Raw genomic sequence first — 115,343 nt, forward strand, 5'->3', positions numbered from 1 at the left:
AATGTTAAGCTGAAGCGGATGGCGGACAAGGGCGAAATTGAACGGCTGCAAAAAGGCATCTATTGTCATGTGAAGCAAACCTTTTTCGGAAAGGTCACGCCCACCGCTGACCAGGTGCTGTTAAAAACACTGATGGTTCAAAACGGAGCAAAAATAGGGTATGAATCGGGTGCTTCCCTGCTCAATAAGCTGGGCTTGACAACCCTGATCCCCCGTGATATTGAAATCACTACGAACCGTTACGGCGCCAAGCTGCCGGAAGGCTGCCACATCAAATTGCGTAAGCCGCCCATGCCCGTGACGGATGAGAATTGGAAGTACCTTCAGTTTATCGATGTGCTTATGTATCTGCCGGATGCACATACGGATGCGGAAAAACCGGAAGTATTACTGCGGCAACATGCTAAAAAACAGCAATTAGATTACCTTACTCTGATTTTCACGGCACGCAAATATTACCCGCAGAAGATTGTGCTGCCGCTTATTGACCTGCTTATGGAGGTGGAAAATGAAACTGCATCAAGATAAAGAAGCGTTCAAAGATATGCTCGCTGACGTCAGTAAGAGAAGCGACATCCGAATCGACATCCTGGAAAAGGATTATTACCTCACCCTGCTTTTATGGGAATTATCACAAAAGCAGGGTGCGCTTCCTGCTTACTTCAAGGGCGGTACCGCCTTGTATAAAGCTATCGGTCGCATGAAACGCTTTTCCGAAGATATTGACCTGACGGTTGAAATACATGACTGTTCGAAAAGCCAAGGCAAAAAGCGTTTAGAGACAGCGACCAATAGCTATACGTCTCTGCTGCGGACAGCAGACAAATCAAAAGAAAGTAATCAACGTGGCACCATAACCAGTGTCTATGAATACGATCCCTTGGTCACTTTTGACGCTGATGACTCACTCCAGCGCTTTGGGTATGTGAAAATAGAAGCGACATCCTTCACCATCAGCGAACCGCTTGAATCCCTTGAAATTTCACCCCTGCTCTTTTCGGAGGCAACCCGGCAGCAGCGAGAGGCTATCGAAACCAAGTATGAGGTGAGACCGTTCGCCATCAAAACAATCAAGCTGGAACGGATTTTCGCAGATAAAATATTGGCGGCTGAGTTTTATTATCAGCGTCGCATGCTGTTTGATGTGGCAAAACATCTTTACGATCTGACCACCATGATGGAGCAGGACAGAATACAGACCTTGCTGGCCACGCCGGAAAAATTGATTGAAATGCTTGCTTATAAGCGCAGAGAAGAAAGAGAAAGAATCGGAAGCGACCTTGCGGAAAAATCGTTTTCTGAATTCCGGCTGTTCGAGGCAATTGGTGCAGATGAAGAACTCTCCACTGCATTTTCAAAGATGCAAGATATTTATGTGTTTCTTAAAGAGGACATTGTTTCACCAATACAGATGTCCATGCGCATGAAAGAACTGTATCAGACATTGCTTAAGTTGGATGAAAACCTTGAAATGACACAAACTGCCGATGGAAATATGGGGCTAAAAATGAGTTGATATCACAGCGGCAAAGAAAAGAAGATAATTGGCATCTTTTTTTACCTAACTTCTCAATCAAACCCACCAGTTTTAGAACATAATAAGAACGAAAGCCTTGAGGCACAAGACGTCTGTGCACTCAAGGCTTTTTTGTTAGGCTCTGTCTTCTATGGCGGCCACGATGCAAATGCAAAGCTTATCTAATTTTAAATTTCGCGACTTGGGTGAGAAGTTCTTGAGCCGCATTTTCTAATTGGCCGGAGGATTGAGCAATCGTTTCGATTGAAGCTAATTGCTCTTCTGAAGAGGCTGAGATTTCCTGCATACCAGCCGAGGCTTGTTCAACCACTGCGGAAATATTTGTGGCTTGATGAGCAACTTCTTGTGTCTGATCATTGATTTCCCCTAAGGCTGCGGAAACTTCATAGGAGTTTTGCGCAAGCTCAGTAATCGAAGCAAAGATCTTTGCAAAGCTTTCTTTAGTATCTTCTGCCGAAGATTCCATAACAACAACGCTTTCTTTAGCCTGATTCATATTATTAACCGCTTCATTAACCTTGCTATTAATGCTATTGACAATATCTTCAATTCTCTTAGTGGAATTACTGGATTGCTCAGCAAGTTTGCGGATTTCTTCGGCTACGACGGCAAATCCTCGCCCTGCATCACCAGCGCGGGCCGCTTCGATCGAAGCATTTAAGGCCAGTAGATTGGTTTGTTCAGCGATACTGTTAATAGCCCCGATCATGTTGCGAATCTCATCGGCCATTGTCGCCAGTTGAAGTATCGATTGACCAACAGTATTCGAATACTTGTTGTTTTCTTCTATTTTTTGACTTTGACGTTCAAGAGCCTTTTGACCTTCTTTAGCAAGCTCTAATGATTCTTTGGCCTTGTCTGCACCAACCTCTGTTTTTTGCGTAGCTTCGCCGACGATATGATTAACCGTAGCAATCGCATCTGTTGAACCTTGAATCATTAAAGCCTGATTGCTGTTGCCCTGAGCCATTTCGTTTATCGTTGTAACGACTTGGGTTAAACTCTCCGTGGTTTCCTCAGTTGTCGACGATAATTGCACAGAATGAGATACTAAAGCCGAGGCAACCTCTTGAATGTTGACGACAAGTCCCCTTAAGTTGTGAGTCATTGTTTTAAGACTATGATAAAGTCGGCCGATTTCATCTTTTGACTTGATTTCAACTTCAAAGTCTGTCAAATCTCCCCTCGCAATTGTTTCGACAACAGAGGATAACTCGACGAGGGGCTTCGTAAATCGTTTGGCAAAGATAAAGCCGAATAAGCCGACAATAACGCTCACAGTAAAAAGCAAGCCGATTGAGATATACAGGAGTTTATTAGCGGAAGCCATCGCCACCGAAACGGGGGTTTCCACAACGATTAACCAGCCCGCCTGCTCGTGCAAAGCATGGCTGACAATAACCTCTTCACCTTGAATATTTGCCGCTTGCATGGTCATGTCCTGCCCAGTAAAACCTGTTTCCACAAATTCTAAAGAGCTGAAATCTTCCTGGTTTTGAACATATTCCATATGGGGATGGGCCAATACCGTCCCTTGTCTGGAAAGCACATAGACGTTTGAACCGTCCTCTGAAAGATCTGTGACAAAATCACTGAGCTGGGCGAGTTGTATGTTCGCTTGAAGAACTCCGACAATGTTATTATTCATATCACGAACAGGTGTAGAGATAACGACGATCAATGCACCGGTAGCCTTCGCAACGATAATATCGGATACATACTCTTCAGTCCCGTTCATGGCTTGGTTAAAAAAATCCCGCTCAATGATGTTGGTTAAAGCATCATCATTACTTTTAACGACTTGTTGTCCTTCAGTATTGTCAAGAGCAATAATAAGTTCGGGATTGACTTTAACGGCATCCAGCAGAATATTTTTCGCATTAGGTAAATCGAAATTGCGGATGGCCGGCTGATTAGCGACCATATGTAGGGTATTGAAATTTTTATCTAGCATCCCGTTTATTTCAGCTTCAGCAATTGCTATTTTATCCTCGCTTAGCTGATAGGTACTCTGTTGGGAGTCTGAGATAAAAGAGGGTATGGATACGGCAGAAAAGATTAACAGTGGAATTAAACTAGTAGCTAAGAACATCAAAAATAATCGTGTCTTGAGTTTCAAACGAATTCCTCCCTATAATATCTTATTATTTTATTTGAATAGCTTACTTTTCCATAGAGTTTCTGACTATACTAAACCTGCTCACCAAGAATAAAAGTTGGCTGAAAAAAACAATAAAAAAAGCCGCATTCATTTAGCGACAGCAAAAAGAAGACTTCGGTAGCTTGGCGGCCATCAGCTTGATCAGGAAGGCCCATAGCTTTGCGTCCTTAGCTTTCACTAAGTTTGCCTTTGTCGCAATATAATTAAAGATATCCAGCCATATTGGTATGTTGTATGAGGTATTACCTCAATCATTCTACTACAAATTACTACAATTTGAAAGGTAATTTATAAATAAATCTATATCCGCAAATAGTAATAACATTTTTAGGGTTTATCATCCTCATGAGCGTCGAACAGGCTCCGCTGCCAGGTGCATATAGGATTTTTGTATGAAACGAGAAGGTCTTTTGATGAATAATAAAAGCCTTGAGATACGATCGTCTGACGTAACTCAAGGCTTATTACTTATCTGCTCCTGAACATAGCTGTGTGCTACTCCGCCTTAGCGGCAGGATCAAGCTCAATCTTAATTCGGCGTGAAAGTATGAAATTGAGGAAGGCGATAACGGCTGCGCCCATAAAGACGGCCTGATATCCAAAAGCCGCCCACAAAAGCCCGCCGAAAATGGGAATAACCATAGAGGCGATATGCTGGAGACTGACCCCCGTCGATAGGGTTGGAGTCACATCATCAAGATCGACGGCAATCTTCCGTAAATATGTCGACCGCGCCATTTCCACCGCTGCCATGGAATTATCGATGACATAGCAGGCGGCGATAATCACCGCAGCGATGCCGACAGGGAAAATGTCGGCTGAGAACGCATAGCCAAGACAGATGGCGAACAACAAAGCGGCCTCCACCGTCAGAACGAATCGCTCCCCCCGGACGTCGATCAGGCGGCCAATCATTTTACGTGTGCCGATACTCACAAAGGCGACAATCATACCCAGGATAGCAAACATCTGAGGTTGCACATTAAACACCTTGATCAGGACCCATGGGGCAAACGTCAGAAAAATCTGCGCCCGCGCTCCGCTGACACCGGCCAGGACATAATAGAGGGTGTAGCGTTTGCGAAAAACAAATTTGACTTTCCTGGCTTTCGGTTCGCCCTTCTTCATCAGCCCCACCGCCAAAGCAGCGAACACATAGAAAACAGCACCGATAATAAAGGCGATCTGATAGGTCATATTCAGGAAATGAAAGCTCAGGAAGACAAAAACGTAGGCGATAATACTGCCGAACAGACCAAAGGCACTGATCGTTCCAAGCCTGGCGCCGAAAGACCCCAGCTTGGACAGGGACATGCCGATGGAGGGCGTGACAGGCATGACCATATGTGTGCCGAGGCTGTACATCATCATCCAAATGATCATAACCGCGAAGGTGGGGGACAAGAGGCCCAGCCCCAGCATCCCCAATCCTGCCGCGGCCATGCCGAGCATGGCAATCCGCACATCCCCGGCAAAACTTAAAACCGCCAGAACCAGCATGATAAAGAAACCCGGCGCTTCCCGGGGCACCTCGAGGAAACCTCTGACACTCTCGGAAAGCATGAATATATCGTTTAAATAGTTGTTAAATATGGATGTATTAATACCTGCACCGATCCCGGCGAACAATCCTGCCAGCAAAAACAGCTTAAAGTCCCGGTCACCATCACTATGTTTTTCTTCCATATAAGCCGAACCTTTCAAATCCTCTGACCCATTTTTCAAGCGCTTTAGCAAATAAACCGCAAAAGCATTATAGCATGGGAAAATAATGCTTTCAATGTGCTGGTAATATGGGAATGGTTTAAAAGAGAAAAATATAATCTCCCAAAACTGCGAGATTTTCCCGGACCAGTTATGCTACAATCAACCTTTAGAACAGGTGATAAAACAGATAAAGAAGGAGGGTCAAAATGTATTATTCAACAACCTATCTATCACCCATATGCACAATTACCCTTGCCTGTGACGGCGACAATCTTATCGGCTTATGGATGGAGGGTCAGAGATTTCATGGCGGTACCCTACCCGAAAGCATGATCGAAAAGGACGATATACCGATCTTTGACGCTGCCAAAGCATGGCTGGACAGATATTTTGCAGGTGAGAGGCCTGCCACATCCGAATTGCCTCTGGCCCCCATGGGCGGCGAATTTCGTCAAGGGGTATGGGATATTTTATGCCAAATACCCTATGGCCAGGTAATCACCTATGGCGACATTGCCAAACAGATGGCTGAGAAAATGAACAAAAAGTGTATGTCCAGCCAAGCAATAGGCGGAGCCGTAGGTCATAACCCCATATCTATTATCATCCCCTGCCATCGGGTAGTAGGTGCCAAGGGTAACTTGACAGGTTTTGGCGGAGGAATCAGCAGGAAAATTCAGCTGCTTGAACACGAAGGGGTGGATATGTCCCGGATGTTTGTGCCTAAAAAAGGCAACGCACTCTAAATAGTAAGGAGCAAGCCCGCAATGATCTTGATTTTATTTGAAGTTACAATAAAAAAGCAATATAGGGATGATTATCTTGCCTTAGCCGCCAATCTTAAAAACGAACTTGTAAAAAGTGAAGGATTTATACGCGCAGAGCGTTTTTCCAGTCTTGTCAAGGAAGGAAAGCTGCTCAGCTTATCTGTTTGGGAAAACGAAGAATCAGTGAATAAATGGCGTAATCAAACAGAGCACCGCATGAGTCAACGCCAAGGATATAATGCCATGTTTGCAGGCTATACCATTACGGTTGCGTCCCAGCTGCGCAGTTACAGCAATATAGAGCGGTCGGCAGCACCGGAAGATTCCAACAGTTTCTTTGGTCATCCAAATTGAAACTTGAGTAAAAATATGATGAATGGAAAGTGAGGCAAGGGCATAAAACGCCCTTGTTATATTTGGAATATTCAGATAGTTAATTGACACTAACGCTATTCAGCATTATGATGATAATGTCATGGCTTTACTAATGCTAATCTGAATATCGCCAACTAAAATTCAAGCAATACTGGGAAAGGAGGAAAAGCTGACTTGAACCGAAAGGGTGGAATCACATGGATTCATCAGCCGGAGGGGGAGTAAGCGGTTGAAAATACCCCACTTAAAATTAGGCACTAAAATCGCCATGCTCTCCTTTCTGCTGGTTCTTTTATCCGTTTTTCTGGCAGGCGTGATCATCGTCAACCGAATTTCCGATAAGATGGAGCAGGAAATCGGCTATAGAGCCATGGCCATTGCCCGAACGGTTGCCCAGTTAAGTGAGGTGCAGGAGAATCTCAGCGGGTTTGAGGGCTCGAAAATGATTCAACCCCTTGCCGAACGGATTCGCCTGGCCACAGGAGTTGAATATATCGTCATTTTTGATATGGAAAAAATAAGATATTCCCATCCTTACTTAGATCGCATTGGCACCGTCTTTAACGATGGCGATGAGGAACTCTCTTTACAAAGAAAGGAATATCTCTCCCAGGCCGTGGGGGTTGTCGGGCCGTCAATTCGTGCTTTTGTCCCTGTCCTGGCTGATGAGGGAACCCGTCAGGTAGGAGTCGTTGCCGTCGGCATTCTTGTCCCTACCATCCGGGAGATTGTCGGTGCCATCAGGGTTGAACTCTATTCCTCGATTTTAATCGGCTTAGCCCTGGGAGGGCTGGGGTCCTTTTATTTAGCCAGCAACATCAAGAAGAATATGTTCTCCCTTGAGCCCAGCCAGATTGCACGGATGCTGGAAGAAAGAGTGGCAATTTTCCAGGCTATGGACGATGGAGTCGTCGCCCTTGATATGGAGAACCGCATTACAGTCATCAATGAAAAAGCCTGCCGGATTGCCGGAACTTCTGAAAAGGCGGTGGGGTGCCCTTTACAAGAGTTTCCCGCGTTCACTGCCTTAAGCGATTTTTTAGAGACCCATGATCCTGCAGAGAGCACAGAGCTTATCCTCAATAATACCTGGGTTCTCGTGGACTTTTTACCGATCAGGGTCAAGGAGCAGGTGGTTGGGCGGGTCGTCACCCTCAAAGAGAAGACAGAAGTGCGGAAAATGGCGGAGGAGTTGACCGGTGTAAAAACCTTTATTGAAGCCTTGAGAGTGCAGAATCATGAATCCTTGAATACCTTGCATACCATCGCCGGGTTGATCCAGTTAGACAAAGCCGATCAAGCCATGGAGTATATCTATAGAGTGACTGAGGAGCAGCAGGAGGTTACAAAATTCCTAAGCAGTAAGATCATGTACCCTAATGTAGCCGGGTTGCTATTAGGAAAATATAATCGGGGCAAAGAGCTGAAAGTCGATGTTCTATTTGATCCGGATTCCCGCTTAAGTGAGCTGCCGGAGGGCTTTGACAGCAATACCCTGACGATTATTCTGGGAAATCTGCTGGAGAATGCCATGGAAGCGGTGGTGGGCAGTAAAATAAGTGAGGTCCACTGTCGGATTAAGCATGAACACCATCAACTCATCTTGAGTGTGGAGGATACCGGGCCGGGGATTTCCTTGGCCAATCAAGCCCAAATGTATCAGTGGGGATTTTCAACCAAAGGGAATGGCAATAGGGGAATTGGCTTATCACTGGTTAAGCAGACTGTGGATCTGCTGGGTGGAACTATAGAGATGGAGACGGGGAAATGGGGTACGCGTTTCGGGGTTCGGATTCCCTTGTCCGGGATTCGCTCCTGAGTGCGCCGAAGTCTTTAGGGGAGGCTCAATAGGAGGCGATCATTAATGAAGCTGATTGACTTGATCCTAGTTGAAGACGATCCGATGGTCATGGAAGTAAATGAAGGGTTTATTAAGAGAATTGGCGGATTCCGGATTTGCGGTAAAGCCAGAACCGGCAAAAAAGCCATCGAAATCATTCAGGATGTGCGGCCGTGCTTAGTGATTCTCGATATCTATCTGCCGGACCTTAACGGCATCCAGATTCTCAAAGAGATTCGCCAGCTGGGCATTCCTACCGATATCATCCTGATTACGGCGGCTCAGGACGTAGCAACGGTCCAGGCCGGGCTGCGCTTTGGCGTAGTGGATTACATCATCAAACCTTTCAAGTATGAGCGAATCCATACTGCGCTCAGCAATTACTACTCCTACGCAGAGCAGCTGCAAAACCGCTGGGAAATCAATCAGGAGGATTTGGATCGCTTGATCAAAATTCATCCTCATCAAGATACCCTTGTCGCCAGAAGCAGGGAAGAACTGCCCAAAGGATTGCGTGAAATCACCCTGCAACAAGTTTATAACTTCCTGAAAGAAACCCCCGTCGGCTTATCGGCAGAGGAAGTGGCGGAAGGGGTTGGGCTGGCGCGGGTTACAGCCCGCAGGTATCTGGAATATCTTGAAAAAATAAACTGTGTCTTATTGGAAACTCAATATGGGACAGTGGGCAGGCCCATCAACAAATATCGAATTGTACTTTAGGGTGCAATTTTTTTAATTCTTCAGACCAAAAGACCATATCGAAAGGACCATATATCGAAAAGACCAACAGGTTGAGAGTCGTAAAAAATCATAAATTTACACTTGAAAATACAATAAATCAACTGAGGTATAAGGCATGAGTAGAAATAACCGGCTCTTTATGCTAATCATGATCCTTCTCTTATTATCCGGATGCGGGACCCGGGTCATTGACGGTCAGCAGGTGGACAAAAAAGATAAAATTATCATCAAATTCTCTCACGTCGTTGAAGAAAATACTCCCAAAGGGTTAGCCGCCATACGTTTTGCCAACCTGGTCAGGGAACGGTCCAAAGGCATCATCGAAGTTCAGGCCTTTCCCAATTCTCAATTATTCAAAGATGGTGAAGAATTTGAGGCCTTAAGCAGGGGAGATGTGCAGATGATCGCTCCTACCACCTCAAAAGTTGCCCAATTATTTCCCCAATGGCAAATCTGGGATCTTCCCTACCTGTTTGATGATCTGGACAGCGTCCATCAAATCATGGATGGACCCTTGGGCAAAACCCTGCTGGATCAACTGCATCAGAAGAACATGAAAGGTCTGGCCATGTGGGATAACGGCTTCAAACACTTGACCAATAACGATCACCCTATTACTAAACCCGGTGATTTAAAAGGATTAACCTTCCGGATCATGTCCCAGGGCATCCTGGAAGAACAATTTCACTCCTTTGGCGCCGCTACCCTCTACCTGCCCTTCAATGATGTCTATCAGTCTTTGGAGGAAGGACGGGCTCAAGGACAGGAAAACACCATCTCCAATATTTACACCAAGAACTTTGACCAGGTACAGAGTTATTTAACCCTCAGCCAGCACGGATTTATGGGATATGCGGTCATGGTCAATGAAGATTTCTGGAATCAACTGCCGGCCCAGGCCCGTGAACTCCTGGAGGAGACCATGGCGGAAGTGACGCAGTGGGAACGGGATATCGCCCAAAAGCTGAATGAGGAACAATTAAGGGAACTGCAAAAGCGCAATCAGATCAAGATCTACACCCTGAACAATGAAGAGAGAAACATCTGGCAAGAGGACTTTGCTTTGGTTTATACAAAATTTGCCCAAAAATGCGGCACAGACTTTCTCAATGACGTCAAAGAGTCCCTAGAATTGGCTGGGGAATGAGGCAGCTCACTCGGATTTAAATATTAATCAATACCTACAATGATCCTGGAAGGTCTCCCACATGGCGATAAAGTTCTCAATGGGCACATCATCCTGTACATTATGAACGGTTGCGAACACAAAGCCGCCGTCCCGGGCAAAGGCGTCGATATTCCGTTTGGTTTCTTCCCTGACTTGTTCCGGTGTTCCGTTAGGAAGGGTTGACTGGGTGTTGATGCCTCCGCCCCAGAAAGTAATGTCCTTGCCGTAACTTTTCTTGAGGTGCTCCGGGCTCATATTGGCGGCGGATATCTGCACCGGGTTCAGACAATCAAAGCCTGCTTCGATAATATCCGGAATGGATGCTTCCACCGAGCCGCAGCTGTGCAAGGTCATATAACCGGCACCCTTGGCCTTGAGGTAGTCATTGAGCTTCTTGTGATAAGGAAGGATCATCTCTCTGATCAGTTTTGGGGATACAAAGGTCCCCCGCTGGGTGCCGAAATCATCGGCCTCACTGCAAACGTCAACCAGTCCGCCATAGACCTCGAAGATATGATCATAATACTCCTTTTTTTTCTCCAGCAGCTTATCCATAAACAGTGTGCAGCGTTCCGGCTCGGTAAGCAGCATGGCAAACCAATTTTCAAAGCCCCACATCAGCGGCCCCTGCTGGAGGAAACCGTTGCCGAACTGTTCGGAAATAGTGGTGGCCAAGCCTGCCCTGCGATAGTCTTCCAGCTGTTGGCGGTCGGCGGCCGGAAATTTCTCCGGGACCGGCCAGATGAACTTCTGATCCCCTTCCTCATCTTCGGAGTCCTGCAGCATACCCCCGATCAGATCATAATACAAGCCCTGATGTTTGGGCATTCGGTAGCGGGTACCCCAGTTATTGGTGTAGTAGTAGCTGTCGGTGTCTTCCCATTTCTTGGCGTAGGGATTCTCTGCCTGGGGGATAGGATGCAGTGAGGCGGAACGCACATCGCATTTCAAAAGATCCAGAACTTTGTCCGATGCCGTGACCAGCTGGTAGGGGATATGATTCATAACCAGCTCCTCTTGAATACCGAAATAATCCAAAAGTTTAACATAAAAATACTTCGTAAATTTGCATGAACATCCAGCCCCGAGATCCAGAGGGATACGATCCGGTTCCTTATGACTTAAAGCAGTTAATAATCTTTCACGACTGTTCATTTTTCTCCGCCTCCTCCAGTAATCATTTTTCTTCAAGCCCCGGCTGCCAATTCTTTGGCGATGGATGCAGCAGTAGCCGCATCGGCAGCAAAGGCGTCGGCCCCAACCTCATCAGCAATTTCCTGGGAGATAGGGGCACCGCCGACCATGATCTTGACCTGATCTCTTAAGCCGGCTTCCCTGATCGCGTCGATGGTTCTGTGCAAAGAGGGCATTGTTGTTGTCAGGAGAGCTGAAAGGCCAACCAGGCGGCAATCCGGATTCGCCATAATGGCCTCGACGAACTTTTCCGGTGCGACATCAACACCCAAATCAATGACCTCAAACCCGGCGCTTTCAATCATCATGGCCACGAGGTTTTTACCGATATCATGCAAATCACCTTCCACCGTACCGATGATGAAGATACCTGATGCTGAAGCCTGACCCCTTGACAGAAGAGGCCGCAAAACCTCAACCCCCTCTTTCATGGTGCGGGCAGCGATCAGCATTTCGGGAACAAAGACTTCACCGGACTTGAATTTATCCCCGACAATGCCCATCGCAGCAATCATCCCTTTGTTTAAAATGTCTATAGCCGGATGGCCTTCAGCTAAAGCTTCCTCGATAAGACCCCGGATAAGCTTTTTCTTCCCTGTTTCCACAGCGTTTTGAATTTCGACAATTTTAGACATTGACTTAACCTCCTCATTAATAATTTTTGAACATTAAGGTTTTAAGGGACCAATGCGGCCTTCTTTGAAGGCTGAGATGTAGTCCAGGCAGTATTCATCCTTTTCCAACAGGGCATTGGCGGCATAAATCAGCCCTAACAGATCTCTGTTGGTAGGGTCGACGATGGCGCTGTCCATACCCGCGCCCATGGCCAGGACCAGAAAGGCCTGGTTGACCAGCTTCCGTGCAGGCAAGCCGAAAGAAATATTGCTCAGACCGCTTGTGACATGAATCATCGGATAGAGCTTCTTTATTTCCCGGGCACATTCCGCAAACACAGTCAGTGTTGCTTCCTGGGTGGATAGAGTCTCTACTAAAGGATCGATATAGAGGCGGGAGGGATCGATCTTAAATTCCTGGGCCTTTTTCATGATCTGCTCGAAGACTGCCAAGCGCTTTGCCACAGAGTGGGGAATGCCCCTATCGTCACAGAGCAGGGCGATGCATTGCCACTGGGTGTCGGCAATGAGGGGAAACAGCACATCGATTTTTTCCCCTTCCATAGATACGGAGTTGACAATGCCGGGGCGCTTGCAGAACGGCAGGGCGGCAGCAATGGAAAAAGGACTCGGACTATCCACACAGATGGGGACATCCGTAACCTCCTGCACCAGCTCAATCAACCATCTCAATGTTTGGACTTCGCTTTTCTCCGGAACTGATGCGCATATATCCAGATAATTTGCACCGGCCTCGGTTTGTCGCACTGCATAGTCGGCAATATAGGCCGCGTTTTTTTCTTGAATGGCCTTACCCATGGACGGAATGGACCCATTAATTTTTTCGCCAATAATGATCATAAATTTCCTATACCCCCTATCAGCTCAGCAATTGCTTTTTCTTCCTCAAAGTTGTCTAAATTTACTTGCAATTAGCGTGCCAATAAAAAATAGCGGGGCTTTCAACAACTTTCCGGATACATGATGACAAAAGTAATCACATCTTAAGAGGTAAATTCGGCAGGTGCTAACAGCAAACACTTTTAAAAAAAGCACAGAACTGATTCTAGCTGTGGTCACACGATTCCGTATTTAATCATCTGCGGCCGTAATTTTTGTTAAACAATGCTTGCGATCATAGTGTTCAGTACTTATAGACATATAGACAATCATTAGGCTATAATCTTAATATTAAAGCAATTGAGAAAATAAAAACCATAATTCGCCCGCACAGAAACATAGGGTTTGAGGCTGTCTTCAAACAGGAGGGATAACTATGGATGTCAATGATCTCACGACCGGATTTGGCTTCGAAATTTTTGATTCGATCTATAACGGTGTCGTGGCCATTGATCAGCAGGGGATCATCAAGCTGTTCAATGAAGCGGCGGCCAAGATCATGGGAGTTGCGAAGGAAGAGACCATCGGGCGGAGAGTGGAAGAGGTCATTCCTAATACCAGCCTCCTGGAAATATTAAAAACAGGCAAAGCCGAAAATAATCAAAAGATGCACTTAGGAAACTGCGAGATCATTTCCAACCGCGGCCCGATCTGCAAAGATGGCAAGATCGTGGGAGCTATTGGGGTTTTTCAGGATATATCCGATTTTGAAGCTTTGTCCCTGGAATTGGATAACGTTAAGGAAATTAACAATGACCTGGATGCCATTATTGAATCCGTAGCCGACGGAATCGTCGTCGGAAGCGCTGATGGCATGATCTTAAGAGCCAATAGCGCTTACCTGCAGATCACCGGTATCCAGGAAAAGGAGTTTGTAGGCAAAAACGTGCGGGAACTCATCAACCAAGGATATATGAATAAATCGGTTACCGAAATGGTTTTCAGAACGAAATCCCGGGTCAATGTCGTGGACATCCGCAGCGGTAAAGAGCTGCTGATGACCGGTGCGCCGGTATTCAACGAGGAAAAAGAAGTCACCCGCGTCGTGACCATTGTCAGGGATATTTCTGAACTTACGGAACTTAAAGGCAAGCTGGAACAGGCTGAAGACGCTAAAAACCGTTATTTGAAAGAGCTGGAGCATTTCCGGTCCCAGAATGCTTTTAAGAAAATAATCACCAAAAATAATGATATGCAAAAAAGCTGGATACGGCTTATCATGTAGCCCGGGTGGATTCAACCGTGCTTATTTTGGGGGAATCCGGCGTCGGAAAAGAACTGATTGCCCAGCTGATTCACAGGGCGAGTCATCGCTCTGAGAAACCGTTTATTAAGATAAACTGCGGAGCCATACCGGCCAACCTCCTGGAATCGGAGTTTTTTGGTTACGAGGCCGGTTCCTTCACAGGTGCCCTTAAAGAAGGGAAAAAAGGACTGTTCGAGCTTGCGGACGGGGGAACCTTATTCCTCGATGAGGTGGGAGAGCTGCCTCTGGAGCACCAGGTCAAAGTCCTGCGCGCCATTCAGGAAAAAGAAATCCTCCGGGTCGGCGGGAAAAAAACAATAAAACTGGATATCCGAATTATCGCGGCAACCAACCGGGACCTGGAAGCAATGATCCGGGAAAAAGCATTCAGGGAAGATCTGTATTACAGACTGAATGTTGTTCCCATGACCATACCTCCTTTGCGCCAGCGCAAGGAGGATGTGATCCCCATCGCCTTGGAGTTGTTGGCAAGATATAATACGGCCTACGGTTATCAGAAATGGATTCACCCGGAAGTGATGGACTGCTTACTGAATTATGATTGGCCGGGAAATATCAGAGAGCTTGAAAATACCATCGAGAGACTGGTGGTGACCAGCATGGACGACTGTATTACCAAGGACGCCATGGCGGAGATCAAGTCCATCGATGTTCACCCTGCCCCAAATGGATTAACATCCCTCAAAGCCTTTCTGGAGAAAGAAGAAAACCGCCTGCTGGAAGAGGCCTACCGTCTGATGGGCAGTACAAGGAAAGCTGCTGCAGTGCTGGGGATCAGCCAATCAAGCATGGTCAAAAAGATGAAAAAATATGGCATTGAAATACAAAACTGATCCTATGGCTAAACCTAAAGATACCTCCGAGCTGAGCTTGGGGGTATTGTTTGTTATGCAGTGGCGCAGTTTTTTTTGAATCATGTGATTAGAATTGGAATCACAAATGAAAGGGTGATGAGGGCTCTTTTTTAGCCAAACAGGCAGCAGTTGAACGGAAAAAAGAGATTCAATGGAGAATCAGCCTGCTGACCAAGACCCCGAATATTCAGATATTTCATAATTGGCATGAAAATTGCTACAGCTTATCATCGTACTGTTTTTCGACTGGATAATAGGCCCCGGGCCGTCTGGAAAATTTAGAGAAAGGTGGGGTTGAAAGGTAATCGGCACTCATAAATTAAACTTAAGCCATGGTAAACCATAATCTCAGACTCGAAAAACATCAGATTTTCATAGGAGTAGAAGGGAGCGGCAATATATGTCCATATCAACCCAATTCAGCGTCCCGCAAAGGATGGAAAGGTTACCGCTGACGTCATATCAGAAGAAAATATTTTACATTATTGCAACCGCTTGGTTTTTTGACTCTATGGATCTTGGCATGCTGACCTTTGTTCTGGGATCCATTAAGACCGACTTAGGTCTGACAACGGTTCAAGCCGGACTCCTTTCCAGTTTCAGCTTCCTCGGTATGTTCTTCGGAGCAGCCAGTGCCGGGATGGCTGCTGACAAGTTTGGCAGAAAGATTGTTTTTCAGACCAGTATGATTCTTTGGGGTGCAGCAAGTATCGCCTGTGCTTTTACCCAAAATGTCGAACAGCTGGCCCTTGCCCGCTTCTTCCTCGGTTTGGGTATGGGAATGGAATTCCCCATCGGTCAGTCTCTGATATCGGAATTTATTCCCGCCAAAAACCGCGGACGCTATATTGCACTTTTGGAAGGCTTCTGGCCCATAGGTTTCATTGCTGCCGGCATCTTATCCTATTTCCTTCTCCCCATAGGAGGCTGGCGCCTGGTGTTCCTCTGTGAAGGTATCCCCGCAATCTTTGTTTTGATCATCCGCAGAATGGTCCCGGAATCCCCCCGCTGGCTGGCCGATACCAATCAGGATGAGAAAGCGGACATGGTAATGACGGCATTTGAGAAAAATGTGGAGAAAGCTTATGGTAAAGAGCTGCCGCCGCCTATTAAAGATGATAATCTGGTTATCGGCAAGCATGAAAAGAAATTCTCCTTTCTCCAACTCTGGGCTCCCGGGTATAAAAAAAGAACCATCATGGTCTGGCTCTTGTGGTTCTTTGCCCTCCTCGGCTACTATGGCCTGACAACCTGGCTGAGCGCATTTTTACAGGAAGCAGGCTATTCAGTGACCAAATCCGTGTACTACACGATTATGATCTCCCTCGCCGGTATACCCGGGTTCTTCAGTGCGGCTTACTTCATTGAGAAAAACGGCCGTAAGCCCACTTTAATTGTCGTACTCATCGGCTGCGCCGTCTTTGCCTATCTCTATGGTACCGCCTCAAGTCTGCAGACTTTGATTGGCTTCGGACTCGGTATGCAGTTTTTCCTCTTCGCCATGTGGTCCTCCCTCTATGCCTATACCCCTGAGCTCTATCCTACCCGGGCCAGAGCGACCGGTACCGGCTTTGCTTCCTCCGTGGGGCGCTTCGGTTCCTTGCTGGGACCCTACATCGTAGCAGTTGTCTTGCCGACCTTAGGTAATTCCGGGGTCTTCGCCCTTGGAGCGGCATGCTTTATTGCCGCCGCGCTGTCGGTAGCTATACTTGGTGAAGAAACAAAGGGCAGAGTGCTTGAAGAAATTTCGGCCTGAAATTGCAGTAAACTTTATTTGCATAATAGACCCTCCGGTTTTGCCGGTGGGTTTATTATTTATCCGGCAAGAAAAGAGATAGGACTGGAGAAGGGAAAAAGGCGGATGGCCTCCTAAAAACGGGTATTGACGTTGTTGGGATTGGTTTCCTTGTCTTTATATGGTAAAATTCCAGGTATGTAGAGCAGTGATTAAGGGAGGAGATAAAAATTGGCTAATCGTCAGGTTCAGGCCTCATCGCGATGGGTGGTATTGGCACTTTCTTTTTTTATGATGATCGGGTTCGCCTTGTCTTTACAGGCCCTGCCGCCCCTTTTTGAGCAAATCATGCAAGAGGTATCCTTCTCTAACTCCCAGGCGGGGATTTTAATGGGCGCTTATGCCATTCCCGGAATTTTTCTTCCTTTTGTCGTGGCTTATTTAGCCAGCCGTTTTGACATGAAAAAGTTGATCATAGCCGCTTTAGGGATTATGATGGCAGGATTAATAGCCTTTTCTACAGCAGGCTCCTTTTCCCTCTTGGTCGTGTATAGATTGGTGGCGGGAATAGGGGCGACGGTGCTGGTCGTACTGGCTCCTCTCCTAATCACCATGTTTTTTGACCAAAAGAATATTGGTATTGCCATGGGTATTTTTAATATCGCTGTTCCCTTAGGCACGGTCATAGCGGCCAATCTTTTTGGTTCTTTGGGGCAGCTCCTTAGCTGGAGAATGGTCTTGTTTGGTGTTGCCGCCTTTTTGGGAGCCATTCTCCTTTTGGTGATCTTTGCCCTCTCCTTACCCCAAAAAGACGGCGGTGCAGATGCCAGGGGCTTAAGCAAAGAACCGGCGCCCAAATTCAGAGGCAGCCGGAGCCTTTGGCTGCTTGCCGGGATTTGGGTTTTAGCTAATTTTCAGCTTTTGGCTTATGTTACCTTTGGCCCCCAATTCTACCAATCCTTCGGTTTAGCGAACCAAAAGGCCGGATTTTTGACAAGCTTGATCATGCTGGCCTCCATTTTTCTGGCCCCGGTTATCGGAGTGGCTTTCGATAAAACCGGCCGGAAAAAGCCTTATTTGCTCACCGGAAGCGTCGTGATCCTCCTTGCTTTTGTTTTACTGGCCCTTCATTTCCCTGGTCTGCCCTTATGGGCAGTTGCTTTGGGCATAGGCTTTGCCCCCATCCCTGTTTTCGTATTTGCTCATCTCCCGGAGACCGTTAAACCCCATGAAGTAGGCATGGGGATGGGGATGCTGACCATTGCTTCCAACTTAGGCACCACCATGGGACCCTCCGCCCTGGGCTCAATCCTCGATCGGACAGGCGGCAATTTCACTGTTTCCTTGCTGGTTTTGGCTGCGGTGTCTATCGTAATTATCGCTTTTTCCCTGGGATTAAAATCCGGAAACTTGCAAAGCGAAAGCTAGCATCCATTAGAATCAGTTAGGAGCGCAGAAAAACGTAGAAATTCGAAGGATTTTCCATGATAAAAGAGAATACTAAATAGTCAGATTCTTTGTCCGGTCATCTATCAGTTTACGGGGTGTGATCTTAAAACATTGAAGAAAGATTATTGGGAGGTATTCACTTCATGGAATCCATTTTTTTCGTAGCTCTAACCCCCGGCATGGCCCAGATTGCTGAGGAAGCAAGGCAAGCATTAAATTTATCCTTTCCCATAGAAGTCGTCAGCTTTGATCAGGGCAAAGAGGTTATCAAAGCCAACCCTCAGATTGATGTGATGATCAGCCGGGGGCTGATGGTTGATTTGCTGCGCGAAAATACCGACAAACCAATCGTTGGGCTGACCATGACCATCGACGAGATGCTGGAAGCGGTTCAGCGGCTTATCGCCGCAGGAGCGACGAAAGTGGGTGTAGTCGCCCACAGGGGATTTTTGGCTATGGGAAGTTCAGACTTCATGTTGGGTGATTTAACGATTCATATCAGACCATGGAACACTCTGGGGGATATACCGATGATCCTGGAGAAGCTGCAGCAAACCGGTGTTCAAGCCATAGCCGGAGACAAAGGAGGATACACCGCCGCCGAGGAGCGGGGGTTTGCAGGGGGGTTGTTGGAGTCGGGGCCCCTTGCGGTGAGAAGAGCTATAGACGAGGCTTTAAAAATAGCGAGGGCTCAGGAACGGGAGCGGGAGAAGGAACAGGAAAAAGCCCGCCGTTTTGAGCAGGTGTTATCCGAGCTCTATTCCGGTTTAGAACAGTCCGCCTCCTTCGTTGAGGAGCTGGCCGCATCTTCAGAGGAACTTGCCGCCTCAAGTCAGGAATCATCCGCCATTGCCCAAACAACCACCCAGGAGATGGAGGGCATTACAGGAATATTGGATGTCCTGCGCAGGGTTGCCCAGCAGACCAACCTATTGGGGCTGAATGCCGCCATTGAAGCCGCCCGTGCCGGTGAACACGGCCGGGGATTCTCAGTGGTTGCCGAAGAAGTGCGCAAGCTGGCTGATGAAAGCAACCGTTCGGCAAAGAATATTGAACAGATGCTGACCAGATTCCATGAGTCGGTGGTTCAGGTCCAGAATAATGTGGAAGCCAGCAGTGAGATTACCCAGGAACAAGCCAGGGCGACCCAAGTCTTATCTCAGAATTTAGAAACGCTCAGAGGCATAGGAGATAAACTCAGAGTGATGGCCTGAAAACTTCAGTTATCCGGCCCAGCTTCCAACCCACGGCCGCTGACCGCATGCCGATAAAGTCGGCATAGAGCCCGCCCTCGGCCATAAGCTGTTCATGGCCGCCCCGCTGGACGATCCTGCCCTGATCCAGCACCAGAATCTGCTGAGCATTGCGCACGGTTTTCAGCCGGTGAGCGATCATAATGATGGTCTTGTTTTTGGTCATTTCGGCGATAGCCTCCTGCAACCGGCTTTCATTTTCAGGATCCACATTGGCGGTGGCTTCATCGAGAATGACGATGGGGGCATCCTTTAAAATGGCCCGGGCGATGGAAATCCGTTGACGCTCCCCTCCCGAAAGCGTGGCGCCCCCTTCACCGACCATCGTGTCGTATCCCTCCGGCAGTATCATAATAAAGTCGTCGCAGCGGGCTCTTTTGGCCGCTTCCCGCACCTCCTCCAGAGTCGCGTCAGGCTTTCCGAAACGGATATTGTTAAGAATGGTGTCGTTGAACAAGTAGACCTTTTGAAAGACCATGCTGAAATTGGCCAGCAGACTATCCAGGCTATAATCCCGCACATCCCTGCCCCCCAAAGTGATGGAACCGCTGTTCACATCCCAGAAGCGGGTGATCAGATGGCATAAGGTGGTTTTTCCTCCTCCTGAAGGACCGATGATCGCCGTGGTGGTTCCGGCAGGAATGCGGAAAGAAACATCATCCAGGATTTTTTTCTTGTCATAGGAGAAGCTGACATTGCGGCCCTCAATAGCATAACTCTGAGGGCGGATAGCCTTGCCCAGCTCATCCATCACCGGAGTATGATGAATTTCCTCCACCCGGTCGATGGATATGTCGATAGCGCGCAGCAAAGCGGACATGCTGCCGGCTGTTTCCAGCTGACTGTAGATAATAAAGGCGGAGATCAGCATCAGCAGGCAGGTGGTGAGGTTCATGCTGCCGGTCAGGTAAAAAGCGATGGCCGCGATCACCACCAGAATACTGAATAATTTAAGGATCAGGCTCTGCAGGAACATATAAGGAATGAAAGCGATCTCCAAGCCCACATTATTTTTTTCGCATTCGTCGATGGCCTGATCAAGGGTATGGCCGGCTGCCTGGGCCAGATTGAAAGCCCGCACCACACTGATACCCTGCACATATTCCAGCACGGCACCCACCAGGGCAGACTGGGCCGCTACCCGGGCCGGGGAAATGGCCCGGGATTTTTTCTGCATCAGTCCATTGGCCCCCATGAACACCAGGATGCCGGCCAGGATGATCAGACCGATGCGCCAATCGAAAAAGAGCAGCATCAGAGTGATGATGGCGGCATGGACATAGCCGTGAATGATCTTATCCATGACCCGGGGGGCGATATCCTGTACGTCCTCCATGGTGTTGGTAACGGCGGCGGTAATGGCTCCCAGACTATGGTCATTAAAATAGCCCATAGGCATGTATTTCAGGCGATCGCCGATTTCCGTCCGTTTGTCGGCGCACATCATGAAGCTGCCCTCGGCTTGGGCCATGGTGGCCCGCTGCCGGGTAAGAATAGCCCCCAGCATACTGAGGAACATGATCGCGAAGGAGGTCCAGGCTGTTCCGGCGGTCATCGTTCCCTCCACGATCCCTTGCAAGACCACCGCCAGGGCCAGAATCTGCAGGGCCTGGAAGATGGAATTGATCAGGGCCAGGGCAATGCCTTTTTGCATCAGTTTCCCGCGCTGGCCGGCAAAGGCAAAAAATTTACGGATGGTACCAATCATCTTATTTCCTCCTTACGCAACGTCTTTGGCACTGATGTGGGCCTGCCAGAGATCCTGATATAATGGGCTGCTTTCCAGCAGTTGCTCATGGGTGCCCAGGGCAGCTACCCGGCCCTTCTCAATCAGGGCAATCTGATCGGAATCCGTGATGGTGGAGAGCCGGTGAGCGATGACGATGAGGGTTTTGCCCGCCACCAGCTTGGCCACGGCCTCCTGGATGACAGATTCGTTTTCCGGGTCGGTATAGGCTGTGGCCTCATCCAGAATAACGATGGGGGCATTTTTGAGCATGGCCCGGGCGATGGTGATCCGCTGGCGTTCACCCCCGGAGAGATGTCCGCCGGCCCCTCCGGCCACAGTGTCGTATCCGTCGGCCAAACCCATAATAAAGTCATGACAGCCGGCAGCCTTAGCCGCCTCCCGCACCTCCTCATCACTGGCGGCTGGGCGGCCAAGGCGGATGTTTTCCAGGATGCTCTGATCAAAGAGGAAATTATCCTGGGCTACATAAGCGATCTTATCCATAAGCTGAGGGGCGGGAATGTTCCTGACATCCACGCCGCCGATAGAGAGGGTTCCGTCCTTGACATCCCAGAAAGAGGCGATGAGCTTGGCGATGGTGGATTTGCCGCTGCCGGAAGGTCCCACCAGAGCGGTTACGGACCCGGCGGGAATGGCCAGATCAACTCCATGCAGGATCTCCGTTTCCCCATAACCGAAAGTAACGCCCCTGAGTGCGATGTCCGTACCGTCCAGCCGGGCAAGAACCGTTGGCCGCACTTGCTCCCCTTCATCGAGGATTTCGCCGATTTCGCCGATAATAACCTTGATTTTGGCAAGATCGTCGGTGTAATACATCGCGGAAAGCAGCGGTGCCATGATGCCCAGGGCCAGAATCATGATCGTGATGAAATCGGCCCCGGACAGAGAGCCGTTCATGTAAAAAACACAGCCCAAAGGCAGGACCCCGATGAGCACGGCGGGCCAAATGCCAATGCCCATGGAAAAGTACAGCTGCACATCCCGCATCCAATCCAGCCCATAGGTAGCATTCTTATGGACCGCATCGGCGAATTTCTTATAGGAAGTGGCCGATTGCCCGAAAGCTTTGATCACTTCAATGCCGTTGATATACTCCACAGCCGTGGCGTTCATATGCCGGCCCACACCAACATACTCCCCAAAGCGCTTTTCATAGTCTTTCATCATGCCCATATAGCAGACTGCGCCAATGGGCAGAGTGATCAGAGAGATCAGGGCCATGCGCCAGTCCAGGACGAACAGGTAACCCACAATAGCCAGGGGGACCAGCAGATTGGAGGTCATTTCCGGCAGCACATGGGCCAGAGTCGGTTCAATACTGTCCACTTTTTCCACCATACTGTTTTTGAACTTTCCTGAGGGAGTATCCAGGACATAGCCCATGGGAACCCGGGTCAGCTTTTGAGCGATCCGCCGCCGCACTTCAGAAATCACCGCAAAAGTAGCCTTGTGGGATAAGCTCGTGGAGAGGTTATGAAACACAGCCTTGCCCAGAAAACCTACGGCCGCCCCGGCGCACCAGCCTAAATACCAATTAAAATCACTCCCTCCCTCAATCAGCCCCCAAATCATTTGGGATACCGCAAAATAGGGGATCATGCTGCAAGCGACCCCCAGTATGGCCAGCAGCACCGACAGGACGTACTCTTTCCTGTGGGGACCCGCGTACTCCTTGAGGCGGGCCACTGCTCCCGGTGTGTTGGTTTGATCCATGGTAATCTCCTCCTCTTTAAATTACAGTTAGCTTGTTTAAATTATAGTTAGCTTGCGCTAACTTATAGGGAAAATTTTTTGGGGCTAGACAAGCCCCAAAAGGTTTTTCCAGCCGGCGCTGAAAAAATCAGTAAGCCTTCCGATATATTCCCGGGCCTCTTCCTTAGGCATATCGTGGGCGACAACTTCAAAGAAACCGGTCAGATAAGCGCTGGCCAGCATATGATTGAGGTCATCCGGAATAGGGGAAACGGTTCGCCCTATGCTCGCCATACGGGAAAGGAAGATAGCGGAGCTCTGCACCTCCACTTCAGCCATACGATGGACATAATTTTCATAAGATGTCCCTTCCGCATGGCAAATAAGCAGTTTAAAAGCATCATAATGCTCATAAACATAATCAAAGCACTTCCATATCCTCGGTTCAATCTCCTCCGTCATCTCCGTAAGCTGCCGCTCCAGAGGCAGCGCCTCGAACTCTTCATGACCACGCCGGTAGATCTCATAAAGGGTTTCCGCCGCTTCCCGAACCAGCGCGTCAAACAAAGCCTCTTTATCGGCGTAATATCCATATAAAGCACCGGTGGTTACGCCGCAGGCTTTGGCGATGGAGCGCAGGGAAGAGTTCTGAAAGCCCAGGCGCAGAAATTCCTCTTGGGCAGCCTGCAGAATCCGCTGTTGTGTGGTCTGTTCCATGTCAACCATGCCTAACCTCCCAATTAATATAACATCGTTATATAACGATGTTATATTAACATTTCCGCTCCAGGAAGTCAACGGATTTCGCTGACAAGTTTTGCGCTTGCTTTTTAAAATGTGTGCTTACTTTTTAAGATGATAGGGCACCGTTGTCACAACCACATTTCTTCTATGGAGCAAAGCCGTGCGGATCAATAAGCTGGATTGATTGTGAAGAATATGATGCCAGCCCTTTTTAGGGATGAATTCCGGGATGAGAACAGTAATCTGATAATTGGCTTCCGCCGTCCGCTGTTCAACGGAATCGATAAACTTGGTCAGTGGCTGAATAATGCTCCTGCGCAGGGAATAGAGAGTGACCAGGCGAACGCCGGTCTGCCAGTTTTCCCATTTCTCTTCCAGTTTGGTTTGGTCCTCTTTATTAAACGAGACATGGACGGCGATAATCTGCTGTGGGGATAAAGATTGAGCATAGTTGAGGGAGTTCTCCACAACCCGGGTGATCCCGGCAATGGGGATGATGATAATATTTCCCTGAACCGGCAGCGCCTTTTCCCAGGCCGAAACGCGCAGCTCTTCCGCTATTGCATCATAATGCCTGCGGATTTTTCTGAACATAGAAATCATCAGGGGAATGAAGATGATAATGGGCCAAATCTGCGAAAATTTTGTTAAAAAGAAAATCAAAGTCACACTGAAACAGATGAGAGCGCCTGTGGCATTAATCAGCAGCTTGGGCAGCCAACCTTTCGGCCTTTCTCTAAACCATTTCACGATCATGCCGGTCTGGGACAAAGTAAAGGGAATGAAGACACCGACTGCGTAAAGCGGGATGAGCTGCTCGGTGCGTCCTTTAAAGGCAATGATCAGAAGAATGGATAAGAAACCGAGGCTTATGATGCCGTTGGAATAACCCAGGCGGTCGCCGCGCATGGTGAATATTCTGGGGATAAACTTATCTTTGGCAAGATTAACCGCCAAAAGAGGAAAGGCCGAGTAACCGGTGTTGGCGGCCAGAATCAGGATGAGAGCGGTTGTTCCTTGAATAAAATAATAGAGGTAATTGCGCCCGAAGACATCTTCAGCGATCTGAGAGACCACAGTGACCTCTTCACTGGGAGCAATTCCATAGAAATACCCTAAGAGCACAATGCCGGAAAAGAGGATTCCCAGCAACCCCCCCATGGCCATCAGGGTTTTGGCGGCATTGCTCGGGGCGGGTTCCTTAAAATTCGGTATGGCATTGGAGATGGCCTCCACTCCGGTTAAGGCCGAACTTCCTGAGGCGAAGGCTTTCATCAACAAAAAAAGGCTTAATCCTGCGACAGGTGTACCGATAGGTGCAGATAATTCAGGTGAGACCTGGCCCGTCAAAATCTTGTATCCCCCTGCTCCGATCAAGATCAATAAGGCCACGACAAATAAATAGACCGGATAAGCCAATAGAGAAGCAGATTCTGTTACCCCTCTTAAATTAAGAATGGTAAGGAGAACAACAAAGAGAATGGCGATAGTCACATGATGGGCGTGCAGGGCAGGAAAGGCGGAAGTCAGGGCGTCCGTGCCTGCGGAGACACTGACAGCCACTGTTAAAATATAGTCGACCAATAAAGAGCCGCCGGCTATTAATCCCGGAGTGACCCCCAAATTATTTTTAGAAACCATATAAGCTCCGCCGCCGTGAGGATAGGCGAAAATAATTTGCCGGTAAGATAGGATCAAAGCCACTAAAAGGATTAAAACCCCCACGGCAAGAGGAAGAGAATACCAAAAGGCAGCTGCGCCCACTGCAGCCAGAACAATCAGGATTTGCTCCGGACCATAAGCCACTGAAGATAAAGCATCTGAGGACAGAATGGCCAAAGCTTTCTTTTTGTTAAGCTTTTGCTCTCCCAGCTCTGTTGATTTTAAAGGACGTCCGATTAAGAAACGCTTGAGGGAAGAGATCATTGTTTATGCCAGCTCCTTTTATAGTTAAAGCAACAACTTCGCCTCTATTTATAGCACCGATCAGATAAAGAGAGGATTAAGGTTTTTAGCCGGCCCATAAAGATTCCATAAAGATTTCAGAAAGATTTTGCGGAAGATCTTATAAGAAAACGGCTGAAATCCCAATTATTCCTTTAACTAAAGAATAATTATAGATTTCAGCCGTTCAAGGCGGGTTATAAATGTTGCAGAGCACTAGTCTTCCATCATGCGATAGCCGACGCCGACTTCGGTGACAATATAGCGGGGCTCTCCCGGGTTCTGCTCGATCTTTCTGCGGATATTGGCCATATTGACCCGCAGTGCCTGGATTTCATTGGTATAAGGGCCCCATACTTCTTTCATGATAAAATCATGGGTGAGGACCTTGCCCATATTTCTGGCCAGCAGAACCATGATCTTATATTCAATGGGGGTAAAATGGATCTCCTGGCCATCAAGTAGAATACGCCTTTTCTGATAATCGATCTCAAGATGTCCCACTGTTACTTTTTCCTGCTCCCCGGGGTTCATCATTAAATTCTTCTGACTATGCCGGATGGCAGTTCTGATTCTGGCCAGCAGCTCCAAAGTTCCAAAAGGTTTGGTGATATAGTCGTCCGCCCCCAGATCAAGAGCTTCCACCTTTTCCTGTTCATTGCCCCGTGCTGAGACCACCACAATGGGTATCCCCGTCCATTGCCGCAGTGATTTCAAAACCTCGGTGCCATCCAGATCAGGCAAACCCAGATCGAGCAAAATCAAATCCGGACCATAGGAGGAAGTCAGGGAAAGGGCATCCTTGCCTTTCGCCGCCCTGATGACCTTATAATCATTGGCGGTTAAGGTGGCCGCAATAAAGTTGCTGATTTTCTCATCATCCTCAACAATTAATAGTAAAGGTTTATTGTTCAAGGTCAGTCCCCTCCAAAGGCAGTGTAAACTGGAATGTAGCGCCGCCCGCTTTTTTATTGGCAGCTTCCATTTTACCATGATGGGCTTTGACTATGGACATGCAGATGGATAAGCCGATGCCCATTCCTCTTGCTGAGTCGGCGCTGCGCTTACCGTTGGGAACATAGCTCTCAAAAAGATAAGGGAAACTCTGCTCCGGGATGCCGGTTCCATAGTCGATAACTTCAAACAGGGCCTCTTCCCCGAGCTTTTTTACATTGACCTCAATGGCGGCGTTTTCCGGGGAATGCTTAATGGCGTTTTCGATCAGATTGATCAGAACCTGCTCAATTAAGGTGCCATCCATGGGGACCAGCAGCAGCTCCGCCGGTACGTCAACCTTGATCCTTTGCTGAGGAAACCGCTTTCTGATGCGGCTGACAGCTGCCGCGACAATCTCCTCAGCAGCCTCGGCTGTCTTGGCCACATTCATCGTTCCCTCTCTGATGCGCGTCACGGACAGCAGGTTCTCCACCATTCTGATCAGCCACTGTGAATCCTCTTTAATATTGGCCAGCAATTGCTGCTGAGTTGGTTCATCCAGAGTTTGACGATTTTCCAGAAGGGCGGAGCTTGCTCCCAGAATAGCGGTCAGAGGGGTGCGGAGGTCGTGAGAAATAGCCCGCAGCAGGTTGCTTCTCATTTTTTCTTTTTCCGATTCCACAAACAGCCTTCTTTGTTCATCCGATAAATGCTGCCTTTCCAGAGCCAGCGCTACCTGGGAGGTGATCACCTGGAGCAGGGAACGGCCGGCTGTATTAAGCTCCCCTTGAGCGCAGGATAAGCCGATTACCCCAAGCACCTTACCCTGGGCAATAACCGGTACATAAAACCCCTGGGAATCCATGGGGGTGTCTGAGCCTAATCCTGCCTGGGCCTTATGTAAGAAGGCCCATTGGGCCACGGCCCGCTCATCCTCGGCCAGCATAAAGGAAGCATCGGCTTCAGCCGGGGATTGTCTCAGAACACCTTGGGAAGTTCCCGGATCCTGGGCGTAAAAAATTGCGGATCGCTCAAAAAGCTTGATCATATAGTGATTGATTAAATGGATGATCTTATCCAGTCCCCTGGTGACAAGAAGCTGCTTGCTTATTTCATATAAAAGCTCTGTGCGGTGCTCTCTTTCCAGGGCAAGCTGGGCCTGAGACCCGGCGCGGATGGTCAAGGCGCTGGTGAGGGATGCCACAAGCAGCATAATCAGCAGGGTAACCGGATAATCGGCCTGTATAACATGAAAAGTATAGTAAGGAGTGGTGAAAAAGAAATTGAATAGAAGAACGCTTAAAGCAGACCCCACACTGCCGTAAATATAGCCATTGGTTGTTCTTGAAATAATGAAGACAGACAAGATATAGACCATAATGACATTCTGCTCACCGATGGCCAAAGCGCGCAGCCCCATGGAAAACAAGGTTGCCGCGGTGAGCAAGCCTATGGTTTTAAACGTATCCGTCCAGCTGCTTTTCATAAATTCACCACCTTAAATTGACTATACTATACTCTTATTTTCCCATCTAAGCAAGGTGACGCAATATGGGTGAAGCGGCAGGAGCTCAGCCGGCTTTTTCTGGGCTCTGCAACGAATTTTGCCCAAGAGAAGGAGTTATAAGTCATTTGTTGAATTGTTGAGTTGAAAGGTAAATTATAGCTAAAAAGGTAAGATGAAGGTGAATTGCGCTGTAAATCGGCCTATAAAATGCTGATTCAGGCATGAACCCCATGGAAAAGGATGTGAACCGATGAAAATAACCCCAAAAGATGTGGAAAGGTTGGCCTTCGTGAGCCGCCTGGAACTGACCGACGAGGAAAAGACCGCCTATACCAGGTCCCTTCAGGAAAGCTTAAGCTATCTGGACCTGTTAAAACAAGCTGACACAACTGCCGTAGAAGCGGCGGAGCGGGTGCTGCCCATGATCAACCTGTTTCGGGAAGACAAAGCCCAGCCCGGTCTGGCTAGGGAACTGGTTTTCGCCAATGCACCTGAGGAAGAGGATGGGGCTTTTAAAGTACCCCGTATACTATAGACAGGAGGTTTTTCATGCAACTTCATACATTAACCGTTCATCAGCTCAGCCAACTCCTGGCGGACAAGGAGGTCAGCAGCCTTGAATTGACTCAGGCTTATTTGGAACGGATCCGGCAAAAAGACCATGAGCTTCAAGCCTTTGTGACGGTTACCGGGGAGGAAGCTTTAGCCCAGGCCAGGCTTGTTGATGAGCAGCGGCTGGGGGGAGAAGAGCTCTCTGCTCTGGCCGGTATTCCCATGGCCGTTCAAGACAATATTTGTACGGCGGGGGTGAAGACAACCTGCGCATCCCGGATGCTTAGCCATTATATCCCTCCTGCCGATGCCACTGTCATGGGCAGATTAAAAAAAGCAGGCTCTGTATTGATCGGAAAAGCCAATCTGGATGAGTTTGGCATGGGCTCTTCCACCGGGCATTCCGCATGTCATGACACCAGGAATCCCTTTGATCTCAGGGCAGTACCCGGAGGTTCCGGCGGGGGAGCGGCTGCCGCCGTGGCTGCGGGGGAAGCGGCTTTTGCCCTGGGTTCGGACACCGGAGGGGATATCCGCCAGCCGGCGGCTTTTTGCGGAGTTATAGGGCTTAAGCCTACTTACGGCTATGTTCCGAGAACCGGTCTGATCTCCTACGCCTCTTCTTTAGACCAGATCGGACCCTTTGCCCGGGATCTTAAGGATTTGGCCCTGATCTTAAAGACGATTTGCGGTCATGATGCCGGGGATTCCACATCGGCTTTGCTGGAGGTGCCCGATTTCAGAGAGAGCCTCAGCAACGATAGCAACGATATTAAGGGCCTGAAAATAGGGTTGCCGAAAGAATATTTTGCAGCAGGAGTATCCCCCGGAGTGGCCGCCAGGCTCCAGGAAGCGATCACGAAACTGGAGGAATTGGGTGCCCGCTGTGTTGAGGTAACGCTACCCCATACGGAAGTCGCCGCCGCAGCCCATTATGCCCTTGCCTGCGCCGAAGCCAGCTCCAACTTAGCCCGTTATGATGGAGTGCGCTATGGTTTGCGGGTGGAAGGGGAAGATGTGCAGAACATGTTTATGAAGACCCGCGGCCAGGGGTTTGGCTCCGCAGTGAAACGAAGCATCATGCTGGGTACCCATGTGCTCAGTTCGGCTCACTATGATGACTATTATACCCAGGCCCTTAAGGTCCGGACCCTCAACAGCCAGGACTTTGCTCAGGCCTTTGAACAAGTGGATTGCCTCTTGACTCCGGCCACCCTGACCACGGCTCCACAAAAGAGCGACCTGGCAGGGGAGCCCTTGACCCTGGTCCATTCCCATCGTTGCACCCTGCCGGCGAATCTGGCCGGTCTGCCGGCCCTGTCCCTGCCCTATGGACTAAGCGAGGGGATGCCCGTAGGCCTGCAGCTGATAGGCCGCCATTTTGATGAGCAAACATTGCTGAGGGTTGCCTATACCTTGGAGCAGAATAGGGATCAAACCCGTCCGCAACCTAATCCAGCCGATCGAAAATGATTAATAGGGGGTCAAAATGAGTACATATGAAGCAGTGATTGGGTTAGAGGTTCATGTCGAGTTAAAAACCCAGTCCAAATTGTTTTGCGGTTGTGCTACTGAATTCGGGCAGGAGCCCAATACCCAAGTGTGTACGGTTTGCCTGGGACTGCCCGGCAGCACAGGGGTTTTAAATAAGAAAGTCGTTGAGCTGGCTGTGAAGGCCGGACTCGCTTTAAATTGCCAAATCGGCCTCACGACCTGGTTTGACAGGAAAAACTACTATTATCCCGACCTGCCTAAAGGCTATCAGATTTCCCAGGTATTCCGGCCCATCGCCGCTGAGGGGTATCTGGATATCGAAGTGGATGGCCGGCCTAAACGCATTCACATTACCAGGGCTCATCTGGAAGAAGATCCGGGCAAGCTGGTGCACTCAGGCGGCTCCATAACCACCTCTCATTCCTCCTGTGTGGACTATAACCGCTCCGGCATCCCCCTTATTGAGATCGTATCCGAACCGGAAATTCGTTCCGGGGCAGAGGCTAAAGCCTATCTTGAGAAGCTTAAGGCCATCCTGGAATACACCGGTGTTTCCGATGTGAAGATGGAGCAGGGTTCTCTGCGCTGTGATGCCAATGTATCCATACGTCCGGCCGGGACCACCGCCCTGGGCACCAAAACAGAGATTAAAAATATGAATTCCTTCCGGGCTGTGCAGCGGGCTATCGAGTATGAAGTGGCAAGGCAGATGGCTGTTCTGGAAGACGGGGATGCCGTGATTCAGGAAACACGGGGATGGGATGAGAACAAGGGAATCACCTTAGCCATGCGCAATAAGGAGAACCCGGACTACAGATGTTTCATCGATCCTGAACTCCCCCATATCGGGCTGACCCCGGAGTGGATCGAGGAGGTCAGAGCCACCCTTCCCGAATTGCCCGATGCCCGCCGGAAGCGGCTTATGGAAGAGTATGGGCTGCCGGCCTATGACGCGGGAATCATCACCAGTTCCCTGGCATTGGCCGAGTTCTTTGCTGCGACCCTGGAGAAATTTCCCGACGCTAAATTAATCAGCAACTGGATGATGGGGGAGCTCCTGCGGCTCTTGAATGCTCAGGCTATGGAACTGAGTGAGGCTAAGGTTACTCCTGACGGGTTGGCCAAGCTGCTTGAGCTGATCAAGAAGGGGACCATCAGCAATAAAATCGGCAAAGAGGTTTTCGAGCTGATGTTTAACGAGGGTAAAGAACCAGAGGAAATCGTCAAAGAGAAGGGTTTGGTTCAGATTTCCGACGCCGGACAGTTAACCCAGATCCTTACGGAAGTCATCGCCAGGAATCCCAAATCGGTGGAGGATTTCCAGGCCGGCAAGGAACAGGCCATCGGCTTTTTAGTCGGCCAGGTCATGAAAGCCACCAAAGGGCAGGCTAATCCAGGTGTGGTCAATACCATGCTCAGGGAAATTCTCACGAAGGGTTGAACGAGACTTCTTTCGTATCATTGCAGGTCAATTGAAAAAGCAATTTCCACTTTGTAGACGTTATTTCCACCGTTATAAGCGTCAGGAGCAAAACTCTGGTAAAAAGCAGTTTTCTTCTGCCGTTTTTACGGTGGATTTTTTATAATCAGACCGTTACCCTACTTGCGGTCTTAAAATATCTAGCTCCGTTCAATTGAGACTATCTAAGAAAATTGCAAAAGTGGAAGAATTTCCGGTACAGGTAGGAGGATATTGTGATATAATAAAGTAATTTTAGGTAGAGCGCTCGCTCACAAAGGAGGGAAAAGATTAAGGCTGTTGCCAGGCAGAATTGAGACCTGTCTTATTACGAGGTTTTATTCGTCGATCATGTGCAATAAGTCACTTGAGAGGAGTGATTATTAGGCATCGTTAACCAGTGACCATAAAAAAATATAAGGGGCGATAAATAGATGACTAAGACTACGATTTCTGCCATTATCGATCGATTAGGAGTCACGAAATACACGTGGACAATCTGGATATTGGTGGGTCTCGCATTGGTGTTTGATGGTTATGACTATATCATTGTTGCTTATACAATGCCGCAGATGGCTCAGGAATGGGGTTTAACCAAGGTTCAGACAGGAAGCCTTGCTTCCTGGAGTATGCTTGGTGTGGTGATAGGGGGAGTAATCGCCGGGATGTGTTCTGATCGTTTTGGGAGAAAGAAGACCCTTGCTTTCTTTGTAGCTTTTTACTCCTTGCTGACCTTCCCCATTTATTTTGCGCCAAGTTTTGCAGTCTTTGCCATGCTCAGAATAATAAGCGGGATTGGCATTGGTGCCTGTATACCGGTCGCAATAACACTGGCATCCGAGAATTTCCCAACGAAAAACAGGGGCTTTTTTACAGCCGCCACCTTGTGTTTTTATGGCTGGGGATGGGTGCTTGGTGGGATTGTGGCCCTTAACGTGGTTCCTGTATATGGGTGGAGAGTGTGTTTTCTGATCGGAGGGTTGCCTGCTCTTTACGCCATATTTATTTTATATAAACTGCCTGAATCTATGGCATGGCTTATAGGCAAAGGGCGTGAAGCAGAAGCCATAGAAATAATTAAACGCATGGAGAAAGTAGCTACAGGTAAGTCTGGTGAGTGGCTTCCTGGCAGTATAGTCTTACCGGCTCCCGCTAAAAAAGTGGGCGTAAGTGCTCTTTTTTCATCAGGTTATGTCAAAGCAACGATAGGTGTTTGGCTTCTTTACTTCATGAGCATGTTTATTATTTATGGGGTCACAAGTTGGATGCCAACCCTTCTTGTTGAAAGAGGATATGGTTTGGTTCTAGGGTATTCTTTCTCTATTTTGCAAAACCTCGTCGGTTCGATTGGTGGGTTCGCAACTGGCTTTGTGGCAGATATTATTGGACGCAGAAAAAATGTTATTATTAGTTTTCTGTTTACGGCTGCAGCGATTCTTCTGTTAGGGTCTGTTACAGGCAAATGGCCGGTACTTATCATTGCCGTGTTAGTTGGTGTTTGCATGCAATATGCCAATGGGGGAGCGCTGCCTCTCATGACTGAAATATATCCAACCGAATTCAGAAATACTGGTGTCTCCTGGGCTCAGTCATTTGGACGGATCGCAGGATTTCTCAGCCCGTTAGTCGTAGGTTATGTTCAACAGGTCGGCCTTGATTTTAGCAATACCATGAAGATGTTTGCCTTTCCGGCGATCATTTGTGTATTGGTTTCAGTGTTTTTAATTGTTGAAACAAAGGGAAGAACCGTCGATAGCGTTGTTGGTATTAAGGCCTAATTTATGGGGAGCAATTCCGGTGGCTAAGTGCAGGCAGTAAGGTAACCGGCCTGTAATGTGATATTGGGCAGCCAGTGCGGCAGACCAAATTCCCAAACGTTTGGGAATTTGGTCTGTGCCCATATATAAACTCTTCTTCGACATTATATGTAGAAAGTCAAGCCAATGGACCACGTATGTTCAGCCAAAATCTTTAGTAAATATATATTTAAATGATCTTGACGCTAAAAAAAAGATATGATAGGCTTAAAACATGAACGTAAGTTCTTTTTTTCTCATTCTCATATAGAGCGAGCGTTCAATCAATTAATAGTATGGGAGGCTTTTAAAATGGGAGTTGGCACTTACGAAGCTTATCGGGAAAGACTACTTAAAATGAAACCCAATGTCTACTTAAATGGTCAGAAGGTTGATCGGTCGGGTAGCTGGATTGATGGCGGTTGCTATGTTATGAAGCAGAACTACGATCTTGCCAATGATCCGGAGTATGCAGATGTCTGTACAGCTACTTCTCATCTTACCGGAGAAAAGATCAATCGGTTCACCCATATTCATCAGTCCAGAGAAGACTTGCTCAATAAACAAATGATGACCAGACTCCTTTGCCATCATGTGGGCGGCTGCACCCAACGTTGTATGGGTTCAGACGCATTGAACGCTCTCGCTGTTGTTACTTATGATTGTGATGAGGCTTGCGGAACTAAGTACCAGGAGCGTTTTAACAAGTATCTTTTGTACTGCCAGGAAAATGATCTTATCTGTAATTGTGCTCAGACTGACGTCAAAGGTTCACGCAATCCTAAGTATAAGAGAGCGCATATGCAGCCTGACCCAGATCAGTTTGTCCATGTCATCAAGACTGATGTGGACGGCATTGGAGTCGACGGCAAACCCTGTAAAGGGATCATCGTTCGTGGTGCCAAAATATGCAACTCTAATGCTCCTTACGTTGATGAGATCATTGTTAACCCAACTAAGTTTATGGGCAAGGGCGATGAGGGCTATGCTCTGGCCTTTGCCTTACCAGCTGACTGGGACGGCATTAAGCTTATGGCGCTTCCCGGCCAGCATCATAAGAGAAAACATCTTGAGGCGCCCTTTAATAAGGTCGGTGATGTCGAATCGCTGACAATTTTTGATGATGTGTTTGTTCCTGAAGATCGGGTATTCATGAATGGCTTTGATCATCCCGATGTCGTTCAGTATGCGGGGTATTTGGCACTCATGTTCGCTCATTTCCACAGGCATTCTTATACCGGATGTAAGACAGCGGTATCGGAAGTTATCGGAGCTCAAGCAGCCCTGGTTGCAGATGTGAATGATATCGCCAAAGAACATCACGTACGGGAGAAAGTCTGTGAAATCATCAGTACGGCTGAACTGGTCTTTGCAGCCGGTCAAGCATCTGCTTTGCGTGCCGTGAAGTTTCCTAACGGCTCTTGGGTACCGGATGAAATTCTCACCAATGCAGGGCGGAAGTTGGCTGGGCAGAAAATATACCACGAGTATGAAACCTTAGCGGACTTGACGGGAGGAATCTGTGCTTCTCTTCCCACTGAGGAATCCTTCTTCGCTCCGGAGACAGCCGAGCTTTGCAACAAGTACATCATGCGTAATCCTGACTACACCGCAGAAGAAACCCATCGTGTCATGCGGATGATGGAGGATAAGCTTTGTGATGCCTTTGAATCCGCCCAAGCTGTTGCCGGGGTCCATGGTGGTGGCTCTCCGCTTATGGAGACCATTACGATGATGAGCCGTTATGATCTGGAGCCGTTAAAAGATATTGCCAAATACCTTGCTGGTTTTGAAGGTGTGAAGTGCCCTCGTTACGAGCGTCCAACGGTAACTCCGCGGGCTATGCTGGATAAATTTAAGAAGACCCAGGTCAATACCTCGAAATAAAGACTGTGACACAGTTGGAAATATTATCGTAAGGAGGAAGCGAAGCCTCCGCTGTAAAGTTGTATTTTGAGATTTATCTGTGCCAGTGACTTAACAAGCGGGGGCTTCGTGATGTTTAAAACGAAAATGCTTTATCAACAAGGGGGAAGTAGAATGAATATCGTAGTGTGTCTCAAGCAGACCTTTGATACCGAAGCTTTAATTGTTCTTAAAGATGGTAAAATCGACCCCACAGGAGTGACACTCGTTATCAACCCTGATGATGAGTATGCAGTGGAAGAAGGAATCCGCCTCAAAGAGAAACATGGTGGGGAAGTTGTTATTGTCGCTATAGGGAATAACCGTACCTCTGAAGCCATTCGTACTGCATTAGCCATGGGTGCCGACCGGGCGGCGTTGATCGATGATCCTGCTCTTGCGGAAGCAGATGATCAAAGTAATATTGAAGCTTTGGCCCAATATATTTCCACCCTCAACTACGATATTATCCTGACAGGTATAGCCAATGTGGATACCGGCTCCGTACAACTGGCCCAACGTCTCGCCGAAAGGCTGAACCTCCCTTGCGCCAATATGGTCACTAAGTTGGATATTGAGGGAACGAAAGCAACAACCCTCCGGGAAATTGATGGAGGTAAAGAGATACTTGAATTGCCACTCCCGGCAGTCATTGCGGCCCAACAAGGTCTCAATGAACCTCGATACCCCTCTGTACCCGGAATTATGAAAGCGAAAAAGAAAGAACTTAAGACATTTAAACTGCCTGACTTAGGGATAGATGCTTCAAGTGTGGGAACCCAAATTCAAATCGAAAAAATAACCCTGCCTGCTGCACGCCGAGCCGGATACATGATTCAGGGGGAACCTGCAGAAGCAGTCGGTGAATTAGCGAGAATACTCTCCGCAGAGAAGAAAGTACTGTAAGAGGAGGAGTTAAGAAATGGCAAAAGGGATTTGGGTTTATATAGAACAAAGCAATATGAAGATACGTAAAGCTTCCCTGGAAATTATGAGCAAAGCCAGAGAAGTTGCGGATCAAGCCGGAGAAGAAGTAGTTGCCGTACTGATCGGACAGGGAGTAGAAGCCCTGGCGAATACAGTTATACCCTATGGGGCCAATAAGGTAATCGTTGTCGATGATGCCCAATTGGTCAATTACACGACAGGTTCCTATACTTCCGTCTTGAATAAGCTGATTCGGGATCATGAGCCCAAAGCACTTTTATTAGGACATTCAGCCTTAGGACGAGATTTAGCACCCCGCCTCGCTCAACGTCTCGGAGTAGGAATGGTAGAAGATTGTACTGCAATGGAATATGATCCGACAGCATTACTTACATTTAATCACTCCATCTATACGGGTAGAGCTTTTGCCCAGGTTAAAGTCATCACAACCCCAATTATTGCGACGATTCGTCCCAATTCCTTCGCAGTCAGTGAGCCGGATGCCACCCGCCAGGCAGAGGTGATCAAGGAAAGTGCTCAAATCGATGCTGATGATTTACGAGCTATCGTTAAGGATATTGTTATTGCCTCATCCAAGCGTCCCGATTTAGTCGAAGCCAATGTGATCGTAGCCGGGGGCCGTGGAGCGAAAAATGTTGAAGGATTTACTCTTTTGGAAGAGCTGGCTGACGTTGTGGGTGGAGCGGTAGGAGCATCCCGGGCTGCCGTTGACGCGGGTTGGATCGACATTAAGTATCAAATCGGGCAAACTGGGAATACCGTAGCCCCCACACTCTATATTGCCTGTGGAATTTCCGGAGCGATTCAACACCTGGCTGGCATGAATTCTTCCCAAGTGATCGTAGCTATCAACAAAGATCCGGAGGCGAATATATTCAAGGCAGCAGACTACGGAATTGTCGGAGATATGTTCCAGGTTGTGCCTTTGTTGAATGAGGAATTTAAAAAAATTGTCAATCGCTAACACCATGTTAATCAATTAAACAGCGAAGGATGAACAGCTTCGCTGTTTAAGTTAACGATAAAAATAACGAAATACCTGTAATGGCTTATAAAGAATAGGAGGTTTTCCCCATGCGATTAACATGGCTGATTGTGTTTCTGGTGTTAGCGTGTGCAGCTGGTTACGGCTTTACTATAGCCTTCCGTAAAAAATTGAACATATTATTGTTAGGCGCGAAAGACGAACCCTTTGCTCAACCCGGTGTACGCTGGAAGAATTTCGTGAGCAAAATCTTGTTGCAGAGCAAAATGATCAAAGAACCTTATGGCGTCGTACACTTCTTCATTTTCTGGGGATTCATCTTTATTTGTTTAGGAGAAATTCCCTTCATCTTGGAAGGATTATTCCCCCAATATCCCATACCCTTTTTAGGTACTAATCCATATTTTTTCCTTGTGAAAGATGTTTTGGCCGCATTAGTGTTTGTCGGTTTAATGGTTGGACTGATCCGAAGATGGATTGTTCGTCCCCAGCGGTTATACCGTACTATGGAAGCCTTTTTAGTGGTATTGTTCATTATGCTGGTCATTCTTACAGAATGGATATCTACAGGTGCTAAATATGCTTTGGAACCGCATAGTGTCGCTTATGCACTTGATCCGGTGTATAGGTCAGTGGCAGCCTTGCTCAGTGGAGTGAGTGAATCCGCCCTGGTAGGGATAAGGGATGGGGTTTGGTGGTTTCATACGGCGATTTTACTGATCTTCTTAGTCTATATACCGAATTCCAAGCACTTACATCTCATTGCCGCCCCCTTTAATGCCTACTTTGGTTCCCTAAAACCCCTTGGCGGGCAGATAAAAAAACTGGATCTCGAAGATGAAACGGTCGAAGAATTTGGAGTTTCGCGCATTGAAGGCTATACCTGGAATCAGTTATTGGATTGTTTTGCTTGTGGTGAGTGCGGACGCTGCATGGATAATTGTCCGGCAAACCTTTCCGGCAAGCCCTTGAATCCCAAAGAATTACTGAGCCGCACCTTAAAGCACCACCTCTTGGCGAAAGGGGAAGTCATGCAGAAATATGGCTTAAAGTCCACCGGAGAGGAGTCGGCAGAAGCCATCGCCGAAATCGCGGCAACCAATCCCGAGGATGCAGCCATCCTTCGACAGAGTTTAATCAATGATGTCGTCACCGAGGATGTTTTATGGTCTTGTACCACCTGCATGTCCTGCCAGGTGCAATGTCCTGTTTCCAATGAGCATGTGAATAAAATCATCGACTTACGCCGCTATCTTGTTACCATGGAAGGTAATTTTTCACCGGAGCTGCAAGCCACTTTCCGAAACATTGAAAACAACTCCAATCCCTGGGGTGTCGGCTGGAATAAACGGGATGAATGGGCAGCGGAACTCAATATAAAGCGGATGGGCGAAGCAGAGAATGCCGAGTATCTCTTCTTCGTAGGGTGTGCAGGCTCCTTTGATAACCGGGCCCGCCAAGTCTCGGCCGCCGTAGCCAGGATATTCCAAGCAGCCAGGGTTAATTTTGTCATCTTGGGATCGGAAGAAAAGTGTTGCGGTGAGTTTGCCCGTCGTGCCGGGAATGAATATCTCTATCAATCTTTAGTGGCTGAGAATGTCGAGTTATTGAACGGCTACAATGTCAAGAAAATCATTACAACCTGCCCGCACTGTCTTAACACCTTGAGAAACGAATATCCGGAATTCGGTGGACATTACGAAGTAATTCATCATACCCAGTTCATTAACGAGCTGATCAGCAGCGGTAAGTTAAAACTCAAGCAGGATCCGGTAAGCGAACCTCAAAAAATCGTCTATCACGATTCCTGTTATCTGGGGCGTTACCAGCAAGAGTACACGGCACCACGGGAATTATTCAGTAAAGTGCCCGGAGTGCAATTGATGGAAATGGACCGTCACCATGACAAGAGTTTTTGTTGCGGTGCCGGTGGTGGTCGGATGTGGATGGAAGAGCATCTTGGCGAGAGGATAAATGATATGCGGGTCGAGCAAGCACTTGCAAAAAAGCCCCAAGCGATTGGAGCCAACTGTCCTTACTGCATTACGATGCTGGAGGATGGAATAAAAGAAACACAGGATTCTGAACAACTTGTTCAGGTTGTGGATCCCGCCGAGCTTATTGTTAAGTTGATTTAACACCAATACCTTGACAAAGATTAGGATATCTTGTATTTTGAACGTTAAAGGTATATTATGGAGGCACTTGTACTAAAGTATCAATTTTAATCCTTAGAAAGGAGGGAATAGTTACGGATAATAAAGTATTCAATCCCCTTGTGAAGAATCATGCAATTTCTTCGGCAAAGGATGAAGGGCTAATTGAGAGTAAGCATATGCAAATTGTCGAAAGCGCATGCAAGCTCTTTTTTACCCAAGGATTTCATCCAACCTCAATCCGTGAGATTGCCGAGGCTTGCAATATGTCTATGGGGCAACTTTATCATTATATCTCTTCCAAAGATGATGTGTTATATCTTGTTCATAAGCACTTTCATAAGATTTCCGATGAATTTATTCGGAAGCAAAATCTTGATAAGTGTGTTTCCCCAACCGAAAAGCTCATTGTTTTTGTTAAGGCAAATTTACGCTTTGTTTATCAAAACCGTAAACTCATCCAATTTATTTCCACTGAGACAAAATATCTCCAAAAAGAGTATCTAAAAGAAGTTCTAAAGATGGAGAAGGATTCCACGATTCGCAAATATCATGAACTCTTAATTGAAGTGAATAAAGAACGGCCGCTTAAGGCCGATCTGGAAGTTTTGGCCAGTATGCTAGCTTATACAGTAGCTTTCGAGGCATTAAAAGGTTGGACCGTGAGTGAAAAATCCATTGAGGAGATCAATAACGTCGTCCTGGATTTTGTTCTTAGAGGGGTAGGCCTATCAGACCTGGTTGCAAAATCATAATGGGAGCTTCTATCTCCTCTCCCCAAAAGGTGGCTTAAGGAAGGGGGAACAGACATGCCGCTCAATTTATTCTCACCGGGGAGAATCGGCCAGGTAGAATTGAAAAATCGTATAGTGATGGCTCCTATGGCCTTGGGTTACTGCGATAAAGGTTTCGTCACCGACAGAATGGTTGAGTTTTTTCGGTTGCGGGCACGGGGTGGAGTAGGGTTGATTTGCTTAGGAGCCGTTCAGATTGATCCAACTCGTAAAACGGATTATGACATGGTCAATATGTATGATGATACCTGTCTTCCCGGTTTACGGAGTTTAACCGATGCAGTTCATGAGGAAGGAAGTAAGATTTTTGCTCAGTTATTGCATCAAGGCCGTTACGCGCGGTCCCGGGAATATAACGGAATGGAGGCTGTGGCGCCATCAGCAGTGGCTTCAAGATACACAGGGGAGACCCCTCGGGAACTTACCCTGTCAGAGATCAAAGCTTTGACAACTTACTATGCTGCAGGGGCTAAACGGGCACTTCAAGCCGGATTCGACGGTGTGGAGCTCTGCACCAATTCGGGCTACCTGATTGGTCAATTTCTGTCTCCACTTACCAACCAACGAACAGATTGCTACAATGGAGACCTCTATGCCAGAATGACCTTCCTCCTGGAAATCATCACTGCAGTTCGGGAGGCCGTAGGAAAGAATTTTCCTATTACAGTTCGGCTTGGCGGCAATGATTTTATGGAAGGAGGAAATACGAATTCTGAAGCTCGTGGGATTGCTATGGAACTGGAAAAGGTTGGCGTGGATGCACTAAGCATTACAGGTGGCTGGCACGAGGCACAGGTTCCTCAGATTACCATGGAAGTGCCTCACGGCGGATACGGCTATTTGGGACGGGGAATTAAGGAGTCTGTATCTATTCCTGTCATTATGAGTAACCGGATGAACATTGCAGTGGGTGAGAAGATTCTCGTTGAGGGCGGTGCAGATTTTATTGCCATGGCCCGTCCCCTGATTGCCGACCCGGAGCTGCCCAGGAAAGCACAACAAGGAAGAAGCGACGAGATTCGCCCTTGTGTGGCCTGCAATCAGGGGTGCTTAGATCGTATAATGGTACATACAGATGTTGAATGTTTAGGTAACGCAGAAGCGGGGAAGGAATCCAAGCTTTCACAGGGCAAATGTCTGCCGACGCAGGTGAAAACAGCTCATCCCGAAAAAATACTGGTTATTGGTGCAGGAGCAGCTGGTTTGGAATATGCCCGGGTTGCCTCGGCCCGCGGCCATAGTGTTACGATTTGGGAGCAAAACAGGCAACCGGGTGGTCAAATCCTTATGGCTTCGGCAATTCCTGGGAGGCACGATTTTGTTGAATTAGCAAACTATCTGATCTGTGCCTGTGAAAAACAGGGCGTCCTTATTAATTACCAGGTAACAGCTGCCAAAGAGGATATTATAAAGAAGGTTGAAGAAGGGGATTTTACACGGGTTGTTGTCGCTACAGGAGCCGGCCCCATTGCTCCTAAGATTCCGGCTGAGAAGGAAGCAAAGGTGGTTCAGGCTTGGGAGGTATTAAAAAGCCAGGCAGAAGTGGGCTCAAATGTCATAATCGTGGGTGCAGGCGCGGTAGGTGTGGAGACAGCCCTGACCTTGGCGGAGATCGGAACCCTGGATTCTGCGACTCTGCGGCATCTTATCCTTTATAGAGCGGAGACTCCGGATGAATTATATCGTCTGCTCACCCATGGGTGCAAAAAAATTACATTAGTGGAAATGAGCAACTCCATCGGCAAGGATATTGGACCGAGCACACGCTGGTCAGTTTTGGCGCGCCTTAAACAGCATAATGTTAAAATAATGAAAGGGGCGAAAGCAATCTCCATTGCTAAAGAAGGAGTCAACTTAGAAATAGACGGGGGAGAGGTCTTTGTTCCGGCGGATACTGTTGTGCTTGCTGTAGGAGCGTATCCAGCGAACAGTCTGTATCATGAATTAAAAGGGGCTATCGGCAATCTTGCCTTGATCGGTGATGCGTCCAAACCGGGAAAGATCAGCGATGCTGTTAGAGAAGCTTATCTGCAGGCCATAAGTTTTTGAAGCGGAGGGAACATTCCGATTCAAAAATTATTCAATTCGTATTGACGCTGAAATTGATTTGTGATAGTCTGAATTTGAACAACAAGTTCTTTTTTTCTCATTAATTATAGAGCGAGCGTTCTATTTAGAAAAAATTAAAAGGAGATGTTAAAATGGCTAAAGAAATAGGAAAACCCAGCTTTGATTTGACCGGTAAAGTTGCTATTGTTACAGGAGGGACAAAAGGAATCGGTTATGCTGTCGCTGCTACTTTTGCTATGTATGGATGTGACTTAACTATTACCAGCCGTACCCCTGCTGACTGTGAAAGAATAGCAAAAGATATTGAGACCCTTTACGGGGTAAAATGCCTGGGGATTTCTGCAGATTCTTCAAATAAAGAAGATATTGAGCGGGTCGTTGCCAAAACTGTTGAGACTTTCGGGAAAATTGATATCCTTATTAATAATGCTGGTATCAGCGGAAAGACAGCCGCTCTGTTAGACCAGACCGAAGATGATTTTATGAATGTTATCAACACCAACCTCAAAGGCGTGTTTCAATTTGCTCAGGCTGTAGCTGCTCAGATCGCTAAACAAGGAAAAGGGGGAAGAATTGTTAACATTGCTTCAGTAGGGGGCCTTATCGGCGGAAAGAGTGTTGCTCCCTATGGTGCTTCCAAGGCGGGAGTTTTGAGCCTGACGAAGACTATGGCCAATGAGTGGGCGCGTTATGGTATCACAGTCAATGCAGTTTGTCCCGGGTATGTTATTACTGAGTTGAATCAAGATATTTTTGCTGATCCGGAGATTAAAGCCAAGATGGAAAAGAGAACTCCTGTGCGCAGACTAGGCAGTGTGGAAGAGGTAGCTGGCCCTGTGCTGGCCATGGTTTCAGACAGCTTCAGCTATATGACCGGTACATATATCCTTCTGGATGGCGGACAAACCATCGGTGGCTGATTCAGGTGAACTGCATGGAAGTCTGATAAGCTAAAAATTAAAAAGATAAAAGTAGATGACGGTTAGAATAGATTCTCTGCCATGAACAGATGTACGCTTCTGTTCATGGCAGAGAGAAGCAAATTTGATCATAAAATCGAAATAGTGAATGCTCCGATATTAAGAGATAAAATACGACTGAATATGTGAAAATATACTCATTTTTGATTATACTTCTTTCAGGGTAAGCCTCGTTATTTCACGCGGATAACATCCAAATTTAAGGAGGCAAATATTCAATGAGGCCTAAAATGCCAACCATGTCACTGGAGGCACAGTCTCACCTAAAAGGAAGACGTTTAGAATTTGAGAGTATAGCCCAAATGCTCACTGTACGATCGAACGAAATACCGGAAGCAACCCATGTATATTATTATGATCAGATATTAACCTATAAAAATACCAATGACCGGGCGAATCAGGTTGCCAATTTTCTCAAAGAAGCAGGTGTGCGTAAGGGGGATATTGTGGGAGTCATGATCCAGAATTCCCCTGAAATTTACTACACCATGTGGGGCGCCCAAAAGTTGGGAGCGATAGCTTTAACCATAAACTTTTGCTTAAAGGGCCCGGAAATTTCTTATGTTCTGAATGATGCCAAGCCCAAAGTTGTCTTTGTGGGCAGTGATTTCATAGATGAATTTACAAAGGGACTAAGGAACGCTGATACAAAGCCCTATGTGGTTGAGGTAATAACCCGGGCCAATCATAATTCGCTGGAAATCAGAACGAGTTTAACAGATATTCTCGCCAAATATCCTCCTGACGAATGCCTGGTGAAGCAAAGCCTTGATGATCCTTTTTTATTATTATACTCATCCGGTACAACCGGAAAGCCTAAAGGAGTCTTATTATCCAACAGAGCCCAACTGTCGCAATGCCGAAACTTCAACCAAATGGGCTACATCAAAGGCAATGATGTGATGTTGCTGATGCTGCCTATGTTTCATACGAATCCCTTGTGTGTCTTTACCTACCCGCTGAGTTTCGCCGGTCAGGCCCTTTGCATTCGCAAAAAGTTTTCCCCCAACGATTTTTGGCCTACGGTTATGCGCTATGGAATCACGGTAATTATGGGTGTGCCCACAATGTTTGACTACATTTTAAATAAGATTGATCCCTCCCATATGGATTTATCCAAAGTAAAAATCCGCTATGCCTTTACCGGGGGAGCTCCACTTTCTTTAGCTACGCGTCGTGGGTTTAAGGAAAAGTACAATATTGATTTCCTTGTGGGTTATGGACTGACTGAAGGATGTGGGGGCAATAGTACGGAGCCGGCTTTAGGGCGTTACAAAGAAGGATCCTGTGGCATGGTTCATGCTGAAGAAGTCATCGAAATTATGGATTCAGAGGGCAGGATTTTGCCCAATAATGTTGACGGGGAAGTGTGCATTAAAGGCGATTGCATTATGTTAGGGTATTTAAATCAACCTGAACAAACTGCGGAAGTCTTGAGAGATGGATTTCTACATACAGGCGACATTGGTCATTTTGACGATGAAGGCTATTTATATATTACAGATCGCAAAGGGGACATGATCGTACGCGGTGGAGAGAACATCTATCCCCGTCAGATTGAAATTGTGCTTGAAGAGCATCCCCTGGTAGCTGAGGTAGCCGTGATCGGTGTACCTGATCAATGCTTGGGACAGCGGGTTAAAGCTTATATTGTACCCCGGCAGAAGGGGTTGTTTACGGAGGAAATCCGGCAATGGCTGCTTGAACGCATGGCAAACTATAAGGTGCCGGAGTTCTATGAGTTTGTGGATCAACTCCCCCGGACTCCCAGCGGAAAGGTGCAAAAGTTCGAACTTAGGAAAGAGGCATGATGGTCATAAGGTACTTGACACCAAATTGGGACACTGTTTTTCAGATTATAAGATCTATGTCCCATGCACTCTAAAAAAGACTAAAATAGCGAAGTTTTTCACATGGCATAAGAATTGCATTGATATTATGTGTTGTTGATCAGGAAAGGAGGAGTGATAAGGTTAGGAGGAAAAAGGAGGTGAAGTGCCCAAATAAAAATCAGATAATCACAGGTAACCCCATTGATTCAGCTTCTTAATTTAAGGAGGAATTTCCTATGAAGATGGCAGTAATGGGAGCGGGCTCTCTTGGTACAATTCTTGGTGCTTTGTTAACAAAGAATGGTTATAAAATTGATCTAATTGATGTTAATGCAGCCCATGTGAAGGCCCTCAATGAGAAAGGCGCCAAAATTATCGGTCTTTTGGATTTGGTTCAACCCGTGAAGGCTTTGACTCCGGATGAAATGACAGAGCCCTATGATCTTATATTTTATTTAACAAAGAGCACCCAGGATGAGAGTGCTTTACCCTATGTTGCAAAGTATCTGAAACCCGATGGAATCGTCATCACAGGGCAAAATGGCATGCCTGAAGAAACATTAAATGAAGTCATTGGCAAAGAGAGAGTCCTTGGCCAGATCACAGGATGGGGAGCTACCTGGATTGAACCCGGGGTTTCTAAGCTTACTTCCGAGCCGGATCACATGACCTATGAGATCGGGGAACAGGATGGACAAATCACGGAGAGATTGAGGCAAGTCGCAGAAATTCTATCAAAAGCAGGTAAACCCAGAATGCTTACCAATCTGATTGGTACACGATGGAGCAAATGGACTTCGAATTGCTGCTTTAGCGGTATGTCGGCAGTTGTGGCGGGAACCTTTGGGGACGTCTTGGATAATCCTCACGCCATCCGCTGCTCGGCGCATATTCTCAATGAATCCATGGCTATAGCCAAAGCCGCCGGTGTAACACCGGAGCCTTTCCAAGGGGATGACTATGCTGCACTGGCTTTTACAACGGAAAAAGAATTGGAAGCGAATATACCTGGATTAAAGGCCTGTGTAGAATCACATCGCAATATTCGGACAGGAATGCTCTATGATATTGAAGCTGGGCGGTACCCTGAAATAGATACAACCTATAACGGAGTACAATGTAAATTGGGCGCAAAATATGGCGTGCCAACACCGGTTAATCAGCAAGTTGTAGATATCGTCCATCAAATGGCCGAAGGAAAGTTAAAGATCGATCCAGCCAATGTCAACCTCATTAAGCTGCCTGTATTGCCTAAGGAGTAAGGTATCGTCAGCAAAACGAAAGGGTGAACGCTATGTTTGAAAATTGGAAGCTGTTAGTCGTGGGCGCTGGAGTTATGGGAAGCGGGATTGCTCAGCTCTATGCTTGTAAGGGGTTCCAGGTGGCACTTTATGATAAGTTTCCGGAACAGCTGGACCGGGCTAAGCAATTGATTGCCAATAACATGGAAAACCTTATTAAGGAAGGTCTGGCAACCCAGGAAGAAGCGGAGAGAACCAAGACGCTGATCAGCTATGAGACGGAGCTGGAGAAATGTGCCCCCCAAGCTGACCTTGTTCTGGAAAGTGTTTTTGAGAATGCTGATGTTAAAAGGGAAACCTTTGCACAACTTGACAAACTATGTGCTTCCGATTGCATTCTCTGCAGCAATACCTCTGCCTCCAATATCTTCGAAATTGCCCCTGTATCACATCCGGAACGCCAAATCATCACCCACTATTTTAACCCGCCGTTTATAATGGATCTGGTCGAGGTGGTTATGGGTCCCAAAACTTCAGACGAGACACTGGATAAAGTGAAATCTTTCCTAATCCGGGTGGGCAAAGAACCCGCGGTACTTAAAGAATACATCCCTGGATTTATTGTTAATCGCATAGCTACTGCCATTACCCGTGAAGCCGGGTATATGGTTACACAGGGGTGGGTTTCAGCACAGGATATAGATAGTGCCATAAGAAATACCAGTGGCATTCGTTATGCTTTTGAAGGACCTATGGCTCTTTATGACATTGTGGGCTGGGATTTGACCACTTCTGTATCCGTAGGTGTTCATAAATCATTATGCAATGACACCGAAATCGGTAATTCTCTGGGTAAAGAATTGGTTGCCAAAGGTGAACTAGGCCTGAAATCCGGCAAAGGTGTGTTCGATTATGCAGGTGTTGATCCACAGCAATTTATGAATGAAAGAGCTGCGAAGATTATAAAAATGGTCAAAGCAATTAAAGAACTTTAAACATGGACTGGATTAAGCTGATAAAAATTAGGAGGTAGGCATTATGAGCTGGTTAGCGCCAATAGGTGTCCTCTTAGCTATCGTAATATTAGTGGTCATGGCCTGGAAAGGCTTCAATATCGTAATTATTGCGCCCTTTGCCGCAGTCTTAATCATCCTGACCAATGGTATGGAATTCCAAACGGCCTTTTTTGCTGGTAAAGGCGCGTATTTAACAGCAGTCGGAGGATTTATTACATCCTATCTGCCCATATTTATTCTGGGAGCCTTGTTAGGCAAGTACTTGGAAGATAGTAAAGCAACAGTGAGCATTGCCAATGCGATTTTTAAATTAGTGGGTAAAGACAGCCCCATGAAAGTAATGGTCGCCATATCCATCATTGCCGCGGTATTGACTTACGGAGGAATCAGCTTATTTATTGTTATCTTTACAGTAGTCGCACTTTGCAGGCCCATCTTTAAAGAATTAAACTTGCCTTGGCGCCTTGTCATGGTACCAATGATCTATGGTGGTACTACCTTTACCATGACCATGGTACCAGGAGTTCCTTCCATTCAAAATGTTATACCGACCCAACTGGGCACAACCCTGACCGCTGCACCTTTGATGAGTATTGTGATCAGCCTTGTATCCGCCACCTATGGTTATTTCATGATGAAATATGAGTTGAAACGAATGGTTGCCACAGGAGAGACCTATTCAGAAAGCGGTCAGGTGGTTGACCTTGGTGACACCTCGAAAGTACCCCCCTTCTTTTTGGCAATACTGCCGATGCTGGTCCTGATTATTATCATCTTCGTCGGCAGTGCCATGAAAATTCCTAATCTTGTCGTTCCGGCACTGCTTGTTGCGGTCGTTCTGGCTGCATTATGTCTTAATCCGTATATACCCAATCAACTTAAGACACTTAATGCCGGAGCTACTAATTCTTTGCTCCCCATTATATTTACTGCTGCAGCCGCAGGCGTGGGAGCTGTTGTCTTTGCATCTCCCGGCTTCCAGGTATTGCAAGTTGGGATGAGTGCAGCTCCTGGTGGTGCCTTAACTCAGATTCCCATCATTACCGGTTTTATTTCCATGGTTACTGCTTCAGCATCAGGCGCCTTGGGAATTGTTATCCCGACATTTGGTCAGACTTGGATAGCTGCCGGTATCGATCCACAGGTTGTCCATCGAATTTCATCTTTAAGTTCCGCTGTTTTCTCAGCTATGCCGCATAGCGGCTTCTTATTCTCTTGTATGGCTGTATTTGGTGTAAGACATAAGGACGTTTATAGACAAATGTTTCTTTTTGGATTGTGCGGCGGATTCCTTTGCCTAATGGTTGCCTTGCTTATGGCGGTTACTATTTATTAAATAGGAACGAGCGCTCAATCACAAAATGGAATAATAAATATATTTTAGCGGGAGGAATGACTTTGGCTGGTAAAAACTTCTTGTACGACATGAGAGAATTGAAATTTGTGCTTAAGGAATGGCTGGATATGGATAAAATCTTTTCTCTGCCGGACTATCGGGACTATTACAGCAGGGAAGAGATCGACCCGATTATTGACACAACCTATAGAATCTGCAGAGATGAGATTTCTCTGATCAATGAGGATTCAGACAAAATTGGTGCTCATTTTAAGGATGGCAAAGTGATTACCCCGGATTCCTTTAAAAAAGCCTATAAGACGATTAATGATGCAGGTCTGGGACCGAGCAATGCAGACCGTGAAGCTGAGGGGCATCTTCCCTATACGCTGGTTCAGGCCAATTATGAAATTCTTAGCCATGCGGGATTAGCTTTCACGGGTTTCTGGGGTCTGAATTCCGGGGCAATATCCCTTATTCAGCAGCACGGCAGTGAATATATCAAGCAGAAGTTTCTGCCGAAGATGTGTGAAGGCCAATGGGCAGGCACCATGAACTTGACCGAACCGGGTGCAGGGACTGATGTGGGTGCTAATATCACCAAAGCTTTTGCTACAGATGAACCAGGAATCTATAAAATCAAAGGGAATAAATTGTTCATTACGGCAGGGGATCATGATCTTTGTGAGAATTTTATTCATCTCGTATTAGCACGGACAGAGGGGGCCCGCCCAGGTACAGCAGGATTATCACTGTTCGTGGTGCCGAAATATTGGGTCAACGATGATGGCAGTTTGGGTGAGTTTAACGATGTCATTACCACAGGTATTGAAGAGAAAATGGGTCAGCATGGCTCGCCAACCTGTTCCCTCACCTATGGTGAAAATGATAATTGCCGGGGATATATCATTGGGGACCCACCGGATGAGAGCGGCAAAGGTCAAGGTATTGCGCAGATGTTTGTCATGATGAATGAGGAACGTTTGAATACAGGTATTCAGGGGCTGGCTGCTGCATCCCAGGCATTTAACTTAGCCCGGGAATATGCAAAAATCCGTGTCCAAGGCACCAAATTTACGGATCCCAAAGGCCCCAAGGTTCGCATTGTCGAACATGAAGATGTTCGCCGCATGCTGATGCTGCAAAAGTCCTGCATTGAGGCTATCAGAGCGCTGATCCTGAAGAGTTGCTATTATCTTGACCTGTCCCACGATAGTGAAGATCCGGCAGAGCGGGAATTTGCCGATGGAATGTTCCAGATCAGCAATCCTATGTGCAAAGCTTATGCCACAGATATGGCTTGGCCCCTTATTGCGGAAGCCATTCAAGTCCATGGTGGATACGGTTATGTGTCTGAGTACCAGGTTGAGCAAGCTGCACGGGATGTAAAGATTTGTTCGATCTGGGAAGGAACCAACTTTATTCAATCCCTTGACCTGGTCGGCCGCAAATTCAGTATGAATAAGGGTAAGGTGTTCAGGAACTGGTTGGATGACATTGCTGCCTTCATTGAAAGCAATGAAACGGAGAAAGATTTTGAAATTGAATTCAAGATTCTCAAGGACGCTTTCCAGGAGTACGAAGGGATTATCGGTCAGCTGCAAAACTATATGCAAGAGGGCAAAGCTCAGATGATGCCTTTATTCTCGACGCGGATCCTCCATGCTTCTTCAATGCTTTACTGCTCCAGACTCATTATGGATCAAGGATTGCTGGCCAATAAGCAACTCAATGAAATCGGTGAGCGCCATCCCGACGCCAAGTTCTATAAAGGAAAAATCGCCAGTGCCCGCTTCTACATTAAAAATGTTTTGCCCGAAATTTTTGTAATAAGAAAAGTATTCGAGATCGGGGATACCTCTGCTATAGACATTGACGAAGAGAGCTTAGGCTAAATTACTGTACACACAGGATATGCCGGTTTGGTGCGGTATGCATCTCTGTAGATTAAAACATTAGGAGGAATTGAATTATGAACCGATGGGAAAAGATCGAGTATAAACCTGCCCCACTGTTTACTCCTGTATTTGGACCTCTCTCAGGTATTCGGGTTTTGCTCAATGGGACAGTGGTAGCAGCACCCTTTTCTGCTACCATGATGAGTGACTTTGGAGCCGAAGTTATTGCCCTGGAAAGACCTAAAGTCGGAGGAGACCCGGCACGCCATCAAAAACCACAGATTGTGGAAGGAGATAAATCCATCAGCGGTGCCTGGATGCAAAACGCAAGAAACAAGCTGAGCTTTGCTTTAGAGACGAATCTTAATGTCCCCGAATCCAAAGAGATCTTTTTATCTCTGATTAAGAACTCGGATGTCTGGATTGAGAACATGGTTTGGATCGATAAACTGGGTATCACCGATGAATTGCTATTGGAAGTCAATCCGAAATTAGTTATTTGCCATATCAGCGGATACGGTACACCGGCATTTGGCGGGGAGCCAAAACATTTGAACAGGCCCGGCTATGATCCTCTCGGACAATCTGAATCCGGTTGGGCATTACTGCAAGGGTGGCCGGATATGGAACCTTATTATGCTCAACAATATGTCGGTGATTATTTGAATGGTTTGTTCGCAGTAAATGGAATTCTAATGGCCTATATGAATAGCCAAAAGACGGGCAAGGGGCAAGTTATTGATGTCAGCTTGACTGAAGGCTGGATGCGGGTTATGGATGATAACTTTACACTCTGGACCCAAAAACAAATTCTCAAGCAAAGACAAGGAATTAAGCAAAAGAATTATCAGCCCGGAGGAGTTTTCGCCACCAAAGACGGAAAGTATGTCAATTTAGGGGCTTATGGTAAAACGGCCTATGAAAAAACCTTAAAGGGCTTTGGCATCGACCTCGAGAAGTTCCCCTATGAAAAAGCAGGGGGAAGTGCTGAAGCTGTGGCAAGCCCATTAGGCCAGGAATTGGATGCCACCTTCGCTAAATTCTTCATGGAACATGACGCTGAAGAGGCTGTAAACATTTGCATTAATAATAAAGTTGGCGCTGCCTTTGTAAGAAGCGCTGAAGATACTTATAACCTGCCTCATTGGCATATGAGAGGGGACTGGGTGAAATATACCGATCAGACCCTGAACAAGGAAGTTGAAGCATTTGGTTTTGTACCTAAAATGTCGGAGACTCCAGGGCAAGTATGGCGTGGTGCACCTTACTTAGGTCAGGATACTGAGAAGGTCCTCAAAGAGCTGCTGGACTACAGTGACAGTGATATTGAGGCTTTAAAAGGAAAAGGGATTATTGACTAAAGAGATCTATTCCTAATAATTTCTAAGGGAGTATCGTAAAAACTGCTTTTTTAAGCAGTCGATGATGCTCCCTTTTCTTGGTTTAACTGATCTCATATTCTTTTATTTTTCGATAGAGGGTTGATTTACTTAGTCCCAGGATCTTGGCAGCTCCCCGGATGTGGTTATTGCTTTCATGGAGAGCCTTCATAATAGCTTTTTTCTCAATCTCTTTCATAGAAGGGGTGTTGTCCAGAATGATTTCATTGGGTGATGGTTCCGGTTCCGGCTGAGCCAAGGTTAAGCCGGAGGGAGGCTGATAACTTAAAATTTCCTCGGGGAGATTTTCAGGGCGTATAATCCCTTCGTTGCTCATGCAGACGGCATAGGAAATGGTATTCTGTAACTGCCGCACATTCCCGGGCCAATTATACTGGAGCAATAAGTATTTTGCTGAATTACTCAGGATAGGTTCGTCAATACCTTGGTTACTGGAATAGATACGGATAAAATGTTCAATCAACTGGACGATGTCTGAGCCCCTTTCCCTTAAGGGAGGGACACTTAACTTAAAGACGGAGATCCGATAGTATAAATCCTCCCGGAATTGATTGTTTTTTACCAGATCCAGCAGGTTTTTATTGGTTGCTGTAATCAACCGGAAATCCACGGGGATGTAACGGCTTCCTCCCACGTGCATGATCATTTTATCTTCCAGCACCCGCAGCAGTACCGCCTGTAATTCCAGAGGCATATCCCCAATCTCATCGAGAAAAAGAGTCCCGCCATTGGCAAGCTCTATTTTCCCAGGTTTGCCCTGGCGCTCGGCGCCCGTAAATGCTCCCCCTTCATAGCCGAATAACTCGCTGGCGATGAGATTTTGTGGAATCGCGGCACAGTTTACGGCAATGTAGGGACCATTGGGCCGGTTTTCAAAGTGGATGGCCTGAGCATAGACATCTTTACCTGTGCCGCTTTCTCCTTGAATAAGAATATTGGAATTAAAATGAGCGAATTTCTTCGCCATGCTTTTCAGCTTCATGGATTGTGGAGATGAGCCAATGATAGTGTCGAAAGTAAATTTAACCATTGCTGCATAGGGTGACTTAGCAGCTTTTTTTATGTGGTCGGTTTCTTTCAACAATACTATGTAACCTGAGATTTTGTCCTTGCTTTTAATCGGCTTTATTGAAGTGAGAAACAGCTTCTTTTTTGCGTTTTTAAGCTGGAAATCAATATGTGAAAGTGTATTTCCTGTCTCTACAACTGATTTAAAGAAGGGCTGCTCCCCAAGAACGTCTTCCACCTGAGAACCGATCAGATCTCTGCCAAAGAGTTCGATTATTTTTAAAGCATTCATATTGGTTCGGATGATTTTACCATCGTCATCTGAAAACAACATGATCTCTTCAGTGTTTTCCAGTGCAGCATCAAATATCTCGTTCTGTAAGGCAATTTGAAATTGCTTCTGAATGCCCATGGCCATGCTTATGGCTAATCCCAGAGTTTGGGAGTTATGGCTGCGCAAGTTAGGGCTGGTGATGGTAAGAGTACCTTCCAAATTACCATTCTCATCAAAGATAGGAGCAGATGAACAGGCAATGTTCTCAAATATATGACTGAAATGTTCAGGGCCGCAGAGCTGGATAGGGCTTTTGAGAAGAATACACATGCCATGGGAACAGGTTCCGATGGTTTTTTCTGTCCAGATCGTACCGGCTTCCAGCTTGAATCCATTTCCTCCCAGTGCTTTGACGACGCTGAGGATGACTCCTTGCTCATCGCTGATAATAATATAGCATTCTACATGGGAGAGCATGTTTTCCAGATGGTGAATGAAGGGAGTGGAGGCTTGTATCAACAAGGCCTTTTTCTTCAGCAGCTGATCAAACATCAGAGGATCCATCTGCGGAGGATAGTCATAATGACGAGGGTCAAGACCATTTTCAGAGGAGCGAATCCAGGATTCAACGATTTCCGGTCTAACCTCTTTTACCGCGGAGGGATCAATATACTTACGAATTACATCAAGTTTTTGCTGTTTTATCTTATCCATCAGGACTCTGTCATCTTTAATCAGTGGACTTAGTAATTCCTGCAAAGATTGCATACTAATCCTCCTCATTCATAAGCCATTTTTCACAAGAATGGCCGAGCAGTTACCAAAATAACCTGCCTTACGAATTCCTTGTACTTAAATTATATCAGTAAATCAGTGGGTTGTGGGAACTATTTATCGCACAATTCACATTCTTAAGGGCATAAATTCAATATGGGACTGGGTGATTTCACAATCGGCGATTTATGTCCCAGGGCATTTAAACACCCGAGAATTATAGGGTTTTTGGCATATGGCACGATAATTGCAATTATATGTCTGTGTTCAAAAGTCATGCGGAAGTTATGCAGATGAAGGGAGTGATAGATTATGTGTTTCAGACCGCCAGAAGTAGCGGCACCTAAAAAATGCCCGGAATGCGGGGCAAGAAATCCAGGTGTGTTTAAAACCTGTAAGAAGTGTGGTAATCCCCTGCCTGAAGCAAAGATTACCTGTCCGGAATGCGGCAAGCAAATGCCGGATAGCCATAAAGTTTGCAGCAATTGTGGCTTTAACGGAAAGCCTGGGTCAGGTGATCCAACGAAGCGTATGGAAGAGTCATAATTCAGGAGGGTATATCCTTTAAAAAGGTGGATCTTAAATTTTGAATTGATGCTTTAAGGAGGGAATTTCAAATGTCCAATAAGGAATGGCAGTGGCAGGAAGGCGAATACACAGTGACCCGCTCCACCCATTGGTCAGGGCCGGGATGCCATGATGGATGCGGCCTTCTCTATTATACGAAAGACGGCAAATTGATTAAGGTCGAAGGCGATCTCGATAACCCTTATAACATGGGGAGATTGTGCATGCGTTGTCTGAATCAGGTTGAGGCATACCATAGCCCCCAACGCTTAAAATGGCCGCTTAAGCGTGTGGGCGAACGTGGTGAAAACAAATGGGAAAGAATTAGCTGGGATGAAGCCTATGATATTATTGTCGAGAAAGTAAGAACTATTCAAAAGGAATTTGGACCGGAAACCATAGTTGGCATGGAAGGGACAGGCAGAAACATTATCTGGCAGGTACCCTATTTAACCTACGCGGCCTTTGGCAGCCCGAACTATGTGCTGGGGTTCTTGAGCGGTGACTCTTGTTATCTTCCCAGAGCAGCGCAGCAAGCCGTTATGAACAGCGATTTCTTTGTTTGTGATTGTGCCCAATTCTTTGAAGAGCGTTATGATAACCCTGAATTTAAAAATCCGGAAGTCATTATGATCTGGGGGAATAATCCGGTCATTACCAATGGCGATGGATTCTTTGGACACTGGATCGTCGATGAGATGAGAATGGGAGCAAAACTCATCGTTGTTGACCCCCGTCTGACCTGGCTGGCCGCAAGGGCAGAGTATTGGCTGCAGCTCAGACCGGGAACGGATTGTGCTTTGGCCATGGGTATGCTCAATGTCATTATCAACGAAGATCTTTATGATCATGACTTTGTTGAAAACTGGTGCTCAGGATTTGAAGAACTGGAAGAAAGAGTTCAGGAATACCCGCCCGAAGAGGTTGAGAAGATTACCTGGGTTCCTAAAGAAATCATCGAAGCTGCAGCGCGCCGTTATGCGACAGCTAAACCGGCGGCGATCCAGTGGGGGCTCGCTATAGACCAGCAGGTAACGGGTATTGCAACTGCCCAGGCTGTCAATAGCTTATGGGCCATAACCGGAAATACGGATGTCCCCGGAGGCAATATCATCGCGAAGAGCGGCTACAATGTGGATGACGGTTATAGTTGCGGGTACAGCTGGCTTACACCGGAAATGCAAGAGAAGCGTTTCGGAAATGAAAGAAGTCCTCTTAAAAAGTATGGATTGGCTTCAACTGCTCATGGAGATTCGGTTCTTACCGCGATTGAAAATGGCGGTGATCCATATCCGGTTAAAATGCTGTGGCTGCAAACGACCAATCCCATTGCCAACATGGCGTCTGAAGCACCTCGGATTTATGAAGCCATGCGAAAAGTGGACTTCAATGTGGTTGTCGATCTTTTCATGACTCCCACGGCAGTAGCTTGTGCCGATATTGTTCTCCCGGCAGGAATGAGTGCGGAACGAGACAGTTTCAGAGCATGGTTTGCACCGCTGCGTGCCATAACCAAGATCGTGGATTATGAAGAGTGTAAATCTGACGAGCAGATTGTACTTGAACTTGGCAAACGTCTGCACCCGGAAGCATTTCCTTGGGAAACCGTACAGGATTGGATTAACTGGAAAATGGGTAATGACAAAGAAAAATACCCTGAGGCTTTAGTGAGAGAATGGACTCCGGAGGGCAAAAAGTACCGTGAAAGAGGTAATACTCAGGGAATGACCTATACTGAGCTTAAGGAAAAAGTTTATGTTTACCCGGAATGGGAGTATAGAAAATACGAAAAAGGTCTCCTGCGCCGGGATAGACAGCCTGGCTTCAATACGGCAGATGGCAAGGTTCAATTGTACATTGATTTGTTTGAAGCATTTGATGTGGATCCACTACCGGCACATCTTGAGCCCCCTGAAAGTCCCTATTCCACACCAGAGCTTTATAAGGAGTATCCACTGGTACTCACTTCGGGTGCACGCTCCTGGGAATTCTTCCACTCTGAACATCGTCAGCAGCCGACTATGAGAATGTTCCACCCTCAGCCTTTAGTAGAGATTCATCCTGAAACCGCTCAAAAACTTGGCATCAATGATGGAGATTGGGTATGGATCGAAAGCAAGCGGGGCAGATGCCAACAAATTGCCAAATATGTGGATACCATTGATCCACGGGTTGTCAGTGCAGAGCATGGCTGGTGGTTCCCGGAAAAAGAAGGTGCAGAGCCCAGCTTGTTTGGAGTATTCGATTCCAATATTAATAATGTGACATCGCAATGCCAGAATGGTCCCACCGGTTACGGAGCACCCAATAAAAACCTGCTGTGCCGGGTTTACAAAGTTACTGAGGAAAATAGTCAAGTAATGCCTGGTGAGCAAGTCACCAGAAGAGGAGGATGGGATTATGTCAGAGCTACTCTCTAATCAGACCCAGGGAAAAGCATCCGCCAATCCCATGGCGAGAATAGGGCTTGAGAGCCGTCTGAAAGCGGAAGATACATCAGGATACGGTTTGCTGATTGATTACGAGTACTGTACAGGCTGCCATGCCTGTGAAGTTGCCTGTATGAAGGAGTTAGCTCTCCCCCTGAATCAATATGGGATCAAGTTGCTCCAGGATGGCCCCCGCCAAACGCCCGATGGGAAGTGGGACTTGAACTATATTCCTTTTCCGACAGCTTTATGCAACCTGTGCGAAGATCGTACAGCTCAGGGCAAGATGCCCAGTTGTGCACAGCACTGCCAGTCCTTGGTGATCAGTTATGGTCCGGTCGGGGAGCTCGCCGATAAAATGGCCAGAAAGCCCAAAATGGTATTGTTTACACCCCAATAATTCACTAATAAAAATTCTCCTTTTTTATTGTATTTTTTATAGAAATTTCTGGTTGATGAATATCCTTAATGAGTTAAAAAGGAGGAGCTAAAATTGAAGATCACCGAAGAAGATATTTTAAATGCTAAAAAGGCCTATGATCATAAGGAAGAAATTGAAGATGAGACCTTAGCTGTGCTTTATGCCAAGGCATTAACACGCAATAGCAAAAGATTCCCGGATATCCCGCAAAAGGTTAAGTACGTAGCCTTAAAACTCGAGTCGGGTAAGTTCGTTGTGGAGTGGAGAGGATCAGAGACTTGCACAGCGGACGGAAGACCATAAGAGTTGGCATTATAAGCAATAAAGGAACTGACTCTAAGTGGAGTTAAAAATAATTCCAAATCTGAAGCTGAAAAGATAAGAAGCTGGTATCCTATATAAAACAGCCATAGGACCAGCTTCTTTCTTCTGCGTTAATAGTTCTGTCACCTAAATAATTCTGCTCATCCTCTTGGACATTGAGTTTCTTCGCAATGATCATCGTGTAACATATCAGCCAGTGGGCAAGGGCTGTCACATATCTTCCCGGTATATAGACATTTGGATTGGAACGATAGGTCAGCTTCTCGGGAAACTTCGTGCAAACCTGTTCCACATCGTTTGCATTGCTGATTTTCAACACGATTGGCTCGTCCGCATAGAGGACATTTAATAGGCGGGGTCTGGGCAGGCCTCCCATCATGACGGTTTGAGCAATACGGACTACAGCCGAAGCAATGATGACACATACACCTCGTCCTTTCGAGTGGGTTCAGGGGTTGACTTTCTCTTAAGTCAGCTCACCTGGATGATATGCAATAATGATGCCAGGAGAAAATTCATTGAATTTCCTGCCGGTTGGCGGAGCAGCGCTTTGATTACGAAGTAACGCCGGGTTTAATAAGAAGTTTTGGACGGTTTAATTTGGGACAGATAATTCCTATAAATGGGGTTTCCCGTCCCAGCCCCCCCCAAGACCCCATGATAGTGGGTTGTTTCACATTGGCATTGAAAATGCAAGATAATAAGAAAAGGATTTTTGAGGGGGCCTAGACGAATGGAAAGAAAACCTTGGTATCCATTCTATGATCCAGGTGTGGATCTTTCACCTATTTATACCGATATACCGCTGAAGGAGCAGTTTATTTCTTTAGTCAAAAAACAGCCGAATAAGCCCTATATCTATTATTTGAATAAGATAATTACTTATTATGAAGCCAATACATCAGCCTGTAGATTAGCCAATGCAATGTTAGATATGGGAATCAAAAAAGGAGATCGGGTCGTAATCAATCTTCCCAATCTGCCTGAATTTTTAATTGCAGCACATGCCTGTTTTAAAATCGGTGCTATTGTCGTACCGACCAATCCTCGCTATACAAAGCGGGAGCTACTATGTCAGTATCTTAACTGTAAGGCAGAAACGGTTATTTGCTTAGATCTGAATCTAAACCTTAATTGTGAAATACTGCTGGAAAACCAAGATGTGCTGAAAAGAATAATTGTGGTTTCAACCCAAAATCCACCCCTTAAGGTCCAAGAAAAGGAATTTCTGATCATGTATAAGGACTTGGTTGAAAAAGGACGGGAAGTTGAACCTGAGGAAGAGGTCTTGCTTGATGATATCGGGCTGATTATTTATACAGGTGGCACAACGGGAGTCGGCAAAGGATGCTGTATCACAAACTTTAATCTTATCGCTATGGCATCAGGATGGAAACAAATGTGCCAATATTTTGTGAACCTGGAAAACTATAAGGTTTTATCCTCGACTCCCATGTATCATATTCATGGATTTCAAACAACATTTAATGCTAATATTCTCATTGGTGGAAGCATTATTATCATGCTGGAAATTACTCCGGACAACATTTTAGAGGCAGTTAACCAATACGAACCAAATGTGTGGTTAGGAGTTCCCGCTTTGATCGGGGCTTTATGCCTACATCCCAAGTTAGCCGAATCAAAAATGAATAAACTGCAGCATATAGGATGTGGAGCTTCGTCCATCCCCATGTCCATCATGGATAAATTTGAAAGTATAGTTGGAGTGCCGATTATCGAGGGCTATGGAGCTTCTGAGACATCCATGGCAGTTGCCAGTAATCCAATGACGAAAAGAAAAGCAGGAAGTGTAGGAATACCTTATCCCAACACAGACTGTAAAGTGGTGGATATAGTTACGGGGACTAAAGAAGTGCCGTTGGGTCAAGTGGGAGAATTATGCTTTAAGGGTCCCCAGATCGTCAAGGAATACTGGCAAAATCCTAAGGAAACAGCATTGAATTTCCAAGAGGGATGGTGGCATTCCGGAGATATTGGTTATATGGATGAAGAAGGGTTTATCTTTATCCTTGACCGGAAAAAGGACATGATCATTTGCAGTGGTTTTAATGTTTACTGTTCTGAAGTTGAAAATATATTAAACAGTCATCCCCAAATATTAGAGGCAGCAGTAATCGGAGTCCCTGACTTAAAACGGGGAGAAACAGTGAAGGCTTATGTAGTGATTAAATCCGGAGAGAAAGTGAGTGACCTGGCGATTAAGGATTTTTGTCGGAAATATCTGGCCGCATATAAGCTACCTAACGAGGTGGAATTCATTAATGCCCTTCCTCGCACTTCAGTTCATAAAATTAACAGGAAGGCACTGCGCGCGTTAAACAGTAACAGGATGAAAGGGTTTGATTCTTTAGAAGGAGGCTTTAAATGATTAGTAATATTGGGGAGAACCTTAAATTTATTGAAGCACCGAATAAAGCACGCCCTCCGCATTCAAACAGTTTACTTATTGATGACGATATCAAAGTCCTGATTGATTGTGCCTGTGGAGATTCAAACATTGAGCGTCTTCAAAAAAAAGGCATTGATATCATCATTAGTTCTCATTTCCACATTGACCATACCATGAATAATTATAAATTTCCCTCGGCTGAAATCTGGGCTCATGAAGATGATGCTCCGGCAATCCAGTCATTAAATTGTTACAGGGATTATTTAGGTTTTCATGAACTAAGTGAGGGTAAGGTCTGGGAGGAATATGCAAGAACCTATGATATTCATCCTATGCCAATAAAACGGAAGTTATATGATGGAGAAATTTTGGATTTTGGTAAAAATCGCCTGAAAGTCATCCATACACCGGGTCATACTCCGGGGCATTGCTGTTTCCTTATTAATGATTCCTATCTCTTTAGTGCAGAGATTGACGCACGTCTTTTTGGCCCTTGGTACGGTCATTTATGCAGCAATATAGACGACTTTATCGAGTCCATTGAATTGTGCAGAGAAATAAAACCCGCGGTCTTAATAACCTCACACAATGGAATAATCAGGGATAATATTGAGCAGAGACTCCAAAAGTTCTTGGATGTTATTTATAAAAGAGAAGAAAAACTGCTGAAAACATTGAAAAAACCTTCAACTATTGAAGAATTAACTTGTTTGCATATTTTTTATGGACCGGTGAGAACTTTTAACGAATTCCGTAGAGTAACCGAGAAAGCAGCAATTACACTTCATCTTCAACGATTATTAAAGGCAGAAAAAATAACCCGTTACGGTCAATTGTATTACGTACAATAGTAAAGGGATAAGTTCGCTTTAAGAAGGAAGGAGAACAGGATGTCAGAAAAAGAGTATGCTGAAAATTGCTTTGTTTGCGGTGAGAAGAATCCGATTGGTCTTCATCTTAAAACTAAAAATGTGAATGGAAAATCTCATATGGAACTTGATGTCCATGAGAATCTTTCAGGTTTCGACGGGTTAATGCACGGAGGGTTCATCTGCATGTTATTGGATGAAGTAATGTTTCATGCGGTTGAGTCGTCTGGAGAAACTACGCTGACACTTAACATAAATACAAACTTTGTCAATCCTGCGCTAATCGGGCATCACCTGGTTGTCGAAGCATGGATTGCCAATCGCCAAGGAAGAAAGATTTATGTAGAGGGGAAAGTTACAGATGGAGATAAAGTAGTGGCAGATGCCAAAGGGCTCTACCTCAGGGTGGATATGGATTCATTTTTAAAAACGATTTGAATAGTTCAATTGCTTAAAACACTCTGTGCTTGAGAAACCGGGGTGTTTTTTCGTTTGGTATATAATGATTCAAGTCACGCTACGGTGCCACAGAAGCTAAAATTCCAGAGATCATATTATCGCTACGTATGCCAAAGGTATGTCAACCCATGATATTGAAGACCACTGACTTCATTAGTGACGGGGATAGAATCCTTTAAGAACCAGACCCGCAGCCTGAATTGAATAAATACAATATAATTTACAGTAAAAATTAACGCTTCATATGAGCTGGTCTTATTTTTTATGGTAAAAAATTAAATATATATATTATAGATAACAGAGAGCCCTCAAAGGAAAGGTATTTGTTTGCGTTTCCAAATAATAGATTAAACTGCGAAATGTTTTGAAAATATTAGACTATTTTAGAAATTTTAGAAGGAAAAATGAAAAAAATGTTGAATTTTCATATGATGAATCGCTGAAACCTAATTAGTTGCCAGTTCAAACAACCTCATTGAAAGGAGCATTACAGTTAATTTAAAGAAAAGCTTAAAATTATTATAAATGTATGAAGGTTCTTTTGTGCTAGAAAACATACAAGTTATCCTAAGCCAGGGATTGCTTGTAGAGAATATTTAAGAGATTACCCTTGTAAGTGCAAGTGGGTTCTTATACTAATGAAAGAAAATTCTTAAATTTATTAAATACTATGAACTGCAATTATTGATGATGCAATTAAAGCACCCGTTTCAGTCTGGATTTCAACAGCAATCATGCAAAAGACATACTAAAAAGGTGGTAGTAGACATGGAAAGTAAGGCAGGAAAGGGAAGCAATCTGTCCAGACGCTCCTTCCTTAAATTTGCCGGGGGGGCAGGTATCGCCGGTGCCTCCCTGAGCTTAACAGGTTGCGGCCAACCCCTCACCCCGGCCAGTGCGGTGGGCGGTGAGGGCTGGATGCCGACCCAATACAATGAACCGGGGGGCTGGCCCACCAATGTGCGCGGCCGTGTACCCATTGATCCGGAAAACCCTGCCCTGAGGAGAGATGACCAAAAGTGCATTCTCTGCGGGCAATGCATCGAAGTATGTAAAACCATCCAATCCGTGTATGGGAACTACGAACTGCCCATTAAAAACGAAATTCCCTGCATCAATTGCGGGCAGTGTATCCACTGGTGCCCCTCCGGAGCAATCTCCGAGCGGGAGGATATTGATCAAGTAGCCAAGGCTCTCGCCGATCCCAAGATCACTGTGGTGGTGCAGACTGCGCCGGCCACTCGTATCGGCTTGGGGGAAGAATTCGGGCTGCCTGTGGGAACCAATGTCCAGGGCAAACAAGTCGCCGCTTTGCGAAAATTAGGCTTTGACGTAATTTTTGATACGAACTTCGCGGCGGATCTGACCATTATGGAAGAAGGCACAGAACTGGTTAAGCGTATTACAGGGGAATTGCACCATCCTCTTCCCCAGTTCACCTCCTGCTGCCCGGGGTGGGTCAAATTTGTCGAGTATTATTACCCTGAACTCCTTCCCAATTTATCATCAGCCAAGTCTCCCCAGCAGATGGCCGGAGCTTTGGTTAAGACTTATTTTGCGGAAAAGAACCATGTCGAGCCCCAGAAGATCTTCTCGGTGGCCATCATGCCTTGCACAGCCAAGAAATTTGAATGTCAGCGCCCGGAAATGATTTCCGCTCAAACCTATTGGCAGGATGAGCAGGTTTCCCCTGATGTGGATGTGGTCCTTACCACCAGAGAGCTGGCCCGCATGATCAAGAGAGCGGGGATCGATCTGCCCTCTCTTCCCGATGAAGAGTATGATCAGCTGATGGGTGTGGCAACCGGAGCCGGGGCGATCTTCGGGACCACCGGCGGCGTTATGGAAGCGGCCGTCCGCTCCGCCTACTATCTGGTCACAGGAGAACAGCCCCCTGCCGCGCTTTGGCAACTAACTCCGGTACGGGGCATGGAAGGGGTCAAAGAAGCGGCAGTTTCTATTCCCGGTGCCGGTGAGATCAGGATTGCAGTCATTTCCGGCCTGGATAATGCCAGAGCCATCATGGAACAAGTGAAAGCAGGGAACTCTCCCTGGACCTTCATCGAAGTCATGGCCTGCCCCGGCGGCTGCCAATACGGCGGCGGACAGCCCCGGTCATCGGCTCCTCCTTCAGACGGGGTGCGCAACACCCGGGCCGCATCCTTATATAAGATCGATGCCCAGGCAAAGCTGCGCAACAGTCATGATAATCCGCAGATTAAGCAAGTCTATGCCGAGTTCTTAACTTCGCCCTTGAGTGAGAAGGCAGAAGAACTATTGCATACCCATTATATTTCCAGGGCTGAAGAGTTTGACGCTAAGAAACCCCAAAGCCATGAGTATGAAGTTTAGGAGGTGGCAGCTATGGCAAAGGGAGTCCTTGTCGATATACCCAAATGTATTGGTTGTGAAGGGTGTTCAGTAGCTTGTAAATTATGGAATGAACTTGAATGGGATCAACAGGAAAAAAACAAAACAGCCTTAGATCGGGCGGTGGAGCCTAACCATGGTCTCTGGCCTGAAGAATGGACATCCATCAACCGGTATAACCTGCAGAAGGACGGCACCGACCTGCGCAGATATGTCAAAACCCAGTGTTTTCACTGTGAAGAGCCCGCCTGTGCTTCAGCATGTTTCTCCAAGGCCATTCAGAAGCTTCCCGAAGGACCGGTCATCTATGATCAGAGCCTGTGTGTCGGCTGCCGCTACTGCATGATGGCCTGCCCTTTTGATATGCTGAGATATGAATGGAAAAAGGCCGTTCCCGGCATCAGGAAATGCCAGATGTGCCCGACCAGAGTGGCCAATAATATGGAACCGGCCTGTTCCTCAGTCTGCCCCACAGGAGCCTTGACCTTCGGGGAGAGGGACGAATTGCTGGCAGAAGCCAAAAAACGCATTCAGGAAAAGGGTTATATAGACAAAATCTTTGGGGAGAAGGAAGCAGGGGGAACCTCCTGGCTCTATATTTCCGATACCCCCCTGGAAGAGATGAGATTCAGAACGGATGTCACCACCGAGCCCCTGCCCTCTTATACCGAAGGATATATGAAAGCCACACCGATTATCGGGGTCAGCTGGGCGGCTGTTTTAGCCGGATTGTTTTTCATTAATAACAAAAACAAAGAACCGCTGGATTGATAAAGTCCAAAAGAATGGAGGGAAGTATCGGCTATGGAAGTGATTACTACATTTAAAAATAAGGCCGGAGAGAAAAGTACCCGGTGGACATTTAGAATGACCCCCATGCGATGGGTGTTTATGGCCATCGCCGCCGCGGCGATAGCAGTCATCATCGTGAGGTTCATCGCGGGACTGGGGGCCACCACCAACCTTAACGACCAGTGGCCATGGGGATTATGGATTTCTTTTGACGTTCTGTTGGGGGTGGCCCTGGCCGGAGGCGGCTACGGAACCGCTCTCATCGTCTATGTGCTGCGCCGGGATAAATTTTACCCCATCGCCAGAAGCGCCATGGTGACCTCATTGTTAGGTTATATCGTTGTCGTCCTGGGGCTATTGATTGAAGTAGGGCAATGGTTCTTCTTCTGGAGACCTTATGTCTCCTGGGGTCATGCCAGCGTCTTGTTTGAAGTCTTCTGGTGCATCTCCTGCTATACCCTGATTCAGGTTCTGGAGTTCAGTGAAGTAGCCACTGAGAAAGTGTTCAAAGGAGCCCATAAATACCTGAAAAAAGCCATGCCCGTGCTGCTGATCATCGGCATTACCCTGCCCACACTGCACCAATCCTCACTGGGCCAGCTCTTTTATATCATGGTGGGCAAAGTAAATGTTCTTTGGTGGTCGCCCCTTTTGCCGCTGTTCTTCCTGTTATCCTCATTTTTCGTGGGAGCAGGCATGATCATTATCGAAAGCAGTCTGGCCGGGAAGGCCCTTAATCATCAGGTGGATACCTCCGTCCTGCAGGGGTTGGTCAGAATATCCGGCGGGGCCATGATCTTATATGTGATCTTAAAGATTGCCGATATGTCGGTAAGAGGCACCTTTGCCCATGTTTTGGCCTTTGATCTGCCCAGCATCATGTTCCTGGGTGAACTGATTTTAGGCTGCATCCTGCCCATCATTATCGCCTTCAGTTCCCTGTCCGGCACCCGCAAAGGGCTGATTGGATTTGGCATCCTCACTGTGGCCGGGGTGGTCATGAATAGGTTTGATGTCTTGTTCACGGGAATGGGCAGCTATCTGAACCAACACGGCGGCCATTATTTCCCTGCCTGGACAGAGGTTATCGTCAGCCTCGGTTTGGTTTCCATCGCTTGCTTAGCCTATTTGTTCATCGCCGAAAACTTCAATATTCTCGGACATCATGAATCCGAAGCCGTGGCCGCAAAAGGGGCGAAGACCGGCGCTGCGAAGAGAAGAGCGGTTCTGCCCAGTCACATCGAGCGCCAGGCCGGCAAATAATCCCCCCAAAGAGGTGTCTTGGTTATGTATACTTGTCAAATGGTCCATCATCACCATAACTGCCTCAACACCAAAAAACCCTATGTTAAGCTGTGCCGGTTATGCATCGACTCCTGCCCCCATCAAGCCATTTCCCTATATCGTGAACTCAATAGCCAGCGCTGCACAGAATGCGGGATCTGCATGGCCGTTTGTCCCAGTGATGGTTTTATCTACTACAGCACCTCCAAGCTTCATGAGTTTATGCTGGAGGCGGAGAAGATCGTGCTGAACTGTCCCCAGGCCATGAACGCCGGCCATGAGATTCCCTGTCTGGGGATTCTCGACCGGGATTCATGGCTGGCCTTGTTGATAGCTGCCGGAGAGAAGGAAGTGACCCTCGTCACCGGAGTATGTGCAGCATGCCCGGATAAAAAAGCCTGCGCAGTGAGTGTACAGGTTTTTAAGGAGATCCACACTTCATGGCCGGATCATCCGGCGCTCAGGCTTAAAGTCGCCCCCGATGACGGAGGAAGTGCACCGGGCGGGGAGATCACATCGGTTCAAGCCCGGAGCGGGGGGAAGGGCTGGCGGGACATCGGCCGTGAAAAACTTGAAGCCATGCTGCCGGGGATCACTTCCGATGAAGCCTATCCTATTCCCAAGGCACGGCAATTCCTGAGAGAAGTTTGGCAATCCCGAAAGTCTGCCCTTGGAGCACTCCCCCTGCCGGCCTTGGAGGTAAGTGAAGGGTGCAGAGAATGTGGCGAATGCGCGGCGGTTTGCCCTCAGGGAGCTTTAACGAACAAGGAAAAGGGTGAACAGTTAACCCTGATCTATGAACCTCTGAAATGTGTCGGCTGCCGAAGGTGCCTTAATATCTGCCGCTCCCAAGCCTTAAGCATGGAATATAAACCCCTGTCTTATCGTTTGTTTACAGGCAAAATTCTTGTACATCAAGGAAAACAGCGGTTATGACGGCCAAGACCTCCTGCTTTTGGATAGACCTGAGCAGGAGGTCCTTTGCATTTTAGGCAACTTTCCTTTAGACTGGACCCAAAGAAGAGGAACAGCTTAATGAAAAAAGGGTGATACAATGCATGTCATCGTCATCTCTTATGACGCTTTTTCCGAAGGGAATTGGGAGCTGGCCCAATCTCTGCCTAACCTTGAAAAGCTGCTTCAAAACGGTGCCTACAGCACAAAGCTGAAAAGTGTCTACCCAACCCTGACCTACACCGTACATACCACCATGGTGACCGGTGTTTATCCTGATAAACACGGTATCTTTCACAATAACCCCTTTCAGCCCTTTATTCCGGAGAAGGATCAGGAGTGGTTCTGGTTTCGGGATGCCATTAAAGTCCCGACGATTTACGATGCCGTGAAGGAGCATAACCTGACGGCAGCCGGACTTCTATGGCCTGTTTCGGGGAAATCCTCTCTCAAGTATAATATGCCTGAAGTACACGCTGTTCGCGGGGAAAATCAGGCTGTTAAGGTGTTGAAGAATGGCAGCCCCTTTTTCTGTATAGGTATGGAGTTGCGCCATGGACGCTGTCGCCAGGGGGTAGAACAGCCCTATTTGGATGACTTTACAACCCGGTGTGCTGTGGATACCATCAGGAGAAAAACCCCCAATCTGCTGCTGGTGCACCTCATAGAACTGGATGATGCCAAGCATAGATACGGGACGGACAGCAAGGAAGTAAGGGAGGCCATCATCCGTATGGATGGGAGACTGGGCGGCATCCGCCGGGCAGTGGAGGAAGCCGGTATTGAGGATAATACAGTGATGATGGTGATCGGGGATCATGGTCAATTGGATGTCCGCTATAAAGTCCGCCTCAACCGTCTCTTGCTGGAACAGGGGCTGATCTCCGAAGAAGGAGGCAAAATGCAGTGGCGGGCTTATCTGCAGAGTGCAGGGGGAGGGGCTTACCTCCATATTAAAGAAGGGGATCAGGAGGCTGAAGCCCTGGCCCTGGCAGTATTAGAAAAGGCCTTAAAAGCAGAACAGTATGGCATTGAGAAAATTCTTCTCAGAAATGAGCTGGAGGATCTGCATGTGGAGCCATCCATAACCACTATGGTGGAGGCCAGGAGAGGATACTGCTTTGATGATAGGCTTGAGGCGCCGGTTCTTCTGGATTTAGAGGCTATGAACAAAAAGTATGCCACTCATGGTTACTTGCCGGATCGGGAAGGCTATCGCTGCAATTTTATCGCCTCAGGTCCCGGAATAAAAAAGAATCACCCCTTGGGTCCCCTCGAAATGGTCGATATAGCTCCGACTTTAGGAGCCATGTTAGGAGTAGATTTTACCCATGGCGACGGAAGGGTTTTGAGGGAAATTTTCAGTTGAATGTGTTATATTTATATTAAAAATAAAAAGGAGTGATTAGATGCTTAAAAAGATATTACTAGCTTTTGATGGTTCCGAAAACTCTCTTAAGGCAGCGGATTACGCATTGATCATGGCTCAACATAATAATGCTGAAGTAGAAATTATTCATGTAAGGGAATCCGTGACTTCTTATTCAACCCGGGTAATATACGATGCCATTGAAATGGAAAAAGAGCTGGTGTCCGAGGCTGAAGAGATTATGGCACAGGCCATCGAAAAGTTTAAAGACACGGGAATTACCTTTACAACAAGTATCCGGACGGGGGACCCGGCGGAAATTATTTGTGAAGAAGCAGAAAAAATTGGTGCCACAGAAATAGTCATCGGAAGTCGGGGAATGAATACCCTATCCCGATTCTTTCTTGGCAGCATCAGTCTTAAAGTGTTGACTCACGCTCATTGCACAACGATAGTCGTGCGGTAATAAGCAGATTTCCAAGGAAAAGAGCCCTAAGGTCAGTTTGATGTTTTCCTTAAGGCTCTTCTTGTTATCCCGCTTGTATCTTTAAGCGTCAAACAGGACTCCGGCTAAGGGTTGTGCATAGTAAAGGGCTGCAGTATAATATCAGCAGAAAAGTGAAAGTGCAAACCTTCTCTATGGAGTTGCCAGGGTACAATAGCGCTGTAAGAATTCTATTGTTGATAGTCGCCGATAAAAAAATCCGATTTAGGTTTGGAATGGTGATGGACATGCGTATTGAACAGCTGGAATATGTTAAGGAGGTCGCCAACTGTAAGTCTTTAGTTGAAGCGGCGAGAAGGCTTCACGTGACCCAGCCCTGCCTGACCAATGCCATTAATAGCTTGGAGGACGAATTGGGTGTTGATATATTTATCCGTTCCAAAGCGGGGGCAAAATTGACCCTGGCAGGTCAGGAAGTCCTTAAAATCTCCGGGTTGATTCTTGACCAGGTTGATGAGTTATACAGACTATCGGGTAAACATCAATCCCGTCAGGAAATCCATTTAGCGGTTGCTCCGGCGGTAAGCAACAGTGCAATTCTGGAGATCATTGAAGATTACCGTAAATCCATGCCCGCTGCCCCGATTTATGTCCATGAAACTCGCCCGGAAAAAATTTTTACGGCTTTAACACGTTCAAACAGATCGATTGGAATTTTCAACAATTCATGGTTAAGTGCCATCGATCAGGCGGAGTTCGATATTGAATTGCTCTATGAAGATAAATTCTGTGTGTTTGCCAGCTGCAAAAGCCCCCTTCACGGGCAAGGGGCATTGACCATAAAAGAGGTTTTGGAACGCTATCCTGTAGCTACGCCGATTTGCGACCAGGACATCTTGGCAGGGTATCTTAATCACCCCAAATTGTCCCTCATCAGCTCCGGTTTGTATAATTTCAGCGACCGGGAAAGTCTGAAGAGTATGGTGGTCAGCGATAAAGCCATCACCTGTCTTCCCTCAAGCTTTGCTTATCGCGATCTTTATGTGGAAAACGCCTTGTGGGCTCCCTTAAAAGTCAGCGATTTTGATGCGCCCGTCAATTTTTATATGGCATATCCACGGCGCAAATTGACCCATGCTGAAAGCACTTTCATCGAGTGCACACGCGCATTTTACAAAAGATGGGAGCGGGTTGTTTAACAGAGGATGAATAGTGCCTGATAGAATAGCCCGTGCGCGGCGTAATGTTTGCACGAGCTTTTATTTTTTATCAGAGCATTTCTTTTCGATCACGACCCAGGCGGAATCATTGACAATTAAAAAGCAAAGCTTTATACTTAGTATACCCATAGGGGGTATTGGAGGGGAATGGATGGAACAATATTTGGGCTTAATTGTCCTGGGTGTCTTGATGGGTGCCTGGATGCTCGTGAGGAGCCACCGCGCTAAAAAATTTAAAATAAGTCCTGATGAAGCAAAAAGGCTCCTGGACACCACCAAAGGAATCATTCTTCTGGATGTGAGAAGCGAGGAAGAATACAGGGAACGGCACATCCCCAAAAGTCTGTTGATGCCGTTGAACAGTTTGAAAGCCCAGGCGCCGAAAAGGCTGCCCGATAAAAATAAAGAGATTCTGGTGTACTGCCGGAGCGGCAATCGGAGCGCCGCTGCCGTCAGAATCTTATCTAAACTAGGTTATGTCAAGGTGAAAAATATCGGTGGTATTATCCATTGGCCCTTTGCAACGGTATCCGGGAAATAGCAGGGATGCCCGGCCAAAAAGAAAAGGAGGGGTATGATGGCAGCATTTATACTGGAGAAGCTTTGTCATGGTTGCCAGCGTTGTCTAAGAGCTTGCCCTAATGAAGCGATCAAAATGGTTGCCCACCTCCCTGTTGTCCATCCAGAGCAATGTAATGAATGTGAGGAATGTATGGAGGTTTGCATGCATGGAGCCATTGCTTTTCGCACTCACCCATCGATTAGCCCATCTTCAGGGTGAGCTTGACGATCTCCTCAAGCGCTGGCCTGCTCATTCCGTGAAGCCGGAATTAATCATGCTTCGAGAAGAGCTGGAAGAAGAGATAGCAGAGATCAAAGCGCAGATAGCCAGAATAATTTAGGAGCGGCTCCGTAAGAATCAATGATTTTTATGGAGCTTTTTGTATGCTTGGCCCGTAAACCTGCAGACAGTATTCTGCGAGTTGTATTAAATAAAAAGGGGGATAATAGGACATAATGTCGAATAATTAGCAAGAAAAGAAAATAAATATTATAAAATTCAAAAAAGTATAAAAGGATTATTGGGTTGAACAGCGAATATAAATAAATGTTAGGTTGTATAGACAACTGAACTATAAAAGGAGACCTCACCCTTTTGGTCCTCATACAGCTGAACAAATGGCCTGAGCAACGAGACAAGAACTTATCCAATACCAGGGAATTTGTCAATACAAAAAGTAAAACGGAGGTTGATTCTAATGATACTCATTGGTGAAAAAATTAATGGGGCGATTCCATCTGTAGCTAAAGCCATTGCCGCTAAAGATGCAGACTTTATTCGCAATCTGGCGAAAGTACAATCGGAAGCAGGTGTCAATTTCCTTGATGTCTGCGCTTCCGTAGATAATGACATCGAACTGGAAACCCTGAAGTGGCTTATTGATTTGGTACAAGAGGTTTCCGATATTCCTATTGCTATAGACAGCCCCAACGCCAACGTGATTGCTGAAGCCATTAAATTCTGCAACAAGCCGGGACTGATTAATTCCGTATCTATGGAGGGAGACAAGGTTGAAGTGATCTTCCCCATCATCGCCGATACGAAATGGGAATGTGTCGCTCTTTTGTGTGATGACACAGGAATTCCTCAAGATACGGAAAAGCGTCTGGAAGTTTTCGGCACTCTTATGGCTAAAGCCAAACAATACAATATTGCCCCGTCACGTTTGCACATTGACCCCTTGGTGCAAATGCTTTGCACCTCCGAGGATGGCATCCTGGCCATTATGGAAGTCATTAAGGAGATCAAAGCTCAATATCCTAAGATTCATATCACCGGCGGAGCCAGCAATATCTCCTTTAACCTGCCGATTCGCAGACTGGTCAATCAGGCCTTTATCGTCTTGGCGATGGGCGCAGGGATGGACAGTGCTATCGTCGATCCCACCAAACAGGACCTGATGGGCATGATCTTTGCTACAGAAGCACTCCTTGGCCAGGACGAATATTGCATGGAATACATCGGAGCCTACCGGGAAGGTAAATTCGGACAGAAATAAATCATGTCCGAATGAACATATTTAATTAAAATAAGGGGGAATTATAATGTCTAAAATCGCAGAAGTTAAAGCTATGGTAGAAGCAGGGAAAGCGAAACTCGTTCCAGGTCTCGTTCAGGAAGCCCTGGATGCAGGAAATGCAGCAGGAGATATCCTGGCCGGGATGATTGATTCCATGGGTGTCGTAGGGGATAAATTTTCCGCCGGAGAGCTTTTCGTACCGGAAATGCTCATGGCGGCCAAAGCCATGTCCAAGGGCGTGGATGTTCTGAAGCCCCACCTCACCGGGGAAAGCGCCACTTCTTTAGGAACCTGTGTGATCGGCACCGTAGCAGGAGACTTGCACGATATCGGCAAAAACCTCGTAGCGATGATGCTGGAGAGCGTTGGCTTTAATGTCGTGGATCTGGGAGTCGATGTATCCGCAGAAAAATTTGTTGATGCGGTCAGAGAAAATGACAATGTCAAGATCGTAGCCTGCTCAGGCCTGCTGACCACCACCATGCCTGCTATGAAGGAAACAGTTCAATCCCTTAAAAACAGCGGCTTGACCGGATTTAAGGTTATCGTCGGCGGAGCTCCGGTATCTCAGGCCATGGCTGATGAGATCGGTGCCGACGGCTTTGCTCCCGACGCAGGCGGAGCTGCAGTTAAAGCCAAGGAATTGGCTCATGCCTAAGGATTAAATGTTGAATAGAATAGGGAGGCGGGATTACTATGTTGACAATTAAACAAAACTTGTTGGAAACCATTCGCGGTGGCAATCCTGATCGGTTCGTTAATCAATATGAGTTTATGGACATCATTCTGGAAAATCCTGTGGATTTCATGGCTCCTCCCGGAGGGTCCATCAAAACAGGCTGGGGTATCACCTTTAGATGGCCGGAAGGTCAAATCGGTCAATTTCCTGTCCATGATGAAGAGCATAAAGTCCTTAAAGATATCACCAAGTGGAGAGAACAAGTAAAAGCCCCTGAAATTCCTGATACCGATGAAGCCTGGGCAGCTGCCGTGGAGCATGCCAACAGTATCGACCGCAATGAAAAATATGTCACAGCTTTTGTCGCTCCCGGTGTGTTTGAAATGTGCCACCATCTCATGAGCATGGAAGATGCTTTAATGGCATTGTATGAGGAACCCGAGCTGATGCATGAGCTTATCGATTACCTCACTGAATATGAATTGAAACTGGCTGAAATCATTTGCCGCCGCCTCAAACCGGACGCACTTTTCCACCATGACGACTGGGGCAGCCAAAAGAGCTCCTTCATTTCACCGGCTATGTTCGAGGAATTCTATCTCCCTGCTTACAAAAAGATCTACAGCTTCTATAAGCAAAACGGGGTTGAACTGATTGTTCACCATAGCGATTGCTATGCGGCCAATCTGGTACCCTTCATGATCGAAATGGGAATTGATATTTGGCAAGGAGTCATGACCACCAATAACACACCTGAGCTGATTAAGCAGTATGGCGGTAAGATCAGCTTCATGGGTGACATCGACAGCGGAGTGGTGGACTTCCCAACCTGGACCCGGGAAATTGCCGCCAGAGAAGCTGAGCGGGCTTGTACCAACTGCGGGAAGCATTACTTCATCCCTTGCTTAACTCAAGGTCTGGGCTTCAGCTCCTTCCCCGGTGTTTATGATTGCGTCAGTGAAGAAATCGATAAACTGAGCAAGAAAATGTTCTAAAAAGACAATGAAGTTTAGTATAAAAGCCTTCGAAGCTTGTCTTCGGGGGCTTGCTTTTCACTATCAGAAGGGCGAAGACAGTGACGGCCTGGCACCAGCCAAGCATCCTCCGACACTGTATGGGAAGGGGTGAATTATGAATCCGGAAATCACGAAAATGTTAGGCTATTTAGAAACCCTTGGCGTTAACCATAGCGCCCATATTGATACCCGGGATATTCCCTTTAATCCCGACTTTCGCAAGCAATGCGAGCAAAATGTATGCGGCAACTACCAAAAGAACTGGATGTGTCCCCCTAATGTGGGGGACTTTGCAGAGCTGAAAGAAAAAGCCCTCCAGTATAAACAAGCTATACTATTCCAGACCGTGCATCAGCTGGAGGATTCCTTTGATTTTGAAGGGATGCAGGAAGGAATGGCCGAGCAAAACAGAATTCTGAGAACATTTTTAGGATGGATCGGGGAAAACAATCTGATCACGGACTTTCTATCCCTAGGCATTGGCCCATGTCCGGTCTGCAGCCGCTGCTCTATTCTTGACGGCCAGGAATGCCGGCTCCCTGAGCAGGCGGTGGCTTCAGTAGAAGCTTATGGAATCGATGTCACATCCTTAGTGAAGCATTGCGGCATACCTTATAACAATGGTGTCAATACCGTATCCTATGTAAGCCTTGTCTTGTTTTAACTTCTTGGCAACAGCATTGTTTTGAAATTCCCATTGAAATCTCCAGAGTATACATTGTATATAGACTGAATAAGAACCGATTGCGCTGTGACACCTAATTCCTCACATGTTGCAGAGTACTGGAGCCGTTTATGACGGCTCTTTTTTAAATACCTGTTCAAATTCAGGTTTTATCCGATACCATTCAATTCCGGCGGGCCAGGAAGCAGCCTATAATGAAGATAATTACACTCCCCGGGCATGCCCCCGGGATAAAAAATAAAGAAGAGGTGCTTAAAGGATGAAAAAATTATTGCTGACGGTACTCCTTATGACCACTGTACTTGGATTAAGTGGCTGCGGCAGCAGCGCTGCCCAGGGAAACGACATGAAAGATGCCCCCAAGATGGAAGACACCATGAAAGAGGACAATAAGAGCGGAGACATGATGACAGAAGACAGCAAGAGCGGAGACATGATGACAGAAGACAGCAAGAGTGAAGACATGATGAAGGAAGACAGCAAGAGTGAAGACATGATGAAGGAAGACAGCAAGGGCGGAGACATGATGAAGGATGACAGCAAGAGCGGAGACATGATGAAGGATGACAGCAAGAGCTCAGATATGATGGAGAAAGACACCAAAAAGTAAGAAGAACATAAATCGTTCAGGAAAGGGTAGGTGGGCACCGTGAAAATCAAGGTGGGCCGGATATTCTTAAGTGTTGCCATACTAATAGTCCTAGCCATCGTCGGCACCGGTTGCAGTGAGGAAGCGGTGCCGGCTGAATCCGCAAAGCGATTTCCGGATAACCCCAATCTGGGAGTCTCCTATGAAGGAAAAGAACTTCAGGAGATATGGATGGCCGGGGGCTGCTTTTGGGATGTGGATGCCTATCTCTCAAGAATTTACGGTGTGGCCGATGTGACGGTGGGCTATGCCAATGGGAATAGTGAAAACCCCACCTATGAGGATGTTTGCTATCGGAATTCGGGACACGCTGAAACGGCCTATGTCCGCTATGATCCGGAGCGGGTTGATCTGGAAACCATTCTGGAATACTTCTTTAAGATCATCGATCCAACCTCACTGAACCGGCAAGGGAATGATGTGGGTACTCAGTACCGCACAGGGATCTATTATCAAAATGAGGCTGACCGCGAGATCATTCTTAAGGTTATAACAGAGGAACAAAGCAAGTATGAAAAGCCTATGGTTACTGAAGTGCTCCCTCTGGCCCATTTTTATGAAGCGGAGGAATATCACCAGGATTACCTTGTCAAGAATCCTGATGGCTACTCCCATATTGATTTCTCCCCCTTAGAAGAGCAAAAACTTGTGAACATTGATCCCGGACCTTATAATAAACCCAGTGATGATCTGCTGCGTAAAACCTTGACTGATCTGCAATATGCCGTTACCCAAAAGGATGCCACGGAACGAGCTTTTGCTAATGACTATTGGGATCATCATGAACAGGGCTTATATGTGGATGTGGTTACGGGAGAGCCCTTGTTTACTTCCAGGGATAAATTTGATTCGGGAACAGGGTGGCCCAGTTTTACCCGGCCTATTGCTTCGGAAGTCATCATTGAAAAAGAGGATTCCACCCTTGGTATGAAGAGAATCGAGGTGCGCAGCCGGGCCGGGGATTCCCATCTGGGGCATCTCTTTAACGACGGCCCCCCGGAAGATGGCGGGCTTCGCTATTGCATCAACAGTGCTGCCCTGCGCTTTATTCCCCTATCCGAGCTGCAAGAGGAAGGTTATGGACAGTATCTGAGCAGGATTGAATGATAGCTTCAGGCTGTGGCATTGTTAAATTCAGGCTGTTGGCGGGAAAGTGAGGGTTCAAAAGACCATGTATAAACTGCTGATTGTTGATGATGAGCCCATTATTCGCCAAGGCATTAAACAGCTCATCAATTTCCAGGAACAGAGCATCAGTGAAGTTTATGAAGCTGAAGATGGTGCACTGGCTCTGGCTATTGTCCGGGAAAAGCGCCCGGATATTGTGCTGGCCGATATCAACATGCCCAACCTGGACGGTCTTAATTTAGCCCGGGAGATCAAAGCCGTGGACCCGGAAATCCGGGTGGCGATCATTACCGGCTATGATTATTTTGAATATGCAGTCACAGCCTTAAAGGCGGGAGTGGACGATTACCTGCTCAAACCGGTTTCACGCAGCGATATCCTGGAGCTCTTGAGCAAGCTGGTCAATGATCTTAAAGAAAAAACGGAGCAAAGACGAGCTATGGATTCCTTGGCAAGCCTGAAACAATTAGAGCATGGGGGAAATGAAGGCCACCATCACTATCGGGAGATGATCCTGCAGGTGATGAACCATTCCCTCTCTGATCCGGCTTTTTCCCTCGGTCGTCTTGCCGAAGCAATCAACTTGAGCAGCGGCTATCTGAGCACAGTCTTTAAACAGAATTTTGGCATTCCTTTTCAGGAATATCTTACAACCATGCGCTTGGAACGCTCCAAAATATTGCTGTTGGTCACATCCTACAAGATCTATGAAATTGCCGAAAAAGTTGGTTTTGACGATCCAAGTTACTTCAGTACGTGCTTTAAAAAACGCTATGGCCTGTCACCCAACAGCTACAGGGATACTATGGGGGGAAATATATGATGAAACCCTGGCGTTTATGGGGTATTCGTACTCAGATTCTGGTCTTTTACCTTGCAGCGACCTTGTTTATCGTCGGGGCCATGGGACTGGCTCTTTTCTTCAGCACCACAAGGATTGTGAGCCAGGAAGTGGCCAAGACCACGGCTACAGCCATCGATAAAAGCGGCCGTCAATTGGAAATGTATATTGATCAATTAAAAGGGCTTTCTGATCTATTGGCAGAAAGCCCTCAAGTGCAGCGGTACTTCGACCAATCCGGCCCTGACGATGTGGCCGGTGACGAGGGGCGAGATATCGAAAGAATCATTCAAGGAATGTTGAACACCAATCCCGAGATTGCCTCCATCATTCTGATCGGCGCCAAGGGGCAGCTCATTACCAACGAGCAGAATTTAGAGATGCATTATTCAGGGGATATTCAGGATCAGGAATGGTATCAGGAGGCACTGGGGAGTACCATGCCCATCCTTACCTCGGCAAGAATGCAGGAATTTTCTATGGACAAGGATAATTGGGTCATTTCCCTGGGGCGGGAGCTTACAGACGAGAAGAAGAAACACCTTGGCGTGTTGCGTATCGATCTGAAATATGATGCCATCGAATCCATTTTGAAAGATATGAGTCTGGGCCAAGAGGGCTACTCCTATATACTTAATCAAAGTCAGCAAGTGGTCTATCATCCCAATCCGCAGTACTTCAGCCAGGAAGAAAAACGCTTGGAGCTCATAGACATGCTGGAGATGGAAGGCAAGGAGCTTTCCCGGGAGTATAAGCTTACCCATCGCTATAACTTAAACAACAGCGATTGGGTCTTGGTGGGTGTGGCTTCTCTGGATGGGGTCAGGCGCATGGAAGCGGAGATCATCATCGTGCTGGTTGTCCTCGGCTCAGTCCTCCTCTTGGCAGCCTTTGGGAGCAGCGCTATCTATGCGGGCAGCGTGGCCCGGCCTATCCGCCAATTGGAGAAAGCCATGGAAGAGGTGGAAAAGGGGTCGTTGGCTACAGAAGTAGGGGTGGTAGGGAGTGCTGAGATCGCCAGCCTATCCACTCATTTTCTCTCCATGCTGGATCGCATTCGGGAGCTGATGCAGGAAATCAGGAATAAGGAACAGTTTTTACGCGCCAGTGAATTAAAGACCCTTTATAGTCAGATCAATCCCCATTTTCTGTACAATACCTTGGATACCATTGTCTGGCTGGCCGAATTCGGCAATACAGAGCGGGTTATCTCCGTGAGCAAAGCCATGGCGCGTTTTTTCCGGCTATCCTTGCGCGGCGGCAGCGAAACCACCACTGTTCGGGATGAACTGGATCATGTACGCCAGTACTTGTTTATTCAGAAAGAGCGCTATCAGGATAAATTGTCCTATGAGATTCAGGCAGAGGATGGTTTAATGGATATAACCATACCTAAGATCCTTCTCCAGCCCTTAGTGGAAAACGCGATCTATCATGGCCTTCGTAAAATGCCGGGGGGAGGAATGATCCGCATCACGGCCCGAAAAGGGGAGAAGGAGGAGTTGTTTTTAGCCGTTGAGGATAATGGCGGGGGATTTGAGGACGCGGAGAAGGGAAAGGATCCCCTCCGGCTCGGTGGTGTAGGCCTGAAAAATGTGGCAGAGAGGATCCGGCTCTATTATGGAGAAGACTATGGACTATCTATCGCTAACCGCCCTGGACAGGGGGCCACGATCATCCTGCGTTTGAAGACGACGCTGCCTGTTCCTTAAGCGCCCCCAGTGAATATGTGATTGGAGCTGATTTGGTTAGAGCCATTTTGGTTAGAGTCGGTTTGTCAGAGCCGGTTAGGTGTTACAGTTTAATAGTTTGCAAAAGATGAAGCCGCTCCCGGGCTTCTCTATTTTTATATGGGGCTTAATCTGGCATAAATCAAATGAAAGCGTTATGATAGAAGAAGAATTCTTGCCCAGTATTCTGTCATACTTAAAACGATGAGGAATTAGGTGTTCAGAGTACCAGGCACAGAAAGGAGATATTCAGCAGATGAAATCTTTTCTTTCAAGCTGTACCACAGGAGGATGCGGAGCCAAAATCGGACCCGGCGAATTATCGAAGGTTCTTTCCGGTCTGCCCGTTTTTCAGGATCCTCAGCTTCTGGTAGGCTTTGATGCTTCAGATGATGCGGCAGTTTATCAGATAAATGAAGATACAGCCATCGTTTCTACCGTGGATTTCTTTACCCCCATGGTGGAAGATCCGCGCACCTTTGGACGCATTGCCGCGGCTAATGCCTTAAGTGATGTCTATGCCATGGGTGGGAGCCCTCTTTTTGCTTTGAACCTTGTCTGCTATCCTGAGCGGGAGGACATCCAGGACTTGGGGGAGATCTTGGCAGGAGGAGCGGAGAAGCTCCAGGAAGCGGGAGCTGTTCTCTGCGGAGGGCACTCCATCTATGACCGGGAGCCCAAATATGGCCTGGCGGTCACCGGGCGGCTTAATCCCCGGCAGATCTGGAAGAACAATACCCCCCAGCCCGGGGATCGGCTGATCCTTACCAAACCCCTGGGAGTTGGTATTGTCATGGCTGCCCTGCGGGGAGAAATGGCAGAAGCGGCGGCTGTAGAAGCAGCCCTGGCCTCCATGCAGCGCCTCAATAAATACGCGGCTGAAAAAGCCCGGGACTTTCCCATTCATGCCTGCACGGATATCACCGGCTTTGGACTCCTTGCCCATACCCGGGAGATGGCCGGTGGGTCCACGACCATTGTGCTCCACCCCTCGGAGCTGCCTTATATTGCTCAAGCTTATACTTATGCCCAAGGCTATCTCCTGACCGCAGCCGGCCAGCGCAATCGCAACTTTATGGAGGGCGCGGTGGAATTCGGGGATACCCCCTTTCCGTTACAGGAGCTGATGCTCGATCCCCAGACCTCGGGCGGCCTGCTGCTCAGTGTCCCCGGAGACTGTGCCCAGGAGGCTTTGCGTGCCATACAGGAGACAGAGCCCCAAGCAGCACTGATCGGAGAAGTCCTCCCCCGCCAGGACTTCCCCATTCTTCTAGGGTGAATCAAGGGGACAGGTCCCGTTTTTCATGCTGCCCCGTCTGCTTCCCGAGCGGGCAGCATGATGAACATAAATTTGCTTCATCAGTGATAACCTAAACCAACATGAAGCAGCATGGCAGTCTGACAGTATTAGAACACCGCCGGCTTAGCCTGCGGATTTAGATAAGGAGGACGATTTAATGATAACCATCGATGCTCTGGGACAAGTGTGCCCCATCCCTGTGATTCGTGCCAAGAAAGCCCTGGAGGGATTGGGCGAAGCAGGGGGAGTCGTGGCGGTACTGGTGGATAACGATATATCGCGGCAAAATCTGCAAAAGATGGCCGAAGGTATGGGCTATCAGAGTGAGTATCAGGAAAAAGACAACGGCGTCATTGAAGTCACCATTGTCGCTGGAGAAGGCTGTGCTGTTGAAACCTCCAGAACGCCGGCAGATTCAGGCCTGGTGGTCGCCATCGGGCGGAACACCATGGGAGAAGGCAGCGAAGAACTGGGACGAATTCTCCTTAAAGGGTTTATCTATTCCCTCAGAGAGCTGACCCCGCCGCCTGCCCGCCTTCTCTTCTTTAATTCCGGAGCCTATCTGACCAGTAAGGACTCTAACAGTATAGAAGATTTAAAAGCCATGGCGGCTCAAGGGACCATCATTCAAACCTGCGGTACCTGCATCAACTATTATGGTATTACCGAGCAACTGGCAGTAGGCCAGGTGGCCAATATGTATGATATTGTCACCGCCATGGCCGAGGCCAAACGCCTCATCAATATTTAGTCTCATCACTATTTAATAGTGAAATTTCCAAAATTACAGCGCAAGTGAGGTAAGAACATGGACATTCAAGAGCGGGTCGCCAAGCTCAGAAAACTGATGACAGATCATGGCCTGGCTGCCTATATTATTCCCAGTTCCGACTCCCATCTCAGCGAATATGTGGCCGACCACTTTAAAAGCCGGCAGTGGATTTCCGGCTTTACCGGTTCCGCCGGAACAGTAGTCATTACTCTGAAGGATGCCGGTCTATGGACAGATGGCCGCTATTACATTCAAGCGGAACGACAGCTCCGCAATTCAGGAATTCGTCTGTTCAAGGCAGCCGACCCTCAAGTGCCCAGCTATACAGAATGGTTAAAAGAGAATTTACCGGAGGGAAGCACCCTTGGCTTGGACGGACATGTTTTTTCGGCCAAACAGCTTAGAGACATGGAAAAAGAATGGGCGGGCAGAATTACCATAAAATTCGACCAGGATCTGGTGGGGCAGCTATGGCAAGAGCGTCCTCCCATCCCGGCCGCTGATATCTTTGTTCATGACGTAAGCTATGCGGGGCGTTCCCGGGTCGAGAAGCTCAATGAGCTTCGTCAGCAGATGAAGGGCAAGGGAGCCAATGTTCATGTACTGACAGCTTTGGATGATATCGCCTGGCTCCTAAATATCCGGGGAGCCGATGTCCCCAACAACCCGGTGACCATTGCTCATGTCCTGGTTACCGAGGATGCCTGCACCTTATGTATCGATCCGGGCAAGGTTCCGGCTCCGGTAAAAGCCGAGCTGGAGAGAGATGGAATCCAAATCAAAGACTATGCCGCTGTCGCCGGGCTTCTGCAGGGCCTTGGCGGGGATGATGCCGTCCTTATCGATCCTGAGAGCGTCAACGCGTTCCTTGACCATGCCATCCATCCCCAAACGAAAAAGATTGAGGGAGCTAACCCCACAGCAATGCTGAAGGCTGTCAAAAATGAGACAGAACTGGATAACCTGAAAACCAGCAATATCCATGACGGAGTGGCGATGGTCCGTTTTATCAAATGGCTCAAAACCACCCTGGGCAAGGAAGAAATAACTGAGCTCTCGGCTGAAGATACCCTGGAAACCCTGCGAAGAGCAAACAAGGAATGTGTGGGCCTGAGTTTCGATACCATTGCCGGCTATAAAGACCATGCTGCCATGATGCACTATAAGGCCACTGCGGAAAGCGCTTACACCTTGGCGGCCGAAGGATTTCTTTTGGTGGATTCAGGCGGTCAATACTTCGGCGGCACCACCGACATCACCCGTACTATCGTTTTAGGCCCCCTGACTGAAGAAGAAAAAAGAGATTTTACCCTGGTGCTGAAGGGACATATCGCCTTAGCCACCGTTAAATTCCTTTACGGTGCTACAGGCTCCAACTTAGATGTCCTGGCCAGACAGCCCATCTGGAAATACGGCATGGATTACAAATGCGGTACAGGTCATGGAGTGGGTATGTTTTTGAATGTTCATGAAGGCCCCCAGCGGCTGAGCCAGACCCCTAATGCCGTAAAACTGGAAGCAGGGATGATCCTGACCAATGAGCCCGGTATCTATAAAGAAGGGAAACACGGCATTCGCACCGAGAATATGATGGTGGTGAGAAAAGCCGAGGAGACTGAATTCGGCCAATTTATGGGCTTTGAAGCTGTGACCTATTGCCCCATCGACTTAGGGGGTGTGGATCAAAGCCTCCTCACAGAAGAAGAGCAAACATGGCTGGATGACTACAACCAAATGGTCTACACCACCCTGGAGCCTTATCTGGATGCTGAAGAAAAAGCCTGGCTGGCTCAGGAATGCGGCAGATAAGACTTAAATTACTGAATACCCTGGAATCAGGCTTTCAGCCTTGTGAAGCTGAAGGCTTGATTTTTTATGGTTGCAAAGCTAGACTGATTACAAATGGACAATAACAAAATGAGATGGTGTCCAAGAGATTAATGGCACAAAAACGTCATTAGAGGAGAGAACGGGATGAAATTAATATCATGGAATGTCAATGGCCTGCGGGCTTGTCTGAATAAGGGCTTTATGGACTTTTTCCAGCAGGAGCAAGCGGATATCTTTTGCCTGCAGGAGACCAAGCTTCAGGAAGAGCAGATCCCTTTCCAGTTGGAGGGGTATCACGCCTATTGGAATTTTGCTCAGAAAAAGGGTTATTCCGGAACCGCAGTCTTTGCCAAGAAAGAACCCCTGAGTGTGTCCTATGGGATCGGCCAGGAAGAGCATGATCAGGAAGGGCGGGTCATTACCCTTGAATTTGATACCTTTTACCTGGTCACGGTCTACACCCCCAACTCGCAAAGGGACTTGGCCCGCTTGGATTATCGCATGATCTGGGAAGCGGAATTCCTCGGTTATCTTAAAAACCTGGAAAAATCCAAACCGGTGATCCTTTGTGGCGATCTCAATGTCGCCCATACGGAGATCGATCTCAAAAATCCCAAAACCAATCGCAAAAATGCTGGCTTCACTGATGAAGAACGGGCAAAATTCAGTGAACTGCTTAAGAACGGCTTTATCGATACCTTCCGCCATTTCAACCCGGATAAAAAAGAAGCTTACACCTGGTGGTCCTACATGTTCAACGCCCGGGCCAATAATGCAGGGTGGCGTATCGACTACTTTTGTGTCTCGGAAAGCCTGAAGAATGAGCTCAAAGACGCCATGATCTACGATCAGATCATGGGCTCCGATCATTGCCCGGTGGGCCTGGAAATTTTCTGATTCCCGTATATTAATAGTTTGTTGACCCTCAGATAGTGTGAGGACAAACTAAAAAAGAAAAAGGAACTGACACCTCGCGAACCTTATTCCGGTTCAAAAGCTGTCAGTTCCTTTTTCTCTTGGCAAAAATAAAAGATTGACAGAGTGAGAGTCAGAATATATAATTCCGATATGTCATACTAAATGTATAGGAATTATATAAATGTGTTTGAGCAGATAGTTAAGCAAATATTTAAGCAGATAGTTGAGCTGCAGAGGCTCTATAGAATGGACTGAAAGAGAGGCCGGCATGAATTTAAATTGGGAATTCATTCTTCAAAACATTCCTTTATATGAAAAAGCGGCCTGGCTTACTTTAAAGCTGGCTTTTTGGGGGACACTGTTCTCCCTGCTCCTTGGCCTGATCTGCAGTGTCATTATGTATTACCGTATACCTCTTTTAAAAACGATCATGGGAGGGTATATAGAGCTCTCCCGGAACACCCCTTTGCTGATCCAGGTCTACTTTCTCTATTTTGGACTGCCCAAGCTGGGGGTGACATTAAGTGAGACGGCTTGTGCAATTCTTGGTCTTTCCTTTTTAGGAGGGAGCTATATGGCTGAGGCCTTGCGCGGCGGAATGGAAGCGGTGAGCAAATCCCAGATTGAATCCGGCCTGAGCTTAGGGCTTTCACGGTGGCAGCTGATTCGCTATGTGGTATTCCCTCAGGCGTTTTCCTTCAGCATCCCGGCCCTTGGCGCCAACTGTATCTTCTTGCTCAAAGAAACCTCCGTCCTCGGGGCCATCGCTATTCTCGATCTTATGAATGTTACCAAAGATCTGATCGGGATGTATTATCAGACCGTTGAATCCCTCTTAATGTTGGTTGTTTCTTACTTAATCATCCTGTTGCCTTTGTCTTTGTTCTTGACTTGGTTGGAGAGGAAGGTGCGCTATGCTGAATTCGGCCCTTGAGATGCTTTTTACCTCACAGAATATAGTGCGTCTGCTGGAGGGGTTGCTGGTTACAGTAAGGATTGCCTTGATCGCTATCTTAATCTCTGCCTGCACAGGAATTGCCTTTGGTCTGCTCATGACCATGAAATCCAAGATCATCAAGGTGCTCTGCCGCCTTTACCTGGAAGCCTTCCGAATTATTCCCGTCCTTGTCTGGTTATTCATCGGCTATTTCGGCATAACCTCAGTCTTTGCTATTCATCTGGAAGGTGAGGTCATCGTCATCATTGTCTTTATTCTCTGGGGGACGGCAGAAATGGGTGACATCGTCAGGGGCGCCCTGGAGTCCTTGCCCCGTCATCAGAGCGACTCCGGTAAAGCGCTGGGTTTAAGCTTTGGGCAGCTTTACCGGTATGTTTTAATCCCTCAGGCTGTAAGACGGATGCTGCCCGCCACGATTAACCTGGCCACACGGATGGTCAAGACCACCTCCCTTGCGGTACTTATCGGGGTGGTGGAAATCCTCAAAGTCGGTCAGCAGATGATCGAGAACGCCCGCTTTACCGTTCCCACGGCCTCCTTCTGGATTTATGGACTTATTTTTATTCTGTACTTCATCATGTGTTATCCATTGTCCCGTCTGGCCAAGAGACTGGAAGCCAAGTGGAGCAGTTAGGAGTGATTCAATGAGCAATGATTCAATAAGTGGTGGTTCAATAACTAATGAGCAAAGAGAAATTTTACTGACCATCAAGGATTTGCATAAAGAGTATGGGGGCAAACCCGTTCTTAAGGGGATTGATCTCCAGGTCCCCAGAGGTGAGGTCATTGTGGTTTTAGGGCCCTCCGGATGCGGTAAAAGCACTCTGCTCCGCTGCCTTAACGGTCTTGAACCCATTCAAAAAGGAGATATCCTGCTGTCAGGTCAAAGCCTGATCAGAGGAAAAGTCGATTGGGGGCAGATTCGTCAGCAGATTGGTATGGTTTTTCAAAACTATGATCTTTTTCCCCATATGACGGTGATTGAGAATATTCTCCTGGGGCCTGCAAAGGTACAGAACAGGGAGCGCAGCCAAGTCATGGAGCAAGCCAAGGCCCTTTTGGAAAGAGTGGGGTTATTCGATAGAATGGACGCTTGGCCAAGGGAGCTATCCGGAGGCCAGAAGCAAAGAATCGCTATCGTCAGAGCCTTATGCATGAATCCGGAGATCATGCTTTTTGATGAGGTGACAGCATCCCTTGATCCGGAAATGGTCCGGGAAGTTCTTGACGTGATGCTGGGCCTGGCCAAACAGGGAATGACCATGATCATTGTCACTCATGAGATGGGCTTTGCCCAAGCCGTCGCCGACCGGGTCGTCTTCATGGATTCAGGTACTATTTGTGAAATTGCCGGTCCCCAGGAGTTCTTCAATAACCCACGCACCGAGCGGGCGAAGCAATTTCTTAATATATTTCAATATTAGTGCCGGTGCGCCAGGCGGGTGCAGCAATACTGCAGCCTTCCGCAGCGTTCCATAGGTTTTCACAGTGCCGGGCAACTAGAGCCAAAGGAAAGCTATAAAAATATCCCAAAAAGAAGAGAAGAAAGGTTGAGAGAAAAGATGAAAAAGATGATCAGATCCCTGGCCCTCGTTCTGGCCGGAGCGTTGCTCTTGGGCGGACTTGTGGGGTGCGGCCAGACAGGCGGCGACCAAGCCAATAATGCCAACAACGCCTCCCCAGCAGGCTCCCTGGAAGAAATCAAGCAGCGGGGAACCCTGCGGATTGGGGTGTTCAGCGATAAGCCGCCCTTTGGTTATGTAGATGCCAATGGCCAGAATCAAGGCTTTGATGTGGAAATCGCCAGACGCTTCGCCAAAGACCTTTTAGGGGACGAATCCAAGGTAGAGTTCGTATTGGTGGAGGCTGCCAACAGAGTACCTTATCTGGAATCCAACAAGGTCGACATTATTATGGCTAATTTCACAGTGACAGAAGAAAGAAAGCAAAAAGTGGATTTTGCCAACCCCTATATGAAAGTTGCCCTGGGGATCGTCTCACCTGACGGAGCCTTGATCACCTCTATCGACCAGCTTCAAGGGCAGAAGGTTATTGTCAATAAAGGAACCACGGCTCAGGATTATCTGACCAAAAACCACCCGGATCTGGAACTTCTTAAATATGATCAAAACACGGAAGCCTTTGAAGCCTTAAAAGATGGCCGGGGAGCCGCCTTAGCTCATGACAATACGGAAGTCCTCGCCTGGGCCAAATCCAATCCGGGCTTCACCGTAGGTGTACCTACTTTAGGCAGCACGGACACCATTGCACCGGCAGTAAAGAAGGGCGACACCGAACTCTTAAACTGGATCAATCAGGAGCTGGCAGAGCTTGCTAAAGAAGATTTTGTAAGGAAAGCTTATGAAAAAACCCTCCTGCCCGTGTACGGGGACGATGTAAAACCTGAGGAGCTGATTGTCGAAGGCGGGAAACTTTAAGCCCAGAGTATATATATCTAAATATATATCTAAGGATAATAAGGAGTAAGACGGTTCTCATCCTGCTTTAGCCGGGGAGAGCCGTCTTCTGTTATGAAAAAGATCTGAAAAGGAGCCGCAAAAGCCTCAGAAAAATGCTGAAAAGCTACGCGACTCGTACAATCCCTCTACAATAATTTTGTTATAGAGCAGATTGACATTAGTGCCAAGATGTAATAATATAGTGCCAATGACGATTTTCATCGTCATCAACTAAATACAGCCCATTTCTTATCAAGAGTGGTGGAGGGACTGGCCCGATGAAACCCAGCAACCGGTATTCAGATGAATACAACGGTGCTAATTCCTGCGATGGAAGCATTGATAGATGAGAGAGGAATTTTTGGTGATACCCTCTTTCTTGGAAAGAGGTTTTCTTTATTTTAAAGACAAACCCATTCAGAATGAACGAAGAATTTTCTAAGTGTAGCGAAGGGAGAATACTATGCCGATCAATGTACCCGATGGCCTGCCCGCAGCAGAAATACTCACCAAAGAGGATGTGTTTATTATGGAAGAGAGGCGTGCCGAGCATCAGGACATTCGCCCTCTCAGTATTGTCATTCTCAATCTCATGCCCAATAAGATCGTAACCGAAACACAGATTCTCCGGCTCTTAGGGAATTCCCCCTTGCAAGTGGATATTACCCTGCTTTACCCGGAAACCCATCACTCCAAGAATACCCCGGAAGAATACCTGATTAAGTATTATCAGACCTTTGACAGCATCAAAGATCAGAAATTTGACGGCATGATCATTACCGGGGCCCCTATCGAGCAGATGCCCTTTGAAGAGGTTGATTTTTGGCCGGAGCTGCAGAAGATTATGGACTGGAGTAAAGCCCATGTCTTTTCCACTCTTTTCATTTGCTGGGGAGCCCAGGCCGGGCTTTACCACTTCTTTGGTGTTCCCAAGTATCCTTTGCCGGCGAAGATGTTCGGTGTTTTCCCTCATACCTTAAACCGCAAGGATGTCCGCTTGCTCAGAGGTTTTGATGACGTTTTTTATGTGCCTCACTCCCGGCATACAGAAGTCAGAAAGGAAGATATCGTCAAGGCGCCGGAGCTGGAGATTCTTTCCGAATCTGAGGAGTCCGGAGTCTACCTGATCGGGACCAAGGGTGGCCGGCAGATTTTTGCCACAGGTCATTCCGAATACGATCCCCATACCCTGAAAGCGGAATATGATCGGGATATGGCCCTGGAGCTCCCCATCAACATTCCTCAGAACTATTACCCCGGGGATGATCCCAGGAAGACGCCTCTCGTCAAGTGGAGAGGGCATTCTAATTTGCTTTTTGCCAATTGGCTCAATTACTATGTCTATCAGGAAACACCCTATAACCTTGAAGAACTGGGCAATAGATAAAATACAAATACCACGATAGAAAGAAGGATGTCGGATGCCGGATTATACAAAAGATAGGGAGGCTGCTTGGCAGCTTCTCAACGAGTATGTAAAAAGTGAAACCCTATTGCGTCACTCCATGACAGTGGAAGCGGTGATGCGCCATTTTGCTTCCCTTTATCAGGAAGATCCCGACCTTTGGGGAAATATCGGCTTATTGCATGATATTGATTTTGAGATGTACCCAGATCAACACTGCCGCAAAACCCGGGAGATCCTCACCCCCCAAGGCTTGCCGGATGAATTTATCCGGGCTATTGAAAGCCATGGCTACGGTCTGGTCCATGATGTGGAGCCCCGGGAGAACGTGGAAAAGGTCCTGTTTACCATTGACGAATTGACAGGTCTGGTCTCAGCCACGGCTTTGCTCCGTCCCAGCAAGAGCCTTCACGACCTGACCGCTAAATCTGTCAAAAAGAAATGGAAGCAAAAGAGCTTTGCGGAGAATGTCAACCGGGAAGTGATCGAAGCTGGAGCCAACCGCTTGGGCAAGGATTTGAACGAGATCATTGAAGAGACCATTAAAGGAATGCGCACCGTCGCCGTTGCCATCGGCTTGGAGGGCAATATCGAAGCAGGTGCCGAAGCAGGAAAATAATTATTTTGCTGATAACTCTTGACAAAAAGCTGTGTAATAGATTAGAATCATAACAACGTCAATCTATAATCCAACACGATGAAAGGACGTCCGGCGCCGAATATGTATAGAGAGCTGACGGTTGGTGCAAGTCAGTCATAGAAGCGAAGCGGATTCCATCCTGGAGTGGCCAATGATGAATTGTGACGGGTTCCGCCCGATATCGCGGACATAAGTTGGCCGATTACGGCAACATGGGTGGCAACGCGGGAATAACCTCTCGTCCCTGATTGGGATGAGAGGTTTTATTTATTTTCTGCGCGGCACTGCCCTAGTTCTCCTTAAGGATACTAAGGAGGATAGGGCAGGATTCACTGCCCATTAACCGTAAAGGCTGAAACTTGGGTGGCACCGCGGAATACCCGCCCCAATGACTGGGGTGGGTTTTGTCTATTCTGGACAAACCAATATCTGTAAACGTTCATAAAACATGATAAATAAGGAGGATATTTCAAGATGAAAAGAGTGTACAATTTTTCAGCAGGGCCGGCTGTATTGCCTGAGGAAGTCCTGAGAGAAGCCGCCGAGGAAATGCTGGATTACCAGGGAACAGGCATGTCCGTCATGGAAATGAGCCACCGCTCCAAGACCATTGAAGGCATGATGAACGAGGCCGCCCAAGACTTAAGGGACCTGCTGAAGGTTCCTGATAATTACAAGATCCTCTTCCTCCAGGGAGGGGCCTCCCAACAATTTGCCATGGTTCCCATGAACCTGATGAAGAACCGGGTAGCGGATCACCTGAACACCGGGCAATGGGCCAAGAAAGCTATTTCCGAAGGAAAACTCTACGGCAAAATCAATGTCGTCGCCTCATCAGAAGACCAGAACTACTCCTATATTCCGGATCTTAAGGATTTGAAATTCTCCGAGGAGGCAGACTATGTCTACATCTGCCACAACAATACCATCTTCGGCACCAAGTTTAATGAGCTTCCCGAGGTGGGAGATAAACCTTTAATCGCCGATATGTCTTCCGATTTCCTATCCGAACCCATCGATGTCAGCCAATACGGAATTATTTTTGCCGGAGCTCAGAAGAATGTAGGGCCCGCCGGGGTCGTGATTGTCATTATCCGGGAAGATTTGATTACAGAGGACGTTTTGCCGGGAACTCCCACTATGCTCAAGTATAAAGTCCATCTGGATAACAATTCCGCCTATAATACACCGCCGGTTTATGGAATATACATCTGTGGTAAAGTGTTCAAATGGCTCAAAAAGCTGGGCGGACTGGAAGCTATGCAAAAGATCAACGAGGAAAAAGCCGCCATCCTTTATGATTATCTGGACGCCAGTGCCATGTTTAAAGGAACCGTAGCGAAAAAAGACCGCTCCTTAATGAATGTTCCCTTTGTGACAGGCTCTGAAGAACTGGATGCCAAGTTCATCAAAGAAGCCAAGACCGCAGGCTTTGAGAACCTTAAAGGATACCGCACAGTAGGCGGGATGAGGGCCAGCATTTACAATGCCATGCCCATCCAGGGGGTCAAGGATTTAGTGGAATTCATGAGAAAGTTTGAAGCAGAGAACAAGAAAGGATAAGATGGCAATCCCTGCCGTTGCAGGAGCTGCATTCAATAGATAACAATAATACAGAGTAAAAGAAAAAACAGTAAAGAAAACTAAAACAGTAAAGAAAAATAAAGAGGAGTGTTTTACAATGTTCAAAATCAATTGCCTGAATAATATTTCCCAAGCGGGTTTAAAACTGTTCACCGATCGCTATGTTGACGTGGACCGCTATGAAGATGCCAACGGCGTTCTCGTCCGCAGTACCTCCATGCATGATCTGGAACTGCCCCCTAATATCGAAGCCATTGCCCGGGCCGGGGCCGGAGTCAATAACATCCCCCTTGATAAATGCGCGGAAAAAGGCATCGTTGTCTTCAACACCCCCGGCGCCAATGCCAACGGAGTGAAAGAAATGGTGATCGCCACCATGATTATGGCCGCCCGCAATCTGGTGGGTGGAGTGAATTGGGTGAACTCCTGCCAGACGGATCCTGAAGTAGCCAAACTGGTGGAAAAGAATAAAGCCAAGTTTGCCGGAACAGAGATCAAAGGCAAAAAATTGGGGGTCATCGGTTTAGGCGCTATCGGCATCTTAGTGGCCAATGCCGCCAACAAACTGGAAATGGATGTCTGCGGCTATGATCCTTATATTTCTGTGGAACACGCCTGGAAGCTCTCCAAATATATTAAACCGATCAAAAATACGGAAGAAATCTATCGGGAATGCGACTTTATTACCATCCATGTCCCCTTAACCGATTCCAACCGCGGCATGCTCAATAAACAAGCCTTTGAGCAAATGAAGGACGGCGTAATCATCCTGAATTTCTCCCGGGATACCCTGGTGGATGAAGAGGCCCTGATTGAAGCTCTGAAGACCGGAAAAGTCGCCAAATATGTGACAGACTTCCCCAATCCTAAGGTCTGCGGAGTGGAAGGAGTCATCGCCATTCCCCATCTGGGCGCCTCCACGGCGGAATCCGAAGAAAATTGCGCAGTCATGGCCGTAGAGCAAATCATGAACTACCTTGAGCATGGCAACATCAAGAATTCCGTGAATTTCCCCAATTGCGATATGGGAGTCTGCAACCAAGCCGGACGGATCGCCATCAATCATAAAAATATTCCCAATATGCTGGGCCAATTCACCTCCACCTTAGCCAAAGAAAACGTCAATATCTCTGACCTAATGAACAAAAGCAAAGGCTCCTACGCCTACACCCTCATCGACATCGAAACCCCCGCCGGCCCCGACATCATCACCAGACTCAAAGAAATCGACGGCGTCCTCAAAGTCCGTGTCATCAAATAGCAGTGAATCAAGGGGACAGGTCCCATTATTCACCTGCACCCCAATGAATCAAGGTACCTGTCCCCTTGATTCATCCATGAAAAGGAGGGAATGTTTTGGCAAGGATTAGACCCTTTCAAGCCATAAGACCCAGGGAAGATGTAGCGGGCAAAGTTGCCGCCCTCCCTTATGATGTCTACAACCGGGAAGAAGCTCTTGAAGAAATCAAAAAGGAACCCTACTCTTTTTTGAAGGTGGACCGTCCGGAGACCCATTTTCCGGAGGATTTCGATCCTTACCATCCTCAGGTCTATGCCAAAGCTGCAGAGGTTCTGCAGGGGATGATTCAAGAAGGGATCTTCATCCGGGAGGCCAAACCCTGCTATTATATTTATGAGCTCACCATGCAGGGAAGAGCCCAAACCGGTTTGGTAGGCTGTGCCGCCATTGACGATTATCTCCAGGATGTGATTAAAAAACACGAATTGACCAGAGAAGATAAAGAGCTGGACCGCATCAATCATGTGGATGTCTGCAGTGCCCAGACAGGCCCCATCTTCTTAGCTTACCGTGCCCAGGCCGGTATCCATGAAGTGATCGAGAGAGTCAAACAGAATACCCCTCTCTATGATTTTGTCGCGGCCGACGGAGTGCGGCATGCAGTCTGGGTGATTGCAGAGGAGCAGGATATAGAGAAGATTGCCGCAGGGTTTGCGGAAATCCAAAGCATCTATATCGCCGATGGCCACCATCGCACCGCCTCCGCCGTTAAAGTAGGGCTGAAACGAAGGGCGGAGAATCCCCATTATACAGGCCAGGAAGAGTTTAACTTCTTCCTCTCCGTGCTCTTTCCTCACGATCAGCTGATGATTCTAGACTATAACCGGGTGGTCAAAGATCTGAATGGCTTAAGCAAGACGGAGTTCCTGGCAGAGGTTGAAAAATCCTTTGCACTGGAGGAAATAGGGAATACTCCTTATCAGCCTGAAGAGAAAGCCACCTTTGGTATGGTGCTGGAAGGAACCTGGTATAAGCTGAGGGCCCGGCAGGAGATCCGTTCCGCGGACCCTGTGGAGGGGCTGGATGTGTCCTTGCTCCAGAATCACCTCTTAACCCCCATTCTGCAGATTAAGGATATCCGCACGGATAAACGCATTGACTTTGTAGGCGGAATCCGGGGCCTGCAGGAACTGGAAAGAAGAACCGGCAGTGATATGAAATGCGGCTTCTCCCTATATCCCACCTCCATACAAGAGCTTTTTGCCGTATCCGATGCCGGACGGCTGATGCCCCCCAAATCCACATGGTTTGAACCCAAGCTGCGCAGCGGCTTATTTATACACGAACTGTAAAGTAAAAGAAAGCAAGAAAAAAGGGGTGCAGTGCACCCCTTCTTGCATTTCTCCTCAAATAAGCTATAATTAGTAATAGGTGGAAATTAAAAAGTCGCCGTGACCTGAAAGTGTTGGCCCACTTCCAGGCACGAGCAGGTGAGAGAGCACCTACACGTAACAGTCCAGCTGTCCACGACGACATTCTTATTATACAACGCTGCCCGTTTCCGCACAAGCAAGGGGCCTGTGCCGCGGGTGGAGCGGGTGTAATGAGGCGTCGGAGGGAGCAGACTGTGCGGCTTCACGCAGCAGGAGATTCAGCCTATTCCTGACCCAGGCAGCGGAAAGGGATTGTTCGCGTACCCGGTTATGCGGACCGCTTTTCTGTTCACAGCCGGATTGTTTCCGGTTGAGTGGGGTTGGGTATTTAGGATTCAGCAGATAACGAAGCATAGCGCATGTGTAGGGTGAAAAAAACCTCCCATGCGCTTTTTAATTTCCCCTATCAAAGCAGACGGCAGGACCGGGTCATGACCCGGAGCCTTGCCGCTGCTTGACATAGGGGGATAGAAAAGATGACGGATTATCGCAAGATGTATTTTCAACTGGCGGCTCAAGTCGCCGATGCCGTGGATATCCTTTTAAAAGCCCAGCACGTTGAGAGTACAATAATGATGACGTCTAGTGGTCAAAGGGGCAAATAAGACGGTTCAGACACCATATATAGCGTTTTGGGAGCAAAAAACAGGCGAAAACAGGGGCCAAAAAACGCATTTTTTGGCCCCTATTTTTAGCCCATTTTATAGATGACATCAGCTCCATCGCAAACAACCGAATATAGAAACACAGCAAAAGGAGCGGGCATATTTTCGCAACGAAGATATGCCCGTTTTTTTACACCCTTTTTTAAGCATTCAATAAAAATAAGTGGAGGAACAAACATGTTAAAAGTATACCTAACCAGGGGTAACCAAGGGCAAGGAGTCTGGCTTGACCTGCCCACATCTCCCGCAGAGATGGGCGAAGCCTATGCAGTACTGGATGGCATTGACTCAGAAAACCTGAACACTCGCATATCGGCAACTATATCTTCCGTTTCCAATCTGAAAAGGTACATTCATGAGGATGATTCCCTTGAACAGTTAGATACCCTGGCAACGGTGATTAATAAAATGTCCGACAGGGATGCGGCCATATTCTCCGCCGCGCTAGACTTGGAATCAGTGAATGGGATTAAAGATCTTATAAGAATCACATACAATCTGCAAAATTATAAATTCTTTCCGGATGTCACTACTCCGAGAGAGCTGGGCATCTATCTTGTGGAAAGCGGTGATATGGATATTCATAAGAGCGCGTGGCCCTATCTGGATTATGAAAAGGTGGCAGCGGTATACGAGTCCAACCATGGCGGAGCATATACGCTCTTTGGATATGTGGTAAAAAACGATAGCAGTCCTACTCAAACCATTTCAGAAGAAGAACAAATTGGCAGAGGTACTTTCAAAGAAAAGGACTACAGAGTGTACCCGTCAGTGGGGATTATCGACAGCGAAGTGTGGCGAGCCGTGACCGCAAGGTTAAGGGCACCTTTTTCCAACAAAGAAACAGCCGAGCTCCGGGATTTTGCGAACGGTCAAAATGCAGATAGCCGGAGTGAAGGAGTCGGGCAGCGTCCCATCAAAACACAGGACGATGAAACCTCCGTCAGCTTCTGGAACAGCGACAAATACGTTCTTAAGTCCGAGCAGGAGCTGAAACCAGACATAACCCCTGATCCCGGAAGCAATGCGCAAGTACCGCTTGGCCCTGCCGATGACAAAGAATATATTTTCAAGCTTAATGTGTATCCTTCCTATGATCCTGACGTAAGGGATAAAGGATTCACGCTGAAGCTTCCCATGTCAACGCAGGAACTGGGATTAACGCTTAAAGAACACGGCATAACCGATTTTAATGACTGCGATGTAGAAAACTGCGAGTGCCATATAGAAAGACTGTCCAACACCCTGAATCTTGAAGGAGATATCTATGGGCTAAACAGACTTGCAACACAGATTAAACATATGCTTGACAACAAGGAACCCATTGCGAAATTTCTTGCCGCACTAGAAGAACGGCCGAGAGAATTGTCCGTGGCTATAGATATCATGGACAATCTTGACCACTATGAGCTTCTGCCACCAAACGTAAAAACTCCGGCAGACTATGCCAGCTACGTTCTTTTTGATTCAGGCAGATATGAGATCGACGATGAGGTAAGGAATTTCCTTGACCTTGATAAATACGGGAAATACAAAATGGAGGAAGATAGCGTCCGGCAAAGCGTATTCGGAATGCTCCGAAGAATAGATGAACCTTCCCAAGAACCGGAACAAGGCTTCACACAGCAGATGGGAGGTATGTAAAATGAGCAAGGTATTCTCGATCATTGGTTTGGAAACCAACACCGGCATCCGCGATGTCGGACTTATGAGTGGCATCCCTGAAGTAGAGGACATACAAAAATCCCAGCTATATAATGAACTGGTTGAGGATTGTGGGGAATCCGAGTTCGTCACTGTGGCGGTAAAGTCCTTCTGCTATGGTGAAGGTGAACCGGAGGATGCCACAGCAGAGGATCTTAATTGGCTTAAAGCTCATCCTGAATTTTGGAGAAGCAAGGCGGTCACTCATCTGCAAACTGCCAGCTTCGCAATCCTCCACCCCGATCAGGGAATGCAGATGAATATGTAGCACTCTTCGTTTCTTTTGAAACTGAAGGATGCTTTTTTCATTTTATAAGGAGATGATCAAATGTCAGAAAAAGAAAAAGCTGTGGCTGTAAACTTATGCGAGCAGATCTGTACAAAGCATCCGAATATTAAGGTACACCCTTTAAGCTCCCTGCATCTTGAGAGTATGATAGCTAAAAAACCACACATTTCATTGATGAAAGCCAAGGGCATCGGGACAAAAATCCTGGTGCCGTTGCTTCTATAAATAAACCTAATATGATTTTATAATGCTGCCATCAGGAGAAAGTATATGAGGCTATGTTTTCCTAATTTGAAAACATAGCCTCTTTTTTATTGCCTGATGTAGCCCAAAAGGAATGGAGGAAACCACAATGACAAATGAAACCATGCGTATCTTTTTCCCTCTGAAGGTCATCAGCTATCTTCTCAACGACTATGATTGGGATGATGAAAACCCAGTAGAACTTAGCTCCGAGGAGTCGGTGGCTTATGAGGATGCTGTCCTTGCCGCTATTGCGCATGAAAATCGTCGTGTTTTTGAAAACGACCGGGGCCTTGCTGAGTATATTGAAAACGAAGCTCTCAACAAAAAAGTATATAGCCTTAATCCTTCAGTAGAGGTTGTCGATGGCAAGCTATGGGGAGTTATGACCGCCCGATTGACGGAAGCTCTTTCCGGAGAAGAAACCGCCGAGCTTTTGGAATTTGTAGTTGGGCAGAATAGTGATGGCTTTGGAGAGGTGCTTGAGCAGCGCCCTATTAAAACGCCGGATAGCATAATCCATGTCAGCTTCTGGAATAACGATAAGAATTACTCCCTCAAAACAGAACAGGAACTGAAGAAAAGTTCTCCCGTTCCTGGATACAACGGACCCGTGATGGGAGGGATATAATTGAGCAAGTTATTTTCAGTAATTGGATTGGAAACCAGCACCGGCATCCGTGACCTGGTATTTATGAGTGGCATCCCCGAGACTGAGGAGATTCAAGATTCGAGACTCTACAAAGAGCTTGTTGAGGACTGCGGCAGCTCCGATTACATTACAGTAAACTTAAAATCCTTCCTCTATGGGGAGGGAGAACCTGAAAAAATCTCTGGCGTGGACCTGGATTGGATTAAGAACAATCCGGGATTTGCAAACAGCCAGCATGTCACATGCATCAATACCTCCCGATATACGGTCCTGTGTCCTGATCAGGGGATGCAATTGAATATGTAGCGCTCTTAAGTTTAGGAAAAAACTTCAGAGCGCTTTTTTTATTGATAAGAAGGAGATGACCAAATATCAAAAAGGCTATGAATGTAATACTTATACGATCGGATCTGTACGAAACATCCGAATATCATGGTAAACCCCTTTGGCTCCCCGCAAGTCGGGACGAAATACAAGACGCAATGGATCGTGCCCGGATCAAGGTTGGTCAGGAGTATAAAATTCTAGAATGTCTTAGCAGCGAAGGGGGAGAACGCCTTCATCTATTGTGATCCTCCCTATTACCAGACGGAAGGTCATTATGCTGTGGAATTCAAGAAAGAAGATCACGTCAGGCTGCGGGATACCTTGGCCGGCTGCCAGGGGAAATGGCTGGTCAGCTACAATGATTGCGAATTCATCAGGGAATTGTATCAGGACTTTAGCATCAAGGCGGTCAGCCGCATCAATAACCTGGCCCAGCGCTACGAGAACGGCAGTGAATATGCTGAAGTCCTTATTTCCAATTATGACACCGGAGAGCGGAGCCGGGATATGCCATCCCAAATCAATCTTCTCGATGCCGACTAGTTATTTGACTAGCAACTCTAACCCCATTCTGGGGGTCAATTTTAAGGAGGAAATCTCTATGAAGATTATTGGAATGAAAGCTGTCGTAGATAACGAAGGGCAGATCATCCTTCCAGCCGGAATGTAACTTCACAAAAGCTGCATTCCTCTGTTCTTTTTATGGATCAGTTTTTGGAGTGTATCCTTTTAATTTCTATTTCGTCTATAAAGGTAAAAGGAGGTGTATTGAAAATGAGCTTTGATGTTAAAACAGTTGAGCTGATTGCCATAGGCGCTTCTGTGGCAGCAAATTGTCATCCCTGTATCCAGACCCATGTCAATAAGGGTTTAAAGGCTGGACTTACAGAAGAGGAAATCAAAGAGGCGATTGAAGTCGGAAGAACAGTGAGAAGCGGGGCAGCTAACAGTATGGATAAACTGGTTTCAAACCCTGCGGAGCTTATTGCCAACCCGGCAAAAAGCAGCGGCAAATGTTGCTAGATCACTTGAGACCAATGAAAGCAAATTGTTCTGCAGATTCTGTCCGCATGGCTGGAGTATTTCAGTCATGCGGATACTGGATGATTTCTAAAAGAAAGAAGAAAGAGCATGAAGGATAATAAACGGACTTTTGCAGCATCACCTCTCATGATGTTGATATGCGGCAGTATTATATTAGCTCTGGCTTTGGGATTCCGGCAAAGCTTTGGGATTTTCTTAAAACCTATGACCGGCGATTTGGGATACGGTAGGGAGACGTTCTCTTTGGCATTGGCACTACAGAATTTGGTTTGGGGAATTACTCAGCCTTTTACAGGCTGGATTGCCGACAAATATGGAACCAGTAAGGCTTTGCTGATTGGAGCCTTAGTTTATGTACTGGGACTAGTATTTATGGCCTACTCTTCAACTGGTGTAGGGCTAACCCTCAGCGCTGGGGTGCTGATAGGGATAGGACTGGGCGGAAGCAGCTTTGCGGTTATTTTTGGCGCACTGGGCCGGGCGTTTGAAGCGAGAAGAAGGAGTATGGTGCTGGGTATTGCAGGAATGGGTGCATCCTTTGGTATGTTCATGGTTCCCCCTTCTGCACAGTCATTGATCAACTCTTTTGGCTGGTTTAAGACGATCATTATACTGGCCATGACCTGTATCCTAATGTTCGTGCTCTCCATAGGGCTGATTGAGGAGAAGAAGCCGCTTCAGGAAAAAAGGGATACCGGCTCAGCATTGAGTGAAGCATTTAAGCATCGGGATTTCTGGTTATTAGGTATTGGGTTTGCCGTTTGCGGTTTTCAGGTTGTTTTTATGCTTACGCACTTAGCGGCCTATGTCCAAGACCAGGGACTTACGCAAACCGTTGCGGTAAACGCCTTGGCGATCATTGGGTTTACTAATATGTTTGGTTCTTTACTGGCCGGATATTTGGGAGGCAAGTTTCCCAAACCTTATTTGCTCAGCGCCATCTTTTTTCTCCGGGCAATAATCATCCTGATATTTATCTTAACGCCGATCAGTCAAACTACGGTGTATCTGTTCTCAGGTGCGATTGGGCTGATCTGGCTGGGAACGGTACCTCTGACCAATGGGACTTTAGCGACTATCTTTGGGGTCAAATACCTTTCCACCCTTTCGGGCTTAGTCTTTGTCATGCATCAGATCGGCAGCTTTGCCGGAGGCTGGTTGGGGGGAGTGCTGTTCGATCGGACCGGCTCATATCAGGCGATCTGGATAACGGCAATACTCTTGAGTTTAGTTGCTGCACTCAGTTATTTGCCAGTTAAAGAAAGACCAATCTCGGAGCTGAAAACTGAGAGTCAGCAAAGCAATGTGGCTAATGCATAAGCAACTGGGCTGGAGTTAATGGAACGTCATGAATTCATAAAGCTCATAGAGCTCATAGAGCACATAGAACTTATAAAGCATATAGGCACATAGGGCCTAGAACACCTAAAGCTCAAAAATGTGATGACCCAAAAGATGGTAGCCTACAAGCTCTATATGATACAATTGAGAAAGTAACTAATGCCCAGAGGTAAAAGTTTGGATGAGTAAGACCTGAGCTTCTGAGAAGAGTAGGAGTGAGAGCCAATGAGCATGCAGGACCCCAAGTTTACAGAGCTTTATCAAGAGAATTACCCCAAGGTTTTTTCATTTCTGTTAAATGCCACAAATGATCCTGTTCTCACTGAGGATCTGGTTCAGGAGACTTTTATCAGAGCGCTGAATAAGCTGGATACGTTCCGACATGAAGCCAGCATCATCGTTTGGTTAAACAGAATTGGCTACAATTTGTTTCTGGATCACGTGCGGAAGAAAAACCCCATTTTGATCGATGACTTTGAGGGGCAAGTGATTGCGGAAGACAGCTCTGCTGAAGAAGTAGAGCAAAAACTGATGTCGGAATGTATTAGAAGCAAAATCCAGCTGTTACGTGAAAATTACCGCACTCCTTTGTATCTGGATATCAATGGCTATAGCAATCAGGAAATCGCAGAAATCCTTAACTGTTCCCTGGACAATGCCAAAATCCGATTACACCGTGCCAAGAAAAAGATCAAAGAGATTCTGGATGATGATTGCAATATGTACTATGATGAAAGAAATGTTCTATGCTGCTCTCAAAAGAAGTAGGGAGCAGGTCAATGAAATATAAAATAATTTAATATGATGAAGAGCAGAAAGTGAAAGGCGGCCGTTGGGCCGCTTTCATCATTTTTAAATACATCTGACCCAGACACCCGGGTAACTCTCCCCGCAGATCTAAGTCAGAGTATTGATGGTGGATATGCAAAAAGAGACCGTTTCGGTCTCATAACAAAGAGGAAGCATTGGTTGTAGTTTGCAGACTGAGCAGTTTATCTCCTTTAATTTCATCAGCACTCCAGGCAATAACTGCAAAGTGCCCGTTTGAATGCTCAGCGACTTTGTTGATCCACTCAACTTCATGGTTGGCTTTGGCTGACAACAGCTGATTGCTGGTACCGGTCCGGTAAAGGGAAGAAGTGATCAGCCACCACTTTGTTGCAATTCCTGCTCGCTGCAAATCCTCTTCAAGGCGCAGTGCTTCATAGACAGGGGTAGCTTCGTCCAGTGTGACGATAATGACCTCAGTTTCCTCAGCATTGCGGAGCCGAGGCAGCAGCTTCTTAACTGACTCGGGAATCTCACCTTGTGAGCGCTCAATTTCCTTATGATAGCTTTGAGTGGAATAGGAGCAGAAGGGTGTGCCCTGTGGGAGCTGTTTCGATGACAACAACCTGATCTTCGGCTTTTTCCACGATTTTGGCAAAGGCTCTGAAAATGGCAATCTCCTGAGTACAAGGTGAACGCAAATCCTCTTCCATATAGGCGATATCCGCCTCAGACATGGTTTCCCGGGCTTTGGCCAGAACCTCTTTCTGATAATTGGCCAGTTCAGCCTGTTCATCGATAGGGCTCATGGTGATACCACTGCTCTCATCAAGCACGAATTTGAGATGGGTGGCGGTCAGGTGGACCTTTTTGCCCGTACGATCAAGATCCTCGATCACATCATTGAGCGGGAGAATTTGCTCAGTCCGGATTGTTTCGTTGTTAGTGCTCTTTAGTTTCACTTGGAACGAAAGAGTGCTTTAGTTTGTATAGAGGATCAAAATCAAAACTCTCTTATCATCACTGACGTTTTAAAACCTCAGTAATAATAATTTTCCAGTCATTTTTTGGTAAGGTGGTTTCAGTTACGGCAACCTTTTCTGCAATATGTTCAGTGATGGACTGACGTTTTCTAATCCGCTCAGTCAAATAGTCATAGGCAGTTTTGAGTGACATAGTACTGCCTTGTAGGCTATGACAATAGGGGCAATTATTTGCCACATATTCGCCATCAAATTTCTTGCTGAACCTCGAATATATTTCTTGGTACTTAGAGGAAAGATATGCATCCAATGTATCAACAATACTCAGCCGAATGATGCTTAAATCCAGTTTTTGAGCCAGTTCAGGCTGATCCGACAAAAGATCAAGATGGGGAAAGTAGCTGCGAAGTTTTATCGGTTTCCCACATTTCCAGCATGGCTGTTCGACCTCATAGATACGAATTCCTTGCTTCTTAAACCAGGCATATGTTTGCTCTTCAATGGTCTTCGTGCTTCTGCATCGGGGAAAATTGCTGCAGCCGAAGAAAGCGCCATGCGTCCCGTGCCTCACTACATAGTGCCCGTCACACAGTTCGCATGATAAATTCTCGGATGGAGCGGCGGCAGATGGGTGCATTTCTTCAAAAGGATCGTCATAATGCTCTGGATCAAACATGTGATTGAGCAAGGCCGCCGCTACGTCTTCATCGGTTATTGCGTGGTATTGAATAGTATAAGGTACTTGAGCTTTTGAATGACTCCGCTCCTCAATCCCTAATTTCTTTAAATAGGCTTCATGTTCTCCGGGAAGGAGGAAGTCCAAAGGCTTGTCCACAAAAATATAATCGTCCTGGCCCTGTTGTGCTAAATGTATGTACTTCATTTCAATGAGATGTTTTTTGCAGTTCTCAATGACACTTTGATAATCATGATCGGGTTGGTTATTATAAAAACCTTCATAAACTATGTTTCTTATCCGATAATTGCTTACCTCTCTGGCTGGACAGGCATTACTTTGATGCTTAGAACAGCTTTTATAAATACTGTAATACGTTCGCACCACATATTCGGTAAAATTCCCTGTCGGCTGTTTTCTTTGCGCAGCAAAGTATTTCTTTTGACTTTGTATCTTGGCTTCCGGCCACATAGCACGTGCCACCTCCATAAAAAGATAAAGAATTCCAGTCTATAATTTATTATAGTAAAAGGGAGGTGAGGCAGACAAGAAAGACTTTCAGAAATTTGTCATTTCAAAAAGCTATCTCAATCTAATGCAAAAGTGCTCTTTGGTTTCTCCTTGAAACTGAAGAGCACTTTTTATTGCACAAGGAGTGTTGATCCAATGCCAGGAAAAGAAAAGGTTATGACCGTGACGCTCATGCGGTCGGATCTGTACGAATCGCCCTCTTACCTTGGTGCTTCACTGCAGCTTCCCGCAAGTCGGGATGAGATACAGTACACAATAGATCAGGCGCGAATCAGGAACGGACAGGAATACCAAATCGTAGAGTGCTTCAATATTCAGGGGGAGGAACTAAGCTTCATTTCCGAAACCTTTTCCCTTGCAGAATTGAACTTCCTGGCGTGGCGCATAAGCAATATGAATGAACACGACCGAATCGCTTTCACCGGCTGCGTCATCAGGGGCGAAGGAAATCTGAGAATGCGGGAACTGCAGAACAGCGGTGAGCTTCCGAAGTTTAAAGCTGCATTTGAAATCGCTGGTTGCATGGATATCGACCAGGTGCTTGACCTTGCCCGAAACCTTGATTGCTATGATTTTTATCCGGAGCTGACCTTCATGGAGGACTATATAAAGCAGGACTTCATCAACCGCTATCGGATTCCGGCAGACGATCCCACTTTGCAACTCATCCATTTCTCCCGTGCCGATCCTAATCAGATGCAGGACATAAATATCTGCAGAACTCCTTATGGCATCATCCAACGCAACGACCGGGAGATGACTCCGGATATTCCAATCCACGGCTTGGCCAGCAAATGCTGTAACCATAACAAAATAAAGAACGAGAAGGTGCTGTCTTTACAAAAAAGGCAGCGCCTTTTTTGTTTTTCCGAGAAAGGAGCTGAATCATGAACCATGATGTAACCCCAGAAGCAAGAACCAGCGAGGGAACGATTGGCCCGCCCAACAAATGCACCGTAACCCAGCCCCAAAATCCTGCCTGCTGTGAGCGCTGCCCCTATCCCAGTGTCGGTTTTATCTGCTGGAGTCCTGACGGCTCCTGCCTGAAAACCGAAGTGGAGAAAATCAGCCGCCGAAGCAAAGGCAGGTGACGGAATGAACAGTATTATCAGCTGGGTGGGCGGTAAGAAAGCCTTGCGGGAGCTGATCTACCAACGGATGCCTAAAGAATTTGAGCGGTACATTGAGGTGTTCGGCGGCGGTGGCTGGGTGCTCTTTGGCAAGCTGCCCAACACGCCCATGGAAGTCTATAACGATTTTAATTCCGACCTGGCCAACCTGTTCCGCTGTATCCGTGACCGCCCCCTGGCTTTTTTAAAGGAGCTGAACTTCTTTCCCCTCAATGGCCGGGATGAATTCAGTGTCCTTAAAAAGTATCTGGAGAAGGATGAATTCACCAACCCATACCTGCAGGAGGAACTGGAGCTTGCCGAGCGGCATCTTTCAGAACTGCAGTTTGAGGAAATCAAGCCAATTCTTTTGGAAAACGCTCAGATGAACGACGTCAAGCGCGCCGCTGCCTTCTATAAGCTGATCCGTTACAGCTACGGCAGCGGCTGCACCAGTTACAGCTGCCAGCCTTTTGATATCCGCAAAACATTTCACCTGCTCTGGCAGGGGAGCCGGAGACTCAAGAATACGGTGATCGAGAACAAAGACTTTGCAGAACTCATTCACCAGTACGAGCGGGAGAACGCCTTCATCTACTGCGATCCTCCCTATTACCAGACGGAAGGTCACTACGCTGTGGAATTCAAGAAGGAAGATCACGCCAGGCTGCGGGATACCCTGGCCGGCTGCCAGGGGAAATGGCTGGTCAGCTACAATGATTGTGAATTCATCCGGGAGCTGTATCAGGACTTTCGCATCGAGGCGGTCAGCCGCATCAATAACTTAGCCCAGCGCTACGAGAACGGCAGTGAATATGCTGAAGTCCTTATTTCCAATTATGACACCGGAGAGCGGATCCGGGATATGCCATCCCAAATCAATCTTTTCGATGCCGACCAGTTATTAGACTCACAACTATAGACCCATCAGGGGGTTCAATTCAAAGGAGGAGTTTCTGTGAAGATTATTGGAATGCAATCTGTGGTAGATCATGAGGGCCAGATTATCCTTCCGGCAGAAGCCACTGGTGCCGCCGGTCTCAAGCCCGGCGATGTGGTAAACGTTACTCTGGCTATGCCGGGGGAATCCGACCGCCCGCTGCTGGCCATTACTCCTGAGGGCATAGGCATTACGATTCCATTGCCCTGGCCGGGTGATACGAAAGACGGAGATGGAATTCAACTGCCGAACGAGCTGCTGGAGGACGCTGGTATTCCTTTGGACAGTGAACTGGAGATCATTTGCGGCAAAGGAGAAATCATCATCCGCCCCGTCGATCCGCTGGAACTGCTGCCGGATGATCTGCGCGGTCTGTTTGAGGATCTTGGCGTCAATCCTGAAACGGTCCGGCGGGTTATGGAAGAGGAGGGATATGTCGTATGAAAGCAAAAACCATGTACAAGATTATCGACAGCAAAGGCCGGATCCTGATTCCCAAAGAGCTGCGGGGAGCTTGCGCTATGGATTGCGGCGATATAGTCAAGCTGAGCCTTGGCCAGGGATTCCTTACCGCCAAGAAGGTGGATCTCATTGAGGTCGGCGATCAATCGCCGGAAGCGGTGGAAGCATTTGTCCGGGCTGCCATCCAAACCATGCCGGAGGAAACCCAGATTGGCATTGCCGCCCGGCTTCTGGAACTGGTGGAGCAGAGAAAGGGGTAATACCATGAGTGAAAAAATCTTGTTGACCCAGGCGGAATGCCTGCGGACCGGATATGACATGGATATCGGCGGCAAGGTGATTGTTCTTCGACCCTCGACCCTGCCTGAACATTGCCGGGAGGCAAAATTCCAGCTGTATTTCTGCACCGGAGGCAATGGCAGCAAAGCAAATCCCAGCGGGAGGTCCGTCTTTGCGGTTTCCCTGCAGGACGGAGAACGCGTGCGCTGGTACCGCGGCGATGTTCTTGGTATTGCCAAACCGGAAATTCTCTCTGAGCAGGAGCGGCTGCAGCTCTCCCAGATCCGCCCGCCCGGCGCATTGGATTTGCAAACCCATGAGTCCCAGTACAGCGGCTATTGTTTTCTGCCGGATGGACGCCATACCTCCGGGGTATGGCTGTGCAGTCCCCAGGAGGTTTGGGACTACATCGAAATGCAAAAGGATTATCAGCACCGGGTGATGATCTGCGACCGGGATGACTTTTGCGTTTTCGAGATGGTGAAGGGAAAGGTCACCTATCCAACCCAGGAAGCTATCGAAACACACCGTAGGGCTCAGGAACAAAACGGAAGTATGGGGCTGAGGCTATGAAACCCAAACCCATCAGGTCTTAAAGCCGGAGTCAGGTTGCTGATTCCGGCTTTGCTATAGCCAAATTTAAATGAAAGGACTGAAAACCCCATGAACCAAAAAGGAAAGCGCCTCGGCATTCTTGCCCTCGTTCTCCTTGTTCTGGTGTGCGGCGGGATCTATACAGCGTACCGTCTGCATCCGGAAAATTTCATCCGGCAGGGTGAAGTCATCACCCGCGGGGAGTTTGCGGCCATCCTGGTGCGGGAAATGCAGTTGAATACCGCAAATGCGGAGAAAGACCCGCCCAGCTTCCCCGACATTGACGGCCATTGGTCGGAAGCCAACATCGAGGCCCTGATCCGGGCCGGCATTATCGACCCCGCCGATTATTCTGATGGCTTTCATCCAGACGATCTCATTACTCGTGCCGAGATCACCAAGATGCTGGTGCGGCTCAGCGGCAAGGGCGAGGAAGCGAAAAACACCCAGGGGCACAGCGGCTATGAGGATCAGAATGGGATCAAAGACGGAGACAAGGGCTATCTGATCATTGGCCGGGAGAACGGAATCATCGGTGATACTGCTGATAACAAAATCCATCCCAATGACCCGGTGACCAAGGGAGAAGCCGACGATCTAATCGACAAGGTCACCCCGGAAAATCCCGCACCGGGAGAACCCAGGCCGACACCGCCTGCAAAGCCCCCCAACACTCCGGAGCAGCCGGCGCCTAACCCGGAGAACCCGGATCAGAATCAGCAGCCTCCTATACCAACGCCGGGCAATAACACCGGGAGCGGCTCAGGCGGCGGTTCTCATTACTATCCCGCGGCCCAGGTGAGCTTCGAAATCCCTGAAACAGCTCACACCGACAGTGAAATTCTGGTGATGCCGGTTTGGAAGTATATGAGCAGCTTTACCTGGTCCCTGAGCAAAACCGCCGTGGATGGTTCGCTGCAGTCCGTGGAGCTGGAGGATGCTGTCCTCGGCACCCTGGGCCTGGAAGGCGGCACGATCCAATTTAAAGAGGACGGACGGTACACCCTGACTGCCATAGCCAAAAACGTCAGAGGAAAAGAAACCGTATTGTCACAACAGATCACGGTCTATCCGGTCATCGACCTGAGCTTTGATCTGCCGGAAACAACGCATACAGATAAATCTGCTACGCTATTTTTCGCCCCGGAAGCTCTCTTTGGTAACGACATCATGTGGAGTGCCGAGAAGGACGGAGAGTCCGTTCAGCCTGCCGATATTCTGGACGGAGAGCTCGGCAATGAAGGCGGCACCTTTGTGTTCGGGAACAAGGGTGAATATACGCTAACTGCAACACTAACGGATGAAAATAGTCGCATATTTAAACATTCTGAAACGACCAAGGTGTATCCGGTGGCCGGAATCTCTTTTGATCTTCCGTCAGCCTCCCATACTGATACTGTCTTTGACGTCTCAACTGTACTTACAGAAACAGACGGCCTGACTGTGAACTGGAGTCTGACCAAAAACGGAGAGGCGGCAGAATTGGCCGATGAATTGGAAGGTACGCTGACCAATGAGGGAGGCAGGATACGCTTCCGGGACAAGGGAGTGTACATGCTTGCCGGCTCAGTCACCGACCAAACTGGCCGGACCTTTGCCGCCTCCCAAACCATCGCGATCTATCCGGTCGGATCCGTCGGCTTCTACCTGCCTGAGATCACGCACACAGACACCCCCGTCCAGGTGGAAAGCCGCTTTGAGAACCTGGGGGACGCTTCCATTCAGTGGTCGCTGACCAGGGACGGAGCAGCGGTCAGTCTTGCCGATGCGGTGGAGGGGGAATTGAATAATGAAGGCGGTTCCATCCGTTTCCTTAAAAAAGGCGAATATATCCTGCAAGCCGCCTTTACGGATCCCGCCGGTCGGACCTACAGCTACACTGCGCCGGTCAAGGTCTATCCTGTTCCCGGTATTTCCTATGAGTCGCCGGAAACCGCCTATACCGATACCACGCTTAATGTGCTCCCGGAAACATGGGAATTAGACGGCTTAAATGTGGAGTGGCTGTTGGAGAACGGCTTCGGATTTCAGGATTGGAACACTTATGTTGACGGTACGCTGGATAATACCGGTGGCACCATCCGTTTCAAACATGCCGGAACCTATGAGCTGATTGCCCGTATCACTGATGAAATAGGGCGGGTGTTCCTTTTTGAGAACGGCGGCAGTATTGAAGTCCTGCCCGTATTGAATATTTCCTTTGAACTTCCTAAATCAACCCACACCGACCGCACCATCGACCTGAGAACCCGAGGCAACAACAATGTGCTGCCGGTGGAATGGACGCTTAGCAAAGACGGCAAACAGGTTGAGTCTTCCGATGTCATAGAGGGAACCCTGAATGCCTACGGCGGTAAAATACGCCTTATGCAGGTCGGGGATTATATCCTCACTGCTTCGATGACGGACGCCTTGGGCAGAGTTTTCTCTTACAGCGCGTCCACCTCGGTTTATCCGATTCCAGCAATTTCACTTAACGTACCGCAGGTCTGGTATGCCGGAGAAGCCGGAACGGTCGGCGTCAGCGGTACAGACCTCGAGAATCTCACCCCGGATTGGAAGATCGTACAGGAAGACGGCGGTGCCGAACCGTATGCCAATTACGTCTCCGGCACACTTGCCAAAGAGGGGGGCACAATTACCTTTCCGATCAAGGGGCAGTATGAGCTGATTCTGACCATGACGGATCCTACAGGGCGGACCTTTATCCAAAGTCAGAGCTTTACCGTCTATCCCATCCCATCGATCTCCCTGAGTCTACCGCAGACCTGGCATGCAGGAGAAGCCGAAATGGTCGGCCTCAGCGGCACTGATTTGGAGAACCTTACCGTGGATTGGACAGTTAAGCAAGGGAATGGCGACGCCAAGCCATATTCTGCGTATACTTCCGGCGCATTGACCGGGGATGGCGGCACAATTAGCTTTCCGTCAAAAGGACAGTACCAGCTGATTGTTACCCTGACAGATACCAACGGACGTCCTTTCAGCGCAAGCCGCAGCATCACCGTCTATCCCATCCCTTCTGTTTCGCTCAGTACCACACAGCCCTGGTATGTTGGGGAAGCCGGAACGGTTGGCGTAAGCGGCACGGATCTGGAGAACCTCACTGCGGACTGGACGATCCGCCAAGACAGCAGTGGGGAAAAGCCCTATTCAAACTATGCTACCGGTACCCTGGCGAAATTGGGCGGTACAATAACCTTCCCGGCCAAAGGTCAGTATGTACTGACGCTCGCTTTGACGGACGCCACCGGCAGAACCTTTACCAAGAACCAGAGCTTCACCGTTTATCCCATCCCTGCAATGACTCTCGGACTTCCGGCACTCAGCTACAGCGGCGATCCCATCGCCATTACCGCTTCCGGCTCTGAGCTTAATGGAACGGATATTGCTTGGCTTATCTCTGTGGATGGCGGTCCAGCCAAACCCTATACCCAATATGCCACAGGCTCTGTTGACACAGGCGGCGGTTCCCTGAGCATCAGTACAGATAAAACCATCGCCGTTACGCTGATTGCTGAAGCAACGGATGTGAACGGCAGAAAATTCACCTTCACCTCCAATACCGCAACAGTCAAGCCGGTTGCCAGCTTCCCTTTCACACTCCCATCCTCTGTGCATATCGGCGGCAATATAAATGTATCCCTGCCGGCTACATCCGGACTGGAGGGCAGAAGCCTCATCTGGTCACTGACCAAAGACGGAAGCCCGGCATCCTATTCCGGTACTCTGTCAAACAACGGGGGCACCATTGCCATTAATGCACCCGGCAGCTATATCCTGACCGCAAGCACGACTGACAGCACAGGCAGAACTTTCACGTATTCCCGAAGCATCACCACTACCAACACCCCGCCAAACAAGCCTACAGGAAGCGCAACGGTAGTCCGCACCGCCAAGGGCGGCAAGCTGCTGGTCAACATCTCGGCCTCCGCTACTGATCCGGACGGTGATGCTGTGACCCTTGAATACTCAGGCAACACTGCGGACAGCTATTATCCTGTGGGTACTCACACCGTGAAGGTCCGGGCCAAGGACACTTGGGGCCTGTATTCCGACTGGACAAATATTACCTTCACTGTAACCAACTCCGCACCTACCACACCAGTGATTACCCGTACCCCTGACGGCAACAGCGTGGCACCCGGGGTGGCTATTACCATCACCGCCTCCAGCACCGATCCTGACGGCGATGCCATCACATATATTTGGGAAGGACGTCCGGCCCAGACCAGCACCGCTTATCCGCTTGGCAAGAATGTGGTCCGCGTCAAAGCTGTTGATTCCACCGGAGCCGAGTCGCCCTGGGCAGCAATAGTGTTCTTTATCGCCGATCCCAATCACGGCGGCGGCATGACCCTGACCGGACCGGAATCGGTCATTCTCGAACAGGGAATTGCAGGAGCGACCATTACCAACTATACGTTCACCGTACCTCCTGTTTCCGGGCACAGCGGTCAGGACTACGGACGGGTCCGCGGCTACAACATCCTCACGGGACAATGGGACCAGCTGGACTACGCCACGACCACCAACGGCATCACCTTCAGCCGTAGCCTGTCTCCTGGAATCTACAGTCAGCTGGAATTCTATTACTATACGAACCATGATTGCATGTATAACAAAAGCAACATCACCTATTCCGTCAATTTCTATTTTCAGTGACAGATGATTACGGTTTGGCAAGGAAAGGAGGAAGCCTCATGAACGGTATTCAGATCCGGAACAACCGCATCTTCTATTATGGGAATCAGGCAGGCTATATCGAAAAAGGGAAGGCTGTCGTCGACCCTTTGTTTCAGAATGAAGAAATCCAATCTCACTTGACCGAAAAGGAGGGCTTGAAGCTGGAATGGCGGAACGGCACCTATGCCCGTCTGGCAAATGGCAGCCTTGATCCGGAGGGCAATGGGCCGCTGCTTAAAAACTGCCGGGTCTGGCAGCTCAAACCGGATGCGGATGTGATGATGAAATTCATCGGCTATGAAGAACTGCAGGAACAATTCGGGGAACCCGATCCGAAGAACTATAGGGTGGTCTATGACGGCGAGGTGGAAACCAATGACTTGGAGCAGCTCTTCGCCAAGTTCAACCTTGACCACCCGCCCGGCTATGAAGGGCACAGCCTCTCCATCTCGGATGTGGTGGAGCTTTATGATGACTCCGGCAGCTCTTTCCACTATGTGGACCGCTTCGGATTTCGGGAGATTTCCTTTCAGACATCTGGCCAGGAGCAGAGCCAAAGTCCTCAGATTAACATGTAGAAAGCATTCCATAGCCGGAAGGCTTTTTTTATTCCCAAAATGAAGGAGGAAAAACCGTGAGAAAAGCACAGAGCGCAGCCCAGGCCTCGCAGGAGTCCACCCAGACGGCGGCGGAACAGTCTCTGCTCATGAAAGTGGATGTTAAAATCGGCTCCATCCGTCCCGAAGGCAATGTCCGGGCCTATGCCTCCATTAACCTCAATGACTGCTTCGCCATCAGGAATGTGAGGATCGTGGACAGCACAAAAGGACTGTTCGTGGCTATGCCCAGTTACAAAGCGGGAAACGATTACCGGGATATCTGCTTTCCTGTTACCAAGGAATTCAGGGAACAGCTCAACAAGGCCGTCATCGACGCTTACCATCAAGCCCTGGTTCAGAGCCAAGGTCCAAACCAGCAGAAGGCAGCAGAGACGGCCACGCTCGATCAGGCAGCGGAGCAGTCCCTCGGCCTACGGATGGGATGAGCGTGCACAAACCAACGCTCAAAAAAGATTGAGGATGATGCCATGAGCAAAGAGCAAGATATGGAACCACTGGCTACCTGCCGCGCCTATTACCCCAGACTTCTCAAAATGAAACTCCCGGAAAACCTCGTCGTTCGTAATGGGTTTCTGTGCAAAGGAAATCTACCCGCAGCCCTTGTGACGTCAGGGATTGTTGAAGCTGCGGCCCAGGGCTTTCTCCAAGTGGATGACCCACAGGAATACGAAACCGGATAAATTTCTCGGGCAGCATAGCACCGGCCTTGACCGCCGGTGTTTTTGCTGCCCATGCGGAGGTGGCCAACACGAAAGACGTGGATCTGGAACTGGATTTGATCCGAGTTGTGCTCGATCCCAATCCCCTTTTTAAATATGAGCTTATTTACAGGGACGGATCGGCCACAGCTATGAGGGGGGTACATAGTTTTGACGAGGATTGGTATTACCTTTATAAAAGTGACACAGAAAGACACCGGGTTAAGCGGCGTAAAGACCTGGAAGGCATTTCGCCCGACTTTACCTATAACCGGCAGCAAGGCAGGCGGGGAGCTAAGCTGGACAGACAAAAACCCCTTGAGCAAAGTAGGGTAGCAGACTCGCAGGCTGAGGAAGAAGTGCCGGAGCAAAACAACTCCTTACACATGGGCGGCATGTAAATAACCTGGATCAAATAAGAAAATGAATTTGGAGGCAAATCATTATGAAAAAATGGATTAATAAAATAAATGCCAAGATCACGGAAAAAACCATATTGGCTAAGAGCCTGCTCTCCTCCCAGCGCGGTGAAGGCTTCGTGGATAGTGCCATCAAAATCCTGATTGCCGTTGTCATCGGTGCCCTGGTCCTGGCCGGTCTTTACGCTCTGTTCGGGGAGACGGTCTTGCCCACCCTCAAACAACGGATCGAGGACATGTTCAATTATGGAAATTAAGCTGCCGCTCTTTTTGCAGAGCGGATTTTTTACTGCCCTACTGGCCGCTGCCTCTTTTTGGGATATCCGGAAACGGATCATTCCCGATACTCTCTGCCTGGGCATTGCCCTGACAGGTTTGCTGGTTTTCCAGCCGGCAAACCTATGGGGGATCTTCGTCGCCCTGCCGTTTTTGCTTGCCGCCCTGATCTGGGGCGGTACAGGCGGTGGGGATATCAAGCTGATGGCGGCAGCCGGATTGGTACTGGGTTTCAACAAGAGCATGGCCGCTCTGATTGTGGGACTCAGCGGGTTGCTTTTATTTCATGGCGCTCTCGCCATCATCCAAAAACTGCGCGGGAGGACAGTGCCCAGGACCTATCCTCTCGCGCCGTTTTTAACTCTCGGCTGTCTTTTAGCCTATTTCATTCATTAAAGGGGGAACGCTCAATGGGCTTTCTGAAAAACCGCACGGTGCTGGGGGGACTCTGCATCGTGCTTTCTTTATTCATCTGCTTTGCGCTTACGCCGCTGTTCAACCAGAGCGTAACCCGGAAAGCAACCGTTGTCCGGGTGATCAAGGACATCAAATCCGGGGATGCGATCACCAAAGATATGGTGCAGACCGTGGAGGTTGGGGGCTATAACCTGCCGGAGAATGTCATCCGGCAAAGTGAAACCGTAATCGGTAAATACGCTACAGCGGACTTGCTGCCCGGTGATTATATCCTCACCGAAAAAGTAGCAGACACTCCGGCTTTTGAAAACGCCTATCTATACAGCTTGAATGGTGACAAACGGGCCATTTCCGTCAGCCTCAAAAGTTTGGCCCAGGGGCTCTCCGGCAAGCTGATTTCCGGGGATATCGTGTCGGTGATTGCCCCGGATTACCATAAGCAGGGCTCCACCGTAATTCCGCCGGAGCTGACCTATGTGGAGGTTATCGGTGTGACTGCCAGCACGGGCTACGATACCGATACCGGTGAGTGGAGTGAAAATAACGCAGACGAGCGAGAGCTTCCCGCCACTGTCACTTTGCTGGTATCGCCGGAACAGGCTAAAATCCTGGCGGATCTGGAAGCAGACGGCAAGCTCCATCTTTCTCTGGTTTACAGAGGATCCCAGGAGGGTGCCGCCCGATTTACTCAGCTGCAGGACAAGGTGATTGCTACCCTGTATCCGGCTCTCACAGAGCATAGTGCCGGAACATCAACTCAGCCGCCGGTTGAGTCCCAGGCTCCGGCAAAGCCGGAAAACTCTACGGAGGGAACCGGAGGTGAGTAAGGTGCTGAATTTTATGAAAGGAAGTATTTTCAGCCGCGGCAAAACCGAGCCTGCCCCAGCCGAACAGGAGCAGGCTGTTCAGGTGCTGGCGATCTGGGGCAGCCCCGGCAGCGGCAAAACCACGGTCAGTGTCCGGCTGGCCAAGTATCTGGCTGACCGGAAAAAGAATGTGGCGCTGCTGCTTTGCGATATGACCGCCCCCATGCTGCCCTGCATTTGTCCCCCCGGTGATCTGGAGGTGGAGCGTTCCCTGGGCAGCATTCTGGCCGCCACCCATGTGACGGATCTGCTCATCAAACAGAACTGCATCACCCATAAAAAGATGAGCCACCTGACCATCATCGGCATGCTCAAAGGGGAGAATGTGTTTACCTATCCGCCCTATACCCAGGAACTGGCCGCAGAGCTGCTCGACCACCTGCGGGATATCGCTCCCTATATCATCATTGATTGCAGCAGTCCCATCGCTCATGACATTCTGTCGGCAGTGGCGCTTATGGAAGCCGATTCCGTGCTGCGGATGGTCAACTGCGATCTTAAGTCCATCAGTTACTTCTCCAGCCAGCTGCCGCTGCTCCGGGATCAGAAATGGGATACAGATAAACAGTACAAGGTGGCGTCCAATATCAAGCCCAACCAGGCGGGGGAGCATATCGAGCAGGTGCTGGGTAATGTCCTGTTCAAAATCCCCCATTCGGACGAGCTGGAGAACCTGACCCTCTGCGGGGATTGGTTCAAGGATCTGGGCCTCAAGGACAGCCGCGGGTTTCGGACTGAAATCGCCAAAATTGCCAAGGAGGTGTTTGGCGTATGAGCCGAAGCAGCAATAAACATGACGGTACCGAGCAGAAGAAGCCAATGTTGCTTTCCTGGACAACCGAAAAATCCCAAACCTTAAGTACAGCAGGCCATCAAAGCCTGTTTTTTTCATCTTCGGGACAGCGGGAGTTCAGTTCCGTCCTGAGGGAGGTGCAGGAGTATATCTCCTCCCATTACGCCGGGCTGATTACCGAAGGAGGCGCAGGGGAGGTGAAGGAGCAGACCCAGCGTTATATCGCCAAATACATTCAGGATAACCGCATTGCGGTAATCGGTATGAGCGAGCAGCAGCTGGTGGACACCCTCTACTCCGAGATGGCGGAGTTCGGCTTTCTCACCAAATACATCTTCGGCAGCGGAATCGAGGAAATCGACGTCAACGCCTGGGATGATGTGGAGGTTCAGTACAGCAGCGGCATCACCCAAAAGTTGGACGAACACTTTGAAAGCCCGGAACATGCCATCAATGTGATTCGGCGCATGCTCCATGTCAGCGGTATGGTGCTGGATAACGCCAATCCCACCGCCCTGGGGCATCTCTCCAAAAATATCCGCATCGCTGTGCTGAAAACGCCGATCGTGGACGAGGATGTGGGGATCGCCGCCAGCATCCGGATCGTTAACCCTCAAGACATGCAAAAAGAGGATTTCACCCGGAAC

General features: G+C 47.7%; 106 protein-coding genes, 2 pseudogenes and 2 riboswitches (2 of these 110 only partly in view). Of the genes and pseudogenes, 93 read left to right on the top strand and 15 right to left on the bottom strand.

Annotation, left to right across the window (positions count from 1 at the left end):
* A protein-coding gene (locus DESLBE_RS18940; RefSeq protein ID WP_172625455.1) for a DUF6088 family protein crosses the window boundary here: on the top strand, positions 1–528 show its 3' portion. The gene continues 141 nt to the left of window position 1, outside the view; 528 of the gene's 669 nt are visible here — the last part of the coding sequence; its start codon lies off the left edge, out of view; it ends in the stop codon at positions 526–528.
* Positions 509–1,516 (top strand): nucleotidyl transferase AbiEii/AbiGii toxin family protein, encoded by a 1,008-nt coding sequence (locus tag DESLBE_RS18945; RefSeq protein ID WP_144677905.1) that lies wholly within the window; start codon positions 509–511, stop codon positions 1,514–1,516. The genes DESLBE_RS18940 and DESLBE_RS18945 overlap by 20 nt, the downstream gene beginning before the upstream one ends.
* Before the next feature lie 178 nt (positions 1,517–1,694).
* Here DESLBE_RS18945 and DESLBE_RS18950 read toward each other — a convergent pair whose 3' ends face one another.
* A complete protein-coding gene (locus DESLBE_RS18950; protein ID WP_144677906.1) occupies positions 1,695–3,656 on the bottom strand; it encodes a methyl-accepting chemotaxis protein in 1,962 nt (653 codons plus the stop codon).
* Between the two features lie 155 nt (positions 3,657–3,811).
* Positions 3,812–3,896: riboswitch (cyclic di-GMP riboswitch) on the bottom strand.
* 297 nt (positions 3,897–4,193) lie between these two features.
* Positions 4,194–5,384 carry an MFS transporter gene (locus DESLBE_RS18955; RefSeq protein ID WP_026198733.1) on the bottom strand — a complete coding sequence of 397 codons (1,191 nt, stop codon included), beginning with the start codon at positions 5,382–5,384 and terminating at the stop codon, positions 4,194–4,196.
* Positions 5,385–5,611: 227 nt separating this feature from the next.
* Here DESLBE_RS18955 and DESLBE_RS18960 point away from each other — a divergent pair, with 227 nt between their 5' ends.
* The 5 genes from DESLBE_RS18960 to DESLBE_RS18980 all read left to right on the top strand — a co-directional run bounded on the left by DESLBE_RS18960 (position 5,612) and on the right by DESLBE_RS18980 (position 10,275).
* Positions 5,612–6,151, top strand: a complete 540-nt coding sequence (locus tag DESLBE_RS18960) for a methylated-DNA--[protein]-cysteine S-methyltransferase (RefSeq protein ID WP_011462102.1) — start codon at positions 5,612–5,614, stop codon at positions 6,149–6,151.
* A gap of 21 nt (positions 6,152–6,172) precedes the next feature.
* Positions 6,173–6,526, top strand: coding sequence for an antibiotic biosynthesis monooxygenase (locus DESLBE_RS18965; protein ID WP_144677907.1), 354 nt, complete (start codon positions 6,173–6,175; stop codon positions 6,524–6,526).
* Between the two features lie 250 nt (positions 6,527–6,776).
* Positions 6,777–8,366: a sensor histidine kinase gene (locus DESLBE_RS18970; protein WP_011462101.1), complete on the top strand. Its 1,590-nt coding sequence runs from the start codon at positions 6,777–6,779 to the stop codon at positions 8,364–8,366.
* A 45-nt stretch (positions 8,367–8,411) separates the two neighbouring features.
* Positions 8,412–9,107, top strand: coding sequence for a response regulator (locus DESLBE_RS18975; RefSeq protein WP_011462100.1), 696 nt, complete (start codon positions 8,412–8,414; stop codon positions 9,105–9,107).
* 136 nt (positions 9,108–9,243) lie between these two features.
* Positions 9,244–10,275 (top strand): DctP family TRAP transporter solute-binding subunit, encoded by a 1,032-nt coding sequence (locus DESLBE_RS18980; RefSeq protein WP_011462099.1) that lies wholly within the window; start codon positions 9,244–9,246, stop codon positions 10,273–10,275.
* Positions 10,276–10,302: 27 nt separating this feature from the next.
* Here DESLBE_RS18980 and DESLBE_RS18985 read toward each other — a convergent pair whose 3' ends face one another.
* Genes DESLBE_RS18985 through DESLBE_RS18995 form a run of 3 tightly spaced genes read right to left on the bottom strand, consistent with a single transcriptional unit; the run spans position 10,303 to position 12,965 of the window.
* On the bottom strand, positions 10,303–11,451 hold the full coding sequence (locus DESLBE_RS18985; protein ID WP_011462098.1) for a uroporphyrinogen decarboxylase family protein: 1,149 nt from the start codon (positions 11,449–11,451) through the stop codon (positions 10,303–10,305).
* A gap of 32 nt (positions 11,452–11,483) precedes the next feature.
* The gene (locus DESLBE_RS18990) at positions 11,484–12,125 is read right to left on the bottom strand and encodes a corrinoid protein (RefSeq protein WP_005815959.1); all 642 of its coding nucleotides are present in this window, start codon (positions 12,123–12,125) and stop codon (positions 11,484–11,486) included.
* 33 nt (positions 12,126–12,158) lie between these two features.
* On the bottom strand, positions 12,159–12,965 hold the full coding sequence (locus DESLBE_RS18995) for a methyltetrahydrofolate cobalamin methyltransferase (protein WP_144677908.1): 807 nt from the start codon (positions 12,963–12,965) through the stop codon (positions 12,159–12,161).
* Between the two features lie 415 nt (positions 12,966–13,380).
* On the opposite strand from DESLBE_RS18995, the gene DESLBE_RS27135 reads away from it, so the two are divergent.
* From DESLBE_RS27135 to DESLBE_RS19015, 5 genes are all read left to right on the top strand, one after another.
* Positions 13,381–14,229, top strand: a complete 849-nt coding sequence (locus tag DESLBE_RS27135; protein ID WP_243131350.1) for a PAS domain S-box protein — start codon at positions 13,381–13,383, stop codon at positions 14,227–14,229.
* Between the two features lie 17 nt (positions 14,230–14,246).
* The gene (locus DESLBE_RS27140) at positions 14,247–15,104 is read left to right on the top strand and encodes a sigma 54-interacting transcriptional regulator (RefSeq protein ID WP_243131351.1); all 858 of its coding nucleotides are present in this window, start codon (positions 14,247–14,249) and stop codon (positions 15,102–15,104) included.
* A 421-nt stretch (positions 15,105–15,525) separates the two neighbouring features.
* Entirely contained in the window at positions 15,526–16,881 is a 1,356-nt protein-coding gene (locus DESLBE_RS19005) for an MFS transporter (RefSeq protein ID WP_144677909.1), read from the top strand.
* 210 nt (positions 16,882–17,091) lie between these two features.
* Positions 17,092–18,288, top strand: coding sequence for an MFS transporter (locus DESLBE_RS19010; protein WP_011462091.1), 1,197 nt, complete (start codon positions 17,092–17,094; stop codon positions 18,286–18,288).
* Positions 18,289–18,452: 164 nt separating this feature from the next.
* Positions 18,453–19,523, top strand: a complete 1,071-nt coding sequence (locus tag DESLBE_RS19015) for a PrpR N-terminal domain-containing protein (protein WP_026198734.1) — start codon at positions 18,453–18,455, stop codon at positions 19,521–19,523.
* On the opposite strand, the gene DESLBE_RS19020 is transcribed toward DESLBE_RS19015, so the two are convergent.
* The 6 genes from DESLBE_RS19020 to DESLBE_RS19045 form a co-directional block, all read right to left on the bottom strand.
* A complete protein-coding gene (locus tag DESLBE_RS19020) occupies positions 19,507–21,270 on the bottom strand; it encodes an ABC transporter ATP-binding protein (protein WP_144677910.1) in 1,764 nt (587 codons plus the stop codon). The two genes, DESLBE_RS19015 and DESLBE_RS19020, sit on opposite strands and share 17 nt — an antisense overlap.
* A 12-nt stretch (positions 21,271–21,282) precedes the next feature.
* Positions 21,283–23,025: an ABC transporter ATP-binding protein gene (locus DESLBE_RS19025; RefSeq protein WP_144677911.1), complete on the bottom strand. Its 1,743-nt coding sequence runs from the start codon at positions 23,023–23,025 to the stop codon at positions 21,283–21,285.
* Positions 23,026–23,109: 84 nt separating this feature from the next.
* Positions 23,110–23,730, bottom strand: coding sequence for a TetR/AcrR family transcriptional regulator (locus tag DESLBE_RS19030; protein WP_018212193.1), 621 nt, complete (start codon positions 23,728–23,730; stop codon positions 23,110–23,112).
* Positions 23,731–23,847: 117 nt separating this feature from the next.
* A complete protein-coding gene (locus DESLBE_RS19035) occupies positions 23,848–25,674 on the bottom strand; it encodes an APC family permease (protein WP_144677912.1) in 1,827 nt (608 codons plus the stop codon).
* Positions 25,675–25,908: 234 nt separating this feature from the next.
* A complete protein-coding gene (locus tag DESLBE_RS19040; protein ID WP_005815941.1) occupies positions 25,909–26,607 on the bottom strand; it encodes a response regulator transcription factor in 699 nt (232 codons plus the stop codon).
* Entirely contained in the window at positions 26,597–28,114 is a 1,518-nt protein-coding gene (locus DESLBE_RS19045) for a DUF4118 domain-containing protein (protein WP_144677913.1), read from the bottom strand. Before DESLBE_RS19045 ends, DESLBE_RS19040 begins: the two co-directional genes overlap by 11 nt.
* 271 nt (positions 28,115–28,385) lie before the next feature.
* On the opposite strand from DESLBE_RS19045, the gene gatC reads away from it, so the two are divergent.
* The 17 genes from gatC (at position 28,386) to DESLBE_RS19130 (ending at position 51,958) form a co-directional block, all read left to right on the top strand.
* The gene (gene gatC / locus DESLBE_RS19050; protein ID WP_005815936.1) at positions 28,386–28,670 is read left to right on the top strand and encodes an Asp-tRNA(Asn)/Glu-tRNA(Gln) amidotransferase subunit GatC; all 285 of its coding nucleotides are present in this window, start codon (positions 28,386–28,388) and stop codon (positions 28,668–28,670) included.
* A gap of 14 nt (positions 28,671–28,684) precedes the next feature.
* Positions 28,685–30,160, top strand: coding sequence for an Asp-tRNA(Asn)/Glu-tRNA(Gln) amidotransferase subunit GatA (gatA, locus tag DESLBE_RS19055; RefSeq protein ID WP_144677914.1), 1,476 nt, complete (start codon positions 28,685–28,687; stop codon positions 30,158–30,160).
* 16 nt (positions 30,161–30,176) lie between these two features.
* On the top strand, positions 30,177–31,622 hold the full coding sequence (gene gatB / locus DESLBE_RS19060) for an Asp-tRNA(Asn)/Glu-tRNA(Gln) amidotransferase subunit GatB (protein WP_144677915.1): 1,446 nt from the start codon (positions 30,177–30,179) through the stop codon (positions 31,620–31,622).
* 452 nt (positions 31,623–32,074) lie between these two features.
* Positions 32,075–33,418, top strand: a complete 1,344-nt coding sequence (locus DESLBE_RS19065; protein WP_144677916.1) for an MFS transporter — start codon at positions 32,075–32,077, stop codon at positions 33,416–33,418.
* Between the two features lie 330 nt (positions 33,419–33,748).
* Positions 33,749–35,323 carry a 4-hydroxyphenylacetate 3-hydroxylase N-terminal domain-containing protein gene (locus DESLBE_RS19070; protein ID WP_011462074.1) on the top strand — a complete coding sequence of 525 codons (1,575 nt, stop codon included), beginning with the start codon at positions 33,749–33,751 and terminating at the stop codon, positions 35,321–35,323.
* A gap of 153 nt (positions 35,324–35,476) precedes the next feature.
* Positions 35,477–36,247, top strand: a complete 771-nt coding sequence (locus DESLBE_RS19075; RefSeq protein WP_144677917.1) for an electron transfer flavoprotein subunit beta/FixA family protein — start codon at positions 35,477–35,479, stop codon at positions 36,245–36,247.
* A 16-nt stretch (positions 36,248–36,263) separates the two neighbouring features.
* The gene (locus tag DESLBE_RS19080; protein WP_058490459.1) at positions 36,264–37,253 is read left to right on the top strand and encodes an electron transfer flavoprotein subunit alpha/FixB family protein; all 990 of its coding nucleotides are present in this window, start codon (positions 36,264–36,266) and stop codon (positions 37,251–37,253) included.
* A gap of 110 nt (positions 37,254–37,363) precedes the next feature.
* Entirely contained in the window at positions 37,364–39,412 is a 2,049-nt protein-coding gene (locus DESLBE_RS19085) for a (Fe-S)-binding protein (RefSeq protein WP_144677918.1), read from the top strand.
* A gap of 197 nt (positions 39,413–39,609) precedes the next feature.
* Entirely contained in the window at positions 39,610–40,185 is a 576-nt protein-coding gene (locus DESLBE_RS19090) for a TetR/AcrR family transcriptional regulator (protein ID WP_243131352.1), read from the top strand.
* A 54-nt stretch (positions 40,186–40,239) separates the two neighbouring features.
* Positions 40,240–42,273 (top strand): FAD-dependent oxidoreductase, encoded by a 2,034-nt coding sequence (locus DESLBE_RS19095; RefSeq protein WP_144677920.1) that lies wholly within the window; start codon positions 40,240–40,242, stop codon positions 42,271–42,273.
* Positions 42,274–42,425: 152 nt separating this feature from the next.
* On the top strand, positions 42,426–43,214 hold the full coding sequence (locus tag DESLBE_RS19100) for a glucose 1-dehydrogenase (protein ID WP_144677921.1): 789 nt from the start codon (positions 42,426–42,428) through the stop codon (positions 43,212–43,214).
* A 278-nt stretch (positions 43,215–43,492) separates the two neighbouring features.
* Positions 43,493–45,085 carry a class I adenylate-forming enzyme family protein gene (locus tag DESLBE_RS19105; protein ID WP_144677922.1) on the top strand — a complete coding sequence of 531 codons (1,593 nt, stop codon included), beginning with the start codon at positions 43,493–43,495 and terminating at the stop codon, positions 45,083–45,085.
* A 257-nt stretch (positions 45,086–45,342) separates the two neighbouring features.
* The gene (locus DESLBE_RS19110) at positions 45,343–46,368 is read left to right on the top strand and encodes a ketopantoate reductase family protein (protein WP_144677923.1); all 1,026 of its coding nucleotides are present in this window, start codon (positions 45,343–45,345) and stop codon (positions 46,366–46,368) included.
* Between the two features lie 32 nt (positions 46,369–46,400).
* Entirely contained in the window at positions 46,401–47,342 is a 942-nt protein-coding gene (locus tag DESLBE_RS19115; RefSeq protein ID WP_144677924.1) for a 3-hydroxyacyl-CoA dehydrogenase family protein, read from the top strand.
* 43 nt (positions 47,343–47,385) lie between these two features.
* Positions 47,386–48,699, top strand: a complete 1,314-nt coding sequence (locus DESLBE_RS19120; RefSeq protein WP_011462067.1) for a GntP family permease — start codon at positions 47,386–47,388, stop codon at positions 48,697–48,699.
* A 56-nt stretch (positions 48,700–48,755) separates the two neighbouring features.
* Entirely contained in the window at positions 48,756–50,594 is a 1,839-nt protein-coding gene (locus tag DESLBE_RS19125; RefSeq protein ID WP_144677925.1) for an acyl-CoA dehydrogenase, read from the top strand.
* A 77-nt stretch (positions 50,595–50,671) separates the two neighbouring features.
* Positions 50,672–51,958, top strand: a complete 1,287-nt coding sequence (locus DESLBE_RS19130; protein WP_005815904.1) for a CoA transferase — start codon at positions 50,672–50,674, stop codon at positions 51,956–51,958.
* Positions 51,959–52,040: 82 nt separating this feature from the next.
* On the opposite strand, the gene DESLBE_RS19135 is transcribed toward DESLBE_RS19130, so the two are convergent.
* Positions 52,041–54,047: a sigma 54-interacting transcriptional regulator gene (locus DESLBE_RS19135; RefSeq protein ID WP_144677926.1), complete on the bottom strand. Its 2,007-nt coding sequence runs from the start codon at positions 54,045–54,047 to the stop codon at positions 52,041–52,043.
* A gap of 318 nt (positions 54,048–54,365) precedes the next feature.
* On the opposite strand from DESLBE_RS19135, the gene DESLBE_RS19140 reads away from it, so the two are divergent.
* From DESLBE_RS19140 to DESLBE_RS19155, 4 genes are all read left to right on the top strand, one after another.
* Complete coding sequence (locus DESLBE_RS19140) at positions 54,366–54,599, top strand: zinc-ribbon domain-containing protein (protein WP_080647557.1); 234 nt, start codon at positions 54,366–54,368, stop codon at positions 54,597–54,599.
* A gap of 71 nt (positions 54,600–54,670) precedes the next feature.
* Positions 54,671–57,040, top strand: a complete 2,370-nt coding sequence (locus DESLBE_RS19145) for a molybdopterin-dependent oxidoreductase (RefSeq protein WP_144677927.1) — start codon at positions 54,671–54,673, stop codon at positions 57,038–57,040.
* On the top strand, positions 57,021–57,449 hold the full coding sequence (locus tag DESLBE_RS19150; RefSeq protein ID WP_005815897.1) for a hypothetical protein: 429 nt from the start codon (positions 57,021–57,023) through the stop codon (positions 57,447–57,449). Before DESLBE_RS19145 ends, DESLBE_RS19150 begins: the two co-directional genes overlap by 20 nt.
* 93 nt (positions 57,450–57,542) lie before the next feature.
* On the top strand, positions 57,543–57,773 hold the full coding sequence (locus tag DESLBE_RS19155; RefSeq protein ID WP_005815894.1) for a hypothetical protein: 231 nt from the start codon (positions 57,543–57,545) through the stop codon (positions 57,771–57,773).
* Positions 57,774–57,864: 91 nt separating this feature from the next.
* Here DESLBE_RS19155 and DESLBE_RS19160 read toward each other — a convergent pair whose 3' ends face one another.
* Entirely contained in the window at positions 57,865–58,113 is a 249-nt protein-coding gene (locus tag DESLBE_RS19160; protein WP_018305535.1) for a hypothetical protein, read from the bottom strand.
* 414 nt (positions 58,114–58,527) lie between these two features.
* Between DESLBE_RS19160 and DESLBE_RS19165 the strand changes: the two genes are divergently transcribed.
* From DESLBE_RS19165 to DESLBE_RS19385, 44 genes and pseudogenes are all read left to right on the top strand, one after another.
* The gene (locus DESLBE_RS19165; protein WP_144677929.1) at positions 58,528–60,183 is read left to right on the top strand and encodes an AMP-binding protein; all 1,656 of its coding nucleotides are present in this window, start codon (positions 58,528–58,530) and stop codon (positions 60,181–60,183) included.
* On the top strand, positions 60,180–61,055 hold the full coding sequence (locus tag DESLBE_RS19170) for an MBL fold metallo-hydrolase (protein WP_018305537.1): 876 nt from the start codon (positions 60,180–60,182) through the stop codon (positions 61,053–61,055). Before DESLBE_RS19165 ends, DESLBE_RS19170 begins: the two co-directional genes overlap by 4 nt.
* Before the next feature lie 39 nt (positions 61,056–61,094).
* Positions 61,095–61,511 (top strand): PaaI family thioesterase, encoded by a 417-nt coding sequence (locus tag DESLBE_RS19175; RefSeq protein ID WP_018305538.1) that lies wholly within the window; start codon positions 61,095–61,097, stop codon positions 61,509–61,511.
* Between the two features lie 789 nt (positions 61,512–62,300).
* Positions 62,301–63,884 carry a [FeFe] hydrogenase, group A gene (locus DESLBE_RS19180; RefSeq protein ID WP_058490474.1) on the top strand — a complete coding sequence of 528 codons (1,584 nt, stop codon included), beginning with the start codon at positions 62,301–62,303 and terminating at the stop codon, positions 63,882–63,884.
* A 12-nt stretch (positions 63,885–63,896) separates the two neighbouring features.
* Positions 63,897–64,673 carry a 4Fe-4S dicluster domain-containing protein gene (locus DESLBE_RS19185; protein ID WP_005815883.1) on the top strand — a complete coding sequence of 259 codons (777 nt, stop codon included), beginning with the start codon at positions 63,897–63,899 and terminating at the stop codon, positions 64,671–64,673.
* A gap of 33 nt (positions 64,674–64,706) precedes the next feature.
* Positions 64,707–65,957, top strand: coding sequence for an NrfD/PsrC family molybdoenzyme membrane anchor subunit (gene nrfD / locus DESLBE_RS19190; protein ID WP_144677930.1), 1,251 nt, complete (start codon positions 64,707–64,709; stop codon positions 65,955–65,957).
* A gap of 24 nt (positions 65,958–65,981) precedes the next feature.
* Complete coding sequence (locus DESLBE_RS19195; protein ID WP_144677931.1) at positions 65,982–66,914, top strand: 4Fe-4S dicluster domain-containing protein; 933 nt, start codon at positions 65,982–65,984, stop codon at positions 66,912–66,914.
* Positions 66,915–67,032: 118 nt separating this feature from the next.
* Entirely contained in the window at positions 67,033–68,301 is a 1,269-nt protein-coding gene (locus DESLBE_RS19200) for an ectonucleotide pyrophosphatase/phosphodiesterase (protein ID WP_144677932.1), read from the top strand.
* A gap of 40 nt (positions 68,302–68,341) precedes the next feature.
* The gene (locus tag DESLBE_RS19205) at positions 68,342–68,767 is read left to right on the top strand and encodes a universal stress protein (protein ID WP_005815877.1); all 426 of its coding nucleotides are present in this window, start codon (positions 68,342–68,344) and stop codon (positions 68,765–68,767) included.
* A gap of 266 nt (positions 68,768–69,033) precedes the next feature.
* Positions 69,034–69,945 carry a LysR family transcriptional regulator gene (locus tag DESLBE_RS19210; RefSeq protein WP_144677933.1) on the top strand — a complete coding sequence of 304 codons (912 nt, stop codon included), beginning with the start codon at positions 69,034–69,036 and terminating at the stop codon, positions 69,943–69,945.
* A 172-nt stretch (positions 69,946–70,117) separates the two neighbouring features.
* Positions 70,118–70,507: a rhodanese-like domain-containing protein gene (locus DESLBE_RS19215; RefSeq protein ID WP_144677934.1), complete on the top strand. Its 390-nt coding sequence runs from the start codon at positions 70,118–70,120 to the stop codon at positions 70,505–70,507.
* Positions 70,508–70,543: 36 nt separating this feature from the next.
* Positions 70,544–70,747, top strand: a complete 204-nt coding sequence (locus DESLBE_RS19220; RefSeq protein WP_080518300.1) for a 4Fe-4S binding protein — start codon at positions 70,544–70,546, stop codon at positions 70,745–70,747.
* Positions 70,695–70,868, top strand: a complete 174-nt coding sequence (locus tag DESLBE_RS19225) for a hypothetical protein (protein WP_015945347.1) — start codon at positions 70,695–70,697, stop codon at positions 70,866–70,868. Before DESLBE_RS19220 ends, DESLBE_RS19225 begins: the two co-directional genes overlap by 53 nt.
* Positions 70,869–71,225: 357 nt before the next feature.
* Complete coding sequence (locus DESLBE_RS19235; RefSeq protein ID WP_015945346.1) at positions 71,226–72,026, top strand: methyltetrahydrofolate cobalamin methyltransferase; 801 nt, start codon at positions 71,226–71,228, stop codon at positions 72,024–72,026.
* A 46-nt stretch (positions 72,027–72,072) separates the two neighbouring features.
* Complete coding sequence (locus DESLBE_RS19240) at positions 72,073–72,705, top strand: corrinoid protein (RefSeq protein ID WP_005815869.1); 633 nt, start codon at positions 72,073–72,075, stop codon at positions 72,703–72,705.
* A 38-nt stretch (positions 72,706–72,743) separates the two neighbouring features.
* Positions 72,744–73,721 carry a uroporphyrinogen decarboxylase family protein gene (locus DESLBE_RS19245; RefSeq protein ID WP_005815867.1) on the top strand — a complete coding sequence of 326 codons (978 nt, stop codon included), beginning with the start codon at positions 72,744–72,746 and terminating at the stop codon, positions 73,719–73,721.
* Positions 73,722–73,857: 136 nt separating this feature from the next.
* A complete protein-coding gene (locus tag DESLBE_RS19250; protein WP_005815864.1) occupies positions 73,858–74,406 on the top strand; it encodes a DUF2284 domain-containing protein in 549 nt (182 codons plus the stop codon).
* 280 nt (positions 74,407–74,686) lie between these two features.
* A complete protein-coding gene (locus DESLBE_RS19255; RefSeq protein WP_144677936.1) occupies positions 74,687–75,037 on the top strand; it encodes a hypothetical protein in 351 nt (116 codons plus the stop codon).
* A 39-nt stretch (positions 75,038–75,076) separates the two neighbouring features.
* On the top strand, positions 75,077–76,183 hold the full coding sequence (gene msrB, locus DESLBE_RS19260; RefSeq protein ID WP_018212207.1) for a peptide-methionine (R)-S-oxide reductase MsrB: 1,107 nt from the start codon (positions 75,077–75,079) through the stop codon (positions 76,181–76,183).
* A 64-nt stretch (positions 76,184–76,247) separates the two neighbouring features.
* Positions 76,248–77,027, top strand: a complete 780-nt coding sequence (locus DESLBE_RS19265) for a response regulator (RefSeq protein WP_005815859.1) — start codon at positions 76,248–76,250, stop codon at positions 77,025–77,027.
* On the top strand, positions 77,024–78,757 hold the full coding sequence (locus DESLBE_RS19270; protein WP_144677937.1) for a sensor histidine kinase: 1,734 nt from the start codon (positions 77,024–77,026) through the stop codon (positions 78,755–78,757). Before DESLBE_RS19265 ends, DESLBE_RS19270 begins: the two co-directional genes overlap by 4 nt.
* 274 nt (positions 78,758–79,031) lie before the next feature.
* Positions 79,032–80,054 (top strand): selenide, water dikinase SelD, encoded by a 1,023-nt coding sequence (selD, locus tag DESLBE_RS19275; protein ID WP_144677938.1) that lies wholly within the window; start codon positions 79,032–79,034, stop codon positions 80,052–80,054.
* Between the two features lie 178 nt (positions 80,055–80,232).
* A complete protein-coding gene (yedF, locus tag DESLBE_RS19280) occupies positions 80,233–80,826 on the top strand; it encodes a sulfurtransferase-like selenium metabolism protein YedF (RefSeq protein WP_144677939.1) in 594 nt (197 codons plus the stop codon).
* 57 nt (positions 80,827–80,883) lie between these two features.
* Positions 80,884–82,656, top strand: coding sequence for an aminopeptidase P family protein (locus DESLBE_RS19285; RefSeq protein ID WP_144677940.1), 1,773 nt, complete (start codon positions 80,884–80,886; stop codon positions 82,654–82,656).
* A 165-nt stretch (positions 82,657–82,821) separates the two neighbouring features.
* On the top strand, positions 82,822–83,574 hold the full coding sequence (locus tag DESLBE_RS19290) for an exodeoxyribonuclease III (protein WP_011462044.1): 753 nt from the start codon (positions 82,822–82,824) through the stop codon (positions 83,572–83,574).
* A 289-nt stretch (positions 83,575–83,863) separates the two neighbouring features.
* Positions 83,864–84,529 carry an amino acid ABC transporter permease gene (locus DESLBE_RS19295; RefSeq protein WP_015945322.1) on the top strand — a complete coding sequence of 222 codons (666 nt, stop codon included), beginning with the start codon at positions 83,864–83,866 and terminating at the stop codon, positions 84,527–84,529.
* A complete protein-coding gene (locus DESLBE_RS19300; protein WP_144677941.1) occupies positions 84,510–85,187 on the top strand; it encodes an amino acid ABC transporter permease in 678 nt (225 codons plus the stop codon). Before DESLBE_RS19295 ends, DESLBE_RS19300 begins: the two co-directional genes overlap by 20 nt.
* Before the next feature lie 40 nt (positions 85,188–85,227).
* On the top strand, positions 85,228–85,977 hold the full coding sequence (locus DESLBE_RS19305; RefSeq protein ID WP_144678691.1) for an amino acid ABC transporter ATP-binding protein: 750 nt from the start codon (positions 85,228–85,230) through the stop codon (positions 85,975–85,977).
* Between the two features lie 138 nt (positions 85,978–86,115).
* A complete protein-coding gene (locus tag DESLBE_RS19310) occupies positions 86,116–86,991 on the top strand; it encodes a cysteine ABC transporter substrate-binding protein (RefSeq protein WP_144677942.1) in 876 nt (291 codons plus the stop codon).
* A gap of 267 nt (positions 86,992–87,258) precedes the next feature.
* Positions 87,259–87,365: riboswitch (SAM riboswitch) on the top strand.
* A 110-nt stretch (positions 87,366–87,475) separates the two neighbouring features.
* Positions 87,476–88,399, top strand: a complete 924-nt coding sequence (gene metA / locus DESLBE_RS19315; protein ID WP_144677943.1) for a homoserine O-succinyltransferase — start codon at positions 87,476–87,478, stop codon at positions 88,397–88,399.
* A 34-nt stretch (positions 88,400–88,433) separates the two neighbouring features.
* Positions 88,434–89,036 carry an HDIG domain-containing metalloprotein gene (locus tag DESLBE_RS19320; protein WP_144677944.1) on the top strand — a complete coding sequence of 201 codons (603 nt, stop codon included), beginning with the start codon at positions 88,434–88,436 and terminating at the stop codon, positions 89,034–89,036.
* 495 nt (positions 89,037–89,531) lie between these two features.
* Positions 89,532–90,620: a 3-phosphoserine/phosphohydroxythreonine transaminase gene (gene serC, locus DESLBE_RS19325; protein WP_015945317.1), complete on the top strand. Its 1,089-nt coding sequence runs from the start codon at positions 89,532–89,534 to the stop codon at positions 90,618–90,620.
* A gap of 118 nt (positions 90,621–90,738) precedes the next feature.
* A complete protein-coding gene (locus DESLBE_RS19330; RefSeq protein WP_144677945.1) occupies positions 90,739–91,902 on the top strand; it encodes a phosphoglycerate dehydrogenase in 1,164 nt (387 codons plus the stop codon).
* 95 nt (positions 91,903–91,997) lie between these two features.
* A complete protein-coding gene (locus DESLBE_RS19335) occupies positions 91,998–93,233 on the top strand; it encodes a DUF1015 family protein (RefSeq protein ID WP_144677946.1) in 1,236 nt (411 codons plus the stop codon).
* 557 nt (positions 93,234–93,790) lie between these two features.
* Entirely contained in the window at positions 93,791–93,919 is a 129-nt protein-coding gene (locus DESLBE_RS27340; protein WP_282433901.1) for a hypothetical protein, read from the top strand.
* A gap of 237 nt (positions 93,920–94,156) precedes the next feature.
* Positions 94,157–95,623 carry an antirestriction protein ArdA gene (locus DESLBE_RS19345; RefSeq protein WP_172625457.1) on the top strand — a complete coding sequence of 489 codons (1,467 nt, stop codon included), beginning with the start codon at positions 94,157–94,159 and terminating at the stop codon, positions 95,621–95,623.
* A gap of 1 nt (position 95,624) precedes the next feature.
* Positions 95,625–95,951: a hypothetical protein gene (locus DESLBE_RS19350; protein ID WP_144677948.1), complete on the top strand. Its 327-nt coding sequence runs from the start codon at positions 95,625–95,627 to the stop codon at positions 95,949–95,951.
* Positions 95,952–96,011: 60 nt separating this feature from the next.
* Complete coding sequence (locus DESLBE_RS19355) at positions 96,012–96,197, top strand: hypothetical protein (protein ID WP_144677949.1); 186 nt, start codon at positions 96,012–96,014, stop codon at positions 96,195–96,197.
* Between the two features lie 127 nt (positions 96,198–96,324).
* Positions 96,325–96,846, top strand: coding sequence for a hypothetical protein (locus DESLBE_RS19360; RefSeq protein WP_144677950.1), 522 nt, complete (start codon positions 96,325–96,327; stop codon positions 96,844–96,846).
* A complete protein-coding gene (locus DESLBE_RS19365) occupies positions 96,847–97,173 on the top strand; it encodes a hypothetical protein (protein ID WP_144677951.1) in 327 nt (108 codons plus the stop codon). It begins immediately after the preceding gene.
* Positions 97,174–97,416: 243 nt separating this feature from the next.
* Positions 97,417–97,737: pseudogene (locus DESLBE_RS19370) on the top strand (DNA adenine methylase); the annotation flags it as partial.
* A gap of 231 nt (positions 97,738–97,968) precedes the next feature.
* Complete coding sequence (locus tag DESLBE_RS19375; protein WP_007781334.1) at positions 97,969–98,217, top strand: carboxymuconolactone decarboxylase family protein; 249 nt, start codon at positions 97,969–97,971, stop codon at positions 98,215–98,217.
* Positions 98,218–98,325: 108 nt separating this feature from the next.
* Positions 98,326–99,558 carry an MFS transporter gene (locus DESLBE_RS19380; RefSeq protein WP_144677952.1) on the top strand — a complete coding sequence of 411 codons (1,233 nt, stop codon included), beginning with the start codon at positions 98,326–98,328 and terminating at the stop codon, positions 99,556–99,558.
* 246 nt (positions 99,559–99,804) lie between these two features.
* The gene (locus DESLBE_RS19385; RefSeq protein WP_144677953.1) at positions 99,805–100,347 is read left to right on the top strand and encodes an RNA polymerase sigma factor; all 543 of its coding nucleotides are present in this window, start codon (positions 99,805–99,807) and stop codon (positions 100,345–100,347) included.
* Between the two features lie 178 nt (positions 100,348–100,525).
* On the opposite strand, the pseudogene DESLBE_RS19390 reads toward DESLBE_RS19385, so the two are convergent.
* Together DESLBE_RS19390 and DESLBE_RS19395 are read right to left on the bottom strand one after the other, a co-directional pair.
* A pseudogene (locus DESLBE_RS19390) lies at positions 100,526–101,288 on the bottom strand (ArsA-related P-loop ATPase); the annotation flags it as partial.
* A gap of 79 nt (positions 101,289–101,367) precedes the next feature.
* On the bottom strand, positions 101,368–102,477 hold the full coding sequence (locus DESLBE_RS19395) for a topoisomerase DNA-binding C4 zinc finger domain-containing protein (protein ID WP_144677954.1): 1,110 nt from the start codon (positions 102,475–102,477) through the stop codon (positions 101,368–101,370).
* Between the two features lie 195 nt (positions 102,478–102,672).
* Between DESLBE_RS19395 and DESLBE_RS19400 the strand changes: the two genes are divergently transcribed.
* The 16 genes from DESLBE_RS19400 to DESLBE_RS19475 form a co-directional block, all read left to right on the top strand.
* Positions 102,673–103,428 carry an antirestriction protein ArdA gene (locus DESLBE_RS19400; RefSeq protein ID WP_194239732.1) on the top strand — a complete coding sequence of 252 codons (756 nt, stop codon included), beginning with the start codon at positions 102,673–102,675 and terminating at the stop codon, positions 103,426–103,428.
* Positions 103,425–103,628 carry a hypothetical protein gene (locus DESLBE_RS19405; protein WP_144677955.1) on the top strand — a complete coding sequence of 68 codons (204 nt, stop codon included), beginning with the start codon at positions 103,425–103,427 and terminating at the stop codon, positions 103,626–103,628. The genes DESLBE_RS19400 and DESLBE_RS19405 overlap by 4 nt, the downstream gene beginning before the upstream one ends.
* A gap of 4 nt (positions 103,629–103,632) precedes the next feature.
* A complete protein-coding gene (locus DESLBE_RS19410; protein WP_144677956.1) occupies positions 103,633–104,568 on the top strand; it encodes a DNA adenine methylase in 936 nt (311 codons plus the stop codon).
* Positions 104,569–104,604: 36 nt separating this feature from the next.
* Positions 104,605–105,030, top strand: coding sequence for a hypothetical protein (locus DESLBE_RS19415; protein WP_144677957.1), 426 nt, complete (start codon positions 104,605–104,607; stop codon positions 105,028–105,030).
* Complete coding sequence (locus DESLBE_RS19420; RefSeq protein WP_144677958.1) at positions 105,027–105,308, top strand: AbrB family transcriptional regulator; 282 nt, start codon at positions 105,027–105,029, stop codon at positions 105,306–105,308. Before DESLBE_RS19415 ends, DESLBE_RS19420 begins: the two co-directional genes overlap by 4 nt.
* A gap of 4 nt (positions 105,309–105,312) precedes the next feature.
* The gene (locus tag DESLBE_RS19425) at positions 105,313–105,900 is read left to right on the top strand and encodes a hypothetical protein (RefSeq protein WP_144677959.1); all 588 of its coding nucleotides are present in this window, start codon (positions 105,313–105,315) and stop codon (positions 105,898–105,900) included.
* A gap of 90 nt (positions 105,901–105,990) precedes the next feature.
* A complete protein-coding gene (locus DESLBE_RS19430; RefSeq protein WP_144677960.1) occupies positions 105,991–110,586 on the top strand; it encodes an S-layer homology domain-containing protein in 4,596 nt (1,531 codons plus the stop codon).
* Positions 110,587–110,624: 38 nt separating this feature from the next.
* Entirely contained in the window at positions 110,625–111,185 is a 561-nt protein-coding gene (locus tag DESLBE_RS19435; RefSeq protein ID WP_144677961.1) for a YodL domain-containing protein, read from the top strand.
* A 56-nt stretch (positions 111,186–111,241) separates the two neighbouring features.
* Positions 111,242–111,652 carry a SpoVG family protein gene (locus tag DESLBE_RS19440; RefSeq protein WP_144677962.1) on the top strand — a complete coding sequence of 137 codons (411 nt, stop codon included), beginning with the start codon at positions 111,242–111,244 and terminating at the stop codon, positions 111,650–111,652.
* A gap of 42 nt (positions 111,653–111,694) precedes the next feature.
* On the top strand, positions 111,695–111,907 hold the full coding sequence (locus DESLBE_RS19445; protein ID WP_144677963.1) for a hypothetical protein: 213 nt from the start codon (positions 111,695–111,697) through the stop codon (positions 111,905–111,907).
* Between the two features lie 26 nt (positions 111,908–111,933).
* Positions 111,934–112,326, top strand: a complete 393-nt coding sequence (locus tag DESLBE_RS19450) for a hypothetical protein (RefSeq protein WP_144677964.1) — start codon at positions 111,934–111,936, stop codon at positions 112,324–112,326.
* Between the two features lie 44 nt (positions 112,327–112,370).
* Entirely contained in the window at positions 112,371–112,601 is a 231-nt protein-coding gene (locus DESLBE_RS19455) for a DUF6133 family protein (RefSeq protein ID WP_144677965.1), read from the top strand.
* A complete protein-coding gene (locus DESLBE_RS19460) occupies positions 112,591–113,016 on the top strand; it encodes an A24 family peptidase (RefSeq protein ID WP_144677966.1) in 426 nt (141 codons plus the stop codon). The genes DESLBE_RS19455 and DESLBE_RS19460 overlap by 11 nt, the downstream gene beginning before the upstream one ends.
* Positions 113,017–113,030: 14 nt before the next feature.
* The gene (cpaB, locus tag DESLBE_RS19465; RefSeq protein WP_144677967.1) at positions 113,031–113,864 is read left to right on the top strand and encodes a Flp pilus assembly protein CpaB; all 834 of its coding nucleotides are present in this window, start codon (positions 113,031–113,033) and stop codon (positions 113,862–113,864) included.
* Position 113,865: 1 nt separating this feature from the next.
* Positions 113,866–114,678, top strand: a complete 813-nt coding sequence (locus DESLBE_RS19470; RefSeq protein ID WP_144678693.1) for an AAA family ATPase — start codon at positions 113,866–113,868, stop codon at positions 114,676–114,678.
* A protein-coding gene (locus tag DESLBE_RS19475; protein WP_144677968.1) for an ATPase, T2SS/T4P/T4SS family crosses the window boundary here: on the top strand, positions 114,675–115,343 show its 5' end (the start). 774 nt of this gene lie beyond the right edge of the window; 669 of the gene's 1,443 nt are visible here — the first part of the coding sequence; its start codon is at positions 114,675–114,677; the stop codon falls past the right edge of the window. Before DESLBE_RS19470 ends, DESLBE_RS19475 begins: the two co-directional genes overlap by 4 nt.

Source organism: Desulfitobacterium sp. LBE, from assembly GCF_007830365.1.
Lineage (GTDB): Bacteria > Bacillota > Desulfitobacteriia > Desulfitobacteriales > Desulfitobacteriaceae > Desulfitobacterium > Desulfitobacterium hafniense.

What these genes read in the sequence shown, in the direction of transcription:
- DESLBE_RS19410 (WP_144677956.1), top strand. Translation starts at nt 103,633, where the DNA reads ATGAACAGTATTATCAGCTGGGTGGGCGGTAAGAAAGCCTTGCGGGAG.
- DESLBE_RS18980 (WP_011462099.1), top strand. Translation starts at nt 9,244, where the DNA reads ATGAGTAGAAATAACCGGCTCTTTATGCTAATCATGATCCTTCTCTTA.
- DESLBE_RS18960 (WP_011462102.1), top strand. Translation starts at nt 5,612, where the DNA reads ATGTATTATTCAACAACCTATCTATCACCCATATGCACAATTACCCTT.
- DESLBE_RS19295 (WP_015945322.1), top strand. Translation starts at nt 83,864, where the DNA reads ATGAATTTAAATTGGGAATTCATTCTTCAAAACATTCCTTTATATGAA.
- DESLBE_RS19360 (WP_144677950.1), top strand. Translation starts at nt 96,325, where the DNA reads ATGACAAATGAAACCATGCGTATCTTTTTCCCTCTGAAGGTCATCAGC.
- DESLBE_RS19460 (WP_144677966.1), top strand. Translation starts at nt 112,591, where the DNA reads ATGGAAATTAAGCTGCCGCTCTTTTTGCAGAGCGGATTTTTTACTGCC.
- DESLBE_RS19330 (WP_144677945.1), top strand. Translation starts at nt 90,739, where the DNA reads ATGTTCAAAATCAATTGCCTGAATAATATTTCCCAAGCGGGTTTAAAA.
- DESLBE_RS18985 (WP_011462098.1), bottom strand. Translation starts at nt 11,451, where the DNA reads ATGAACAGTCGTGAAAGATTATTAACTGCTTTAAGTCATAAGGAACCG.
- DESLBE_RS19380 (WP_144677952.1), top strand. Translation starts at nt 98,326, where the DNA reads ATGAAGGATAATAAACGGACTTTTGCAGCATCACCTCTCATGATGTTG.
- DESLBE_RS19105 (WP_144677922.1), top strand. Translation starts at nt 43,493, where the DNA reads ATGAGGCCTAAAATGCCAACCATGTCACTGGAGGCACAGTCTCACCTA.
- DESLBE_RS19195 (WP_144677931.1), top strand. Translation starts at nt 65,982, where the DNA reads ATGTATACTTGTCAAATGGTCCATCATCACCATAACTGCCTCAACACC.
- DESLBE_RS19430 (WP_144677960.1), top strand. Translation starts at nt 105,991, where the DNA reads ATGAACCAAAAAGGAAAGCGCCTCGGCATTCTTGCCCTCGTTCTCCTT.
- DESLBE_RS18945 (WP_144677905.1), top strand. Translation starts at nt 509, where the DNA reads ATGAAACTGCATCAAGATAAAGAAGCGTTCAAAGATATGCTCGCTGAC.
- DESLBE_RS19175 (WP_018305538.1), top strand. Translation starts at nt 61,095, where the DNA reads ATGTCAGAAAAAGAGTATGCTGAAAATTGCTTTGTTTGCGGTGAGAAG.
- DESLBE_RS19130 (WP_005815904.1), top strand. Translation starts at nt 50,672, where the DNA reads ATGAACCGATGGGAAAAGATCGAGTATAAACCTGCCCCACTGTTTACT.
- DESLBE_RS18995 (WP_144677908.1), bottom strand. Translation starts at nt 12,965, where the DNA reads ATGATCATTATTGGCGAAAAAATTAATGGGTCCATTCCGTCCATGGGT.
- DESLBE_RS19210 (WP_144677933.1), top strand. Translation starts at nt 69,034, where the DNA reads ATGCGTATTGAACAGCTGGAATATGTTAAGGAGGTCGCCAACTGTAAG.
- DESLBE_RS19125 (WP_144677925.1), top strand. Translation starts at nt 48,756, where the DNA reads ATGACTTTGGCTGGTAAAAACTTCTTGTACGACATGAGAGAATTGAAA.
- DESLBE_RS19285 (WP_144677940.1), top strand. Translation starts at nt 80,884, where the DNA reads ATGGACATTCAAGAGCGGGTCGCCAAGCTCAGAAAACTGATGACAGAT.
- DESLBE_RS19110 (WP_144677923.1), top strand. Translation starts at nt 45,343, where the DNA reads ATGAAGATGGCAGTAATGGGAGCGGGCTCTCTTGGTACAATTCTTGGT.
- DESLBE_RS19270 (WP_144677937.1), top strand. Translation starts at nt 77,024, where the DNA reads ATGATGAAACCCTGGCGTTTATGGGGTATTCGTACTCAGATTCTGGTC.
- DESLBE_RS19395 (WP_144677954.1), bottom strand. Translation starts at nt 102,477, where the DNA reads ATGTGGCCGGAAGCCAAGATACAAAGTCAAAAGAAATACTTTGCTGCG.
- DESLBE_RS18990 (WP_005815959.1), bottom strand. Translation starts at nt 12,125, where the DNA reads ATGTCTAAAATTGTCGAAATTCAAAACGCTGTGGAAACAGGGAAGAAA.
- DESLBE_RS19215 (WP_144677934.1), top strand. Translation starts at nt 70,118, where the DNA reads ATGGAACAATATTTGGGCTTAATTGTCCTGGGTGTCTTGATGGGTGCC.
- selD (WP_144677938.1), top strand. Translation starts at nt 79,032, where the DNA reads ATGAAATCTTTTCTTTCAAGCTGTACCACAGGAGGATGCGGAGCCAAA.
- DESLBE_RS19245 (WP_005815867.1), top strand. Translation starts at nt 72,744, where the DNA reads ATGTTGACAATTAAACAAAACTTGTTGGAAACCATTCGCGGTGGCAAT.
- gatA (WP_144677914.1), top strand. Translation starts at nt 28,685, where the DNA reads ATGCAACTTCATACATTAACCGTTCATCAGCTCAGCCAACTCCTGGCG.
- DESLBE_RS19350 (WP_144677948.1), top strand. Translation starts at nt 95,625, where the DNA reads ATGAGCAAGGTATTCTCGATCATTGGTTTGGAAACCAACACCGGCATC.
- DESLBE_RS19095 (WP_144677920.1), top strand. Translation starts at nt 40,240, where the DNA reads ATGCCGCTCAATTTATTCTCACCGGGGAGAATCGGCCAGGTAGAATTG.
- DESLBE_RS19150 (WP_005815897.1), top strand. Translation starts at nt 57,021, where the DNA reads ATGTCAGAGCTACTCTCTAATCAGACCCAGGGAAAAGCATCCGCCAAT.
- DESLBE_RS19045 (WP_144677913.1), bottom strand. Translation starts at nt 28,114, where the DNA reads ATGAAAAGCAGCTGGACGGATACGTTTAAAACCATAGGCTTGCTCACC.
- DESLBE_RS18955 (WP_026198733.1), bottom strand. Translation starts at nt 5,384, where the DNA reads ATGGAAGAAAAACATAGTGATGGTGACCGGGACTTTAAGCTGTTTTTG.
- DESLBE_RS19375 (WP_007781334.1), top strand. Translation starts at nt 97,969, where the DNA reads ATGAGCTTTGATGTTAAAACAGTTGAGCTGATTGCCATAGGCGCTTCT.
- DESLBE_RS19030 (WP_018212193.1), bottom strand. Translation starts at nt 23,730, where the DNA reads ATGGTTGACATGGAACAGACCACACAACAGCGGATTCTGCAGGCTGCC.
- serC (WP_015945317.1), top strand. Translation starts at nt 89,532, where the DNA reads ATGAAAAGAGTGTACAATTTTTCAGCAGGGCCGGCTGTATTGCCTGAG.
- DESLBE_RS19255 (WP_144677936.1), top strand. Translation starts at nt 74,687, where the DNA reads ATGAAAAAATTATTGCTGACGGTACTCCTTATGACCACTGTACTTGGA.
- DESLBE_RS19385 (WP_144677953.1), top strand. Translation starts at nt 99,805, where the DNA reads ATGAGCATGCAGGACCCCAAGTTTACAGAGCTTTATCAAGAGAATTAC.
- DESLBE_RS18965 (WP_144677907.1), top strand. Translation starts at nt 6,173, where the DNA reads ATGATCTTGATTTTATTTGAAGTTACAATAAAAAAGCAATATAGGGAT.
- nrfD (WP_144677930.1), top strand. Translation starts at nt 64,707, where the DNA reads ATGGAAGTGATTACTACATTTAAAAATAAGGCCGGAGAGAAAAGTACC.
- DESLBE_RS19205 (WP_005815877.1), top strand. Translation starts at nt 68,342, where the DNA reads ATGCTTAAAAAGATATTACTAGCTTTTGATGGTTCCGAAAACTCTCTT.
- DESLBE_RS19065 (WP_144677916.1), top strand. Translation starts at nt 32,075, where the DNA reads ATGACTAAGACTACGATTTCTGCCATTATCGATCGATTAGGAGTCACG.
- DESLBE_RS19020 (WP_144677910.1), bottom strand. Translation starts at nt 21,270, where the DNA reads ATGATTGGTACCATCCGTAAATTTTTTGCCTTTGCCGGCCAGCGCGGG.
- DESLBE_RS19005 (WP_144677909.1), top strand. Translation starts at nt 15,526, where the DNA reads ATGTCCATATCAACCCAATTCAGCGTCCCGCAAAGGATGGAAAGGTTA.
- DESLBE_RS19290 (WP_011462044.1), top strand. Translation starts at nt 82,822, where the DNA reads ATGAAATTAATATCATGGAATGTCAATGGCCTGCGGGCTTGTCTGAAT.
- DESLBE_RS19200 (WP_144677932.1), top strand. Translation starts at nt 67,033, where the DNA reads ATGCATGTCATCGTCATCTCTTATGACGCTTTTTCCGAAGGGAATTGG.
- DESLBE_RS19090 (WP_243131352.1), top strand. Translation starts at nt 39,610, where the DNA reads ATGCAAATTGTCGAAAGCGCATGCAAGCTCTTTTTTACCCAAGGATTT.
- DESLBE_RS19015 (WP_026198734.1), top strand. Translation starts at nt 18,453, where the DNA reads ATGGAATCCATTTTTTTCGTAGCTCTAACCCCCGGCATGGCCCAGATT.
- DESLBE_RS19075 (WP_144677917.1), top strand. Translation starts at nt 35,477, where the DNA reads ATGAATATCGTAGTGTGTCTCAAGCAGACCTTTGATACCGAAGCTTTA.
- DESLBE_RS19025 (WP_144677911.1), bottom strand. Translation starts at nt 23,025, where the DNA reads ATGGATCAAACCAACACACCGGGAGCAGTGGCCCGCCTCAAGGAGTAC.
- DESLBE_RS19220 (WP_080518300.1), top strand. Translation starts at nt 70,544, where the DNA reads ATGGCAGCATTTATACTGGAGAAGCTTTGTCATGGTTGCCAGCGTTGT.
- gatC (WP_005815936.1), top strand. Translation starts at nt 28,386, where the DNA reads ATGAAAATAACCCCAAAAGATGTGGAAAGGTTGGCCTTCGTGAGCCGC.
- DESLBE_RS19140 (WP_080647557.1), top strand. Translation starts at nt 54,366, where the DNA reads ATGTGTTTCAGACCGCCAGAAGTAGCGGCACCTAAAAAATGCCCGGAA.
- DESLBE_RS19400 (WP_194239732.1), top strand. Translation starts at nt 102,673, where the DNA reads ATGCCAGGAAAAGAAAAGGTTATGACCGTGACGCTCATGCGGTCGGAT.
- DESLBE_RS19455 (WP_144677965.1), top strand. Translation starts at nt 112,371, where the DNA reads ATGAAAAAATGGATTAATAAAATAAATGCCAAGATCACGGAAAAAACC.
- DESLBE_RS19250 (WP_005815864.1), top strand. Translation starts at nt 73,858, where the DNA reads ATGAATCCGGAAATCACGAAAATGTTAGGCTATTTAGAAACCCTTGGC.
- DESLBE_RS19265 (WP_005815859.1), top strand. Translation starts at nt 76,248, where the DNA reads ATGTATAAACTGCTGATTGTTGATGATGAGCCCATTATTCGCCAAGGC.
- DESLBE_RS27340 (WP_282433901.1), top strand. Translation starts at nt 93,791, where the DNA reads ATGACGGATTATCGCAAGATGTATTTTCAACTGGCGGCTCAAGTCGCC.
- DESLBE_RS19085 (WP_144677918.1), top strand. Translation starts at nt 37,364, where the DNA reads ATGCGATTAACATGGCTGATTGTGTTTCTGGTGTTAGCGTGTGCAGCT.
- DESLBE_RS19080 (WP_058490459.1), top strand. Translation starts at nt 36,264, where the DNA reads ATGGCAAAAGGGATTTGGGTTTATATAGAACAAAGCAATATGAAGATA.
- DESLBE_RS19235 (WP_015945346.1), top strand. Translation starts at nt 71,226, where the DNA reads ATGATACTCATTGGTGAAAAAATTAATGGGGCGATTCCATCTGTAGCT.
- DESLBE_RS19405 (WP_144677955.1), top strand. Translation starts at nt 103,425, where the DNA reads ATGAACCATGATGTAACCCCAGAAGCAAGAACCAGCGAGGGAACGATT.
- DESLBE_RS19180 (WP_058490474.1), top strand. Translation starts at nt 62,301, where the DNA reads ATGGAAAGTAAGGCAGGAAAGGGAAGCAATCTGTCCAGACGCTCCTTC.
- DESLBE_RS19425 (WP_144677959.1), top strand. Translation starts at nt 105,313, where the DNA reads ATGAGTGAAAAAATCTTGTTGACCCAGGCGGAATGCCTGCGGACCGGA.
- DESLBE_RS19420 (WP_144677958.1), top strand. Translation starts at nt 105,027, where the DNA reads ATGAAAGCAAAAACCATGTACAAGATTATCGACAGCAAAGGCCGGATC.
- DESLBE_RS19170 (WP_018305537.1), top strand. Translation starts at nt 60,180, where the DNA reads ATGATTAGTAATATTGGGGAGAACCTTAAATTTATTGAAGCACCGAAT.
- DESLBE_RS19070 (WP_011462074.1), top strand. Translation starts at nt 33,749, where the DNA reads ATGGGAGTTGGCACTTACGAAGCTTATCGGGAAAGACTACTTAAAATG.
- DESLBE_RS19445 (WP_144677963.1), top strand. Translation starts at nt 111,695, where the DNA reads ATGAGCAAAGAGCAAGATATGGAACCACTGGCTACCTGCCGCGCCTAT.
- DESLBE_RS19035 (WP_144677912.1), bottom strand. Translation starts at nt 25,674, where the DNA reads ATGATCTCTTCCCTCAAGCGTTTCTTAATCGGACGTCCTTTAAAATCA.
- DESLBE_RS19145 (WP_144677927.1), top strand. Translation starts at nt 54,671, where the DNA reads ATGTCCAATAAGGAATGGCAGTGGCAGGAAGGCGAATACACAGTGACC.
- metA (WP_144677943.1), top strand. Translation starts at nt 87,476, where the DNA reads ATGCCGATCAATGTACCCGATGGCCTGCCCGCAGCAGAAATACTCACC.
- DESLBE_RS19320 (WP_144677944.1), top strand. Translation starts at nt 88,434, where the DNA reads ATGCCGGATTATACAAAAGATAGGGAGGCTGCTTGGCAGCTTCTCAAC.
- DESLBE_RS18975 (WP_011462100.1), top strand. Translation starts at nt 8,412, where the DNA reads ATGAAGCTGATTGACTTGATCCTAGTTGAAGACGATCCGATGGTCATG.
- DESLBE_RS19100 (WP_144677921.1), top strand. Translation starts at nt 42,426, where the DNA reads ATGGCTAAAGAAATAGGAAAACCCAGCTTTGATTTGACCGGTAAAGTT.
- DESLBE_RS19185 (WP_005815883.1), top strand. Translation starts at nt 63,897, where the DNA reads ATGGCAAAGGGAGTCCTTGTCGATATACCCAAATGTATTGGTTGTGAA.
- DESLBE_RS27135 (WP_243131350.1), top strand. Translation starts at nt 13,381, where the DNA reads ATGGATGTCAATGATCTCACGACCGGATTTGGCTTCGAAATTTTTGAT.
- DESLBE_RS19355 (WP_144677949.1), top strand. Translation starts at nt 96,012, where the DNA reads ATGTCAGAAAAAGAAAAAGCTGTGGCTGTAAACTTATGCGAGCAGATC.
- DESLBE_RS19435 (WP_144677961.1), top strand. Translation starts at nt 110,625, where the DNA reads ATGAACGGTATTCAGATCCGGAACAACCGCATCTTCTATTATGGGAAT.
- cpaB (WP_144677967.1), top strand. Translation starts at nt 113,031, where the DNA reads ATGGGCTTTCTGAAAAACCGCACGGTGCTGGGGGGACTCTGCATCGTG.
- gatB (WP_144677915.1), top strand. Translation starts at nt 30,177, where the DNA reads ATGAGTACATATGAAGCAGTGATTGGGTTAGAGGTTCATGTCGAGTTA.
- yedF (WP_144677939.1), top strand. Translation starts at nt 80,233, where the DNA reads ATGATAACCATCGATGCTCTGGGACAAGTGTGCCCCATCCCTGTGATT.
- DESLBE_RS19240 (WP_005815869.1), top strand. Translation starts at nt 72,073, where the DNA reads ATGTCTAAAATCGCAGAAGTTAAAGCTATGGTAGAAGCAGGGAAAGCG.
- DESLBE_RS19225 (WP_015945347.1), top strand. Translation starts at nt 70,695, where the DNA reads ATGGAGCCATTGCTTTTCGCACTCACCCATCGATTAGCCCATCTTCAG.
- DESLBE_RS19345 (WP_172625457.1), top strand. Translation starts at nt 94,157, where the DNA reads ATGTTAAAAGTATACCTAACCAGGGGTAACCAAGGGCAAGGAGTCTGG.
- DESLBE_RS19165 (WP_144677929.1), top strand. Translation starts at nt 58,528, where the DNA reads ATGGAAAGAAAACCTTGGTATCCATTCTATGATCCAGGTGTGGATCTT.
- DESLBE_RS19120 (WP_011462067.1), top strand. Translation starts at nt 47,386, where the DNA reads ATGAGCTGGTTAGCGCCAATAGGTGTCCTCTTAGCTATCGTAATATTA.
- DESLBE_RS19115 (WP_144677924.1), top strand. Translation starts at nt 46,401, where the DNA reads ATGTTTGAAAATTGGAAGCTGTTAGTCGTGGGCGCTGGAGTTATGGGA.
- DESLBE_RS19310 (WP_144677942.1), top strand. Translation starts at nt 86,116, where the DNA reads ATGAAAAAGATGATCAGATCCCTGGCCCTCGTTCTGGCCGGAGCGTTG.
- DESLBE_RS19300 (WP_144677941.1), top strand. Translation starts at nt 84,510, where the DNA reads ATGCTGAATTCGGCCCTTGAGATGCTTTTTACCTCACAGAATATAGTG.
- DESLBE_RS19135 (WP_144677926.1), bottom strand. Translation starts at nt 54,047, where the DNA reads ATGCAATCTTTGCAGGAATTACTAAGTCCACTGATTAAAGATGACAGA.